The 91,874-nt window shown below is 73.8% G+C and carries 61 protein-coding genes and 10 pseudogenes (1 of these 71 cut by a window edge); 44 read left to right on the top strand and 27 right to left on the bottom strand.

Annotated elements, in window-relative coordinates; genetic code table 11:
* The 5 genes in view from M1O15_RS13495 to M1O15_RS13510 are tightly spaced (at most 2 nt apart) and all read left to right on the top strand, a layout consistent with a single transcriptional unit that may run on beyond the window.
* Positions 1 to 2,322, top strand: partial view of a hypothetical protein gene (locus M1O15_RS13495; protein ID WP_248634044.1) — the end only. Its footprint begins 2,856 nt before the window's first position; 2,322 of the gene's 5,178 nt are visible here — the last part of the coding sequence; the start codon falls outside the window, past its left edge; the stop codon is at positions 2,320 to 2,322.
* Positions 2,319 to 3,533, top strand: a complete 1,215-nt coding sequence (locus tag M1O15_RS13500) for an ATP-binding protein (RefSeq protein ID WP_248634045.1) — start codon at positions 2,319 to 2,321, stop codon at positions 3,531 to 3,533. Before M1O15_RS13495 ends, M1O15_RS13500 begins: the two co-directional genes overlap by 4 nt.
* Positions 3,534 to 3,535: 2 nt before the next feature.
* On the top strand, positions 3,536 to 7,504 hold the full coding sequence (locus M1O15_RS13505) for a vWA domain-containing protein (protein ID WP_248634046.1): 3,969 nt from the start codon (positions 3,536 to 3,538) through the stop codon (positions 7,502 to 7,504).
* Positions 7,501 to 7,635, top strand: coding sequence for a hypothetical protein (locus tag M1O15_RS31395; RefSeq protein WP_282576706.1), 135 nt, complete (start codon positions 7,501 to 7,503; stop codon positions 7,633 to 7,635). Before M1O15_RS13505 ends, M1O15_RS31395 begins: the two co-directional genes overlap by 4 nt.
* Complete coding sequence (locus M1O15_RS13510) at positions 7,632 to 9,512, top strand: hypothetical protein (protein WP_248634047.1); 1,881 nt, start codon at positions 7,632 to 7,634, stop codon at positions 9,510 to 9,512. Before M1O15_RS31395 ends, M1O15_RS13510 begins: the two co-directional genes overlap by 4 nt.
* A gap of 36 nt (positions 9,513 to 9,548) precedes the next feature.
* Here M1O15_RS13510 and M1O15_RS13515 read toward each other — a convergent pair.
* Both M1O15_RS13515 and M1O15_RS13520 read right to left on the bottom strand, forming a co-directional pair.
* Positions 9,549 to 11,465: pseudogene (locus M1O15_RS13515) on the bottom strand (FAD/NAD(P)-binding protein); the annotation flags it as partial.
* The gene (locus M1O15_RS13520) at positions 11,462 to 12,535 is read right to left on the bottom strand and encodes an amino acid ABC transporter permease (protein ID WP_248634048.1); all 1,074 of its coding nucleotides are present in this window, start codon (positions 12,533 to 12,535) and stop codon (positions 11,462 to 11,464) included. The gene M1O15_RS13520 and the pseudogene M1O15_RS13515, both read right to left, overlap by 4 nt.
* 775 nt (positions 12,536 to 13,310) lie before the next feature.
* Here M1O15_RS13520 and M1O15_RS13525 point away from each other — a divergent pair.
* The 7 genes from M1O15_RS13525 (at position 13,311) to M1O15_RS13555 (ending at position 20,122) form a co-directional block, all read left to right on the top strand.
* Positions 13,311 to 14,567: an LLM class flavin-dependent oxidoreductase gene (locus tag M1O15_RS13525; RefSeq protein ID WP_248634049.1), complete on the top strand. Its 1,257-nt coding sequence runs from the start codon at positions 13,311 to 13,313 to the stop codon at positions 14,565 to 14,567.
* On the top strand, positions 14,564 to 15,118 hold the full coding sequence (locus tag M1O15_RS13530; RefSeq protein WP_248634050.1) for a GNAT family N-acetyltransferase: 555 nt from the start codon (positions 14,564 to 14,566) through the stop codon (positions 15,116 to 15,118). Before M1O15_RS13525 ends, M1O15_RS13530 begins: the two co-directional genes overlap by 4 nt.
* Complete coding sequence (locus M1O15_RS13535) at positions 15,115 to 16,068, top strand: ABC transporter substrate-binding protein (RefSeq protein ID WP_248634051.1); 954 nt, start codon at positions 15,115 to 15,117, stop codon at positions 16,066 to 16,068. Before M1O15_RS13530 ends, M1O15_RS13535 begins: the two co-directional genes overlap by 4 nt.
* Before the next feature lie 38 nt (positions 16,069 to 16,106).
* Positions 16,107 to 17,108 (top strand): amino acid ABC transporter permease, encoded by a 1,002-nt coding sequence (locus M1O15_RS13540; RefSeq protein WP_248634052.1) that lies wholly within the window; start codon positions 16,107 to 16,109, stop codon positions 17,106 to 17,108.
* Entirely contained in the window at positions 17,105 to 17,875 is a 771-nt protein-coding gene (locus M1O15_RS13545; protein ID WP_282576707.1) for an amino acid ABC transporter ATP-binding protein, read from the top strand. Before M1O15_RS13540 ends, M1O15_RS13545 begins: the two co-directional genes overlap by 4 nt.
* 76 nt (positions 17,876 to 17,951) lie before the next feature.
* Positions 17,952 to 18,947: an ABC transporter substrate-binding protein gene (locus tag M1O15_RS13550; RefSeq protein ID WP_248634053.1), complete on the top strand. Its 996-nt coding sequence runs from the start codon at positions 17,952 to 17,954 to the stop codon at positions 18,945 to 18,947.
* 44 nt (positions 18,948 to 18,991) lie between these two features.
* Positions 18,992 to 20,122, top strand: a complete 1,131-nt coding sequence (locus tag M1O15_RS13555) for an LLM class flavin-dependent oxidoreductase (protein ID WP_248634054.1) — start codon at positions 18,992 to 18,994, stop codon at positions 20,120 to 20,122.
* A 9-nt stretch (positions 20,123 to 20,131) separates the two neighbouring features.
* Here M1O15_RS13555 and M1O15_RS13560 read toward each other — a convergent pair whose 3' ends face one another.
* Both M1O15_RS13560 and M1O15_RS13565 read right to left on the bottom strand, forming a co-directional pair.
* A complete protein-coding gene (locus tag M1O15_RS13560) occupies positions 20,132 to 20,779 on the bottom strand; it encodes a class I SAM-dependent methyltransferase (protein WP_248634055.1) in 648 nt (215 codons plus the stop codon).
* A gap of 54 nt (positions 20,780 to 20,833) precedes the next feature.
* Positions 20,834 to 21,391, bottom strand: a complete 558-nt coding sequence (locus M1O15_RS13565; RefSeq protein ID WP_248634103.1) for a TetR/AcrR family transcriptional regulator — start codon at positions 21,389 to 21,391, stop codon at positions 20,834 to 20,836.
* 216 nt (positions 21,392 to 21,607) lie between these two features.
* Here M1O15_RS13565 and M1O15_RS13570 point away from each other — a divergent pair, with 216 nt between their 5' ends.
* Both M1O15_RS13570 and M1O15_RS13575 read left to right on the top strand, forming a co-directional pair.
* Positions 21,608 to 23,137, top strand: coding sequence for a purine-cytosine permease family protein (locus M1O15_RS13570; protein WP_248634056.1), 1,530 nt, complete (start codon positions 21,608 to 21,610; stop codon positions 23,135 to 23,137).
* A 33-nt stretch (positions 23,138 to 23,170) separates the two neighbouring features.
* Entirely contained in the window at positions 23,171 to 24,838 is a 1,668-nt protein-coding gene (locus M1O15_RS13575; protein WP_248634057.1) for an amidohydrolase, read from the top strand.
* Between the two features lie 26 nt (positions 24,839 to 24,864).
* Here the strand turns inward: M1O15_RS13575 and M1O15_RS13580 are convergent, their stop codons facing one another.
* Positions 24,865 to 26,127, bottom strand: coding sequence for a serine hydrolase domain-containing protein (locus M1O15_RS13580; RefSeq protein ID WP_248634058.1), 1,263 nt, complete (start codon positions 26,125 to 26,127; stop codon positions 24,865 to 24,867).
* Positions 26,128 to 26,338: 211 nt separating this feature from the next.
* Here M1O15_RS13580 and M1O15_RS13585 point away from each other — a divergent pair.
* Positions 26,339 to 27,852 (top strand): annotated as a pseudogene (locus M1O15_RS13585) (hypothetical protein).
* Positions 27,853 to 28,034: 182 nt separating this feature from the next.
* Here M1O15_RS13585 and M1O15_RS13590 read toward each other — a convergent pair.
* From M1O15_RS13590 to M1O15_RS13605, 4 genes are all read right to left on the bottom strand, one after another.
* The gene (locus M1O15_RS13590) at positions 28,035 to 28,394 is read right to left on the bottom strand and encodes a hypothetical protein (RefSeq protein ID WP_248634059.1); all 360 of its coding nucleotides are present in this window, start codon (positions 28,392 to 28,394) and stop codon (positions 28,035 to 28,037) included.
* A gap of 476 nt (positions 28,395 to 28,870) precedes the next feature.
* Positions 28,871 to 29,443 (bottom strand): hypothetical protein, encoded by a 573-nt coding sequence (locus M1O15_RS13595; RefSeq protein ID WP_248634060.1) that lies wholly within the window; start codon positions 29,441 to 29,443, stop codon positions 28,871 to 28,873.
* 186 nt (positions 29,444 to 29,629) lie between these two features.
* Positions 29,630 to 33,595, bottom strand: a complete 3,966-nt coding sequence (locus M1O15_RS13600; RefSeq protein ID WP_248634061.1) for an nSTAND1 domain-containing NTPase — start codon at positions 33,593 to 33,595, stop codon at positions 29,630 to 29,632.
* Positions 33,596 to 34,178: 583 nt separating this feature from the next.
* Positions 34,179 to 34,532 carry a hypothetical protein gene (locus tag M1O15_RS13605; RefSeq protein ID WP_248634062.1) on the bottom strand — a complete coding sequence of 118 codons (354 nt, stop codon included), beginning with the start codon at positions 34,530 to 34,532 and terminating at the stop codon, positions 34,179 to 34,181.
* A 305-nt stretch (positions 34,533 to 34,837) separates the two neighbouring features.
* Here M1O15_RS13605 and M1O15_RS13610 point away from each other — a divergent pair, with 305 nt between their 5' ends.
* Positions 34,838 to 35,179 carry a hypothetical protein gene (locus M1O15_RS13610; RefSeq protein WP_248634063.1) on the top strand — a complete coding sequence of 114 codons (342 nt, stop codon included), beginning with the start codon at positions 34,838 to 34,840 and terminating at the stop codon, positions 35,177 to 35,179.
* Between the two features lie 903 nt (positions 35,180 to 36,082).
* Here the strand turns inward: M1O15_RS13610 and M1O15_RS13620 are convergent.
* Positions 36,083 to 36,229: a hypothetical protein gene (locus M1O15_RS13620; protein ID WP_248634106.1), complete on the bottom strand. Its 147-nt coding sequence runs from the start codon at positions 36,227 to 36,229 to the stop codon at positions 36,083 to 36,085.
* Positions 36,230 to 37,402: 1,173 nt separating this feature from the next.
* Between M1O15_RS13620 and M1O15_RS13625 the strand changes: the two are divergent.
* Positions 37,403 to 37,753, top strand: a pseudogene (locus M1O15_RS13625) (hypothetical protein); the annotation flags it as partial.
* Between the two features lie 87 nt (positions 37,754 to 37,840).
* On the opposite strand, the gene M1O15_RS13630 reads toward M1O15_RS13625, so the two are convergent.
* Entirely contained in the window at positions 37,841 to 38,476 is a 636-nt protein-coding gene (locus tag M1O15_RS13630) for a TetR/AcrR family transcriptional regulator (RefSeq protein WP_248634064.1), read from the bottom strand.
* Between the two features lie 144 nt (positions 38,477 to 38,620).
* On the opposite strand from M1O15_RS13630, the gene M1O15_RS13635 reads away from it, so the two are divergent.
* Complete coding sequence (locus M1O15_RS13635) at positions 38,621 to 39,379, top strand: SDR family NAD(P)-dependent oxidoreductase (RefSeq protein WP_248634065.1); 759 nt, start codon at positions 38,621 to 38,623, stop codon at positions 39,377 to 39,379.
* Positions 39,380 to 39,602: 223 nt separating this feature from the next.
* Here the strand turns inward: M1O15_RS13635 and M1O15_RS31840 are convergent.
* Positions 39,603 to 39,833: pseudogene (locus M1O15_RS31840) on the bottom strand (hypothetical protein); the annotation flags it as partial.
* A gap of 1,259 nt (positions 39,834 to 41,092) precedes the next feature.
* Between M1O15_RS31840 and M1O15_RS31400 the strand changes: the two are divergent.
* The 9 genes and pseudogenes from M1O15_RS31400 to M1O15_RS13670 form a co-directional block, all read left to right on the top strand.
* A pseudogene (locus M1O15_RS31400) lies at positions 41,093 to 41,266 on the top strand (YcaO-like family protein); the annotation flags it as partial.
* 40 nt (positions 41,267 to 41,306) lie between these two features.
* A complete protein-coding gene (locus M1O15_RS31405; protein ID WP_282576708.1) occupies positions 41,307 to 41,435 on the top strand; it encodes a hypothetical protein in 129 nt (42 codons plus the stop codon).
* A 15-nt stretch (positions 41,436 to 41,450) separates the two neighbouring features.
* Positions 41,451 to 41,816, top strand: coding sequence for a YcaO-like family protein (locus tag M1O15_RS31410; protein ID WP_308282314.1), 366 nt, complete (start codon positions 41,451 to 41,453; stop codon positions 41,814 to 41,816).
* Between the two features lie 1,156 nt (positions 41,817 to 42,972).
* On the top strand, positions 42,973 to 48,660 hold the full coding sequence (locus M1O15_RS13645; RefSeq protein ID WP_248634067.1) for a type I polyketide synthase: 5,688 nt from the start codon (positions 42,973 to 42,975) through the stop codon (positions 48,658 to 48,660).
* Positions 48,661 to 48,728: 68 nt separating this feature from the next.
* Positions 48,729 to 49,526 (top strand): hypothetical protein, encoded by a 798-nt coding sequence (locus M1O15_RS13650; protein ID WP_248634068.1) that lies wholly within the window; start codon positions 48,729 to 48,731, stop codon positions 49,524 to 49,526.
* Complete coding sequence (locus tag M1O15_RS13655; RefSeq protein WP_248634069.1) at positions 49,526 to 50,908, top strand: NAD(P)/FAD-dependent oxidoreductase; 1,383 nt, start codon at positions 49,526 to 49,528, stop codon at positions 50,906 to 50,908. The genes M1O15_RS13650 and M1O15_RS13655 overlap by 1 nt, the downstream gene beginning before the upstream one ends.
* Positions 50,909 to 51,096: 188 nt before the next feature.
* Entirely contained in the window at positions 51,097 to 51,993 is an 897-nt protein-coding gene (locus M1O15_RS13660) for a hypothetical protein (RefSeq protein ID WP_248634070.1), read from the top strand.
* Positions 51,990 to 52,142, top strand: a complete 153-nt coding sequence (locus M1O15_RS13665; protein ID WP_248634071.1) for a hypothetical protein — start codon at positions 51,990 to 51,992, stop codon at positions 52,140 to 52,142. The genes M1O15_RS13660 and M1O15_RS13665 overlap by 4 nt, the downstream gene beginning before the upstream one ends.
* A 254-nt stretch (positions 52,143 to 52,396) precedes the next feature.
* Complete coding sequence (locus M1O15_RS13670) at positions 52,397 to 52,789, top strand: DUF2255 family protein (protein ID WP_248634072.1); 393 nt, start codon at positions 52,397 to 52,399, stop codon at positions 52,787 to 52,789.
* Here the strand turns inward: M1O15_RS13670 and M1O15_RS13675 are convergent.
* Positions 52,751 to 55,468: an AAA family ATPase gene (locus M1O15_RS13675; RefSeq protein WP_248634073.1), complete on the bottom strand. Its 2,718-nt coding sequence runs from the start codon at positions 55,466 to 55,468 to the stop codon at positions 52,751 to 52,753. The two genes, M1O15_RS13670 and M1O15_RS13675, sit on opposite strands and share 39 nt — an antisense overlap.
* 346 nt (positions 55,469 to 55,814) lie before the next feature.
* On the opposite strand from M1O15_RS13675, the gene M1O15_RS13680 reads away from it, so the two are divergent.
* From M1O15_RS13680 to M1O15_RS13700, 5 genes are all read left to right on the top strand, one after another.
* Positions 55,815 to 57,155, top strand: a complete 1,341-nt coding sequence (locus M1O15_RS13680) for an MFS transporter (protein ID WP_248634074.1) — start codon at positions 55,815 to 55,817, stop codon at positions 57,153 to 57,155.
* Between the two features lie 2 nt (positions 57,156 to 57,157).
* Entirely contained in the window at positions 57,158 to 58,495 is a 1,338-nt protein-coding gene (locus M1O15_RS13685) for a carotenoid oxygenase family protein (protein ID WP_248634075.1), read from the top strand.
* A gap of 498 nt (positions 58,496 to 58,993) precedes the next feature.
* Entirely contained in the window at positions 58,994 to 59,233 is a 240-nt protein-coding gene (locus tag M1O15_RS13690) for a hypothetical protein (protein WP_248634076.1), read from the top strand.
* Positions 59,230 to 59,478, top strand: a complete 249-nt coding sequence (locus tag M1O15_RS13695; protein ID WP_248634077.1) for a hypothetical protein — start codon at positions 59,230 to 59,232, stop codon at positions 59,476 to 59,478. The genes M1O15_RS13690 and M1O15_RS13695 overlap by 4 nt, the downstream gene beginning before the upstream one ends.
* A gap of 39 nt (positions 59,479 to 59,517) precedes the next feature.
* Complete coding sequence (locus M1O15_RS13700) at positions 59,518 to 60,003, top strand: LLM class flavin-dependent oxidoreductase (RefSeq protein WP_308282310.1); 486 nt, start codon at positions 59,518 to 59,520, stop codon at positions 60,001 to 60,003.
* A 914-nt stretch (positions 60,004 to 60,917) separates the two neighbouring features.
* Here the strand turns inward: M1O15_RS13700 and M1O15_RS13705 are convergent.
* From M1O15_RS13705 to M1O15_RS13715, 3 genes are all read right to left on the bottom strand, one after another.
* Positions 60,918 to 61,763, bottom strand: coding sequence for an SDR family oxidoreductase (locus M1O15_RS13705; protein ID WP_248634079.1), 846 nt, complete (start codon positions 61,761 to 61,763; stop codon positions 60,918 to 60,920).
* Positions 61,764 to 62,640: 877 nt separating this feature from the next.
* The gene (locus tag M1O15_RS13710) at positions 62,641 to 64,404 is read right to left on the bottom strand and encodes a thiamine pyrophosphate-dependent enzyme (RefSeq protein WP_248634080.1); all 1,764 of its coding nucleotides are present in this window, start codon (positions 64,402 to 64,404) and stop codon (positions 62,641 to 62,643) included.
* Positions 64,405 to 64,433: 29 nt separating this feature from the next.
* A complete protein-coding gene (locus tag M1O15_RS13715; RefSeq protein WP_282576728.1) occupies positions 64,434 to 66,005 on the bottom strand; it encodes an FMN-binding glutamate synthase family protein in 1,572 nt (523 codons plus the stop codon).
* A gap of 197 nt (positions 66,006 to 66,202) precedes the next feature.
* On the opposite strand from M1O15_RS13715, the gene M1O15_RS13720 reads away from it, so the two are divergent.
* The 3 genes and pseudogenes from M1O15_RS13720 to M1O15_RS13730 all read left to right on the top strand — a co-directional run bounded on the left by M1O15_RS13720 (position 66,203) and on the right by M1O15_RS13730 (position 68,645).
* On the top strand, positions 66,203 to 66,967 hold the full coding sequence (locus M1O15_RS13720; protein ID WP_248634082.1) for an alpha/beta fold hydrolase: 765 nt from the start codon (positions 66,203 to 66,205) through the stop codon (positions 66,965 to 66,967).
* 118 nt (positions 66,968 to 67,085) lie between these two features.
* Positions 67,086 to 67,488 (top strand): annotated as a pseudogene (locus M1O15_RS13725) (alpha/beta fold hydrolase); the annotation flags it as partial.
* A gap of 161 nt (positions 67,489 to 67,649) precedes the next feature.
* Positions 67,650 to 68,645, top strand: a complete 996-nt coding sequence (locus tag M1O15_RS13730; protein WP_248634083.1) for an inositol polyphosphate kinase family protein — start codon at positions 67,650 to 67,652, stop codon at positions 68,643 to 68,645.
* 66 nt (positions 68,646 to 68,711) lie between these two features.
* Here the strand turns inward: M1O15_RS13730 and M1O15_RS13735 are convergent, their stop codons facing one another.
* The gene (locus tag M1O15_RS13735; protein WP_248634084.1) at positions 68,712 to 69,152 is read right to left on the bottom strand and encodes an Lrp/AsnC family transcriptional regulator; all 441 of its coding nucleotides are present in this window, start codon (positions 69,150 to 69,152) and stop codon (positions 68,712 to 68,714) included.
* A 154-nt stretch (positions 69,153 to 69,306) separates the two neighbouring features.
* On the opposite strand from M1O15_RS13735, the gene M1O15_RS13740 reads away from it, so the two are divergent.
* Positions 69,307 to 70,491: a trans-sulfuration enzyme family protein gene (locus tag M1O15_RS13740; protein WP_248634085.1), complete on the top strand. Its 1,185-nt coding sequence runs from the start codon at positions 69,307 to 69,309 to the stop codon at positions 70,489 to 70,491.
* Positions 70,492 to 70,581: 90 nt separating this feature from the next.
* Here the strand turns inward: M1O15_RS13740 and M1O15_RS13745 are convergent, their stop codons facing one another.
* Positions 70,582 to 71,220, bottom strand: a complete 639-nt coding sequence (locus tag M1O15_RS13745; RefSeq protein WP_248634086.1) for a TetR/AcrR family transcriptional regulator — start codon at positions 71,218 to 71,220, stop codon at positions 70,582 to 70,584.
* Positions 71,221 to 71,322: 102 nt separating this feature from the next.
* Here M1O15_RS13745 and M1O15_RS13750 point away from each other — a divergent pair, with 102 nt between their 5' ends.
* The 3 genes from M1O15_RS13750 to M1O15_RS13760 all read left to right on the top strand — a co-directional run bounded on the left by M1O15_RS13750 (position 71,323) and on the right by M1O15_RS13760 (position 74,706).
* On the top strand, positions 71,323 to 72,666 hold the full coding sequence (locus tag M1O15_RS13750; RefSeq protein WP_248634087.1) for a carboxylesterase family protein: 1,344 nt from the start codon (positions 71,323 to 71,325) through the stop codon (positions 72,664 to 72,666).
* Positions 72,667 to 72,727: 61 nt separating this feature from the next.
* A complete protein-coding gene (locus M1O15_RS13755; protein ID WP_248634088.1) occupies positions 72,728 to 73,903 on the top strand; it encodes an FAD-dependent oxidoreductase in 1,176 nt (391 codons plus the stop codon).
* Between the two features lie 5 nt (positions 73,904 to 73,908).
* Positions 73,909 to 74,706: an alpha/beta fold hydrolase gene (locus tag M1O15_RS13760; RefSeq protein WP_248634104.1), complete on the top strand. Its 798-nt coding sequence runs from the start codon at positions 73,909 to 73,911 to the stop codon at positions 74,704 to 74,706.
* Between the two features lie 236 nt (positions 74,707 to 74,942).
* Here M1O15_RS13760 and M1O15_RS13765 read toward each other — a convergent pair.
* Positions 74,943 to 75,362 (bottom strand): annotated as a pseudogene (locus tag M1O15_RS13765) (hypothetical protein); the annotation flags it as partial.
* 90 nt (positions 75,363 to 75,452) lie between these two features.
* On the opposite strand from M1O15_RS13765, the pseudogene M1O15_RS13770 reads away from it, so the two are divergent.
* A pseudogene (locus M1O15_RS13770) lies at positions 75,453 to 75,641 on the top strand (dienelactone hydrolase family protein); the annotation flags it as partial.
* 35 nt (positions 75,642 to 75,676) lie between these two features.
* On the opposite strand, the gene M1O15_RS13775 reads toward M1O15_RS13770, so the two are convergent.
* Positions 75,677 to 76,297, bottom strand: coding sequence for a hypothetical protein (locus tag M1O15_RS13775; RefSeq protein WP_248634089.1), 621 nt, complete (start codon positions 76,295 to 76,297; stop codon positions 75,677 to 75,679).
* Positions 76,298 to 76,347: 50 nt separating this feature from the next.
* Positions 76,348 to 77,910, bottom strand: coding sequence for a hypothetical protein (locus M1O15_RS13780; protein ID WP_248634090.1), 1,563 nt, complete (start codon positions 77,908 to 77,910; stop codon positions 76,348 to 76,350).
* A 1,309-nt stretch (positions 77,911 to 79,219) separates the two neighbouring features.
* Between M1O15_RS13780 and M1O15_RS13785 the strand changes: the two genes are divergently transcribed.
* The 4 genes and pseudogenes from M1O15_RS13785 to M1O15_RS13800 form a co-directional block, all read left to right on the top strand.
* Positions 79,220 to 79,762: a hypothetical protein gene (locus M1O15_RS13785; RefSeq protein WP_248634091.1), complete on the top strand. Its 543-nt coding sequence runs from the start codon at positions 79,220 to 79,222 to the stop codon at positions 79,760 to 79,762.
* A 14-nt stretch (positions 79,763 to 79,776) separates the two neighbouring features.
* A complete protein-coding gene (locus M1O15_RS13790) occupies positions 79,777 to 79,992 on the top strand; it encodes a hypothetical protein (RefSeq protein ID WP_248634092.1) in 216 nt (71 codons plus the stop codon).
* A gap of 229 nt (positions 79,993 to 80,221) precedes the next feature.
* Positions 80,222 to 80,596, top strand: a pseudogene (locus M1O15_RS31990) (DUF8825 domain-containing protein).
* Positions 80,597 to 80,857: 261 nt separating this feature from the next.
* A pseudogene (locus M1O15_RS13800) lies at positions 80,858 to 81,740 on the top strand (vWA domain-containing protein); the annotation flags it as partial.
* A 23-nt stretch (positions 81,741 to 81,763) separates the two neighbouring features.
* Here the strand turns inward: M1O15_RS13800 and M1O15_RS13805 are convergent.
* The 6 genes from M1O15_RS13805 to M1O15_RS13830 all read right to left on the bottom strand — a co-directional run bounded on the left by M1O15_RS13805 (position 81,764) and on the right by M1O15_RS13830 (position 91,841).
* Entirely contained in the window at positions 81,764 to 82,966 is a 1,203-nt protein-coding gene (locus M1O15_RS13805) for an alpha/beta hydrolase family protein (protein ID WP_248634094.1), read from the bottom strand.
* A 176-nt stretch (positions 82,967 to 83,142) separates the two neighbouring features.
* Positions 83,143 to 83,463, bottom strand: coding sequence for an STAS domain-containing protein (locus tag M1O15_RS13810; protein ID WP_248634095.1), 321 nt, complete (start codon positions 83,461 to 83,463; stop codon positions 83,143 to 83,145).
* Entirely contained in the window at positions 83,463 to 87,617 is a 4,155-nt protein-coding gene (locus tag M1O15_RS13815; protein WP_248634105.1) for a SpoIIE family protein phosphatase, read from the bottom strand. The genes M1O15_RS13810 and M1O15_RS13815 overlap by 1 nt, the downstream gene beginning before the upstream one ends.
* 315 nt (positions 87,618 to 87,932) lie before the next feature.
* A complete protein-coding gene (locus M1O15_RS13820; protein WP_248634096.1) occupies positions 87,933 to 89,999 on the bottom strand; it encodes an iron ABC transporter permease in 2,067 nt (688 codons plus the stop codon).
* 4 nt (positions 90,000 to 90,003) lie between these two features.
* On the bottom strand, positions 90,004 to 90,978 hold the full coding sequence (locus M1O15_RS13825) for an ABC transporter substrate-binding protein (protein ID WP_248634097.1): 975 nt from the start codon (positions 90,976 to 90,978) through the stop codon (positions 90,004 to 90,006).
* A complete protein-coding gene (locus M1O15_RS13830) occupies positions 90,975 to 91,841 on the bottom strand; it encodes an ABC transporter ATP-binding protein (protein WP_248634098.1) in 867 nt (288 codons plus the stop codon). The genes M1O15_RS13825 and M1O15_RS13830 overlap by 4 nt, the downstream gene beginning before the upstream one ends.
* Between the last annotated feature and the right edge of the window lie 33 nt (positions 91,842 to 91,874).

Raw genomic sequence — 91,874 nt, forward strand, 5'->3', positions numbered from 1 at the left:
GTGGCCGCCGCGGTCGCCGCGCACCTGGCGGCGTTCCGCGCCGTGGAGGAGTACACCGGGCCCTCCTCCCGGGAGCTGACCGAACAGGCCGTCGCCCGGGTGCTGCCCGAGGTGACCGACGCCCGGCTGCGGGCCGGCGTCACCGCCGTGGTCCGCGGTGCCGTCGACCGGGCCGCCGCGATGGCCCGCTACCTGCGGCCGCCCGAGCCCGCCCGGCCGGCCACCCCCCGGGACAACGCCCGCACCCAGGGCATGTTCTTCGACCGCTCGCCCGAGCACGCCGACGACAACACCCTGCGCGAGGCCACCGCCTGGGGCCCCGAGCGGCTGTACGGCGGCTGGTGGGGCGGCGCGGCGCGGTGGACCGTCGTCCGGCAGATCCTCGCCGTGAACCATGTGCTCACCGGCGAGCCCGCGTTCGGCCCGCCCGTGCCGTCCAAGAATCCGTTCACCCCCGCCGACGGCTGGACGCGCGACGAGCAGACCGTGCCCGGCGACTCCCTGTCCTGGCCCGCCCTCCTCGACAAGCTGCCCGAACTGGCCTACCGGGCCGCCTCGGCGGCCACCTCCCCGGAGCACCGCGCCGCGCTGCTGGTCCTGCTGGACACCCTGGCCGACGGCCCGCTGGCCGACCCCAAGGGCACGGTCCGCCAGATCGAGCTCATCGAGCCGTACGCCACCCGAACGCCCGGGCAGGGCGGCCGGGACGCCGTCCAGCGCCTCGGGCAGGTGCTGCGCAAGGGCGAGCGCACCGTGGTGGTCGTCGGGGAGCGCAGCCGCGACTACCGCAACGACACCGCGCGCTGGCTGGCCCTGGACCATGACCCCACCGGCGTTTTCGGGCCCGTCCCCGGCTTCACCCTGGACGGCGAGCACGTCCACCGGCAGGGCATCGACCGCGACCGGCTCACCCGGCTCACCACTTCGGTACGGGAGCGGGGACCGGCGCCCTGGCGACCGGAGGCCGCCGAGGCGTTCCACACCGCCACCGGCATCGGGTCCCTCCAGGCCGCGGCCCTGCTGTCCGCCGCCGTGAAGGAGCCCGGCGCCGAGGCACTCGCCCTGCTGGGCACCAAGGCCCGCGCCTTCGAGGCCGCCCAGGACAGGCTGCACACCCTGCCCGGGGACGCCCGGCACGCGCTGTGGCGGGCACTGCTGCCCGCCGACCCGGCCGAGCTGTGGACCACCGGACCGGACGTACCGGCCGCCGCCGAGGTCTGGCGGGAGCGCCTGGCCTCGCTGGTGCGCGTCCCCGAGGAACTGGACGCGGACCTGACCGGCACCCGCCCGGCCGACATCGACCGCGTCCTCAACGCGGAGTCCCGCACCTGGCCGGGCCGGGCCATCCCGATCGAGGACGGCACCGGCCGCCCCGGTCTCCACCAGGTGAGCGCGCACGGTGCGCTCGTCTCGGCCCTCACCGCGCTGCGCACCCTCGCCTACGTCCTGCCCCACGGCCACCCCCTGCGGGACCGGCTGCCCGTCAGCCTGGCGGCCCTGCGCCGCCGTCTCGCCGACCCCGACCTGGTGCTCGACCTCGGCCTGGCCTGGACCGAGACGGGCGACCCGGTCGGCCCCGCCGTCCGTGCCGCCTACGGGCTGCCCCCGAAGGGAGCGGCCGAATCCGACGGCCTGGTCCGGGCCGGCAGCGCGCTGCTCCTCGTCCCCGGCTACGGCGACCAGGAGCAGCTGCTGATCCGCCCGGCCGGCCTGCAAGGCCCCGAGGACCCGGCGTTCGGACTCGTCGAGGGCACCGTCGGCGGCTCCGGCTCCGGCTCCGGCGATCTGCTCGCCCTGCGCGCCCTGCTGAGCCAGGAGCTCGACACCCTGGTCGCGGCGGGCGCCCCCGACGGCACCCCGCAGTACCCGGCCCAGGACCCGGCCCGTGCGGTGCCGGAGCTGGTGGCCCAGGTCGCGGACACCCTCGGCCTCACCCCGGACGCCGCGGCCCTCTACCTCATGCTGCTCGCCCTGCCGGACCCGACCGACCGCAACTGCGCCCGCTGGACCGAGTGGAAGCCCGCCCGGGCCAAGAAGGCCCGGGCGGAGCTCGCCGCCACCGGCCTGGTCGTGGAGGCCAAGCGCTCCCGCGCCGGCCGCACCCTCTTCCTGCCCTGCGGCTGGCTCGAACGCGGCGCCCCCGCGCTGCCGGTGGAGACCTGGAAAGAAGGCCTCTACCCGATCGCCGGATCCACCCGGACCCTGCCGCACCTGCCCGTCCCTGAGCTGTTCGCCGCCGCCTGGGCTCGGGTCCGGGGCGGCGACGCCCCCGCCTACGAAGAACTGGACACCCGCGCACCCCGGAAGGGCCGCCGCCGATGACACGCGACACCACGACCACCACCCTCGGCACCCCCGAGGGGGACGTCCCGGCGGGCCCCGCCCGGGAGCACCGCCAGACCACCCCGCCCGAGGACCGGTACGCCACCGAGCTGGCCTTCCTCGCCGCCCATGACTCCGGCCCCCGCCCGCCGGGCTGGCGCCTCACCCCGCGCGCCGTGGTCACCTTCGTGATGGGCAGCGCCGGAGAGCCGCTGAGCCTGCCGAGGGGCGCCGCGCCCGGCACCGGCGTGCCGCGCCGCCTGGTCATCGAGCAGAAGTTCGTCGGCGAACGCGCCCTGGTCGAACGGTGCGTCGTCACCCTCGCCGGAGAACGCGGCCTGCTGCTCGTCGGCGAACCGGGCACCGCCAAGTCGATGCTCTCCGAGCTGCTGTCGGCGGCCGTCTGCGGCACCAGCGCCCTCACCGTGCAGGGCACCGCGGGCACCACCGAGGACCAGCTCAAGTACGGCTGGAACTACGCCCTGCTGCTCGCCCAGGGTCCCACCGAGCAGGCCCTGGTGCCCTCCCCGGTGCTCACCGCCATGACCCGGGGCGCCGTCGCCCGCGTCGAGGAGGTCACCCGCTGCCTCCCCGAGGTCCAGGACGCCCTGGTCTCCCTGCTCTCCGAGCGGCGGATCGCGGTCCCCGAACTCGCCGGCGGCGAGAGCGCCCAGATCCACGCCGCCCCCGGCTTCACCCTCATCGCCACCGCCAACCTGCGGGACAAGGGCGTCTCGGAGATGTCGGCCGCGCTGAAGCGGCGCTTCAACTTCGAGACGGTCGGCCCCATCGGGGACGTGGACGCCGAGACCGCCCTCGTCCGGCGCCAGTCGCGGGCCGCGGTCGAACGCGCGGGCGCCGCCTACCAGGTGGACGACGCGGTGCTGGAAGCCCTGGTCACCGCCTTCCGCGACCTGCGCGAAGGCCGCTCCACCGAGGGCTGGGAGGTCGAACGCCCCTCCACGGTGATGAGCACCGCCGAGGCGGTCTCCGTCGCCGGCTCCCTGGGCCTGGCCGCCGCCTACTTCCCCGGCGATCGGGACGTGCTCTCCCTCCTGCCCGGCCACCTCCTCGGCGTCGTCCGCAAGGACGACCCCGCCGACGCGGCCCGGCTGCTGGGGTACTGGGACGGGCCCGTCCGCCGCCGCGCCGAGCAGGGCTCGGCCACCTGGCGCGCCCTGTGGGACCTGCGCGCGGTACTGGAGAGCTGAGGATGCGCCAGACGACCACCACCCCCGCGGAGGCCGCGGTGGCCGCGCTCGCCGCCACCGGGCCCGGGCAGCCCTTCCTGATCGGGGTGCGCCACCACGCGCCCTCCCTGGCCGCCGCCCTCCCGGCGCTGCTGGACGCGGCCGCCCCCGATGTCCTGCTGGTGGAGCTGCCCGCCGAGTTCCAGCCCTGGCTGGGCTGGCTGGCCCACGAGGAGACCGAGGCCCCGGTCGCACTGGCCGCCGTACCGGCCGGCGGGCCGCACCCGGACGGCGAACGGCAGCCCGCGTTCTACCCGTTCGCCGACTTCTCCCCGGAGCTGGTCGCCCTGCGCTGGGCCGCCCGGCACGGCATCCCGGCCGTGGCCTGTGACCTGCCGCTGGCCGACCGCGCCTGGGCCCGGGGCGACGGCCCGGGCACCCCCGCACCCGCACCGGCCCCGGACGGCCTCACGCCGGGGGAGGGGGGCCCGGGCGGGGGCCCTGGATGGTCCGCCGTGCCGGGGGAGGGGGACGGGCTGTCCGCCCCCGTATCGGGGGAGGACCACGGATCGTCCGCCCTCGCGCCCGCGGCTGGCCCCGGAGCGTCCGCGCCCGTGCCCGGGGAGGCCCCCCGACTGCCCGCCGCGCCCGGGCAGGGCCATGGGCTGCCCGCCGTGCCCGGTGAGGCCCCCGGACTGTCCGCCGCGCCCGGGCGAGGCCATGGGCTGCCCGCCGTGCCCGGTGAGGCCCCCGGACTGTCCGCCGCGCCCGGGCAGGGCCACGGGCTGTCCGCCGTGGCCGGTGAGGCCCCCGGACTGTCCACCGCGCCCGGGGCGGCCCACGGGCTCTCCGCCGTGCCAGGGGCGGTCTCCGGACTGTCCGCCGCCCTGCGCTCCCGGCTCACCGGCCGGGAGGGTGACGACCTGTGGGACCGGCTGGTCGAGGCGCCCGCCCCGGGCTCCAGTCCGGAGGCGCTTCGCCGGGCCGCCCTGCTCACCGGCTGGGCGTTGCGGTACGAGGCCGAGGCGCGGGGCACGGTGGACGGCACCGACCTGGTGCGCGAGGCCTGTATGCGGCGGCACATCGCAGCGGCCCTGGCCGAGGGGCGGCGGCCCGCCGTGGTCGTGGGCGCTTTCCACACCCCGGCGCTGCTGTCGGCGACGAGCGGGGCCGGGAGCGTGGAGGAGAAGGGGGACGAGGGGGCCGGGGCGTGCACCGTGTCCCTCATCCCGTACACCTACCCGCTGCTCGACTCCCGGTCCGGCTACCCCGCGGGCATCCGGGACCCGGAGTGGCAGCACACCGTGCTGGAGTCGGCCGGCGACCCGGCCGCGCTGCACGAGGCGCTGATCCGCACGGCGGTACAGGTCTGCGCCGCGCTGCGCGGGCAAGGCCACCCCTACGGCCCGGCGGACGGCCGGGAGGTGGTCCGGGTGGCCGGCGACCTGGCCCGGTTGCGGGATCTGCCCGCGCCCGGCCGGGGCGAGCTGCTGGAGGCCGTGCAGACGGTGCTGGGGCGGGGCGAGACCTACGGCACCGGCCGCGCCGTCGCCCAGGCCCTGGAGCAGGTCCTCGTCGGGACGCGCACCGGGCGGCCCGCGCCCGCCGCGCCCCGCAGCGGTCTCGGCCCCGCCGTGGAGGCCGAGATCGAGGAGCTGGCCCTCCCCGGGCCGGGGGACGCTCACGAGAAGGCGCCGCGCGACCTCCGGCTCGACCCGGCGCGCTCCGCCCTGGACCGGCGCCGCGAGCTGCTGCTGCGCCGACTGTCGGTGTGCGGCATCCCGTACGCGCAGGAGCAGGATGTCACCGGCGCCGGGGGGACGGAGGCGCTCACCACCCGCTGGCAGATCCGGTGGACCCCGGCGACCGCCGCGATGCTCACCGCCGCCGGAGCCCGCGGCGTCACCCCGGCCCAGGCCGCCGCGGGGGTGCTGCGGCAGCGGCACGCCGCCGAGCGGGCCCAGGAGGGCCCGACGGCCGCGCAGGTGGTGCGGGGGCTCACCCAGGCCGCCGAGTGCGGGCTCCCCGCCCTGACCGACGAGCGGCTGGCGGAGCTGGCGGCGGTGCTCCCCGCCGCCGGCACCCTGCCCGAGCTCCTCGCCGGGCTGGACCTGCTGGACCGACTCGCCGCCGGCCACCTCCCTGGACTGACGGCCCCGGCCCCGCTCCCGGAGGCGCCGCATACGGAGACGGGCCACGCCCGTATCGCCCACGCGGTGGAGCTGCTGACCTCGGCGGCGGTGCGCCAGGTCGACGGGCTGACCGGGTCCGATGAGCCCGAGGACGCCCGAGCGCTGCTCGAACTGGCGCAGCGCGCCGACCGGTTGGGCGGCATCCGGCTCACCGACGCCCTCGCCCGGCTCGCCGCCGACGGCACCCCGCTGATGGCGGCCGCCGCCGGGGCCGTCCGGGTGCTCACCGGCCACGAGGAGGCCGAAGCCTTCGGGGTGCGGGTCGCCTCCTGGGTGGACGGCGCCGCGGACAGTGCCTCCCGGGCCGCGCTCACCGCCCGCCTCACCGGCGTCCTGACGGCGGCGGGCCCCCTGCTCACCGTCGGCGCCGCCGCCCTCGATCCGCTGCTGCGCCGAGTCGTGGAGCTGCCGGACGCCGCGTTCCTGGCCCGGCTGCCCGCCCTGCGCGGCGGGTTCGACACCCTGAGCCCCGCCGCGCGGGACCGGCTGCTGGACACCGTGGAGGAGCGGCTCGGCGAACAGGTGGACAGCCTGGACGGCGACGACCCGGTACAGCTGGCCCGCCGCACCGCCGCCGACCTCGCGGCCCGCGATCTGCTGGCCGCACTCGGCCTGCCCCTGCCCCCGCCCACCGGCGCCCTCCCCCTGACCAACGGCCCCGGCCCCACCCCTTCCCCGACCCAGGCACACACCCTCGCCCCCGCCGACCGCTGGCGGCTGGTCCTCGGCCGCCGTACCGACGAACTGCCCCCCGGCGCGGCCCGTCTGGCGACCGCGCTGGACGAGCTCTACGGCGCGGGGCGCGGCGAGGGGTCGCGCGGCGGGCTGCCCGGCGGACCCTCCCGCCGCGGCGGCCGGGAGGCATCGTTCCCCGGGGTCCGCGAGTGGTCGGAGGAGCTGGCCGCGCTGTTCGGGCCGGGCGTACGGGAGGAGGTGCTGGCCGCCGCGGCCGCGACCGGCCGGCCGGACGTCCTCGCCGAGCTCGACCCGGCCGCCGCCACCCCCTCCGTGGAACTGCTGCGCACCGTCCTGCGGTACGCCGGCGGCCTCCCCGAGGCCCGCCTCGCGGCGCTGCGGCCCCTGGTCGCCCGCCTGGTGGACGAGCTGACCCGGCAGCTCGCCACCCGGCTGCGCCCGGCACTCACCGGTACCATGCTGGCCCGCCCCACCCGGCGCCCCGGGGGCCGTCTCGACCTGCCGCGCACCCTCCGCGCCAACCTGGCCACCGCCCGGCGCACCGCCGACGGCACGATCCAGGTCATCCCGGAGAAGCCGGTGTTCCGCAGCCGGGCCCGCCGCTCGGCCGACTGGCGGCTGATCCTGGTGACCGATGTCTCCGGCTCCATGGAGGCGTCCACCATCTGGTCCGCGCTGACCGCCTCCGTGCTGGCCGGGGTGCCCACCCTGAGCACCCACTTCCTCGCCTTCTCCACCGAGGTCATGGACCTCACCGGCCATGTGCACGACCCGCTCTCCCTCCTGCTGGAGGTGAGCGTGGGCGGGGGCACCCATATCGCCGCCGGGCTCCGGCACGCCCGCTCCCTGATCACGGTGCCCAGCCGCACCCTGGTGGTCCTGGTCAGCGACTTCGAGGAGGGCGCCCCGCTCGGCGGACTGCTGGCCGAGGTGCGCGCCCTGGTGGCCTCCGGGGCGCACGTCCTGGGGTGCGCGAGCCTGGACGACGCCGGGCGCCCCCGCTACTCGACCGGGGTCGCCGGGCAGCTGGTGGCCGCGGGGATGCCCGTGGCGGCCCTCAGCCCCCTCGAACTGGCCCGCTGGATAGGGGAGAAGACCGCATGACCGCCGCCCACCCCACCGCCCCGGCCGGCTCTGGAGCAGGCCGCATGACCGCCGCCCACCCCACCGCCCCGGCCGGCTCCGGGGCAGACCGCATGACCGCCCACCTCACCGCCCCGGAGCGCATCGCATGACCGCCGCCCAGTTGCCGCCCGTCGCCCCGGAGGTGACGGCCACCCTGGTGGAAGACCTCTCGCCCCGGCTGCGCAAGCGTCTGGACGCGGCGGTCGCCAAGCTCGCCGCGTACCCGGTGCACCGTGACGGGGACACGGTGGTGATCGCGGTCGACGACGAGACCGCGCTGCGCCTGCACGCCCCGGGCGGTGCGGTGGCGACGCCGGACGCCATCGTCTGCGGCTGCCTCCTCGCCCCGGCCTGTGTGCACCGCGCGGCCGCCGCCTGCGCCGCCCCGGCGGCGGACCCGCCCGCCGAGCCCCCCGCCGACCCCGTCCGGCAACCGGCGCAGGCCCCCGCATCCAAGGAACCCCCGGCACCCCCCGCGATCCCCTCGGCCGACGAGGTGGCGAGCCCCGCCCAGCGGGCCGCGGCCGCCGCGCTCTGGTCGGCGGGCGCCGCCGTGCTGGAGGCCGGTGTGGACGGGGCCGGGGCGGTCGCCCAGGCGGCGCTGCTCCGGGCCGCACACACCGCCAGGCTCCGACAGCTGCCCCGCGCCGCGGCCGCCGCGATCACCGTGGTCACCCTGCTGCGCGCCGCCCGCGCCCACGACCCCTCCTACCGCACCGCCGACCTGGTCACCGCCCTGGCCGAACTCCTCACCACCGCGCACCGGTTGCGCACAGTGTCCGGGGCGGAGCTGGCCGCCGTCCGGGGCCGCGCCCGCCGCCCGTACAGCCCGGACGGCTCACTGCGGCTGTACGGGCTGTTCACCGAGCCGGTGGTCACCGGCTCCGGACACGGCGGAGCCCGTACCTGGGTCGCCGGACCCGACGGCCGGCTCTACACCGTGGGCGATGTGGCACCCGGCGGGGTCGGGCGCGCGCTGGGCGTGGCCGACCGGGCCGTACGCCTCGGCGACACCGCGCTCACCCATCGGGAGCTGGGCCGGGCCGGGCTGGCCGTGGCCGGGGCGACCGTCTCCCCGGACGGCCGGCTGGGGGCCGGCAAGGGCGTCAAGGCGGTGTCCGCCCGGGGCGCGGGCTGGTGGGAGCCGCCGCTCGCCGCGCTGTGGGAGGTGCCGCCGGCCGCGCAGGCGGCCCGGGCGCTGGCCTCCGTCTCCCGGTACGCGGACCCGGACGGCGGCGGCAGCGACCTGCTCTTCCTGGACGTCGAACTCCTCGGCGCGGTACGGGAGGCGGGCGGCAGCTGCCTGCTGGCCCGGTGCGAGGGCGGTACGGCCGTCCGCCTCGCGGTCGCCGACGACGATCCCGCGCTGGCCCACCGGGACAATCTGATGCTGCTGGCCACGGCACCGGGGATGCGCCTGCGGATCATCGGCCGGCTGGCGCCCGCCCACCACCCCCGCCTCACCCTGCTCGCCTGCTCGCACCCCACCGGCGAAGGCATCGTGGACCTCGGGTTCGACCGGCTGCGCCGCGCCGACCTGCCCGACCCCGGCGCCCCCGTGCACCCCGCCCCGCCGCGACCCGGCGACGGCGGGACATCGCCGGCGCTCCATCTGCTGGAGCGCCGGGTCGAGCAGACGGTCCCGGCGGGCCGGGCCGCCCTCGGGCTGCTCGGTGACACCACCGCCGAGGCCGGCCGGCTACGCCGGGCGGGCCTGCCCACCGCCGCCGGCCTGCTCACCGCCCTGTGCGCCTCGGCCGCACAGCGCGAGCGGGACGGATTCGGCCGCCTGCTGCCCGCCGACACCGACGGCTTCGCCACCCACTGGCTCGCCGCCGCCCGCTACACGGCCGCCGTCGCCGAATCCCTCTGCGCGGCGGCCTGGCAGCCGGCCCCGGGCTCCGACCCCGGCGAACCCCGGCCGTTCACCGCCCCCGCCGCCCCCGCCGACTTCACCGCCCCCGCCGACCCCGCCGGTGGTCGCTGACGGAGCGCCCAGCGCGCCGAGCGTACGGAGCGTGCCGAGCGTACGGAGCAGATCGCGGGCCACCGCGTCGTTCTGCCGGAAGGCGGGGGCGTCGGTGCCCGGGCGGGCGAAGGCGGCCACCGCGCGGCTGTTGGTGGGCGCGCCGAGGGCGAGGCGGCGGGGGTGCGGTCCGCCGGCGGACGGGTCGACCAGCCGGGCGGTGGCGGGCGAGACGGTGAGCAGTCCGGAGCGGTGGGTGTGGCCGGCGTCGCTCAGCACCTCCTCGGCGATCCGGCCGCCCCGGTGCAGCCCGGCCAGCAGCGGGTCCTCGGTGCGCTCCAGCGAGGGCCGGGGCAGATAGGCCTCGATCAGGGCGGTGGCCCGCACGGTGTGGCCGGGGACGGTGGGGCTGGTGGCGGTGAAGGTGCCGGTGGACTCGTCGGTGCCGACCCGGACGTCCGCGCCGAGGAACCGTACGACCCCCGCCCGGGACAGGGCGTCCAGCTGGCGCAGCCGGAAGCCGGGCGGCCCGGAGGCGAGGAAGCTGAAGAACCCCTGCCACCAGCCGTCCACCCCCTCGGCGACCGAGCGAGCGGTCAGCCGCCCGGTGGCGAACAGCCCCGGCAGCTGCCCGTAGACCGAGAGCAGGGCGTAGAACGCCCCCAGGTCCGCGCTGAATTGCTGGTCCTCGCGGCGGGCGACATCCGCGTGGACCAGCTCACGCACATGCTTCTGGAAGTCGTCCGGCGAGGCGAAGGCCAGCCCGTCCAGCGGGCGGTCCAGGGCTTCAAAGTCCAGCCGGTCCGCCGGGTCCGGCACGGCGGCGGCCACCAGCTCGGCCATCCGCGGCGCGTACCAGTCCAGCCGGTCGTACGCGTCGAGGAAGCCGGCCCAGTCCAGGGCGGTGCGCTCGGGGTGGGCGTGGAACAGCTCGTGGTAGTGGCCGAACCCGATCTCCTTGGCCATCAGCGGCCAGACGTCCCGGCGCAGGTCCAGCGCGGTGCCCCGGGCGAGCAGACCGCGCACCGCCTCCGGCCCGAAGTGCCGGGGCAGCGGCGGCCTCGGGCCCCGCAGCCGGTAGCGGGTCTTGGAGTGGTACGGCACCCCGCGCCGGGAACCGGCGTACAGCACCGGCTCCCGGCCGGACGGCTGATACTCCAACTCGCCGCCGGGGCCCGTGCGGTAGGTGCCGCCACGGCCCTCGGTGAGCAGCACCACCAGATCGGTGAAGGCCAGTCCCAGGCCGCGCAGCAGGACGGGTTCGCCGGGGCGCAGCCCGGAGAGGTCGGCGTCGGCGGAGAACTCCGGCGGCAGGTGGAAGCGGCCGTGGCGCCGGGCGAAGCCGGCGTGGGCCTGATGCTCCGCCGCGGGCACCGAGCCCAGATGGCCCTGGGCGAGGACCACCAGATCGGCGCTGAGCGGGACGGCCCGGCCGGCCAGCCGCACCTGCTGCGGGCCGTCCGGGGGACCGGTGACCTCAGTCGCGGTGGCCCGGTGCCACTCGACGGTGACCGACGGCGGAAGGGCGCCCAGGGCCCGGCGGAAGGCCCACTCCAGATAGGCGCTCTGCACCCGGCGGGTGGGGAAGTCGGCGCCGTCCAGGGCCCGCAGCTCGGCGAGCACCTCCGGATCGGCGGGCACCGCGTACGGGGTGTGGCGCGGGCCCCGGCCGGAGAACTGGGCGGCCCACTCGGCCAGCGAGGGCCCCGGCCGCACCGGGCCCTCGATGGTGGACGAGTCGTCGGTGAACAGGGTGACGTCCTCGGCCATGGAGTTCATCCGCAGCAGCGGCGACTGCTCCCGGCGCCAGACCCGCCCCGGGCCCGGTGGATGCGGGTCCACCAGATGGATCCGCAACCTCCGCCGCCCGTCCCAGAGTTCGGGGGCGTTGGCACCGATCCGCTCCAGCAGCCCGGTGGTCCGGGGCCCGGCGCCCACCACGACGATCGATGAGGGGTCATCGGGTGCGGTCATCGGCCGCCTCCACTCTTCGACGGGGCGGTGGGCGCGGTGGGAGCGGTGGCGGCGCTCAACCGGGCCCGCAGGGCGGCCAGTCGGATCCGCAGCCGCCGCACCGGGGTCGGCGGCAGGGCGCGTGCGGTGCCGCGCGCGTAGTGCCGCTCCACATAGAATTGCCCGATGCCCAGCACCGTGGTCACGGCCACGTACCAGAGGGTGGCCACCAGCAGCAGCGGGATGACCTGGTACGTCTGGTTGTAGACCAACTGGACCGAGTACAGCAGGTCGTGGACCGCCAGCACACTGACGATGCTGGTGCCCTTGAGGGTGCCGATCAGCATGTTCCCGGCGGTCGGCACGATGGAGCGCATCGCCTGCGGGATGACGATCCGGCGCAGGGTGCGCCACCGGCCCAGCCCCAGCGCCGCGGCGGCGTCGCTCTGCCCGCTCTCCACCGAGAGGATGCCGCCGCGCACTACCTCGGCGGCGTACGCGGTCTCGTGCAGGGTCAGCCCGATGACGGCGGTGAGCACCGGGCCCAGCAGGTTGACCGTCTCGACGGTGAACAGCTCGGGACCGTAGGGGATGCCCAGGCCGAGCGTCGGGTAGAGGGCGCCGATGTTGAACCAGAACAGCAGCTGCACCAGCAGCGGGGTGGAGCGGAACACCCAGACGTACCCCCAGCCCAGCGCCCGCAGCACCGGGTTGGCGGACAGCCGCATGACCGCGACCAGGGTGCCGAGCAGAAAGCCGAGCACCATCACCGCGGCGGTCAGCCAGAGGGTGAGCAGCAGCCCGTCCAGCACGGCGGCGGTGGTGAAGTACCGCCCCACCACGTCCCATTGGAAGGCGTCGTTGCGGACCACCGAGTCCAGCAGCCGGGCCAGGAGCAGCAGGGCGACGGCCGCCGCCAGCCGCCGGCCGAGGTGCCGGCGCGGCACGATCGGGGGCGGCGGCCCGGTGTCCGGGGGTGCGGACACCGCGGACGCGGGCCCGGGCAGCGCGGACGCGACCGCGGTGACGGAGTCGGTGACGGAGCCGGTTACGGGGGCGGCGGGGGCCAGGGCGTCGGAAGGCGTGACCATCGGGGGTCTCTCCGGGGGAGGGGATCGCGGGCGTGGGCTACCGCCCGGCGCACCCGCCGGCGCGCGGCACAGCCGCCGCGCGGCCTCGGTGCGGCCGGGGGTTCTCGCGTCATCACGCTCGCCGCGTCCCTCAACGCGACCGGAGCGGCGTCCACCAGTGCGGAGCCGGATCCGCCGACGATCGTACGTGCCGACGGCGTGAGCCTGTCAACCAGGGCGGAGCCCGCCGGGCTCAACGGGGCTGCCGCCAGGAGGAATTGCAGCCCCGGAGGACCCGCCGCGGGCCCCGGCGAGACGCCTCACCGCTTGACGAACAGCCCTCTGTACTGCTCAATGAACCCCATGGATGCCGCTCAGCAGCGCTTGGTCTCGCGCGACCACATCGACTTCGGTCGGGTGTGGTCCGCGGCGTGTTGCGCCTGACGCGGCAGCGGGCCGTCTGATCGGCCCTTCCCTCCCTCGGTACCCCGTCGCGGGCCGACCCCTCCCTCGTACCACCGCTGTGCGCGGACGCCGACCCGCGCACCGGGAGCGTACGAGCCGGACGCGCGCTGCCGCCGCCCCCTTCGACGCCTCGCGTCTCACGCCGTAGCACCCACGCCGTAGCACCTCGTCGTAGCACCTGACGGCGCCGCCGTTTCCCGGTGCGCGCTCCTTCGACGCTTCCGCCTACCCGATGCGCCCCCGCCGGGGCGGTCGCCGCCATCCGGCCGTTGCGCACCGCCCCGTACGACGACGTATCCATGTATCGACTTATCGCTGAAAGGTCATCTCCATGCCTGTGGAGTTCCTTGGCATCGCCGCGACCAACGACGGTTCCGAGACCACCGCCCGCTCCGGTGCCGCCTTCGACCGGGAGTACACGCTCCGGCTGGGCCGCGCCCACGAGGACCACGGCTGGGACCGGGTGCTGTTCGCCTACGGCTCCGGCTCCCCGGATCCCGCCCCGGCCGCCGCGTATCTGGCGAGCAGGCTGGACCGGTTGCAGATCCTGCTCGCCCACCGCCCCAATGTCTCCTACCCGACCTTCGCCGCCAAGACCTTCGCCACCCTGGACCAGATCAGCGGCGGCCGGCTGACGGTGCACTTCATCACCGGCGGCAACGACCACGAGCAGCGCCGGGAGGGCGACACCCTCACCAAGGACGAACGCTACGCCCGCACCCGTGAGTACATCGGGATCGTCAAGAGAATCTGGACCACCCATGAGCCCTTCGACCACGAGGGCGAGCACTACCGCTTCCAGGACTTCGTCAGCGATGTCTTCCCCGTTCAGCAGCCGCGCCCGGACGTCTCGTTCGGTGGCTCCTCACCGGCCGCGTTCGCCGCCGGGGGCGCCGAGGCGGACATCTACTGCCTGTGGGGCGAGCCGCTGGCGCGGACCGCGGAGCAGATCGAGGCGGTGAAGGCCGCAGCCCGGGCCGCCGGTCGTACCGAAGTGCCGCGTATCCAGGTCGCCTTCCGCCCGATCATCGCCCCGACCGAGGAGCTGGCCTGGGAGAAGGCGCACCGCACGGTCGGCGCGATCCGGCAGCGCAAGGAGCAGGGCCTGGTCCGCCACCGCCGCGGCAGTGACCCCGAGAACACCGGCTCCCAGCGGCTGATCGCGATCGCCGAGGCGGGGGAGCGCTACGACCGCGCCCTGTGGACCCCCACCGCGGCCGCCACCGGCGGCGCCGGCAACTCCAACGCCCTGGTCGGCACCCCGGAGACGGTCGCCCAGGCCCTGCTGGACTACTACGACCTCGGTGTGGACATCCTCTCCGCCCGCGGCTACGACCTGCTGGGCGACGCCATCGACTTCGGCCGCCATGTCATCCCGATCGTCCGCGAGGAGGTCGCCAAGCGCGACGCCGAACGCGAGGCCAGGCGGGGCGCCGAACGCGATGCCGAGCGAGCCGCCGCGCAAGCGGCCGACCAGGCCGCCGGCCGCGACACCGCCCGTGACACCGGCCAGGCCACCGGCCGCGGCACCGGCCCTGACACCGGCCAGGCCACCGCCCCCGCGGCTCTCACGGCGGTGCGCGGATGACCGCCCCCGCCCAGGCGCCGGCCACCGCGCCTATCGCCGGTGCCGCCGCCATATCCTCCGCACGGTCCTTCGTCCGGGTGGAGGTCGCCGATCCCCGGGTGCGGCCGTTGCTGCGCGAGCTCGGCGACGAGTATTCGGCCCGCTACGGCAAGAACGCGCACAGCGAACTCGCCCGCTACCCCGACCAGGAGTTCACCCCGCCGCACGGAGGGCTGCTCGTCTTGCTGCTGGAGGACGGCGAGGCGGTCGCGGGCGGCGCCTTCCGCCGCTACGACGAGTCCACCGCCGAGCTGAAGCGGATCTGGACGCACTCCGCGCACCGGAGGCGCGGGCTGGCCCGGCTGGTCGTCGCCGAACTGGAGCGCGAGGCGGCCGCCGCGGGCTACCGGCGGATCTATCTCACCACCGGCCACCGCCAGCCGGAGGCCCGCAACCTCTACCTCGTCACCGGATACACCCCGCTGTTCGACACCGAGGCCGACCCGGAGGCCACCGGCGGCCCGCTGCCCTTCGAGAAGCGCCTCACGTCCACCCGGGAGGCCACCCCATGAGGCCCACCACCCTCCTCGTCCGGCGCGCCGCCCTCCTCCTGCCGGTGCTGCTGCTGCCGGTGCTCACGGCCTGCGGCTCCGGCGACGGCGGGGCCGTGGCGGCGGGCGGCGCCTCACCCGCGCCCACCGCCGATCCGGTGGCCGCCGTCCGCACGGTGGAAACGGTCGCCGCGCTGCTGCCCGCGAAGGTCCGCGAGGCGGGCACCCTGCGGGTCGGCAGCTCCATCGGCGCCCCGCCCGGGGCGTACTACCCCGACGGCCAGGGCAAACCGCCCGCCGGACAGGACATCGACCTCGCCGACGCCGCCGCCAAGGTGCTCGGACTGGAACTGGAGCGCCAGGACGCCTCGTTCGAGACGATTCTGCCCGCCCTCGGCAGCGGCAAGTACGACCTGGGCACCGGCAACTTCGGCGTCACCGCGGAACGCCGCAAGACCGTCGACTTCGTCACCTACATCAACGACGGCCAGGGCTTCGCGGTGAAGACCGGCAACACCAGGCTGAAGAAGCCGGTCGGCGACCTCACCGAGCTGTGCGGGCTGACCGTCGGCACCAGTGCCGGCACCACCTTCGAGGCCACCCTCGACGCCCAGCGCGGAGTGTGCGCCAAGGCCGGGAGGAAGCCGTACCGGGTCAGTGTCTTCAGCGAGTCCGGCGCCCTCAACACCGCACTGCGGCAAGGCCGGATCGACGTGGTGATGTCCACCATCAACGGGCTGCGCCACCAGGCCGCCCAGCCCGCGGCCGGCACCACCTTCCTCGGCGAGTACCACCGCCTGGACGTCGGCTTCGCCTTCGCCAAGGGCTCCGAGCTCACCCCCGCCTTCCAGGCCGCCGTGAACCAGCTGATCAAGGACGGCACCTACGCCCGGATCCTGGAGAAATGGGGCACCACCGCCTCCGCGATCGAGAAGTCCGAGATCAATCCTCCCGAACACGCGCGAAGTTGACCCCTCCGCGGCCCGCCGAGCAGAGACACGACACCATCATGGGACTGACCACCGACCCCGCCCCGCCGGGCCCGCTCCTCGCGCCCCCCGGCACCCAGCCCCCGCCTCCGACCGAGGACCCTGCCGAACTGCGCGTGGTCCCCGTACGCCACTACGGCCGCTGGGCCGCCGCCGCGGCCGTCGCCGTGCTCGTCGCCCAGTTCGTGCACGGCCTGGTCACCAACCCCGTCTGGGAGTGGCACGTCTTCGCCGACTACGTGCTGTCCGAGACCATCGTCCAGGCCGTACTGGTCACCCTCCAGCTCACCGCCTACGCCACCGTGCTCGGCTTCCTCCTCGGCACCGTGCTCGCCTTCATGCGGCTCTCCCGCAACCCGGTGCTCCAGACCGTGGCCTGGTCCTACGTCTGGGTGTTCCGCTCCATCCCGATGATCGTCCAGCTAGTGTTCTGGTTCAACCTGGGCGCGCTGTACCGGGAGTTGGGCGTCGGCATCCCGTTCGGCCCGGTCTTCTGGTCGGTGGACAGCAACAGCCTGATCGGCACCATCGGCGCCGCCCTCATCGGGCTCTCGCTGCACCAGGCCGCCTACGCCGCCGAGATCGTCCGCGGCGGGGTGCTCTCCGTGGACCACGGGCAGCTGGAGGCGGCCGCCGCACTCGGCATCCCCCGGCTGCGGCAGATCCGCCGGATCGTGCTCCCGCAGGCCATGCGCGCCATCCTGCCCACCGCCGGCAACGAGATCATCGGCCTGCTCAAGGGCACCTCGGTGGTCTACGTGATGGCCATCGGCGAGCTCTTCTACCAGGTCCAGGTGGTCTACGGCCGCACCGGCCGGGTCATCCCGATGCTGATGGTCGCCACCGCCTGGTACGTCCTGCTCACCACGGTGCTGTCGGTGGCCCAGTTCTACGTGGAGCGCCGCTACGCCCGCGGCGCCGACCGCACCCCTCCGCCCACCCCGCTCCAGCGCCTGCGGCGCCTGGCGGCGGCCCAGCCCGTACCCCCACCCGTACCCCGGCCCCTGAAGGAGCAGCCATGAGCGAGGACCAGGCCATGGTCGACATCCGAGGCGTCCACAAGAGCTTCGGAGCGCTGGAGGTGCTGCGCGGGGTCGATCTGCGGCTGCGCCCCGGGGAGGTCACCGCGATCCTCGGGCCCTCCGGCTCCGGCAAGTCCACCCTGCTGCGCACCATCAACCACCTGGAGAAGGTGGACCGCGGCTGGATCAGCATCGACGGCGAGCTGATCGGCTACCGCAGCGTCCGGGGCCGGCTGTACGAGCTGAAGGAGAAGGCCGTCCTGCGGCAGCGCACCCATATCGGGTTCGTCTTCCAGGACTTCAACCTCTTCCCGCACCTCACCGTGCTGGAGAACCTGGTGGAGGCCCCGGTCTCCGCGCTGCGCCGCCCGCGGGCCGAGGCCCAGGCCACCGCCCGCCGGCTGCTGGAGCGCGTCGGTCTGGCCGACAAGGCCGGCGCCTATCCGCGGCAGCTCTCCGGCGGCCAGCAGCAGCGGGTCGCCATCGCCCGCGCGCTCGCCCTGGAGCCGAAGGTGCTGCTCTTCGACGAGCCCACCTCGGCGCTCGACCCGGAGCTGGTCGGCGAGGTCCTGGACGTCATCAAGGACCTGGCCCGCACCGGCACCACCATGATCGTCGTCACCCATGAGATCGGCTTCGCCCGCGAGGTGGCCGACACCGTGGTGTTCATGGACGGGGGAGTGGTGGTGGAGCAGGGGCCGCCCTCGGCCGTCCTGGACGACCCCAGCCATCCGCGCACCCGTGCCTTCCTCGCCAAGGTCCTCTGACCACCCCGAGCCAAGGTCCTCTGACCATTCCCTGTCCACTCCCTCCCGTCCCACCCACCCCGCAAGGAGAACCACCGTGTACACCCGCCGCACCGCCACCACCACCGTCATCGGACTCGCCGCCGCACTGCTCCTCGGCGCCTGCGCCAACCCGAGCGACGGGGCCACGACCGAGGTGAAGGCTCCGGGCGACGGTTCCGGCAAGACCGGCACATCCGTCAAGATCAACAACAGCCCGGACCAGAACCGGGTCACCACCCCGAAGGTGGACGCGATAGCCGCCAAGCTGCCGGAGGCGGTACGCAAGAGAGGCACCCTGAAGATCGTCAACTCGGCGGACGCCTCGGCGCCGCTCGGCTTCTACGCCACCGACGACAAGACGCGCATCGGCGTGGAGACCGACATCGCCCATCTGGTCGCGGGCACCCTCGGCCTGAAGCCCGAGTTCACCTCGGTCTCCTGGGAGAACATCTTCGTCGGCCTGGACGCCGCCAAGTACGACGCGGGCTTCAGCAACATCACCGTCACCGAGGAGCGCAAGGAGAAGTACGACTTCGCCACCTACCGCAAGGACGACCTGGCCTTCGAGGCGAAGAAGGGCAGCAAGCTGAAGATCGACGACTTCCGCGACGTGGCCGGCCGCACCATCGCCGTGGACTCCGGCACCAACCAGGAGAAGATCCTGGTGGACTGGAGCAAGCAGGCCGAGAAGGCGGGTCTGGAGCCGGTCGACATCAAGTACTACAAGGCCGCCTCGGACACCTATCTCGCCCTGGAGTCCGGCCGGATCGAGCTCTTCCTCGGCCCCAGCCCGACCGCCGCCTACCGGGTGGCCTCCGCCGGCAGGACCGAGATCGCCGGCACCCTCTCCGGCGCGGGCGACGGCCTCCAGGGACTGATCGCGGCCACCACCAAGAAGGACAGCGGACTGGTCGAGCCGCTGGCCGCCGCGCTCAACGAGGTCATCGACAACGGCACCTACGCCAAGGTGCTCCAGCGCTGGGGCCTGTCCACGGAGGCCGTGGCGAAGTCCGAGATCAACCCGCCCGGCCTGCCCAAGACCGCCAAGTAGCGGCGGCACCACCCCACCACCCCCCACCGGCCCCGGAGGCTCCCGTGTCCCGCCTGACCTTCCACTGGTTCCTGCCCACCAACGGCGACAGCCGGCATGTCGTCGGCGGCGGGCACGGCACCGCGGTCACCGCCTCCGGGGCCGACCGGCCGCCCACCGTCGGCTACCTCTCGCAGATCGCCCGGGCGGCGGAGGACCTCGGCTTCACCGGGGCGCTCACCCCCACCGGAGCCTGGTGCGAGGACGCCTGGCTGACCACCGCCATGGTCAGCCGGCACACCGAGAGGCTGAAGTTCCTGGTCGCCTTCCGGCCGGGCTTCGTCTCGCCGACCCTCGCGGCGCAGATGGCCGCCACCTTCCAACGGCACTCCGGCGGACGGCTGCTGCTCAACGTGGTCACCGGCGGCGAGAGCCGGGAGCAGCGCGCCTACGGGGACTTCCTCGACAAGGACGCCCGCTACGCCCGTACCGACGAGTTCCTGCACATCGTCACCCGGTTGTGGGAGGGCGGGACCGTCGACCACAGCGGGGAGCATCTGCGGGTGGCGGACGCCCGGCTGGCCCGGGTCCCGGAGCCCCGGCCGGAGATCTACTTCGGCGGCTCCTCACCCGCCGCCGGGGAGGTCGCCGCACGCCATGCGGACGTCTACCTCACCTGGGGCGAACCGCCGGCCGCGGTGGCGGAGAAGATCGCCTGGATCCGGGCGCTGGCCGAGAAGGAGGGCCGGAGCGTGCGCTTCGGCATCCGGCTGCATGTCATCACCCGGGACACCGCCGAACAGGCCTGGGCGGAGGCCCGGCGGCTGCTCGACGGCTTCGACCCCGACACCGTGCGGTCGGTGCAGAGCGGGCTGGCCCGCAGCGAGTCCGAGGGCCAGCGCCGGATGCTGGCCCTGCACGGCGGCGGCCGGGACGGGCTGGAGATCCACCCCAACCTCTGGGCCGGGATCGGGCTGGTACGGGGCGGCGCGGGCACCGCGCTGGTCGGCGGCCACCAGGAGGTCGCCGAACGGATCGAGGAGTACCACCGGCTCGGGATCGACGAGTTCGTGCTCTCCGGCTACCCGCACCTGGAGGAGGCATACTGGTTCGGCGAGGGGGTGCTGCCCCTGCTCGCGGCACGCGGACTGTGGACCCACCCGCACCGCGCCCCGGCGCCCGGCACCACCGGGTGAGGGCCGCGCCTACTCCCGTACGCCATCCCGTACTCCATGGACGAACAGCTGCGGCTCCGGCTGCGCGTCCGGGTGGTCCGGGGTGAACAGCGCCTCCTCCCGGGCCAGTACGCGCAGCCCGGCCCCGGCCAGCACGGCGGCGAAGTCCTCCGCGGCGAAGCTGGTGGCCCGCACCGGCTGCCCCATGAAGACGAACGGCACGTCCTCCACATCGGCGGCGACCGTGGCCACCGCGACCGCGCCGCCCGGCCGGACCGCCCGCACCAGCCGCCGCAGCACCTCCGCCTGCTCGGCCCGCCCCATCATCAGCAGCGGGAAGTAGACGCAGACCGCGTCGAACGACGCCTCGTCGAGCGGTAGTTCGCGGACATCGGCGCAGCGGAACTCCGCACCGGGCACCCGTTCCCGGGCGAGCGCCACCATCACCGGTGACACATCCACCCCCAGCACCCGGTGCCCGGCCGCCGTGAGCACCGCAGCGGTCGGGCGCCCGGTGCCGCTGCCCACGTCCAGCACCCGGCTCCCCGGCTCCAGCCGGCCCAGCAGCCACTCCAACGAGCGCCGATGGGGCTCCGAACGGGCGAACGCCTCCTCGTACGAGGCCCCCAGCGCGTCGAACACCGCCGCCGCGCGGCTCGGTCGGTCCTGTTCGGTCATCGGGTCCCCCTCGGCTCGGTCCTCAAGCCCCGCATCGGTCCTCGGGGCATGCTCTCAGGCGCGCGGCACCAGGCGCTCGGCCGCCGCGCGGGCCGAGGCCAGCGCCCGGCCGCGGTCCTCGTCCCGCCGGCCCAGCACGACCTGGATGCTCAACCCGTCCAGCAGCGCCAGCAGTTCGCGGGCCCGGGACGGTACGTCGAGGTCCACGGCGAGGCGTCCCCGGTCCACGCCCTGGGCGAGCAGCGCCCGCAGGTCGCGCTGCCAGCCCTGGTCCAACTCCTCCTGCGCCTGCCGCAGTTCCTCGTTGGCCTGGGTGCGGGCCCACAGCTCGATCCAGAGCATCCACCGCGGGTCGCGCGGGCCGCGCGGCAGATACAGCCCCAGGAACTGGTCCAGCCGGCGCTCCGCCGCCGTGCGCCGGGCCAGCAGGGCGCGCCGCTCCTCGGTGAGCGCGGCCTCGCTCCAGCGCAGCGCCTCCAGCAGCAGCCGGTCCTTGCTGCCGAAGTAGTACAGGATGTGCCCGCCGCTGGTGCCGAGGCGGTCGGCCAGCGCCGACATGGTGAGCGGGGCGAGTCCCTGCTCGGCGATGACCGTCATGGCCTCTTCGAGCATCCGCTCCTGGGTGACCTGTCCGTCGCGCCGGCGCCCCACTGACCACCCTCCCTGCCGCCCCCGTCCCCGGATTCCCGGTGCGGGGGCCTTGACGTTTCCTGCCCGAGCGTACATCTTGAATGCCGTTCTAGTTTCTTGAACGACATTCAAGATCATTGAACGGCGTTCGAGATCGGGCGTTCAGGATCAAGGAATAAGGATCCAAGGAGGTGCCGTATGGCGTCCCAGACCACCGGCCGGTCCCAGCCGGAACCGCCCACCGCCCCGGAGACCCCCGCGGCCTCCACCGCCCCGGAAGGCCCCGCGGCCCCCGCCGCCTCGGGAGGCCCCACGGCCTCCGCACCCCGGGAGGCCCCCGCCCACCAGCAGGCCGCCGGCCTCCGCACCGGGGTCGCCGGCGACGAGGTCTTCCGGGTGGAGACCCACGGCATCGACCCCATCCCCGACGAGGAGCGGCACGGCCGGGCCCGGGACCTCTTCTGGCTCTGGTTCGGCTCCAACCTCACCTTCACCTATGTGATCAACGGCGCCCTCGCGGTCGCCTTCGGCCTGTCCTTCTGGCAGGCCACCGCCGTGGTCCTGGCCAGCGGGCTGGCGTTCTTCGCCATCAGCGCCGCCGGACTGAGCGGGGTGCGCACCGGCACCGCCACCCTGGTCATCTCCCGCGCCGCCTTCGGCGTCCTGGGCAACCTGCCCGCCGGTGCCCTCAACTGGGTCGTCAGCATCGGCTACACCGTGGTCAACACGGTCGTCGGCACCCTCGCCCTGCAGGAGCTGTTCGCCGACGCCGGCTGGTACGGGACCACGGCCCGGGCCGTCGCCCTGGCGGCCACCCTGGTGCTGACCTTCGCCGTCGCCATGTGGGGCCACGCCACCGTCCAGCTGGCCGAACGCTGGCTCGCCTACGTCCTGGCCGCCGGCTTCGGCGTCCTGCTGGTCCTGCTGCTGCCCGGCGCCGACACCACCGCTGCACCCGCCACCGCCCCCGGCGCCGCGGGCTGGAGCCTGGCCTTCGTGGTCATGCTGGCCGGGCCCTTCTCCTACGTCCCGATGCCCGCCGACTACACCCGCTACCTGCCCCGCGACACCTCACTGCGCGCGCTGACCTGGTGCGGGGCGCTCGGCGGCTTCCTCTCCTCCGCGGCCCTCGGCATCGCCGGGGTCGCCGCCGCCACCCGGACCGACATGACCGACTCGGTCGCCGCCACCGAGGCGCTGCTGCCCGGCTGGTTCCAGCCCGCCTTCCTGCTGCTGGTCCTGCTCGGCTCGGTCACCAACTCGATCCTGACCCTCTACTCCTCCAGCCTCAACCTCCAGGTCCTCGGCATCCCCTGGACCCGCGCCAGGGCCATCGTGATCAGCGCCGCGGTCACCGCGCTCGGCTCCCTCGGGGCCCTGTTCCTGGTGGACTTCACCAGCTCGCTGCTCTCCTTCCTCTCCCTGCTGATCATCGTGTTCGCGCCCTGGGGCGGGGTCTTCCTCGCCGACATGCTGCTGCGCCGCTGCCGCTACGACACCGAGGCCCTGCACTCCGGACGCGGCGGCCGCTACTGGTACCGGGCCGGCGTCCACCCGCCCGGCCTCGCCGCCCTGCTGGCCGGGATGGCCTTCGCCGCCCTGACCTGCGACTCCGAGCTGTGGACCGGACCGCTGGTCGCCCCGCTGGGCGGCGCCGACCTCACCCTGCTCGGCGCACTCGTCTCCGGCCTCGTCTACGCGGCGCTCGCCCGCCGCACCGCCCGCTGATCCCCCCCCAGCCCGCCCCAAGGAGCCATCCCCGTGCCCCGCACCAGCCCCGCCCCCACCCCCAGCCCCGCCGACCTGGTCCTGCGCGGCGCCCGTATCCACACCGTCGACCCGGAGCTGCCAGAGGCCGAGGCCCTGGCCGTCCGCGACGGCCGGCTGGTCTGGCTGGGTCTCGACGCCGAGGCGGCCGCCTGGACCGGCCCGCGCACCGAGGTGATCGAGGCCGGCGGCCGGCTGGTGCTGCCCGGCTTCATCGACGCCCACAACCACGTCCGGCTCGGCTCCGACGCGGCCTGTGCGCAGCTCGCCGGTGTCGGGACCCTCGACGGCATCCGGGAACGGATCCGCGCCTGGCACTCGGCCCACCCGGACGCCGAGTGGATCGAGGCCGAGGCCTTCGACTACTCGGCCATCCCCGGTGGCCGGATGCCGTGCGCCGCCGACCTCGACCCGGCCACCGGCGACACCCCGGCGATCGTCCTCAGCTACGACGTGCACACCGCCTGGCTCAACACCGCCGCGCTGCGCCGCCTCGGGGTCACCCGGGACCGCACCGACCTGCCCTTCGGCCGGGCCGCCACCGACCCCGCCACCGGCGAACCCACCGGCTTCGTCACCGACTTCGCGGTACGGGGCCTCTCCCGCGACGGCCACCGGGCGCTGCGCGAGCTGGGCGTGCCCTGGGCCTCACCGGAGCGGCAGTACCAGCGGCTCGCCCGCAGCCTGGACGACGCCATCCGCTACGGGCTGACCACCGTGGTCGAACCGCAGAACTCCCTGGACGACCTGGAGTTGTTCGAGCGGGCCCGCGCCGAGGGCCGGCTGCGCTCCCGGATCGTCGCCGCCCTCTTCCACCCGCGCGGCACCACCGACGCCGAGCTGGACGAGTTCGAGGCGGCCGCCGAGCGGCTGTCCGGTGACCGGCTGCGGGTCGGACCGCTGAAGCTCTACATCGACGACGTGGTGGAACCGCGCACCGCCGCGCTGCTCCAGCCGTACGCGGGCTGCGGCCACCACCGGGGCGAGACCTTCTACCCGCCCGAGGAGTTCGCCGAGCTGCTGGCCAAGCTGGACGCCCGCGGCTTCCAGTGCTTCGTCCACGCCACCGGCGACCGGGGCATCCGCACCGTGCTGGACGCCGCCGCGCACGCCCGTGCCCTCAACGGCCCCCGGGACTCCCGCCACCAGGTGGTGCACGTCGAGTGCCTGGACCCGGCCGATGTGCCGCGCTTCGCCGAACTGGGCGTGGTCGCCTGTATGCAGCCCCGGCACTGCGCCCCGGAGATCGCCGGACCCGGCCGGGACTGGGCCGAGAACGTCGGCCCGGAGCGCTGGCACAAGGCCTGGCCGATGCGCAGCCTGCACCGGGCCGGGGCGGTGCTGGCCTTCTCCAGCGACTGGAACGTGGCCGAGATGGACCCGATGGTCGGCATCTACACCGCCGTCACCCGCCGCCCGCTCGGCGGCGGCGAACCGTGGGGACCCGCCGAGACGGTGGATGTGGAGACGGCCGTGTACGGCTACACCATGGGCTCCGCGTACGCCAACTTCCTGGAGCACGAGCGGGGTTCGCTGACCGTGGGCAAGGCCGCGGACTTCACCGTACTGTCCCGGGACATCCTCCGCTGCGCCCCCGAGGACATCCCGGGGACCGTCGCCGAGATCGTGGTCGTCGCCGGCGAGGTGGCGCACACCGCCTGAGCCGACGGCAGCGGCTGAAGGACGGTTCAGGACGAGGGGGAGGGCTTGGCGGACGGCGCCACCGGCGTCGTCGGGACCGTGTACACATGGTCGGGGCTGACGATCCTGGTCACCGCCGAGGCGACCAGGGTGCTCGGCTCCTGCCCGTCGGACACGTCGTCGGTGTTGAGCACCACCACCATGGTGGCCTGCGCCTTGGGAAGGTACATCGTCACCGACTCGTACCCCGGCAGCGAACCGTTGTGCCCCACCCAGCCGTTGGTGAGGAAGATGCCCATGCCGTAGGCGATGCTCGCGTCGAACTTGGAGCGCGGTACCAGGCGCTGGGCCTGCGTCTCCGGCTCCAGCAGGGTGCCGGTGGCCACCGTGCGCGCCCAGGAGCGCAGATCGCGGACGGTGGAGATCATGGCACCGGCCGCCCAGGCCCAGGACGGGTTCCAGTCCGTCGCGTTCTCCTCCGTCGATCCGCCGCCGTCGGTGTACCCCTGGGCGTGCGGCTCCGGGAACTCGGCTCCCGTCGGCAGGAAGGTGTCCGGCAGCCCGGCCGGTCCGGTGACGTTCTCCCGCAGGAAGTCGTGCAGCGGCTGCCCGCCGGCCTTCTCCACCACCAGCCCCAGCAGGATCAGATTGGTGTTGCTGTACTCGAACTGCGCGTTCGGCTGGAAGTTCACCGGGTGCCGGAAGGAGTAGTCCAGCAACTGCCGCGGGGTGAGGGGCTCCCGGGGATGGGCCATCAGCTGCTTCCCGAAGGCGTCGTCCTCGGTGTAGTTGAACAGCCCGCTGCGCATGTCCGCCAGATCCCGCAGGGTGATCTTCCCGCCGTTCGGGACCCCCTCGACGTACTTCGCTATCGGGTCGTCCAGCGACAGCGCGCCCCGGTCGGCCAGTTCCAGGATCGCGGTCACCGTGAAGGTCTTGGTCTCACTGCCGATCCGGGTGTGGAAGCCGGTCTCCATGGGGGCGCCGGTGGCCTTGTCGGCGACCCCGAACGCCCGCAGGTACTCACCCTTGCCCGGGGCGGACAGCGATACGACCGCCCCCGGGATCCCGGCCTCCCGCATGGTCCGCCGGACCGCCGCGTCCAGCCGCTCGGCCACCTCGGGCGTCAGCGAGCCGAAGGCGTCCGCAGAGGGGGTGGGCTGCGCCGCCAGGACGGCCGAGGCGACCGGAAGCCCACCCGGCGGGCCCTGGGCCGCGTACGCCGCACCCGTGGAGGCCGGCAGCGCCAGCGCGGCCACCAGCGCCACGCCCGGGTACACCCCGCGTCGACGAGCCCGCGAACCGCCCATGGGAGACCTCCCTCGAGAAGTGAAGCCTTGTCGACAAGTCTAGTTTTGCAGCGATTCATCCGCATGGCCGAACCGGCCCGGCCGGCCCGGCTCGGCTCGGACGGGACGGGAAAACCCTTGGTGCCGCGCGGCGCCCGGACGCTACGCTCCCCGCGATGACGACTTCCTCCCCGCACCGGAAGGGGGCCCCGTCCTCGCAAGGTGAGTGCTGATGGCCACTCACCCCGTGACGACGGATCCCCGCCTGACCCTCTGGCGGCGCGTGCGCGAGTCCGCCGTGCCCCCGTCCGTGATCGAGACCGCGACCGCCCGGCGCACCGCCGGGGACTAGGCGGGCGCCTGTGCCGCCGCGGCCGTCGACCTGGAATCTCGATCTGCGCGCCACCGCCCGTGACCACGGGCGCGAGCTCGCCGCCCGGGTCCGCGCCGATCTGCGCCGACTCGCCCCCGACCTGCTGCGCTGGCATATGCCGAGGATCGCCCCGCGGGGGTTGCTCCGCCCCGGCCTCACCCTCACCCTCACCCTGACCCGGTACGGGCCCATCGGGCACGGCGGCGGCCACCCGCTGCACCTGGTCGTCCGCACCGCACCCGCCTGGGCGGACGCCTGCCAGCGGCTGAGCCTCGCGCTCTGGGACGGCACCCGCACCGGGTCCGCCGCACTCCGCCATCCGCACCCCCGCCCCGACCTCCGGTTCCGCCTCGAACTGCACCGGCACCTCTGGGACGCCGAGCGGGCCGACGAGCTGCCCCTACGCACCGGAGCCCACCACCCACCCGCCACCGGCGCCCCGCCCGGCGCGGACGACCGTCGCTGCGCCATGGACCGCTGGGCGGCCGAGGCGGCGATCCTGCTCACCGCCGACCGCGGGTCCGTCAAGGAAGGGGCCATCAATGCCGTCTCGATCCGGCTCGGCGGCCGGCACCGGCTGGTGCTGGAGCTCACCGGGTACGGAGACGGGGTCCGGCACGGGTACGGGGACGGGGCCGACGTGCCGCACGCCCGGATCACCGCGCGGCCTCCCGGCGCCCCGGGCGCCCTCTGCCGGTCCTGCCGGACGCCGCGACCTGGACCCTGCCCGACCTGGAGCTGCTGCGCGCCGGACTGATCCCTCCCGACCGGCTGCACCCCCGCGTCCGGGACGCCCTGGCCCGGACCGCCCACCGGCCGACCCCACCGAGGACTCTGTTCCGACAGAACGACTGTTCCTGGTCGTGGACTGCCAGGGTGCCCGCCACCGGGTCGGCCTGGTCGACGGCGTCCTGAGACCGCTGGACCACGGACCCGCCGAGCTCGCACGGGAGGAACTGCTGGCCGCGCTGACCGGCACCCCGCTGCCCTGCCTCCAGGCCGTCGAGCGGGCCCACCGCTCCCCGGACCGCCTCGAAGGCGTCCGGGACCGCCTGGACCACGGCGACTTCGCCGGGGCCCTGGCACTCGTCGAAGGCCTGCTCGGACCCGCGGTGGTGCTCCGGGCCGGTCCGCTGCGGCACGAACTGGAGACGGCCGCCCGGCGGCGGGTCGCCCATGGACTGTTCCGGGCCGGCCTGAACGGCTTCGGCCTGGGTCCCGTCCCCGACGAACCCTCCGCCTCCGCGAACGGCGACGGACCCGGGCGCGCCCGGCCGTCCCGCTCCCGCCGCCCCCCGGAGCCCGCCCCCTGGACCGGAGCGCCCCGGCCCGCCGCCCACCGCTCCCACCCGCGCCACTCCACCGGCCGCTGACCGCGTCGGCCCGGCCGCCCCCCCGTCCCGCAGGTGGCAGAGGCGGCCTGCGGCTGGGTCGTCCCCGCGGGGGCGGGGACGACGCGCACCAGCCGATGAGGCGGCCGGGCACCGACGTAGGGGGTGGGGATGTGAGGTTTGCGGGCTCCGCAGGAGCGGGGCCCGCAAACCTGGAGTCGCCGCTAGCCGCAGTGGCCGACGCCGGCCTGGCCGCCGACGAGCGAGGAGTGAACCCAGCCGGTGCCCACCGAGCTGGACACCTTGAACCAGCGGTTCGAGGCGTAGTTCGCGCTCGGCGGGTAGACCCACTGGTCGTCTCGCCAGCACTGCATCGAGACACCCGCTCCGTTGCGCAGGTAGCCGTAGGAGGAGCAGCCGGTGTTGGAGCAGCTGCGGATGTTCGCCCCGCCGCTGTTGGATGAGATGTAGCTGCCCGCCGCCTCAGCGGTGCCGGCGCCGGCGAGCAGCGCCGTCATGGCCAGGCCCGCGGTCGCCGTGGCGACGCCGGTCTTCGTACCCAACGCCTTCCAGATGGGTCGCATCACGTTCTCCTTCGTGTCTTTCCCTCTCGTCACCTTGGACGAGGCGCCGCCGAAGACCGGGGCGCCCCTCCAGTCAGCGCGCACCGCCGCCGTCTGATCAAGGGCGGAGCCGCAGGTAGGACAGGGTTGGACAGTGCTTCGGACGGCTGCGCGCACTTCGTTCCTACGGCTTCCGTCGGGCCGCGGACTGAGTTCCCGCCAGGCGCTAGGGCGCGCCGCCTGGTCCGCGGCTTCTGCGTCCGCTGATGCTGTTGGCGCGGAGGCTGGTGCGTACGGCCGCGACCGCTGGAGAGGGTCGCCGGCAGCCGGGGCCGGATTCAGGCGCCGGAAGCGTTCGGCTCGTTCAGCGGCGGACGGTGCGCGGAGTTGAACATGGCGACGCCCTGCCGGGCGAGTGATGCGCCGGCAGGGCGTCAGGTCGGTGAGGCCGAGGGGCCAGGCGGGGACAGTGTGGGTCAGCGCACTGTCGGAAGCCTTCAGGCGATGTTCTCCTGGGCCCCGTGCAGGTCGAGTCGGCCGTCGTCGGGGCGGCGGGGACCGGAACCGGGACCGTCCGGATTTCCGCCCAAGAGGTTCATGCACTGAGTGAAGACCAACGTGCCTCCGGGAACGGCGCGAGGGAGGACCGGTCGCCAGCTCTCCAGTTCGTAGGTCTCCCCGGTGGCCCACATGCTGCCCTCGCGGAAGGCGGGAACGGACGCGTGCAGCTGATGGCACTCCAGCTGGTCCCAGATGGTGTCCGCGAGTCCTCCTTCGAGACCGGGGACGCAGCCTTGGATGGCGTGCCACTGTTCCACCACTGCATCGCGCGGGCTGACCGCGGTAGCGGCGTGCCAGCGGGCCTCGGGGGTGGGGGTCAGGACGATCTGGAACTTACCGTCCTCCCACTCAACGACCTCGATCTGCTGGACGAACTTGCTCGACCCGCATGAGGACGCGGCGCTTGCCGGGGTGGCCGGCGCCGTCAGACCCAGGACTGCTACGGCGACGGCCGTAAGGCAGACGGCCGACCTGCGGTCTATGCGACCCAGGCGCTTGTCATTCTTCATACTCGACCGGTTCCTTTCCGCTGTCTGGCCGGTGAGGCCCGGCAGCAGGATGGGGAGGCGATGGGCCTGGAGGTCTCCGGCCCGCGCTTGCGACCCTGGCGTGGCGAAGCCGACCGGCGCCAGGGAGGGAGCGCCGATCGGACATGCATTGGACACCGGACCGGACCGGTAGGGGGTTGAGCCGGGTCAAGGGCAGGGCGGAGCGTAGGTGAATCCGACCGGAAGGTACTTGTCCCACTCTTCTCGGGTGATCCGGTCCCCGGTGGTGTCGCAGATCAGGCGGCCGGCCTCGTCGGGGTCCGTGGTCCAGAGCCATGCCCTCTTCTCGTCACCACCGGAGACCAGGAGTGGTCGACGAGGATGGAAGTGCGCGGGGTACAGCGCCCCTGAGCTCATGCGGAGGGTGGCATACCGCGTGGGCGTGCCGGCCGCGCTGAGGTTCCACACCCACACGGTGCCGTCTCCGCCTGTGGCGGCCAGAGAGGAGCCGCGGGGCGCGAAGGCGAGGGCGAGGACGTAGCCTTCCGGGCCGGCCAGGGGTTTGGTGAGGCGCCGGGGGCGGGAGACGTCGGAGACGTCGTAGAGGTGCACGGTCCCGTCGGCCAGTCCCACGGCGAGCATGCTGCCGTCGGGGCTGAACGTGACCGCGTAGACGTAATGGTCACCGGGCGTGAGGGGCGAGCCGAGGGGACGCGGAGTTCGGGGGGCGCTGATGTCGAAGAGCCGCACGGTCTTGTTGGTGCTGCCGGCGGCCAAGACCTCTCCATCGGGGCTGAAGGCGACCTGGTTGACGAAACCGGGGAAGGTGCCGGGGGTGGACAGCCGTGTGGGCGCCCGCGGCGTGCGGACATCCCAGAGGCGGACCTCGCCCTCGCGGCCGCCGGTGGCCAACATGGTGTCGTCTGGGCTGAAGGCTATCGTCTCCACCTGGGCGGAGTGCGCTTGAAGTGGAGGCCCGTACGGGGTCGGCCGGGCGGGTGCGGTGGTGTCCCAAAGCTGCACTGTGCCGGATTTGCCGTGTCCTTCGGCAAGAAGGGACGCGTGGGACGAATAGGCGAGCGTGCCGGAGAACGCGTCCGCGTTGCGGCGGGGTCGGCCCAGCAGCTTGGGGTATTGCGGGTCTGCGATGTCGAAGAGGCGCAGGTCGGCGCTGCCCAGGGCGAGCGTGCGCCCGTCAGGACTGAAGCGGGCGGCACTGAGGGTGTAGTCCAGGCCTGCCAACGCGAGAGAGTCGACGGACCACAGCCGGGCCGCTCCGTCGTTCGCCCCGGTGATCACTTGCCGCCCGTCGGGACGGAACTTGACCGAGGTTACGGGTGAGGGATGCGGCAGGGTGGCGGTGACGCGGCGGTTGGACAGGTCCACCAGGCGCAGGCCGGTGTTGCTGTCGGAGCCGGCGATGGCCAGGGTGCGGCTGTCCGGCGAGAACGCGACGGCGTTGATGTATGAGGAGGAGCCGTCGATCGCCTCGCCCGCGACGGCGGGTTCGCGGGGGTCGGCGGTCGACCAGAGGCGTACGAGATTGTCCGCACCTCCGGCGGCTAGCAGTCGGCCGTCTGGGCTGAAGGCGAGTTGGCCGACCGCCTTTGTGCCTGCGGCGGCGGAGACCGGCGAGGTCATGCGGCGGGGCCTGCTGATGTCCCATATGGCGACGGATCCGTCGTCCGAGCCGACCGCGAGCGCTCGGCCGCTGGGGTGGAAGGCCACTGACTTCACCGCCGAAGTCTTCGCGGCCCGGACCGCTCCGCCCAGCGGCTGGAGTGATGTACCGGCGACAGACCACAGTTGCACGGTCCCGCTCACACCGCCCTTCACCCTCGCCCGCGCGCCTGCGGTGGCCATCGTGGCACCGTCCCGGCTGAAGACCACGGAGTACATGTTCGTCCCCAGCCCGGTCAGCGGCGGCAGGGCGACGGGGGCGGTGGGGTCGCTGGTGTTCCAGAGGTGGATGCTGCCGCCGTCGCAGGACGCGGCGAGGACATTCCCGTGCGGTGAGAAGGCCAAAGCGTAGATCTTGCCGCAGTCGGGTCCCGGTGCCGGCGGCAGTGCCCGGGGCCGGCTTGCGGCGGAGACGTCCCATAGCCGTACGGAACCCTGGGAGGCCGCTGCCACGACCCGCCCACCCGGGTGTATCCCGACCGCGTACATGATGCGGCGTCGGTCACCTCCGAGCATGCGCACGGCCGGGGCCAGCGCGGTGGCTTCCATCAGCGCCGAACGCGCCTCGACGGTGGGAGAGATGCGGTAGGCGACCAACGCCAGCTGACGGGCCAAGTTGACGTCCTTCGACCGAAGGATGGACGACTGGACCGCCAGGCTCCGCGACTGGGCTTCGTTGCGCTGCCGTTCGAGATCGCTCGCTTGGTGGGAAGTGACCAGGCTCAGGGTGGCTGCGACGCAGAGCAGGGCGACCAGCACGGCGATCGTCCCCCATACGAGCTGGACCCGGTGCCGGGAGCGCCGGACCGAGGCGTCGATGAACGCCCGGGTCAACTTGCCTGAATCAGCCGGGTGGTTCTGACGCCACTGCCGTGCTGCCTCCAACCGGGTGGCAGAGTAGAGGTCGGCGCCGGGACGTCCGCTCTGGTCCCATTCGCGTGCGTCCGCGCTGACCTGCTGCGCCACCAGCCGAGCGCCGCGGCCGGCGTCCAGCCAGTCGCGTAGCTCGGGCCAGGCTGCTATCAGGGCCTCGTGCGCGATCTCGACACCGTCGTCGATGATGAGTAGTCGACGGGCCACGAAGCGGTCCAGGACCAGGTCCACGTCGGCCTGCTCACCGCCCACCTCCATGAACAGGTCGTCCTGGGACACCCGCCGTCGGGTCGCCGCCCCAGTGGGCTGCACGTGCACCAGGCAGAGGAAGACCCGCCGGGCCACGGCCTGCTGGGCGGGCGACAGCCCGGTGTAGGTGCTCTCGGCCGTCGAGCGCAGTGCGCCCTCGACGCCGCCCGCCGCCGCGTAGTCGACCAGCGTCATCTCCTTGCCTGCACTCCTGGCCCAGGTCATTTGCAAGGCGTGCGACAGCAGGGGAAGCACACCCGCCTGATGGGCGGATCTACCTCCGCGGGCAGAAACGTCACCGAGCACCTTCTCCACGAAGCCCGGTTCCGGGACGACCCCGAAGGCACGAGAGGGTCGCTCGATGACCTGGGACAAGTCGCCCTCGTCCATGGGGCCGACGAATACGGGCGGGCGCTCTCGCATCAGGCGGCGGATCGTCCGGTGTGACACGACGGCATCGAGGAAGTCCAGGCGCACGCCCACCAGGACCACGGCGGCGTCGGGCGCGGTCGCCATCGCGCCGAGCACGGTGATGAAAGCGGCGAGCGACTCCTCACTACCGGGGCCGTCCTCAGCGCTGACCACAGCACGTTCGAACTGGTCGACAACCACGACAAAGCGGGCGTGCCCTCCGGACGGGGATCTGCGGGAAGCGGACCTTTCTCGCGGCATCGAGACGATGCGCCGACATATGGCCTTGATCGAGTCCGTTCCGCTCTGCAATTCGTGCAGCACGGTCTCAGGGTCGTCTCGAAGGTGGGCCGCCACCGCCCGGGCGAGGGCCGCCAAGGCGTGCGGTTCGTGGCTCTCGGCACTGAGCGCGAGCACCGGCCAGGATCCGCTGTCCGGCAGCGAGCCGGCGGCCAGGGCAGGCAGGACACCGGCGTTCAGCAGTGATGACTTCCCGGTGCCGGAAGCACCTGTCAGCACCAGCAGGCCACCGGTCGCCCGTATCAACTCGATCCGTCCGAGGACCTCCTCGACCAGGGCAGCCCGGCCGTGGAACACGGCTGCGGACTCCGCGTCGTAGCTTCTCAGTCCGCGGTATGGCTCCGCCGCCGGCGGCTTCGCCCGTTGGGTCCGCAACGCCTGCGCTGTCGAAATCCAATCGTCGACCGCAGCGTCGTCGCTCACTCCCATGGCCCTGAGTGCGCATGCGAACGCCGGTTCGTTGGCTGCGGAAACAATTCCGCCCTTGCCCCAGTGCTCGATTGTCCCCCTGCTGACGCGGTGCACCTCAGCGCAGGCCTGCTCCAACCTCCGAAGGCTCAGACCGGAGCGAGTGCGCAGGCGTTGCAGAGCCCGGCCGAAGGCGAGGCGATCCTCGCGGTCCTCGGGCGTCAGGACAAAGGGGTCCGGCGTCTCGTTCACATGTCTCCTCGAGGGGCCGGTGGCATGTCTCGGGAGCGGTCACACTAATGGTCGCGGCTGGTCACGCCTGTAGGTGTAGATAGCCGATCGGCCACCCACACAAAGAGGGGTACCAGCGGCCGGAGGGCCCACTGGTGCCCCTCTCTGAACGACAGTGCCATCAGCATCGGTTCGTCAGCGGAGATCACGGGTCGAACCCGGTCACGTACCGTCGTCCCTGCACCATGTCCACCGTCCTCCCCGGCCCGCGGGGTGGGCCGTGACCCGTACGGACACGGGTCGCAGCCGATGAGAGGCGAGCGGGACCGGCGCACCGCGCCGATCCGGAACGTGTTCGTGGTCTGCTACGTCGCCCAGGCTGCCCTCACCGTCACCGCAGTCCGGCTCGTTCCACCCCCCCTGATGCCAGCACGCCCAAGCCGGCGCCGGGCTGCTCAGGGCAGTGGGGGAGTGCAGGACTCGCAGGCCCGGTAGTAGCGACCGCCCTGGGGTCCGGTGCCGGCCCGTGCCCACCGTGTCAGCCCCTGCCAGTCGACGGCCTCCCCTTGAGAGAGCACGACACCCGCCGCGTGGGCGTGCCACTTCAGACGGTGCCGGAGCTCGTACTCGGGCAGCTCGAGTGCACGTGAACGATGGGGTGATGCGTGAGGGCATCCCGAAGGTGAGCGGTCCGGCCCATGATGACGTAGGGGTAGGTGTCGGGATCCTGGGCTTTGGCGACGCGCTCCTGTTCCTCCGCCAGGGTGCGGCGGAAGCCGGGCTCGGCCGCCCAGCAGGTGTCGCAGTCGCCGAAGCAGCGGGCGTACAGCTGGGCGGCTTCGTTCCCGTGGCACGGATCGTACTTCGCGTCCAGGGCGGCGGCCCGCTCGGCGATGGCCTCGCGCACGGACTGCGCGGTGAGGGTTCCGGCCACGACGAGGTCGAGCAGCTCAAGCACCGCCGGAACCTCGACGGTGCTGCTTCAGCCACCGGTCCACCTCCGCTCCGGCCGAAAGTCCATCCCCCAGGTCCAGGCCACCCCTCGGAGCTGGGGGTCCTCTACCTCAAGGTCGCTGTGATCGCTTGCAGGCATGCTTCCTCATCTCTGCACGTCAAGCGCGAAAGTCCTCTTTCCCTGTTGACGGCTCCGGCGGCGTGCGCCGCAGAGGGCCGGTCACAGGCTGCTGTCTTCCAGCGGGGTGGGGGCATGGTCGCGAGGTGCCGAGGAAGGGGTGGTGATGCGCCCGCGGCCCGCATCGCCGAGTGGGTCTGCTGCAGGCGGTGGCGCTGGACGTGGTCACCCAGCCCGGCTGGCGCACCCATCTGCGGGGCCTGGGCCGCCGGCTGGCCGCCCGCCGCGACCTGCTGGCCGGGGCGCTCGCCGAGCACGTACCGGAGGCGCGGCTGGAGGCGGTGCCCCGGGGAGGGCTGAACCTCTGGGCCCGGCTGCCGGACGGCACCGACCCAGAGCGGCTGGTCCGGGGGGCGGCTGGGCGCACTCCCTGGCGGGAAGCCGGCGGGCCCCGTCGAACGAGAAGGAACCCGGGGCCCTCCAGGGTACTGCCCGGGAAGTGGGCGGCTGTGCACGCCGGTTCAACGCGGTAGGGGCTGCGGTGGTCACGGGCCGGGCGAGCCCCTTCGCCACGCAGCCGACCGGGGCGCCGCAACGCCGCCGTGCAGTGGTGTGGGGGTCAGGGGTTGTCGCGGCCAGTGCGGCTGATGCGGGTGCGGTAGGCGGTGGCTCCTGCGGGGTGAGGGTGAGCCGCCCAGGTTCGGGGTGGGGTAGGGGTAGTTCCTCGGCTTTCATCAGTACGTCGAACATCGTGCCGGGGAAGCTGAGCAGCAGGGGGCCCTGCTCGGCAGTCTCGACGGCTAGCCACGAGTCGGGGCTCTCCTCGTCGTGTTCGTCGGTGACTTCGACTCGCTCGCGGCGGTCACCGTGACCACGGGCGGCACGGCCGGGTCCTCATTGAGGACTCCTGCCTAACAGCCCTGCCCAGGTCGGACCAGTACTCGGCCCCGCGTCCCACTCCGCCCGATGTGGGACCCGGCCCTCGTCTGCCGACGCGCAACCGGAGTGCGCTGGCCATCCTGGGCCGGTATTTCGCCGTCGCCCGCTGTAGCGGCACCGGCGGTCTCACCCGCCGTTACAACGGTGTCCGGGCCCTGCGGTGTGCGTCGGGCTGCCTGAAGGAAGACGAGGGGGTCAGGGCCGGTGCTGAGCATCAACGTGGCAGTGCTACTGGCGGTGATCGTGGTGGTGCGGCTGCGTCGCGAGGCCCACAGTCGGCTGGACGAGAAGCTGACGGTGGTCCTGGTCTCGCGCTCGGGGTGCTGCTGGCGCCGACCGCGTTCGGGCAGTGGCTGGCCGACGCGCTCGGCGATGTCGCCCACGGCATCTCCCAGAGCTCCAGGGACCAGCCATTGCAGCAGGTCCCTTCTCGCCCCGTCCTGCTCGCCCGCTCCTACTCCGCCCGGCCGTCCGGCAGCTTTCACGGGGTGGTGGTCTCAGTCGTCGTCGGTTGTCTCGTTGCGGTCGGCCGCCTCGGCGGCCCGGTCGTCGAACCCGCCCTGCGCTGTCGCGCTGTCCGGGTGCCGCTCGGCGGCCTGCGCGGTGCGGTCAGCAGCCTCATGGTCCATCGACGTCTTTCCCATACCGCCCGTCGCCCTCCTCTCCCTCACCACCGCATCCCGACCGAGTCACACCCGGCCGCACCCCGGCCCAGCGGGGAGCGCGCCGGGCGGGCAGTCCGCCCCGCCGCCGCGGCGCACTCTCCCGCCCGGGCCGGCCCGGGCGCCGCTCGGGTGCCGGCCTGCGGCGTTGGTTCCGCGGACGGTGGGGATGGGAGCAGGTGGCCGTTACCGGGCTGGCGGCCGCGGTGGTGTGGAGTGTGCTGACCGGGCTGGTGTGCTGGCTTGTTGCGCACCCACCGGTACCCGTGCTCCTGGCGGCCGCCGCCCTCGCCGCGGGCGCCGGGTGGGTGTGGCGGCGCCGGGAGCGGGCGCGGTGGGAGCAGGTCCAGGCCCGGGGCCCGCGGTCTCGCTGCCGCAGCTCGACGCCCTGCATCACCGGGACTTCGAGCATGCGGGGCGCAACCTGATGCGGCGGGACGGCTGCCCGGACGCCGTCCAGGGTCGGCGGCGCCGGCGACGACGGCGCGGACGTCAAGGTCACCACCGAGACGACTGCATAAGAGGGGTCACACCCCGGTAAGCCAGCTGAGGGCCAACAACCGAAGACCTGAAACACAACTGCCCGGTGGCTCCACAGCCGCCGGGCAGCCACGCGTGCAAGCCGCACCACACTCCACCACCACCGGGGAAAAGCGAAACGGTCGGCATCGTGATCACGATGCCGACCGTTTCGCCGGTGCTACCAGGACACTTTCGTCGGTGTCCCGATGCACCCCAGGGGGGTCGGGTTCGCGTCGCCGCTGTCCGGGTCTTCGGGTCGCTGCCCGACCGTATGGCGGGCGTGCACGCGCAACAGGCGTCGATCTGGGCGGGGTCGTACGGGGCGAGGAGGCCAGGCGCAGTGCGTGGCGCTCGCCGCAGGGGCGTCGGCGCACACCTCCCGGGCGGTGGGGAAGGCGGCGAGGAGCTGCCGCAGCCGGGGGGCGGGCTCCAGCGCTGGGCCAGGCTGCTGCGGGTGCCACGCTGAAGCGGGCCTCCGCCGCGAGGTGCTGGCGAACAGGGCGTTGAAAGTGCCGCGAAGGTCCGCTCGACCGACCCCTTCGCGGGTTCGCCGGTTGGTGCGCGCTGCACGCGGCTCCCGGGCTTCGCAGGCGGCCGGGCATGCGGGCGGAGAAGAACACGGTGCTGCGGTCAATGGCGAACGCCGCGGTCGATGACGATCGCCTCGGACCCCACCACCGGCCGGGCACCGGGAAGGACCTCTGCGCCCGGTGCAGCTGGAACCCCGCGAAGACCACCCGCATCCGAAAGGTCGACGCCTCACCCTCGGACGCCGACATCGGTACCTGGTGTGCGGTGTGCGGCGCCGACGACCTCATCGCTACCGCCCGCGCGGTCGACTCGATGTACCTGAAGTGGCGCTGCCTGCACCTGGGCGGCATGTGCAAGGTCCAGCAGGACTGGAACACCCTGCACGAGCGCACCCGCGTCTGCCGGGTCTACGTCTCCAACGTGCCGCCCGGGTTCTTTTTGAGCCGGAGCTACCCCAGCAGGCGCGGGGACGACGTCGCCAGGTCGTCGTAGACCGGGGCACCGGCCGAGCTACCCCGCGGGTGCGGGGACGACTTCGGGTCAGACTGTCCGATCGGAGGCGTAGCGGGCGAGCGTGGTCTCGACTGCCTGCTCGACGGCGTTGTGGATGTCAGAGGCTGCGGGGTTCCAGTCGGTCAACAGCATGCGGGGCCAGAGCACGTAGTTGGCGATCATGCCGAGGAATTGGTTGGTGGCGCTCTCGGAGTCCGGTACGTCGGCGTTGCCAGCCTCGCGCTCCGACTCCAGGTAGTGCTGGACCGAGGTGAAGTAGGGCAGTTTGCCGAGTTGGAACTGCATCCGTCCCAGTTCGGGGAAGCGGGGCAGTTCGGCGATGACGATGCGGAACAGTGCTGTCATGCCGGGTCGGCCGATCAGGTCGGCGTAGCGGTGGCCGATGGAGGTCAGGCCGGAGCGCAGGTCTCCGGCCTCGGGTCGTGCGACGGGGCCTGCGGTGTCACGCTGCCAGGACTCGGTGACGATGGCCTCGAAGAGGGCTGCTTTGGTGGGGAATTGTTTGAACAGGGTGGACTTCGAGACGGCCGCCCCTTCGGCGATGCGGGCGAGGGAAGTGCCGTCGTAGCCGCGGTCCAGGAAGAGGTCTGTGGCTGCGGAGATGATCGCCTCACGCTTCTGCTGGGCGAGACGGCGGTGATGTGCGGAGAGCTCTGCTGCCATGTGTGCAGTATGCACCAGACCCGAGGCGAGTCACTTGACTCGCCTCTTCTGAGGTGCCTACGCTGCAGTGAAAAGGCGAGTCGCCTGACTCGCCTCTGATGGCGGTGACCGCTTCTCCGGTGCCGTGCGATGAGGGAGTAGCTGATGACAACCGACAAGATCGCTTTGGTGACCGGTGCGAACCGTGGTCTGGGCCGGAGTGCGGCTCTTGCGCTGGCGGCGCGCGGGGTGCGGGTCGTAGCCACTCATCGGGGTGATGCAGCCGGGGCGGAGGAGACGGCGCGGCACGTGCGCGCTGCGGGTGGGACTGCCGCTGTCATGCACCTCGATATCAGCGATGTCTCTTCCTTCGGAGCCTTCACTTCCGAGCTGAGCGCACTGCTTGAGCGCTGGGGGGCTTCGCGGCTCGATGTCGTGGTCAACAACGCGGGGGTGGGTGTCTTCGGTCCGCTGGAAGCTGTCACGGCCGACGACTTCGACACGGTGTTCGGCACGAACGTGCGGGGCACGTTCTTCCTCATCCAGTCGCTTGTGCCGCTGCTGGCGCAAGGCTCCCGGGTCATCAACGTCTCGTCGTCGTTGACTCGCCACACCAGTCCCGCGACCTCGGTCTACTCCGCCTCGAAGGCGGCCGTCGAGGCTCTGAGCCGCACTCTGGCCGCAGAACTCGGCCCCCGAGGTATCCGGGTCAACTCCATTGCCCCCGGGCCGACCGCCACCGACTTCAACGGCGGTGCGATGCGGGATGACGCCGGTATGCGCCAGGGTCTGGCCGGGCGGACCGCGCTCGGCCGCGTCGGCGAACCCGAGGAGATCGGCGACGCCATCGCCACGCTGGCGTCCGATGGCCTGCGCTGGATGACGGCCCAGCGCATCGAGGTCTCCGGCGGCGCCCTCCTCTGACCAGCCGCGCGAGCCTGCGCCGGGCCACAGGCAACGGCGGGCCGCATTCATTCCGCGCTGGTCTCGTCTTCATCCAGCTCGGTCGCGTCCAAGTCGCGCGACGGGCGCAGGGCGCCGGCGGCCAGGACGCTGGCGGAGAAGCTGTAGCGGCCGAGCAGGTTTCAGGTTGCGGTGCTTGAGCGGGGAGAGTCGGGCGATATCCTCCTCCCGGATCTCGTGGCCCTCCCAGCAGCGACAGGAACGGGCGCACCGTGCGTACCGGTTCGCGAGCGCGGCCCGCATGGCGACTTCGGCCGAGTTCTCGTCCTGTGGCGCCAGGGACACCACGGTGGCCGCCCGCGCTCATCACGGAGGCGCGCGGGGCGACTTCCTCCAGCGCCACCCACAGCACGGCCACGTCCAGGTCCGTGCCGTGCTCCTCGACCAGCTCCAGTTCCTCGACCAGCACCTCCCAGTGGCGACGCTGAAGACGCCGGGGGCTCGCGGTTCTTGGAGCTGAAGCGGTTGCGCCGACGCCGACGACGGGGACAGCCGCGTCACACTAAGCTCGCCTCCGAGTCACGCGATCCGAAGCTCCGCCACTGACATCAGCCTCCAGAGCTCAGATGCAGGTAAAGGAAAACAGCACCCGTGGCTAGCATCGACGCAGGTCACGAAAGTCCTCCCCGCGCCCGCGGGGGTAGCTCGTCGAGACGCGGCACCCCGGGCCGTGGTCCCCCGTCGTCCCCGCACCGGGGGGCTCCCAGGTGCCCGAACCCGGCGCGTCGTCCTCGCGCTCGCGGGGGCCTCGTGGCGGGGGCGGCCTGTCGGGTACGCCCGGACTTTCCCCCACGTGTGCGCGCTGCACGCGCAGGCGGGGGCGGTGTTCGGCGGGTACGCGCGGTGAGCACGGCCCGAGCAAGGCCACTACGCCGTACGCCGGCGGCACGTCACTCCGCGCCCGCGGCATGGCGGACCACCCCGCGGGTGCGGGGACGACCCACCGCGCCGCGCAGGATGCTCTCCATCACGAGGACCACCCCCGTGGGTGCGGGGACGACGCTGTTCACCTGCGACGTTGTCGCGGTCCCTGTCCGTTCTCGATCGGTACGACTGTGTCACCTTGCCACTGCCTTGGCTCGGGCCTGCCGTACGCGGCCGGGGTTCGTCCTCTGCGCGGTGTGCGAGGACTTGACCCGCCGTCTGCTGTTGCGGTTGTGGCGCATGGAGCCGGGGCGGCTGGATGCCGAGGCGTCCGCTCGCGGGCTGGTCGACGGCGCCGGGGCGGTGCGGGCGGCCCGCCGGCATCCCCCGCCTGCTGAAAGAACAGGGCGACCAGCGGACGGAGGCGGCCAGTGCACGCGCTTGACGAGGCGGAGCCAGTGGTATCGCCCGGCACGGTCCGGGCCCGGACCGTGGTGGAGACCTGGCAGGCGCTGGAACCGCTGCTGTCCGCGTACGGGATCACCCGGGTCGCGGACCTGACCGGCTTGGACACGGCCGGGCTGCCGGTGTGGACGGCGGTCCGCCCGGCCTCTTGGAAGCTGAGCACCACCTCCCGGGGCAAGGGCGCCGCGCTGCTGGTGAAGATCTCGGCGGTGGTGGAGGCGATCGAGCTGTGGCACGTCGAGCAGCCGCTGCCGCGCGGCGCCCGGCCGCCGAGGTCGCCCCAACTGCCCGGTGGCCGCCCTGCCGCTGCGCGTCCGCCACCCCGTACGGGTCCTGGCCCGGGTGGTGTGGGAGTGGACGGCCGACACCGGGCTGCTGGACGGCTCCGTCTCGCTGCTGCCGGTGGACCTGGTCCGCCGCCTGGCCCAGCGCCCGGAGTGGGTACCGGACCTGCTGTGCGTCACCAGCGCCGGACTGGCCGCCGGCAACACCCGCTTGGAGGTGCTGCTGCACGGGTTGCTGGAGGTGGTGGAGCGCGAGGTGCTGCACCTGCGACGCCGTGGTCGGCGGGCGGCGCCGGACCGGGACCGATCCGGCCGCGGTGAGCGATCCGCATGCCCGGGAGTTGCTCGACCGGCTGGCGGCCGCGGGCGTGGAGCTGGACCTCGCCCTGGTCGGCGGCCCGTAGGAGTTGCCGGTGTGCGTGGCCTACCTGTGGTGCGAGGACCACCTGGTCGTCTTCGCCGGGGCCGGCTGCCACCCCCGCCCCGGTATCGCGCTGACCTGGGCGGTGAGCGAGGCGGCGCAGTCCCGGCGCGCGGCCATCGCCGGCACCCGCGACAACCTGCCCACCGAACCCGCCCCCGCCCAGCCGGCCCGCTCCCGCTCGTCACCACGAGGCCCACCCCGTGGCCGCCGGCCCTCAGCCTGCCGCCCCGGCCACTCGGCGGCACCTTCGCCGACCAAGTGTCCGCAGTGGCCCGCCGTGTCCAGCAGGTCACCGGGCACCAGCCGGTGGCCTTGGACCTCACCCGGGATCCGGCCGGGCCCGTCCACACCGTGCAGGTGATCTGCCCCGGCGCCCGCTCCCGCACCAGAAGGTGGATGGTCCGATGAACCCCACCACCCCCACCCCTGTCCCCTCCTCCGGCCCCGGCACGGTCCCGGCTCCAGGCCCGGTCGGAGCGCCGCCCGGCGGCCGCCCGGGACGGTGCGGCGGCCGGGCCACCGCGTACGACGCCTTCTACACCGCCCCACCCTGGTGGCCCGCCTGTACGCCACGGCGATGGGGGAGGACTACCCGGGCGAAGTCGCGGCCTCCAGCTCGTGCCACTGGCCCCCGCTCGGCCAGCCGCCGGCCCGGCTCCGGCTGGACCCGGGCCGGCTGCTGGTGGATGGACGCCGACTACGGCACGGGCGGCATCGGCCTGTGACTCGCCCGCGCCCTCGGCGCCGACCGTCGCCCGGCCTTCGGCCTCACCGCGGCCCGCGCCGCCTTCTACGTCGCCGACTTCGAGGACCCCGGCCTCGCCCCGGGCGCCGCCGGCGGCATCGTGTGCGTCGACGCCCTCGGCCGCGCCACCGACCGCACCGCCGCGGTGGTGGAGCTGGCCCGGGCGCTGGCCCCCGGCGGCCGACAGCTGATGACCCGCGCTGTGCGCTCCGGCACCGCCCCGGCGTGGCGGGAGCAGGCCCGGGCGGCCGGGATAGAGGTAGAGCACGTGGACGAGCGGCCGGGCGAGCCCGGCATGCGGCAGCGGCTGTACCGGCTGTGGATCGCCCACGCCGACCAGCTCCCACCGAACTCGGCTACCAGCAGGCCCACCACACGCTCACCGAGGCCCGCCCCGTTCGGATCAGCGCGCCGCCCCCGACCACATCGCACCCGGCATCTCGGCCGCCACCCCGAGGTACGCCGGGCTGAGGCCGGCCCGTACCGGGGCCGAGCCTCGTCCGGGCGGGGGTATTGGCCGGAACCGGCCTTCCCTCGCGTCTCCCGCAGCCGTTCTCTGGAAGGGCCCCGGGTGGGAGGCGGCGGAAGCCGGCCCGCGCGTCCGGAGCGTCTTCCTCATCGCCCGCCCACCGGTACGTCGGCCGGCCCGGCCGCGCTCGCCCGGTGGCGGCGCCATCGCCCGCCGCCGCGCCCGTGCGGTGGCGGCGCCATCACCCGCAGGGACTTTCCGCGTGCGAAGGCCCCCCGTAGCCGGGAAGTAGGTGATGCGGCCGTGTCCGCATCAGAGTCGGAGCCGATAGCGGTGGTGGGGATGGGCTGCCGCTTCCCCGGGAGGGTGGCGTCGGCCTCGGAGCTGTGGCGGCTGGCGGCGTCGGGGCGCTCGACGGTCGGGCCGGTGCCCCCGGATCGCTGGGACGCGGACCGGCTCGCGGCCTGGCATGATCCGGACCTCCGGGCGTCCGCCGCGCGGGGGTGTTTCGTCGAGGGGGACCTGTGGGCCTGGGAGCCGGAGGCGCTGGCCGTGGCGCCGGCCGAGCGGGACTGGGTGGACCCGCAGACCCGGCTGATGATGGAGGTGGCCTGGGAGGCGGTCGAGCACGCCGGCATCCCGGTGACGCGGTTGCGGGGCTCGCGGACCGGCGTCTACGTCGGCACCTATGCCAACGACAACCTCTTCCGGGACGCCCGGCCGGTGCAGGACGCGCCGAACAGCGCCTATCTGTTCGGCAACTTCACGGCGGGCGCGGCCGGGCGGGTGGCGTTCGCCATGGACCTGCGCGGTCCGGTCATGGTGGTCAGCACCCACTGCTCGTCCGGTCTGGTCGCGCTGGACAGTGCCTGCGGCGCTCTGACCCTGGGCGAGTGTGACCTGGCGCTGGCGGGTGGGGTGCTGCTGATGATCGCCCCGCAGACCCACTACTACGAGGCCCCGCTGCTGCTCTCGCCCACCGGGGCCTGTCATGCCTTCGACGCCCGCGCCGACGGCTACGTCCGGGGCGAGGGGGCCGGCGCGCTGCTGCTGAAGCGGTACGCCGACGCGCGACGGGACGGCGACCGGGTGCTGGCGGTGATCCGGGGCAGCGCGGTCAACAACGACGGGCAGTCCACCCGGCTCACCGCCCCCTCCACCGAGATGCAGCAGGAGCTGTTCCGGGTGGCGGTGGGCCGGGCCGGCGTCGACCCGGGGACGGTGGGCCTGGTGGAGGCGCACGGCCCGGGTACGGCGGTGGGCGACCCGGTCGAGTACACCTCCATCCACGCCGTCTACGGCCGGGGCACTGGACGGTGCGCCCTGGGCTCGGTGAAGACCAACATCGGGCACTCGGAGCCGGTGTCCGGAATCGCCGGGATCATCAAGACCGTCGAGTGCCTGCGCCGCGGCAGCGTGCCGCCCAACCAGCACTTCGAGCGGTGGAACCCGGGCATCGACCGCGCGGAGCCCTCTCGGCTCTTCGTGCCGACCCGCCTCACGCCCTGGCCGGTCGAGCAGGGGCCGCGCACGGCCGCCGTCTGCTCCTACGGAGTCAGCGGGACCAACGCCCATGTCGTACTGGAACAGGCCCCCGACCGGAGCGGGGACCGTCGCCCCGCCCGCCAGGCCCCCGCTCCGGCCGGGCCGGCGGCCCCCGACGGCTCCGGGGCGCCGCTGCTCCATGTGCTGTCCGCCAACTCGCCCGAATCCCTGGCCCGTTCCGCCGCCCGGCTGGCCGACTGGCTGTTCGGCGAGGGACGGGACGCGGATCCCCGGGACGTGGCCCACACCCTGGCCGTACGGCGGCAGCACGCCGACCACCGCCTCGGCCTCGTCGCCACGGGCACCGCCGGCCTGCGCGACCTGGCCGCCGCCTTCGCCCGCGAGCGCGAGGACGCCGAACCGCCGGATGCCGAACTGCCGGACGCCGGACCAGCGGACGGGGACGTCTCGGAGGTGCCCGACCACGCGGTGGTGACCGGCACTCCGGTCCTGCCCCCCGACCATCCGGGTCCGGTGTTCGTCTTCACCGGGCAGGGCTCGCAGTACCCCGGCATGTGCCGCGAACTGCTGTCCCAGGAACCGGTGTTCGCCGGGGCGATCGAGGAGTTGGAGCCCCTGGTGCGCGCCGAGGCGGGTTTCTCGCTGCGCGAGGCGATCGAGGGCCCTGCCGGGCTGACCGGCGTTGACCGCATCCAGCCGGTTCTTTTCGCGGTGCAGGTCGGGCTCGCCGCCCTCTGGCGCTCCTGGGGAGTGCGGCCCACCGCGGTGATCGGGCAGTCCCTCGGAGAAGTGGCGGCGTCCGTGGTTGCGGGGGCGCTCACCCCGGCCGACGGGGCGCGGGTGATCTGCCGGCGGGCCGGTCTGCTGGCCCGGGTCGCCAGCGGCGCGATGGCCTCGGTGATGTTCGGCGCCGACCGGACCCGCGCCGCGCTCGACGAGGCCGGCGCCGATGGCGTCTCGGTGGCCGTGGTGACCGCGCCCGGCAGCACCGTCGTCTCCGGCGATGCCGACCAGGTCCGCTCGCTGGTGCGGGACTGGGAGGAGCACGGCGTCCCCGCCCGCATGATCGACGTGGACGTCGCCTCCCACTCCGCCCAGGTCGATCCGATCCTGGACGACCTGCACACCGCGCTCGGCGGCCTCGCCCCCCGGCGGCCGGAACTGCGGCTGTACTCCACCGTCGCCGACGACCCCCGCCGACCCGGGCCGCTCGACGCCGGCTACTGGGCCCGCAACCAGCGCCGCACGGTGCACTTCCAGCGAGCCGTCGAGGCCGCCCTCGCCGACGGCCACCGCCTCTTCGTGGAGTGCACCGCCCACCCGCTGACCACCCGGGCGATCCTCCAGACCGCCGCCCCGGCCGGGCACACCGACGTGGTGGCCATCGGCAGCCTGCGCCGCCGGGTCCCCGACCGCGAGGCGCTGCTCGGCCACGTCGCCGCCCTGCACACGGCCGGCGACGGCGAGGTGGACCTGGGCAGCCGGTACGGGGACGGCGAGGTGGTCGACGTACCCGTCACGGCCTGGCACCGCACCCGGCACGGCGGCGAACGCGCCCCGTACACCCTGGTCGACTCCGCGCTGCCGGCCGCCGCGGTCCACCCGCTGCTCGGCGGCCAGGTGCACGACCCGGACCACCCCGGGCGCCGGCTGTGGCAGACCCCGGTGGGCCCGGACCGCGTTCCCTGGCTCGGCGACCACCGGGTGGCCGGAGTGCCGGTGCTGCCGGGCACCGCCTACGCGGACATGCTGCTCGCCGCGGCCGCCGAGGCCGCCGGCACCGACCAGGTGGCGGTCGCAGACGTACGGATCGAGGCGCCGCTGGTCCTCGACCCGGAACCGCTGGTCACCACCCGGCTCACCGCCGCGGCGGACGGGTCGGACGGATGGGGCGGGTCGGACGGATGGGACGCGGAGGTGGTCTCCACCGGGGAGGGCGGCCGCGTGGTGCACGCCCGCGGACGCGTCCGGCGGGCCCCGGCCGGTGACCGGCCGGCGCCGGTGCCCCCGGAGCGGTTGAGTCCGGAGGGCTGGCGGGACGTCGAACCCTCCTCCGTCCACCAGGTCTTCCGGGACCGCCACGACGTCGTCCACGGGCCCGCGTTCACCGCGCTGGACCGCATCCTGGTCGACCCGGACGGCGGACGGGCGGTCGCCACCCTGCGCCTGCACGAGACGGCCCGGGTCTCGGCCTGGACGATGCCGCTGCACCCCGCTCTCGCGGACCAGGTGGTGCAGACCGCCGTCTCCGCCTGGCTGGCCCACCACGTCCTGGTCCCGGGCCCCGTGGTGGTCACCGGCTTCGACCGGCTGCGGGTGCACGGGACGGCGGCCCACACCCGCCGGGCGGTCGTGGAACTGCTGGACGCCGACGAGTTCGGCTGCTCGGCCCGCGCCCTGCTCACCGGCGCGGACGGCACCGTGCTGGCCGAGATCGACGGACTGCGGGTGCGCAACGTCACTCCGCCCGACCGGATGTACGCCGACCGCCTCAGCCACCAGTCCGAACTGGACGCGCCCGCCCCCGCCGACCGGGCCCGGGACGGCGGCGGCTCCTGGTTGCTGCTCACCTCCGGCGGGCCGGCCTGGGCGGAACCACTGGCCGGGCTGCTCGACGCGGAGACGGCCGGCTGCCGGAGCCTGCCCCTGGACCGGGTGTCCGACCGCCCGGAATTGCTGGACGATGCCACCGGACTGGTCCTCGCCGTGGACGCGGCGGCACCGCCCGACAGCGACGCGCCCGACGCCGATGCGGCGAACGCGGCCCGGGAGGCGGTCGGGGCCGCCGCGGGCCTCCTGCGCCTCCTCGCCGACCGGACCGACCCGCCCAGGCTGTGGCTCCTCACCCCCTCCGCCGCCCACGCTGGCACCGATTCCGGCGCCGGCACCTCCGCACGGCTCACCGCCGCCGCGCTGACCGGGCTGCTGCGGTCGGCCGCCTACGAGCTGCCGCAGCTCCGCCCGAGCGTCCTCACCCTCGACCCGCGGGACGGCGCCATCCTGGACCGCGCGGTCGCCGAACTCCTCGACACCGAGCAGCCGATCACCGAGCTGCGGCTGACCGAGCGGGACCGCCGCCTCACCCGCGTCGTCCCAGGCGCGGGACCGGAACCGGAGCCCGGCCCGGCACCGGAACCCGGACCGGAACCGGCACCCGTACCAACGCCGATGTCCGTACCAGGTCCTCGGACCGGGCCGAACCGGCCTCCCGACCCGCAACCGGCACCGGGGACCAGCCGGCCGGGCGACCCGGATCCGGAACGGGGACAGGGCACCGGGCCCGTACCGGAACCGGGCGACCCGTCCGGACCGGAACACCCGCCGGGCGATCGGCGGAGTGCGGGGCCCGAGGGGGCCGACGAGATCGGGGGCGCCGGGCACCCCGTGGTGGCGGGCGGCTCCTACCTGGTCACCGGCGGCCTGGGCGGCCTGGGGCTGCGTACCGCCGACTGGCTCGCCGCGCACGGCGCCGGGCGGGTGGTGCTGCTCGGCCGCTCCGCCCCGGATCCCGCGGTACGCGAGCACTTGGCGGCGGCCGGGGCGGACGGCACCGACATCACCGTCCTCACCGGCGACATCGCCGACCCGGACGACCTCCGCCGCGCGCTGGACGCCGCCCGGGCTGGAGGGCGCCGGCTGCGCGGTGTCGTGCACGCGGCCGGAGTGGTGGAGGACGCGACCCTCGGCACCCTGGACGCCGCGCTGCTGGACCGGGTCTGGCGCGGCAAGGCGGCAGGCGCCTGGGCCCTGCACCGCGCCACCCTCACCCCCGCGCCGGACTTCTTCGTCCTGTACTCCTCGGTGGCCGCCCTGGTCGGCTCGCCCGGACAGGGCGCCTACGCGGCGGCCAACGCCTTCCTCGACGGGCTGGCCGCCCACCGGCGGGCCCTCGGCCTGCCCGCCACGTCGATCCAGTGGGGCGCCTGGCGCGAGGTGGGCAGGGGGCAGCACCTGGCCGAGCGCGGGCTGCTCACCATCCGCCCGGACGACGGCGTCGACGCGCTGGAACGCGTCCTCACCGCCGGGCACACCCGGATCGCGTACTCACCGCTCGACTGGGACCTGTGGACCCGCCCCTACCCGGAGGTGCGCGCCTCCACCCTGCTCGCCGGCGTCCTGTCCGGCGCGGACGGCGCCGACGACTCCGCACCGGCGCGCCGGCGGCTCACCGACTGCGCCGATCCCGCCGAACGCCGCGCCCTGATGGAGCGGTTGATCATCGATTCGGTACGGGAGCTGCTCGGCGGCACCACCCGGCACATCGGCCGCCACACCAGCATGGTCGCCCTCGGACTGGACTCCCTCGGCGCCGTACAGCTCCAGCAGCACCTGCGGCGCGACCTGGGCACCGAGTTGAAGCCCGGCGTCATCTGGGTCAAGCCCAGCCCGGCCACCCTGGCGGACTGGCTGCTGGACCACATGGGGCTGAACGCGCCCGGCGCCGACCGGGACCAGGAGGGCGGGAACGGCACCGAAACCCCGTAGAGCGGCGGCACCGCGTCCGCCGCGGCGCCCCGCCCCTCGGCCACTCCGTCGCGCAGGAGCCGACCATCATGCACCCGTACCTGGCCGTCGACATCCTCATCGGCACCACCCGCCAGAACGCCGGCAACCTGGCCGTCGCCGTCCTGGGCCTGAGCGCCACCGCCTACCTGGTCGCCCGGGCCGAACGCGAGCGTCGCCGCGAGGGGCGCCTCGCCCTGTGGATCCTGCTTGCCGCGTCCGTGGTCACCTGCCTCGCCGACGCCGGAGCCCGGCTGCTCATCGGCCTCCAGGCCGACCCCGGTGCCAACAGCCTGGTGATGTACCGGGCCTTCGGTATCGACATGGCCATCTGGATGGCCTTCGCCTTCCCTCCGTACGTGGGGTTCATCGGCTACGCGACGTACCTGGCCTACCGCGAGGGGCACGCCCGCCGCCGCCTGTGGCTCATCCTGGTCGTCAGCGCGGTCGCCGACACCGTCGGCGAGTACGTCATGATCCACGCGGGCGGGCTCTACTCGTACGCCGGCCGGCAGCCCCTGGAGGTCTTCGGCCTGCCCCTGGTCTGGCCGTGGGTCATCGTGGCGGCCCCCATGCTGATGGGCGCACTCACCGCACTGTTCGCCGACCGGCTGCGCGGAGCCCGCGTCCTGCTGCTCCTGCCGCTGCTCGGCAGCGGCTACCTGGCCTGCCTGGCCGCCGTAGGCTGGCCCGGGATGGTGGCCCGGGCCACCGCGGTCGGGCAGCCGGTGCTGGACCTCGTCGGCCTGGTCACCCTCGGCGGACTGCTGGCCACCGTCCACCTGATGAGCCTGCCGCTGCCCGCCCGGCCCTCCGCCGGGCCCTCGCGCCCGCACCGGGGGGAGTGATGTCCCCGAGCCTCCACCGCGACCGGCGGGCGATCGTCATCGGCGCCGGCGTCTCCGGTCTGCTCACCGCCCGGGTGCTGGCCGACCACTACGGGCAGGTCACCCTGGTGGAGCGGGACGAACTCCCGCCCACGCCCCGACAGCGCAGAGGGGTGCCGCAAGGCGCCCACGTACACGCCCTGTTCGCCCGAGGCGTGGCGGCCCTGGAGGAGCTGCTGCCCGGCTTCGGGGCCGCGCTGACCGGCTCCGGGGCCCACCGCATCGACATGGGGCGGGACCTCGCGCTGGCCACCCCGTACGGCTGGGGGGTCCGCCACCTCGCGCGGCTGCCGGCCCTCGGAGCCAGCCGCCCCCTCATCGAGCACGTCATCCGCGCACGGGCCACCGACTCGCCCCGTCTCACCCTGCTCACCGGACACCGCGTCATCCGGCTGACCGGCCGGCCCGAACACCTCGACGGCGTCGAGGCCCGGCACGGCTCCACCGACCGCCACCTGCCCGCCGACCTGGTCGTGGACGCCGCCGGCCGCGCCTCCCCGCTGGACCGCTGGCTCGCCGAGCTGGACTGCCCGGCGCCACCCGCCCGGACGGTCGACGCCCATGTCGGCTACGCCACCCGCCTCTTCCGCACCCCCGCCGGCGGCGTACCCGCCGACTGGCGGGCCTGCTACAGCCTCCCCCTCGGGCCGTCCACCCCGCGCGGCGGAGTCCTGGCCCCCGTCGAGGGCGACCGGTGGATCATCACCCTGACCGGAACCGGCGACCACCGCCCCGGCACCACCGACGACGACTTCCTGCCCTTCGCCCGTTCGCTGCTCACCCCCCTCATCGCCGACTTCGCCGCCCGGGCCGAACCCCTCACCGCCGTACGGGGCAGCAACGCCACCGCCAACCGCCTCCGCCGTCCCGGGCACGCCGGCCGGCTCCCCGGGAACCTCCTCGTCACCGGCGACTCCGCCTGCGCCCTCAACCCGGTGTACGCCCAGGGCATGACCGTCGCCGCCCTCAGCGCCCTCGCACTCCGCGACTGCCTCACCGCCGCGCCCCCTCGACCCGGCCCCGACCGGCTGGCCCACCGCTTCCACCAGGCCCAGAGCGCCGTCCAGCGCCTGCCCTGGCTGCTGGCCACCTCCGCAGACAACCTCCACCCGGGCACCACCGGCACCCGCCCCGGTCTCCACCACCAGGCGCTGGCCCACGCTTTGCACCAACTGCTGCGGGCCGGCGCCCACCACCCGGAGGCGCAACGCCGCTCCCTCTCCCTCATGGCCATGACCGCCGGCCCCGCCACCCTCACCCACCCCCGCGCACTGCTGGCCCTGGCGACGTACCGCCGACACCCCGCGACCCCGACCGGCCACCCGCCGCCTCCGGCGCCCTGAGCCCCGCCATCGTGGGATACAGACCGACGAAGTCCACGTCGGTAAGCAGCTCCCCCAGCTCATCACGGATCCGTATCGCCACGTTGTCCTTCGGTAACGCGAATCGGGCCAGCGTGTCCGCGTCCATGATCCGGCGGGGCGCGTCGCTATGGGCGGAGTGGGCGGGCCTGAGGGAGTGGAACGGCTACGTGCCCACCGCTGCCGAGGAGCAGGATCTGGACAGCGAGCTGGACCGCCGCCTGGCCCGGGCGGCCGTCCGGCGAGCGAAGCCCGTGCACATCGTCCCGGACGACACCGCGATGGCCGCGGCCGGCCAGGGCGACAATCTCGCCTCCCGCCTCATCCACCGCGCCCACGCCCAGATCGGCTGGTACCTGTACGCCCCGGCGTGCGCGTTCGCCGGAGGCATCGCGATCCAGCGTCTGATCCGCGCGCATCCGGCTGATTGGCTGGCCTTCCTCCGGGGGGCAAGGACGAGCGTTCCGCCGCCGGGACGTACAGACGCTCCGCAGGTGCTCACCGACCGCCTCGTGCGGCGCCTGGACGAGCAGCTGCGCACCAGTGGCCCGAACACCGACCCGGTGGGCTGGCTGCTGGCCCGGGGCCTGCCCCAGCGTCAGCAGTGCGGCGATGCCCGGTGCGACGACCGGGTGCTGCTCGACTCCGGCCGGGACTGCCCTCGCTGCGAGGACCGGCAGGCCGACCGCCGCGCCCAGCGTCACGAAGTCGCGGCCACCCTGGACAACGCGATGCCGGGCGCCTCCGAGGCCGAGCGCCGCGCGGCCGCCGACCGGCAGCTGCACGAGCGGCTGACCCGCCCAGGGCTGGGCCCGCGAACACGAGCAGGAGCAGGTCCGCGCCCGGCAGGCCGCCGCCAAGGCCTACCGCGCCGAAGCAGCAGCCGCGCAGCCGGCCGACGAAGCCACGGCCGCGTTGGCAGCCCCGGTCGTGCTACCTGCGCCGCGGCCGCCCGTCCTCACCCCCGCTCCGGAGCCGGACTTCCCCGACGTCGACGACAACCCAGGGGCTGGTCCTCGAAGAGCTCACTCGCGACCAGGTCCGCGACTGGTGGGTGCGGGCGATGAAGGACCACCAGGTGGTGTTCGACCGCATCAATCGCTACGGCGAGCCGTCGGCCCGGCGCCTGTTCAGCCACCAGCTGGTCGACCAGGCCCAGCGCCGGGCCCGGCTCGGGCACTTGGACCTCGGCCACATCACCTGGGGGCAGGGATGAGCGGCACCGAGGCCTCCGGGGTCGACCTGGCCAAGGTCGTGCTGCGGGCCGGTCGTACGGCGCTCCGGGGCGGACGCGAGCCCCGGGTCTGGAGGCCGCGATCGGCTTCGCGGTGTTCGTCGTCGTGGCCTCAGACTCGTGGCGGCGGCCTCGTCCTCGCGTCGGCGAAGGCTGCCTATCCCGAGCCTGTCCACGTCGGTCTAGGCGACGACCACCGACGCGTACGCGATGCCGCCCCGGTGAGGGTGGGTCGCATGGACATGGACCTGGACAGCGTCTGGGAGCGGATGGAGATCGTCTTGTGGGTGCGGCAGGGGGCGGGCGGCTGGTCGGCGAGGACGGTGTGGGTGGTGGCGGTCGGCGTGGAGGCGTATGTGCGCTCGGCCTTCGGGCGGCGCAGCGCCTGGTACCGCCGGATTCTGCGGGACGCGGAGACGGAGGTGGAGGTGGAGGTGGCCGGGGTTCGGGGGTCTGTCACCCTCCGGGCGGTGGACGATCCGGAGCTGGTCCGGCGTGTCTCCTGCGCCTACCGGGTCAAGTACGGGTTGAGCTGGCCCGGGCCGGTGGAGTCGATGAACGCGTACGAGGCCGCGGCCACCACCATGCGGCTAGTGGATCTCCGGGAGGTCGCGCAGTTGCCTGCGTGAGGTGAGTCCGAGCTTGCGGAAGATGTTGCGCAGATGCGCGTCGACCGTGCGTGGGCTGAGGAACAGCTTGGCCGCTACCTCCTTGGTGGTGGCGCCGTCGGCCACCAGGCGGGCGATGTGCACCTCCTGCATGGTCAGCTGGTCGGAGGCCTTGGAGGTACGGCTGCGGGCCTGCTCGCCGGTGGCCCGCAACTCGCCTGCGGCGCGTTCGGCGAACGCCTCCATGCCCAGGTCGGACAGCGTCTCGTGGGCGAGCCGCAGCGCGGACCGGGCGTCCCGCCGCCGGCCCTGGCGGCGCAGCCACTCCCCGTACAGCAGCCGTGCGCGGGCGCGGTAGACGACCAGCGCGTCGTCCGCGAGCAGGTCGACGGCCTCCTGGTACGCGGACTCCTCTCCGGTCACCAGGGCCCGCGTCCAGGCCTCGACGCCCAGGCCCCAGGGCTGCCCGCCGGCCTGCGTACGCTCCCGGAGGGACGCCAGGGCGCCGGCGGCGACCTCCGTCTCGCCGCACCGTACCGCCGCCTCCACCAGCTCGGGCAGGGCGAGCCCCGCGGTGCCGACCGCGCCGTACTTCACCGCCTGCCGCGCCGCCTCCAGGGCGGCCGGGTAGTCCGCCAGGCCGTTGCCGAGCACGGCCGTCGCCCAGCGCACGCTGAGGCTCATCCGGTGGTCGACCGTTTCGAACAGCTCGGCGGCCTCCCGGCGCCGTCCGCGCAGCGCGGCCAGGTGCAGGCGCGGGTAGACCAGCGGCGCCGCCCCGGTGGCGTCGGCGATCGCCTCCTCCTCGGAGATCAGCTCCATGGCGGTGCCCAGCTCGCCGGCGTGTACCGAGGCGGTGGCCCGCATGGCCAGTGCGATGGGCAGCGCGTGGAAGGAGCCCGACTCGCGGCCGGCCGCGACCGCCCGTGCGGAGATGCCCCGCAGGGCGGCGAAGTCCCACAGCTCGGTGGCCAGCATGAAGCCGAGGGACGGCCGCCTGGCCCACACCGCGTCCTGGACGGAGGCGAGGATCGGCCCGAGGGCCGGCCCGGCCGCCGCGTGCCCTTCGCCGACCAGGCGGACCAGGCCGGCCAGCACCGCCGTCGCGCCGGACGCCGGCTCCGGCCCGTCCGGCGGCGCGACCTTCCGTACGGCCGCCACCACGTCGTCCAGCCCGCCCAGCAGCAGCCCCATCTCGATGGCGTCCAGGCAGCAGTCCCGCGCCCGGACCGGGTCAGAGGCCGCCAGCCGGGACGCGGCCCGCAACAGATGCGTGGTGGGGTTCTCCTCACCGCGGCTGCGGACGAACGACAGCCGGCCGCGGAGCAGGTCGGCCCTGGCCGCCCGGCCCGGATCACCGGCCCGGCCGCCGGCCGGCCGGTCGGTGGCGCCGTCGGCCGGATCGTCGGCCGGTACGGTGCTCAGCAGCTCGGCCGCCGTGTCGAAGTCGCCCACCGAGAGCTTGGCCTGCACCGCGGCGAGGACCCGCTCGGCGCGTCGGGCCGGGTCGGCCGTGAGCGCGGCCGAGCGTGCGAGGAACGCCGCCGACGCCGCGGCACCGCCGCGTTCCCGGGCCCGGGCGGCGGAGGCCTCCAGCGCGGCGGCGACCTGCTCGTCCGGCCCGGCACAAGCCTGGGCGAGGTGCCAGGCCCGCCGGTCGGGGTCGGTGACCGGGTCGGTCGCAGCGGCCAGCGCCCGGTGCGCCCGCCGCCGCTCCTCCGGCGTCGCGGCCCAGTAGGCGGCGGAGCGGGCGAGCGGGTGGCTGAACCGGATCCGGGTACCGAACTCGACCAACGGTACGGACTGCGCGGTGGCGTCCGCGTCGATGCCCAGGTCCCCGGCTGCCCGCCACAGCAGGCCGGGGTCGCCGATCGGGTCGGCGGCGGCGACGGTGACCAGCAGCCGGGCGGCCGGCGGCAGCAGCGCCAGCCGGGAGCGGAAGCTCTGCTCGATCACCTCCGGCACCGACTCGGGCTGGGCGTATCCGCCCGCCATGCCGGCGAGCCCGGCGGTCCTGGGCAGCTCCACCAGCGCGAGCGGGTTGCCGCGCGCCTCGGCCAGCACCCGGTCCCGCACCCGCTCGTCCAGCGGGGCGCGGACCGCCGCGGCCAGCAGCGCGCGGGCGTCCGCCTCGCCCAGCCCCCGCAACCGGTGGCCGGGCAGCCCGTCCAGCTCGGACAGCCGGCTCGGCTCCCGTACCGCGCACACCAGGGCGACCGGCTCGGCCGAGACCCGGCGGGCCAGGAAGGCCAGTGCCTTGGCCGAGGCCCGGTCCAGCCAGTGCGCGTCGTCGACGACGCACAGCACCGGGCGCTCCCGGGCGGTCTCCGCCAGCAGGCCCAGCGACGCGACGCCGACCAGGAACGGGTCGGGGGATCCGGTGTCGAGTCCGAAGGCGATCTCCAGCGCGGTGCGGTGCGGCGCGGGCAGCGCCGCCAGCCGGTCGGTGACCGGCGCGAGCAGCTGGTGCAGCGCGGCGAACGGCAGCTCCATCTCGAACTCCGCGCCGGACGCACGCAGGACGAGGAACCCGGAGGCGGCCTCGCCCAGTCGGTGCAGCAGCGCGCTCTTGCCGATGCCCGGCTCGCCGCGCAGGACCAGGGCGCTGCCCCCGCCCTCCCTCGCCGCCTGGAGCAAGGTGTCGAGCCGGCGCAGCTCGTCCTGCCGACCTGTCAGCGCTTTCGTCTGTATCCCGGGCATGATCGACAACCTATGCGGTGACGCTGCCCGGCGGAATCCGGCAAGGCCCCGGACTGCCGGGACGTTGCGGCGCACGGCCTCCGTGGTGGAGGCGCGGCCCCCTTCGCCGAGCCGCGGCCCGGGCACGCGTGGTGGCGATGTCCGGCTCCCCGGCCGGGATCGCGGCTCCCCGGGCCGCGGCGCTGCCCAGGCGCGCGGGCGCCGAGCCGGTGCCCGGCCCCCTGGCCGGGGCCCGGCCCCGGCGCCGCGACACAGCCCGGCCCCCTTCACCGACTCGCGCCCCGGGTCTCCGTATAGGCGATGTTCACCGACGCGAGCGGTACGCGCCCGCTGCGAGGGTCGGGCCATGAACAGCAACGCGCTACCGCGAGGGAACACCACCGGCGGCTGGACGCCGCTGGCGGTCCTGGCCACGGCCCAGTTCCTGGTCGTGCTGAGCACCTCGATCGTGAATGTCGCCCTGCCCGGTATCCGGACCGGTCTCCGGCTGTCCGACACCGGCCAGGCGTGGACGGTCAACGCCTACGTACTGGTCTTCGGAGCGCTGCTGCTGCCCGGAGGGCGGGCCGGCGATGTGTACGGGCTCCGCCGGGTCTTTCTGCTCGGCACCGGCCTGTTCGCCGCCGCCTCGTTCGGCGCGGCGCTGGCGCCCACCGCGGCCGTGCTGATCGCCTGCCGGGCGGCGCAGGGCGTCGGCGCGGCGCTGCTGGCGCCCACGGCGCTGGCGCTCGTCCTGACGCTCTACCCGGATCGCGGGCGGCGCGGCACCGCACTCGGTGTGTGGGGCGCGGTGTCCGGCGCCGGCGGGGCGGCGGGCGTGCTGCTCGGCGGGGTGCTCACCGACCGGTTCGGCTGGCGCGCGGTGTTCGTGGTGATGGTGCCGCTCGCCGTGCTCGTCCTGGTGGCCACCCGGCTGCTGGTCGCGGCGGACCGGCCGCGCGGCGGGAGCCTGGACGCGCCGGGCGCGGTGACGGTGACGGCGGGTCTGGTGGCGCTCACCTACGGCCTGTCCGGCCCCTGGGTGCTCGCTGTGGTCGGCGCGGTGCTGCTCGCCGTGTTCGCGGTGCTCCAGCGCAAGGCCGCCGCCCCGCTGCTGCCGGCCCGGATGAGCGTGGTGGCGGTGCCCAACGTGCTGATGGCCCTGCTCGGCGCGGTCTGGCTCGGGCTGTTCTACTTCCTGCCCCTCTACCAGCAGCGGGCCCTCGGCTACTCGCCGCTGGAGGCCGGGCTGACCCAACTGCCCCTCGCCCTGGTGATCACCCTGTCCTCCTGGGCCACCGGCAAGCTGCCCGGCCCCCGGACACTCCCGGCGGGCCTGCTGGTCCTGGCGGCCGGACTGGCCTGGCTGTCGCGCACCCCGGCCGACGGCACCTTCCTGGCGGACCTGCTCGGCCCGACGCTCCTCATCGGCGCCGGACTGGGGGTGGCCTTCGTCCGGCTCACCGCGATGGCCTCCACGGGCGTGCCGGCCGCCGACAACGGCCTGGCCGGCGGGCTGGTCAACGCCACCCGGCAGATCGGCGGAGCCGTCGGCCTGTCCTTCCTGACCCTGCTCCCCTCGGTCGGCGCCGCCTTCCTGGCCTGCGCTGTCCTGGCCCTCCTCCTCACCGTCCTCTCCGCCCTGCGCACCCCTCCGGCGGCCCCCACCACCCCGACCTCCTCCTCCCTCCCCACCCGAAAGGCCTGACCATGACGCTCGAAAAGCCCTTCATCAGCGGCCACTTCAGCCCCGTCTCCGACGAGATCACCGGGCACGACCTGAAGGTACGCGGCACCCTCCCGCCCGAGCTGAACGGCCGCTACTTCCGCAACGGCCACAACCCCAAGCCGGGGATCACCCCCAGCCACTGGTTCCGCGGCGAGGGCATGCTGCACGGCATCCGCCTCACCGACGGCCGGGCCGAGTGGTACCGCAACCGCTGGGTGCGCACCCCCTTCCTGGACGGCGTGCCGTTCACCGGGACCGAGCTGGAGGTCAGCGCCGCCGCCACCAACATCATCTTCCACGGCGGGCGCTACCTCGCCCTCCAGGAGGCGAACCTGCCGTACGAGGTGAGCGCCGAGCTGGAGACCATCGGCGTCCACGACTTCGGCGGCAAGCTCACCAGTGCGATGACCGCCCACCCCAAGGAGGACCCGGAGACCGGTGAGCTGCACTTCTTCAGCTACAGCCCCTTCCCGCCGCACCTCACCTACTACGTGGCCGACGCCTCCGGGGACATCGTCAGGTCGGAGATCGTCCAGGGCGCCGGCCCGTCCCTGATGCACGACTTCGCCATCACCCGCGAGCACGTCGTCTTCATCGACTCCCCGGTGGTCTTCGACCACGCCGAGCAGTCCGGCATCCCCTACCGCTGGCACGACGAGGTCCCGCTGCGCATCGGCGTGCTGCCCCGCTCCGGGGGCCGGACCACCTGGTACGAGGTGCCCGACCAGGCGGCTCTGCTGCACGTCGTCAACGCCTACACCGACGCGCGGGGCCGCATCGTCCTGGAAGCGCCGCGTCTGGACCGGTCCAGCTGGGAGAGCTCCTGGAAGTGGTGGGTCGGCGCCCCGGGATACGGCACCAGCCCCGCGACCGGCTCGACCCTGCACCGCTGGATCGTCGACCCGGCCACCGGCACGGTCACCACCGAGGCCATCAACGACCTGGTCACCGAGTTCCCGTCGATCAACGACGCCCACACCGGCGCCGAGTACCGCTACGGCTACGCCATCGCCTTCCCCGGCGCGGGTCTGTCGGGCTACCACACCGCCAAGTTCGACACCCGGACCGGTCGGCAGCGGCTGTTCGCCCACGGCGAGGGCCGGATGCCCGGCGAGGCCGTCTTCGCACCCGCCGAGGGCGGCACCGCCGAGGACGACGGCTATCTGCTCACCATCGTCAGCGACCTGAAGGCCGATGCCTCCGAACTGCTCGTCCTGGACGCGAGCGACCTCAGCGAGGTGGCCGCTGTCGAGCTTCCCCGGCGGGTGCCGGCCGGCATCCACGGCCACTGGATCCCCGACACCGGCCAGTCCGCCTGACCCCTCGGCTCCCACCCCGCGAGCGCGGCGGCGGCCGACGACGCCTTGGTCGCCGTCGACACCCTCGTCGAGGCGCTCACCAGGATCAGTCCGGAGGCCGGCGCCGCCTTGACCGCGGTGACCGCGGTGACGGTCGCGGCCCGCCGGCGCGTGGGTCTGCCCGTCGACATCGAGGCGGAGACGGTCTCGGTCGCAACGGCCCCCGGGGTCCCCGGACCGCGTGCCGGAGGACGGCCTCGTCGGCGTGGCCTGGGCCCGGGGTTCCAGGGCATCCGCTGACCGGTCGTGAGATGCGGAGGGGGCGCACCGTTTCGCGGGGGCTCCGGGCGGGTCGGTGTCGGTCGATGCGGAGAGGGTGTTCCGCGGTGGCGCTGTGCCCGGCTCTTCGGGCTGGGGATTCCTGGGGTGAAGTCCTTCCCGTTCGGCACCGTCCCCCCGTCTGCTGTCGCTACCGTGGCCGGGGACGGCAGTCCCGCTGGAGGACAGGAGTGTTCGGTGATGGCCGAGGGCGATGTGCGGTGGACGATGCACGACGGCGAACGGGTCGAGGTGCCCGCCACGATCGGCGGGATCCGCGCCGTTTTGTCCGGGGAGCGGCGGGCCCAGTTCGACGCGGAGATCGACGCGGCGAACGTCGACGACCTCTACGACGTGGTCCGGCGGTGGATCGTCGAGCTGGCGTCGTTCGAGGAGGACGAGGAGATCTTCGCGCAGCTGCGGGAGCAGGGAGCCGCGTGAGCCGCCGGTTCCAGATCGCGTACGCGCCGGTCGCCGAGGAGACGCTGAAGAAGGTCAGCGACCCGGCCGGGTTCCGGTCCCGGATGGAGCAGACCTTGGGCCGGGTCCCCTACGGACACGGGTCGCAGCCGATGAGAGGCGAGCGGGACCGGCGCACCGCGACGATCCGGAACGTGTTCGTGGTCTGCTACGTCGCCCAGGCCGCCCTCACCGTCACCACAGTCCGGCTCATTCCACCCCCCTGATGCCAGCACGCCCAAGCCGGAGCCGGGCTGCTCAGGGCAGTGGGGGAGTGCAGGACTCGCAGGCCCGGTGGTAGCGACCGCCCTGGGGTCCGGTGCCGACCCGGGCCCACCGCGTCAGCCCCTGCCAGTCGACGGCCTCCCCTTGAGAGAGCACGACACCCGCCTCGTGGGCGTGCCACTTCAGACCGAGTGCTCGGCCGGGCCCGGGAGGCCGAGGCCGCGGGCGTCGACGCACTGCTGCTGCACGACCGCCAGTCGGCCGCACCGGCCCCGGCCGACGCGCCGCACTTCGAGTCCGGCACCCTCACCGCCGCGCTTGCCGTCGCCACCCACGGCGTCGGGCTCGTCACGACCGTCTGCACCGAGCGGCGGGCCCTGCCCTACTACGTGGCCCGTGCCATGGCCACGGCCGACCCTGTGAGCCACGGCCGGTCCGGCTGGCAGCCGGTCACCCGTGTCGACCCAGCCGCGACGGGCAACTACATCCGCGCCGGCAGCACTACGGCCGCCGAACGGCGCGCCTGAGCCGAGGAGTTCACCCAGGTGCTCATGGGCCTGTGGGACAGCTTCGACGACGACGCCTTCGCGGCGCGCGTTGCCGATGTGGTCCTGGCCCCGGCGGGCCGGACGCCCCGACATGCCGGTGGTCCTTCTCGACCGGCCCGTCGACGCCGCGCCCGGCGCGGCCGCCGAACTACGCCCGGCTCCTGGAAGGCCTCCCTGCCCGGCCGTAGACGCGCCCGCCGGCGCCTCGGCGCCTACCGATCCCGGAGGCCTTCACCGGCCCCGTCCCGGCCGAAGCGTCGGCGACACCGGCCCCGGATGCCGCCGCACGCCCGGTCCCCACGCCGAAGCCCACCGCCCGGCAGAAGCGGAAACGGCGCACCGGCGGTAGGACGCGACGGGCGTGAGCCGCTCGGACTCGGCACGGCGATCGGCATGATGATGATGACCGACGTGGCCTGATCGCCCCTGGACGCCCGGCGGCAGCGTCCTGGCCCAGGGGGGAATATCCTCACCGCGGCTGCGTCCGAGCTCACCGGGCACGTGAAGGCCACCGCGTTCGACGAGGAGTCCGGCCGCCCGGTTGTTGTCCCCGAGGCCCCCACCTACGGCGCGAAGACCCGCTGGCGCGCGCCGAAGCTCATCACGGCCGCCAACCGCGCGATGCCCGCCGCGAACGTCCGGATGGTCAACGGGCTGTCGGCCGCCGGCGGCCCGGTTCCGCGCCCGGGCGTTGCGGCCGGGCCGGTGACGAGGGAGAGTGCGTCGGCCGGCTACCACCGTGCCCCGCCCCGCCCCGCCAGGAGGACCCGGCCTTGGCCGCAGTCGTACGGGAGGAACAGGTCCGCGCCTCCGGGTCCCCGGCGGTGGCCATCCGATCCTTGAGGGGCCTCACGGGTCTGCGCGAGCGGCGCCACCGTGCGGCAGTGCCGAGGTCAGGCTTCGATCGGAGTGGCGGGGGCGAGGTCGTACGCCTTCTGCAGGAGGTCGGGGCGGTGTCCGTCGTTGAGCTGTCGGTCCCACTGGGCGTCGATCTGTTCGCGGACCTGCGGTTCCATCTCAGCGGGTAGCAGGTTGCGGTAGCGGCGGTCCTCGCCGAGCAGGACCTGGACAGTCCGCTGGTAGACCGGTTCGGGGTCGTACTGCTCGTGCGGGAAGGCGAGTTCGGCGTAGTCGAAGAGCCGGTCGGCGGGGTCGTCCCGCCACTCCTTCCACGTCTCGAACATGGTGTCGTTGAACCCGGTGAGGAAAGGGCCAGGGTTGATCGTCGCCACCGTCACCCCGAACTCCGCGAGCTCCTGGTCCAGCGCGTCGGCGAACGCCTCTACCGCGTGCTTGGAACCCGCGTAGGCGCCGGTGAAAGGGTCGACGGTGAGGCCGGCGACCGAGGACATGAACACGATCCGCCCGTTACGGCGGGCCGCCATCCGCCGGGCGATGCCTTGGGTGAGCAGGACGGGGCCGAAGACGTTCACCTCGAACTGGCGGCGCAGTCGCTCCTCGGGGATGTCGACGGTGGCGCCGCCCTCGGAGACGCCCGCGTTGTTGAGCAGGACCTCGACGTTCCACGTCCAGGCGTTCTCCCGGTCGCCGGGGTCGGTCACGTCCAGCTTCTCCACCCGCAATTCGACGCCCCGCTCCTGCGCCTCGGCGCGCAGAACACCGACCTGGGCGATGATCTCCACACCTGCGATCACCTCGTGCCCGGCCTGGGCGAGCCGCAGCGCGACCTCCTTGCCGAAGCCGCTGCCAGCACCCGTGATGAGAATTGGTCCCGCCATGTCCTCGCGCCGCCTTTCCCTGTGGTGGTGCCCGCCTGGTTGTCGCGGGCGGTGCCGGCCCGCTCCCGCCCGCCACCGAGGCGCTCACCAGAGACGTGGCTGCCACCTCGGTCACGGCACGCTCATCAAGCGAAACGGGGCGCTGTGCCGCACTCAGCCCCACGCTAGATGCCCAATCACCACGGCGCCTTTCGGCCAAGGCATACGCCGTAGGCATGGACCGGACTCCTCGTCGACTCAACGGCCGCGCCGCCCGGCCGGTCCGCCCTGGTCACGTCGGCGCCGGGCTCGGCCGTCGCCCGGCTGCCCCGTCATCGTGGCGGCGACCCGACCGCTCCCGCCCGAGCACCCGCCTCGGCCGCCCGCCCCGCGCCGCCTCCCTTCCGTCTCCGCGCCCGCCCCTGGTTCTTCCCGACACAGCCCACCCCATCCCGCCCGATACGCCCTCGCCACGTGCGACCCGGCCCGCGCCGTGCCACACCGTCCCCGAATCGCGCCCGCCCCACCTCAGGCCTGTCCGCCCCACCCGCCGGACCGCGCTGTCGCGTCCGGCTTGACCACCGGTCCGCCGCCAGTCCTCCTGCCCTGGCCCCCGCTTGTGCCCGTGCCGGTGCGCCAAGACCGCGCGTCGTTGGTCCGCAGCTCCGCCGCCGCACTGTTTCGAGGCCGTGGACCGCGTCGTCAGCCGGCCTCGGCGACCAGGAGCCGAAACTGTCGACACCGACCCCGGCACTCTGGCCGCCGCCATCACTCCACGACCCGCACCGCCCAACCGACCCGAGCCTCCGGTTGGAATCGGCACCCCCTGACAACGTGCCGAGCCGGTCGCCGGATGCCTGCGTACCGCACCAAGCCGGGTCGCGAACCGGCCTGCCGGTCAGTCCCCGGCCGGCTCGCCGTGGCTGCGTACGACTTCCTTGACCTTGGCCACGGCGAAGCCCCAGCCCTGCTCCACGGTGGGCTTGGCCGGCACGGCGATCTCTTCGGGATTGGTGAGGACGTCGAGCAGGACCGGTCCCGGGCTGTGGAACGCCCGCTGCACGGCGTCCTGCAGTTCGTCGGGGTCCGTCACACGGATGCCGGTGATACCCATGGCTTGGGCCACAGCGGCGAAATCGGGGTTGTCGAGTTCGGTGCCGAACTCCGGGAGGCCGGCCTGTTCCTGCTCCAGTTTCACCATGCCGAGTCGGCGGTTGTCGAAGAGGACCAGTTTGACGGGAAGCTGGTAGGTCTTCAGGGTCATGAGGTCGCCCAGGAGCATGCTCAGACCGCCATCGCCGCAGAACGCGACCACCTGGCGGTCCCGGTCCAGACATTGGGCGCCCAGCGCCTGGGGCATCGCGTTGGCCATCGAGCCGAGGTTGTAGGAGCCGATCAGCTTCCGCTCGCCGCGCATCTCGACGAACCGCGAGAGCCACACCGTCGCCATGCCGGTGTCGGAGGTGAAGACGGCGTCCTCGGCCGCGATCCGGTCGACGGCAGCAGCCAGTGCTTCGGGACGGATGTCGTGCGTACGGTTGTCCAGGGCGGAACGGAGCCGGCCCACGATCCCCTTGTCGTGGGCGGGGTCGGCGAGCCGGGCCTGACCGGTGCGCCACGCGTCGAAGCGCTCACGCGCCGTGTCGAGGTGGGAGCGGTCGCGGGTGCCGCCGCCTCCGTCGGGCGCCGCGCCGAGGTGGGACAGGAGATCGCGGACGGTGGCGCCGGTGTCGCCCACCAGGCCGATGTCGACGGGTACGCGGCGTCCGATGTGGGTGGCCTCGGTGTCCACCTGCACGACGGAGCGGCCCTCGGGATACCACTCGCGGTAGGGGAAGTCGGTGCCGAGCAGCAGCAGGGTGTCGGCGTCCTGGAGGGCTGATGCCGCCGCCGGGTTGCCGATCAGTCCGGTCTGGCCGACCTGGAAGGGATTGGCGCCGCCTTCGAAACCGGCCTTGGCCTTGAGGGTGAGCACCATGGGTGCGGCCAGCCGGTCGGCGAGGGCGAGCACGTCCGCCCGGGCGGCACGGGCGCCCTCCCCGACGAGCAGGGTGATCCGTTCGGAGGCGTCGAGGAGTTCGGCGGCGCGCCGGACGGCGGCCTCCTCGGGCCGGCTGACCCCGGTGTCGAGGGAGAGGCGGGTGGGGCGGTCGGCGGTGAGTTCCCTCTCGCCGATGTCCCCGGGCACGGTGAGGACGGCCACGCCCTTGCGCCCCAGCGCGGTGCGGACGGCCGTCTCCAGCAGCCGCGGGAGCTGGTCGGGGGAGGTGACGGTGGCCCGGAAGACGGCCACGTCGCTGAAGAGGGCGTCGTTGTCGACCTCCTGGAAGTAGTCGCCGCCCACCTCGGCGAGCGGCACCTGCCCTGCGATGGCCAGCACGGGGGCGTGGCTCTTGGCCGCGTCGTAGAGCCCGTTGAGCAGGTGGACGGAGCCGGGGCCGACGGTGCCCATGCAGACGCCGAGGGTGCCGGTGAGCTGTGACTGGGCGCTCGCGGCGAAGGCCGCCGCCTCCTCGTGCCGGCAGCCCACCCAGTCCAGGTCCTCGGTGGTGCGGATGGCGTCGGTCAGGGGGTTGAGCGCGTCCCCCACGACGCCGAAGACCTGGCGCACGCCGAGTTCGCTCAAGGCGTCCACGATGACGCGGGCAACGGTACGGGCCACTGGTATCTCCTCCAGATCACACGGACAGGTCAGACGGTGAAGCGGTCGGGTTCGGCGGACTTCCAGTCGGCCGCCCAGGAGGCGGGCGGTTCGCCGAGCAACTGCCCGGGCCGGAGCCACTCGTAGAGTTCCTCGTAGGAGCGTTCGGTGACGGGGTCGACGCGCCTGCGGAGCATGTGCGGGCGCAGTTGCGCGGGGTCGGTCACGCCCATGGCGCCCATGATCTGCAGGGCGCTGGCCACGGTCGCCTCCTGGAAGCGCTGGACGCGCAGCGTCTTGTCGGCGACGTCGAGTGCGCGGGCCCGGCGGGGGTCCTGGGTGGTGACACCGGTGGGGCAGGTGTTCGTGTGGCAGCGCTGGGCCTGGATACAGCCGACGGCGAACATCATCGCCCGCGCGGCGTTGCCGTAGTCGGCGCCCTGCACCATGCGCTTGACCAGATCGGTTCCAGTGGCGATCTTGCCGCTCGCTCCGACCCTGACGCGGTCCCGCAGGCCCGTGCCGACGAGTGCGTTGTGCACGGTCAGCAGGCCCTCGGTGAGGGGGGCGCCGACGTGGTCGGCGAATTCCAGCGGCGCCGCGCCCGTTCCGCCCTCGGCCCCGTCCACCACGATGAAGTCGGGGGTGGTGCCCTCCTCCAGCATGGCCTTGCACACGGCGAGGAACTGCCGGCGTGAGCCGACACAGAGCTTGAACCCGGCGGGCTTGCCTCCGGACAGCTCCCGCATCCGGGCGACGAAGCGGACGAGCTCGCGCGGGGTGGAGAAGACCTGGTGATACGGCGGGGAGATGACCGTCTGCCCTTCGGGCACACCGCGGACCCGGGCGATCTCCGCGTTGACCTTGGCACCCGGCAGCACACCGCCGATACCGGGCTTCGCCCCCTGCGAGAGCTTCAGGGACACGCATTTGACCTGGTCGTGGGAGGCCTTGTCGGCGAACTCGGCCGGATCGAACTCGCCTTCGCCGGTCCGGCAGCCGAAGTACCCGGTACCTATCTCCCAGACCAGGTCACCGCCCGGGCGCAGGTGGTGGTCGGAGAGCCCGCCCTCGCCGGTGTCCTGAGCGAAGCCGCCGGCCGCGGCGCCCCCGTTGAGCGCGAGGACCGCGTTGGCCGACAGGGAGCCGAAACTCATCGCCGAGACGTTCAGCAGCGCCATGTCGTAGGGGCGGTCGCAGCCGGGGCCCCCGATCCGCACGCGGGGAGGCGCCTGGGGTACCGGGCAGGGCGCCATGGAGGGCACGAGGAACTCGTAGCCGACCTCGTACACGTCCCGTTCGGTGCCGAAGGGTTCCCCCGCGTCGGTGCCCTTGGCGCGCTCGTAGACGATGTTGCGCACATCCCGGTCGAAGGGGCGGCCGTCGTAGTTCCGCTCGATGAAGTACTGCTGGAGCTCCGGACGTATCCGCTCCAGGAGGAAACGGGCGTGCCCGAGGACGGGATAGTTGCGCAGCACCGAGTGCCGGCGCTGCAGCAGGTCCCACGCGCCCAGCAGGCCCAAGAGCGCGAGCGGGCCGGCGGCGAGCCACCACAGGGGCGAGGCTTCCGTCCCGGCCACGGCCGCCGTGACGGCGGCACAGAGGAGCAGGACGACGATCATCACACGTATCACGTGCTGCGCCTTGCCCGGTGGCGGGTCGCCATGTCGCTCACCCGCACCAAGATCCTCTAAAGCCTTCGGGCAGGGCATCCGAGGTCGGGGCCGGGGCCGGCCTTGGCCCGGCCTGCCTCCGAAACGCCGCCTCCCGCGGATCGAGGTGGGTTCGCGGCGCGGCCGGAGCGGGAAGGGAGGGTCGGATGAGACGACAGACGGAAGGGTGGACCCGCGCCGGGCTCTTCACTCGCGGGTTCGGGCCCGAGGTGCGGGCGGGTGGGCCCAACATGGTGCTGGTGCACGGACTGGGCCTGTCGGGGCGGTACTTCGTGCCGCTGGCCCGGCGGCTGGCGGCGGGCGGGGCGAGCGTGCTGGTACCGGATCTGCCGGGCAACGTGCGCTCCCGGTCGGCCGCCCGGCGGGCGCCCGGGGTGGGGGAACTGGCTGGTGCGCTGCGCCGCTGGCACCGGGAACTGGCCCTCGGCCCCAGCCTGCTGGTGGCCAATTCCGTCGGGTGCCAGGTGGTCGCCGCCTTCGCGGCCCGCGACCCCGCACTGGTGGAGCGCGTCGTCCTCCTGGGCCCGGCGCTGGAGCCCGGGGTGACCGGTCTACGGCAGTGCGGGCGGCTGATGGCGGACGCACCCCGCGAGCCGCTCGGCCTGCTCGCCGTGGCGGCCACGGACTACCTGGTGACCGGTCCCCTGCGGTTCGCCGCCTCCTTCCGCCACGCGCTGCGGGACGCCGCCGAATCGTTCGAGAAGCAGCTGGCCCGTATCGAGGTACCCGCACTCGTCGTGCGGGGCAGTGGTGACACCGTCGCCTCCCGGGACTGGACCCGGCGGCTGGCCGGCATTGTCGGCGACGGACGAGTGGCCCAGGTCGGCGGTGCCGCGCACGCGGCCCACTACAGCAGCCCGGACGCCGTGGCCGACCTGATCGAGAAGTTCATGGTCGGAGGACGCGGATAACCTCCGACAGGCCACCGGAGCCGTCCGGCGCGACTCCGTCCCCGGGTACCGGCGGCGGCACCAGGTGGCGGAGGCAGGCTCTGCCGGTCCGGGGCGGCCGGCGGGCAGGCGAGGCGGCCTGGTACCGAGGCTGACGCCCCACCACACCGTCGTCGTACCGGACCCGCGCGGCCTGGGTGACTCCGCCCGGCCGGCGGGCGGCTACGGCTCCGCGATGGTGAGCGACGACAGAGCCGAGCTGATGACCCGCCTCGGGTATGACCTGCGGCATCCGCGCGATGCTGTCGATCGAGCGGGCGATGCTCGTCGACGCCGCGCAGAACCGGCGAGCCGCGCGGCGTCGACTCGGCATCCCCGTCCTGGCGCTCGGCGGCTCGGCGTTCATCGGCGGGCGCAACGAGTCCCGGATGCGCTCCATGGCCCACGACGCCACCGGACATGTCTTCGACGCCGGCCACGGTCTGGCGGAGGAAGTACCGCAGGAGATGGCCGAGGCGGTCATCCCGTTCCTGGCCGGGCGTTCGCAGGCGGTCACGAGGCCGAACGGCCCTCCTGGCTCGAAGGACGTTCCTCGCGGTCACGCCGCCGGGTCCGGCGGTCCGCCACCACCCGCTGAACCGCTCTCCCGCGGCGTCCGTAGCCCAGGTGACCGAGTACCGCAAACCGCGAGACAGGAGAAGTGATGTCCACTCCCACCGAAACCCCGCACCAGAGCGATGTTCCTCCCGCGGAACCCAACGTCAACCAGGGTGGTCACGGCGGCATCCGGCCGCTGGGGGAGGCCCGCCAGATCCTGGCGAAGCCCGCCCCGTACGACTCGGTGGAGAACGAGTTCTACCGGAGGGTACGCCAGGGCGACTACCCGGGCATCGAGCAGGTCGTTCCGGCCTCGTACACGGCTGCTCAGGTACGCGACATACTGGGCGGCGAGTTGAGTCCCACGGAGAGCGCCGGACTCGACGACCGGACGTCCGTCTACATCGAGAACATCACGTCCGGTCTGGATCCGGTCAAGACCCTGGACACCAAGATCGGCAGTTCGACCACCAGCTTCCGGGAGAACCTGGCGCAGCAGGGCAAGTCGTTCGTGGGGGCCGGGTGGAAGTACATGACGTTCGTCTTCACCGACAGGGCCACCGGCTCGTCGGACCGAGGCTGGCGTGTCGTCGCGGGCTCGGACGCGGCGGGGAACCGCCTCACCGACGGCCGGCATTCGCGACAGATCCTGCGCGACTTCTCCGACAAGCCCGAGGTGTGGGAGCAGCTGATCAGCAAGATGGAGGCCATCAGGGACGCGGCGAAAGCGTCGCACCTGGGTTTCATCGCCTCCAGTGTCTTCTCGGTCCACGGCACCGAGGACGGGAAGACGAAAGTGGATGCCAAGCTGATCGACTTCGCCCATGTGATCGACGCCCGCAAGCCCTTCGGGAGCCCGTCACCCGGCACCGGTGGCGCCGGGAGCGCCCCGGACCTGACTCGCGCCGGCGCCGACTACCGGGAACGGTTCATCTCCGGGATGGACCAGCTGATCGGCGAGGCCAACACGATTCTCAAGGCCAAGGCCGCCCGGACAGCTCCGGCGGCCACGTCCACCCAGACCCGTTCTCCCGCGTCGCCGTCCGCCGTCGTCGGGGCGGCCGTGGTCACCCCCGCACAGGACGCGCGGCCGACCCGGTAGGCGGCCCGTCGCCCTCGCCGCACCTCGCCACGGCGGACACCCGGTCGCGGCAGCCGGCCGACGACGTCAGGAAGGGGTCTCCAGCGTCTTCATGATGACGAAGCTGTTGACCGTGGCGATGCCGGGCAGGGCGGCCAGTTGGTTGGCGTGGAAGTCCTCATAGGCCGCCAGGTCGGCCACCTCGACCTGGACCAGGTAGTCGATGCTGCCGGTGATGTGGTGGCAGGCGGTCACCCCCGGCAACGCCATGACCCCGTCCTCGAAGGCGGTCACGTGCGCACGCGTGTGACGCGTCAACCGGACGCCGGCGAGCACCCGCAGACCGCGACCTACGGCGGTCGGGTCGATCACCGCCCGGTAGCCGAGGATCACTCCCGACTCCTCCAGGTTCCGCACGCGCCGCAGACAGGGCGAGGGCGACAGCCCGACCCGGGCGGCCAGTTCGTTGTTGCTGATCCGCCCATGACGTTCGAGCACGGTCAGGATCGACCGATCCATATCGTCCATGACCGGCAGAATATTGCGCGGTATGCCTCTGCCGGGAGGGAAAGAGCCATGAGAGCGCGCAATTCCTTGCCGGAGTTGCGGCTCGTGCCCCCGCTCGCCGTGGTGGACCACCAGGCTGGAAGGTGACATCGGAGCGAGGAGAGGAAGGACAGCCATGCCGGGCAGGACCACCGTCACCGTGCACGCCGATCGAGAGGTCCACCCCCACCGCGCGGTGGCACCGCCCATCTACCAGACGGCGACGTTCTCGGCGGTGGACGCGGAGGAGTTCGCGCGGAGCGCCTTGGAGGCGCGGGGCACGGACTTCTACACCCGCTACGGCAACCCGAACCACGCGCAGGCCGCGGCCGTCGTCGCCGAACTGGAGGGCACCGAGGCCGCCATGGTCACCGCGTCCGGCATGGCCGCGCTCACCACCGCGGTGCTCGCCCTGGTCCGGGCCGGAGACCATGTCATCGGGCAGAAGTCCACCTACGGCGGCACCGCCTCCGTCCTGCTGAACCTGCTGCCGCGCCTGGGGGTGTCGACCACCCTGGTCGACCAGACCGACCCCGGGGCGTTCGAAAAGGCCCTGAGGCCTAAGACGCGATTGATCCTGCTGGAGACCCCGAGCAACCCGCTGCTCCGGATCACCGACCTGCGTGCGGTGGCACGCCTGGCCCGTGCGCACCGCGTGACCACCCTGGCGGACAACACCTTCGCCACCCCGCTCAACCAGCGCCCCGCCGAGTCCGGCGTCGACGTGGTCTGGCACAGCGCCACCAAGTACCTCAACGGCCACGGCGACGTCTCCGCCGGTGTCCTGGCCGGCCCGGCGGATCTGCTGGACCGGATCTGGGAGACCGGGGTGCTCACCGGTGCCGCCCTCGGGCCCATCGACGCGTGGCTGCTGCTGCGCGGTCTGCGCACCCTGCCGCTTCGGGTGGCCCGGCACAACGCCAACGGCCAGGCGCTCGCCGAGGCACTGGCGGACCATCCCGCCGTCAGCCGGGTGCACTACCCGGGCCTGGCCGGCCACCCGCAGCACCGGCTCGCCGCCGAGCAGATGAGCGGCTTCGGCGGGGTGCTCGGCATCGAGTTCACCGGCGGGTACGACAAGGCCGACGCCTTCCTGGGCCGGCTGGCGTACTTCCGCCGCTCGGCCAGCCTCGGCGGGGTGGAGTCCCTGGCCGTCCACCCGGCGTCCATGTGGCGCGGGATGCTCAGCGAGGAGCAGATCACCGACGCCGTCCCGCCCGGCCTGGTCCGGCTGGCCGCGGGCACCGAGGACACCGCCGACCTGGTCGCCGACGCCCGTGCCGCGGCCGACGCCGTACTGGCCGGCACCGCGACGGCCTGATCGGCTGCCCGGGGAGACGGGGGGGCGGTGCCACCGCCCCCGGGCGTCGAGCCGGTCCGGCCGGCTCAGGCCCGGGCGGCCCCGGCGGTGTCAGCGGCCGTCCTCCGCCGATCGCGCACCCGTGTGCGTCCGTCCGCTCGGGCCCTCCGCCAGCCCCGGCATGAGCAGCGCCACCACCCGCTCCGCCAGCGTGTCGGGGATGGTCGTGCCCAGGTGGGTGATGTGGAGGTGGACCAACCCCCCGAGGGTGAGGACGACCAGACCGGAGTCGACGTCCTCCGCCACCTCGGCGCGCCGCTTGCCCCGTTCGAGGATCTCGGTGGCCGCCATGAGCCGCTGCCGCCAGAACTGGCCGCGCGCCTGGGCGATGTCGGGATCGTCGTCCGTCACCACGGTGAAGCGGATCAGCGCGGTGCCCACCGGGGTCTGGGCGAACCGGGCCAGGTCGGCGGTGAAGAGCTCCAGGTCCTTGCGTACGGAGCCGGTGTCCGGGATGGGCACCTCGCCGGCGGTGCGCTCGGTCAACGCGTCCACGATCAGCCGGGGCACCGTGCGCCAGCGGCGGTACAGGGAGCTCTCGTGCACCCCCGCCTCGGCCGCGATGTCGGCGAAGCCGACGTGGTCGATGCCCGCCTCGGTGATCCGGCGAATCGCCGCGTCCAGCACGAGGGCGCGGAGCTTGGCGCCGCGTACCGCGACGCGGCGCTGTTCGGGTTTCTGGCCTGCCATACCTCCATCATCTCATCGCAATGAACTTTGCGTTACGCCGCCGCAGGAGCTACCGTGCGACTATCGCAAGGAAACTTGCGATAGGGCGGAAGGGGTGGTGGTGTGCGCACGGTCTCGACCCCATCGGGGCGCTGGCGCGGCAGGCAGGACGAGGGGGCCGTGGTCTTCCACGGCATCCACTACGCGCGCGCCGACCGGTTCGCCCCGCCGCGGCGGGCTCCGGCCGCCACGGGTGTCACCGACGCGATCGCGCCCGGTCCGGTGGCGCCGCAACTGCCCTCCCGGCTCGAAGCCGTGATGGGTCCCGCCGCGCCGCTGCCGCAGTCGGAGGACTGCCTGACCGTCACCGTCACCGTCCCCGACAGGGACACGGATGAGGGGGCCGGTCCGGCGGCGGTGCTGGTCTGGCTGCACGGCGGGGCCTTCCTCAGCGGCAGCGGCGAGTGGAACCTGTACGACGCCACCCGGCTGGTGCACGAGACGGGCATCGTGGTCGTGTCGGTCGGTTACCGGCTCGGTGTCCTCGGCTACCTGCGCGCCCCGGGCATGGCACCGGGCAACCTGGGTCTGCTGGACCAGATCGCGGCCCTGGAGTGGGTACGGGAGAACATCGCGGCCTTCGGCGGCGACCCCGGCCGCGTCACGGTGGCCGGGCAGTCGGCCGGGGCGCACTCCGTCGCCGCCCTGCTCGGCATCGGCCGTGCCCGCCCGCTGTTCACCCGGGCGATCCTGCACAGCGCCCCTCTGGGTCTGGGTTTCCACACCCATCGGCGGGCCCTGCGCGCGGCCCGGCCCTTCCTCGCCGCGCTGTCCGGCGACCCGCGCACCGCCCCGGTCGCCGATGTGCTCGCGGCCCAGGCCAGGGCCGCCCGTACCCTGGCCGGACCGGCCGGGCTCAACTCCGCACCGCCCTACCTGCCGGTGGAGGCCATCCACCCCCTGCCGGCGGCCGGCCGGTGGCGGCGCGATGTCGTCCGGCACGCGCCCGGCCTCCAGGTGCTGATCGGCACCACGGCCGACGAGGCGGCGGCCTTCCACCACCCGCACCCTTTCTTCACCCGCCTGCGCCGGCTGCCGGTACCGGGTCCCCAGGCCGCGGCGGCGCTGTCCGGGCTGGTGCAGCGCAAGACGTTCGACAGGCCGGCACGCGCCTTCGCCGACCTGCTGGCGGGGGCGGGTGCCGAGGTGTGGCGCTTCCGCTTCGGCCCGCTGCACCCGGACAACCCCTTCGGCGCCTGCCACTGCATCGAACTGCCCCTGTTCTTCGGCGACTCGGCGGCCTGGCGGCAGGCGCCGATGATCCGGCCGCTCACACCCGCGGAAGCGGCGGACGCCGGGGCGCGCACCCGCCGGTACTGGGGCGAGTTCGTCCGCACGGGCCGCATCGCCGACCCGGCGTGGCCTCGCCACCGGCCCGGATCCGACTCACCGCATCCGTTGCCCTGACCCTCCCACCATCCAGCCGCCGCCCGGCCACGGGCGCGGCACCGCATCGGAAAGGCCGCAGATGAGCAGCAGAACAGCCACGGTCGTCGGCGGCGGCATCGGCGGTCTGACCGCCGCCGCGGCACTCGCCCGCAACGGCTGGCAGGTGCGCCTGCACGAACGCCTCCCGGCGATCCGCGCGATCGGCGCCGGCATCTACCTCTGGGACAACGGGCTGTTCGCCCTCGACACGATCGGTGCGCTGGAGGCGGCCACCGCCGGCGCCCATGTGGCTCCGGCGGTCGAGATGCGCGCGCGGAACGGCAAGGCGTTCCTGACGGTGAACGTGAACACGGAGGACGGGCCCCGCTGCCTCACCGTGCTGCGGGACCAGCTCGTCACGGCGCTCGTGGACGCCGCCGAAGCGGCGGGCGTGGTCCTGGTCACCGGCTCGGCCGCCACCGCGGTCCGCCCGGACGGCACGGTCCACTTCGCCGCCGCCGAACCGGAGAGGGCCGACCTGGTCGTGGTGGCCGACGGCGTGCACTCCCGCCTGCGGGACAGCGTCGATCTGGCGTACACACGCATCCGCATGCCGCAGGGCGCCGCCCGCATGATGATCCCCGCCCCGGCCGGCGGGCCGGCCGCCGGGGACGCCGTCCGGCACCTGGAGTTCTTCCATGGGCGCCGCCGCCTCCTCTTCACCCCGTGCACCCCTGAACAGGTCTACCTCGCCTTCACCTGCGACGCGGACGATCCGGCCGTCGACGGCTCCTTCGTGGACACCGGCGCCTGGTCGCGCAGCTTCCCCGGCATGGCGGGTGTCCTGGAGGCCGCCGACGGTGTGCCGGTCACGCGCTGGGACACCTTCGAGTACGTCCGGCTGTCCCGGTGGTCCCGCGGCCGGGTCGCCTTCCTCGGCGACGCCGCGCACGCCCAACCGCCCTATCTGGGCCAGGGCGGCGGCACGGCGATGACCAACGCCGTGGCGCTGGCCGCGGCGGTCAGCCGGCCCGGCCCCACCCTGCCCGCGGCGCTCGCGGCCTGGGAGCGCGAGACGCGCCCCGGAGTGGAGCGCACCCAGCGCACCTCGTACCGCATGCGCCTGCTCAACCGCGTCCCGGACAGCGTGCGCAACACCCTGATGGGTCTAACCGGGCGCACCTCGCGGTACATCGACGCCCATCTCGCGGCCACCCGGCTGCGGCCTGGGACCAACCCGCCCACCACCCACCCCTCCCGCAAGGAGACGCAGTGACCGAGATGACGACGACCATGACCCTCGACGGGGTCCAGATCGCCTTCGACGAGAGCGGAACGGCCGCCCCCGGGCCGGCCCTCGTGCTGCTCACCGGCTGGTGCCATGACCACCGCTACTACGACCGGCTGGTGGACCACCTGCTGCCCGACCACCGCGTGATACGGGTCTCGTGGCGCGGCCACGGCCCCGACCGCACCCCGGTACCCGACTTCGGCGTGTCCGAGCAGGTCACCGACACCATCGCGCTGCTCGACACCCTCGGTGTCGACACCTTCGTCCCCGTGTCCCACGCCCACGGCGGCTGGGTGGCGATGGACATGGCCGAGAAGCTGGGGCCGGAGCGGGTGCCGCGGCTGATGCTCGTCGACCTGATCATGACCCGGATGCCGCCGGAGTTCCGCGGCGCGCTGCGCACCATGCAGGACCCCGGCACCTGGCAGGCCGCCCGCCTGGCCCTGGTCGACTCCTGGCTGGCGGACAGCTCCCACGAGGTCGTCAGCCACTACGTCAACCGCGAGGGCGGCTTCGGCTACGACATGTGGGCCCGCTGCTGCCGCGTCATCGAGAGCGCCTACGACCACTGGGGCTCCCCGATGGCCCGGATGGAACAGCTCACCCACCCCCGCCCCGTCCGCCATGTGTTCTCCCACCCCAAGATCGCCGCCTACGACGAGCTGCACGAGGAGTTCGCCGCCCGCCACGACTGGTTCAGCTTCACCCGCCTTGACGGCGAGACCCATTTCCCGGCCCTCGAACTGCCCGCCGAACTGGCCAGGGAGGTGGACGACTTCCTCCGCTGAGCCGGCCTCACGCGTGCGGCCGCCTGACCGGCCGGACGGGTGCGGACGCCACCCGGCCCCACCATGTACGCGATCGTGGTGGGGCCGGTGTGGCGTCCTTCATGGCTCGCGGCCTCACGAGTGGGGCCCCGGCCCCGGTCGCTCAGCAGGCGCGGATCGAGGAGATGGAGTCCGATCACCAGCTTGGGATCGATGCCCTTGACATCGTTCTTGGCGACGAACGCGGCCGGCTTCCACATCTCCAGGCACGCGCCCGTGCACGCGGTGGTCATCGGCCAGTCGGTGTCCTTGGTGAAGTGGTAGAGCGTACGGCCCTTGGCGTCCACCACGATCTCCCAGCGCTCCGGATTCTGTCCCTCGGAATCCGGAGTCGTTGTGCGAGACCAGCAAAGCCGGCGTAACCCACCGCGCCCACGCCCACGTCGGCTGGCACCAGGCGTCCTCGATGTCGACCACCCCACAAGGCCGAACAGGGTCGACCAATGGGCCAGGTAGGAGCGGCGCCTGGCCGTGCGGTGGGACCGTTTCGGCCGCGTTCGTGCCGCGCCACCGGGGGTTCGCGGTCGCGCGCCGCACGTTCGCCAGCCGCGGCTGGGTTCGTATCGGGCCGGTGATGGGATCGCTGGTGCCCACGTGCCGGAGCAGCGGGTGACCATCGGCACTGCTCGCTCCGCCGGGCGCGGCTGCTGTCTGCCATCGGTGAACACCACCCTGAGCGAGTTCAGGGGGCATCACCGTCCAGTAATGTGACGACGCTCGCGACTCATACAGTCGCGTATCCGGCGTACAACCTGACGATGATCGGATACCTCGCGCTCCCGGCCGGTGCCGAGCGCCGGCCCGCGATCGTGATCGAACCCGAGGGGATGGGGCTCAGCGATGTCGAGCGCCGGCAGGCCGAAACTCTGGCCGATCTGGGGTACGAAGGGGCCGCGGTGCGGTGGCCGGAGGCGGGTGGGGTGGGCTGGGGTCAGGCGTCGGTGAAGTCGATGGTGTCGCAGACCCGGGCCAGGATCTGTACGCATTCGTCCCACTCGTCGGTGTTCTCGGTGGCGATGCAGAAGTCGGCCATCGCATAGCGCCCGGGGATGGGGACGAAGACATGCAGCTGCCGTACGCGGGTGGGGGCGGAGTCGTCGACCAGGAGGTTGACGGGCCGCTCCACCTTGGTCTCCTCGGTGAGGAGCACGGCGGGGCCGGTCTTCAGGCGAACGACCCCCACCTCCGCCTCGGGGTAGAGGGCGCCCATGGTCCGGGAGAGCCGGTGCACGGTGTCCTCGTTCGACAGCTCGCTCGGCCGGGCGATGACGGAGAGCAGGACCGAGGAGAGCGGCCGGTCGGGGTGCTCGGGGGACGGACCGGACAGCAGCACCCCGGCGTAGGCGGCGCCCGCGGCGGAGAGCATTTCGTACATCGCCTGCTGGGCGAGGGCGGCGTGGGCGATCTGCTCGGGGCTGGGTTTGGGGTGAATGGACTCCAGCTTGTCGAGGAGCTTGTCGGTGTTGGCGGCGGGGGAGAGCTGGAAGTCGAGGTCCTGGAAGGGGCCGGGGACCTGGAAGGTCAGCGGGAGTTCGACGGTGGCCACGGACACGGGGAACCTCCGGAAAGGTGGGATGGGTGGGGCGGGGAGGGTCGTGGTGTTCAGCGGCGGCCGAGGACCTTGGCGAAGGTGGCGAGCGAGACGGTCCCGGTCTTCTGCGCCGCCGTGCCGACGGCACCCCAGCTGCCCACGGACTGCCCGTAGTTGGCGGTGAGTGTCGTGCCGGTCGCACCGGTCTTCGGTGCGGACATGTCGGCGCCGGTGATCATCTCCACGGTCAGGGGCACCTGATTGGCGAGGTTGACCGAGCCTTGCATCACTTTGGCGGCGATCTGGCCCTGCCGGGCGGTGGCGCCCAGGGCCGTGGCGCCGCGCTGCCCGAGATAGCCGAAGATCTTGGTCGCCTCGGAGGCCCCCTTGCCGGCGACCTCGGTGAGGAAGGTGCGGCCGGCGGTGCGGGCGGCGACTTTGAGACCGGTCGCGGTGCGCATGGCGGTGGTGCCGGCCTTGAGCCCCTTGGCGACGGCGGCGATGCCGGGGATGACGGCCAGCACGTCCGCGCCGAGGCCGGCGATGGTCGCCGCGTCCCAGTCGCCCTTGAGCGCGGCGTCCACGGTGTGCGCGGTGAGCGAGGCGGTAGCGGTGACCAGGGCGACGGGTCCGCAGACCGGTGTAAGGATGGGGATGAGGGCCAGGACGCCGAAGACGGCGGAGGCGATGCCGAGCGCGTCGCCGAGGAAGCCCCAGAAACCGCCGGCCTGCTCCTTCGCCGCCTCGGCCGCGGCCTTCGCCTTGAGGAACTCGAACTCCTGGCCGCGGCCGTCGATGACCTTCATCAACTCGCGGTCGGTGAGCAGCGCCTGGAGCTGGTACTCGGCCTGGATGCCCAGGCAGTAGTCGACCAGGTCGCGCAGCTCGGGGTCGGCGATCCGCTGGGCGGTGTAGGCGCGGTCCATCAGCCGCCACATGGTGGTGGAGAAACCGTACCCGCCGCCGGACAGCGAGCCGGGCGGGATCGGTCGGGCCACCTCGGGGTCAGTAAGGTCGATGATCGCGTCGGGGTGCCACATCCGCCACAGGTGGTGAGCGCCGTGGCTGTCCACGAGCTTCGCCTCCGCCACCAGACGCTTCCGCAGCTCCTCGTCATCCGGGACCGCGTCTCGCACGGCGTCTTCCAGCTGTGTGATGTCACGAAATCCTGCGGCCAGCGCCTGCGCGTACTGCAGCAGTTTCTCCTCCGGGACGGTGACGGGGGTGATCTCCTCCTCCCTGACGTGCAGGTTGTCAGGGATCAGCGAGCCGTCCAGCAGCCCGCCGAGCAGCCGCCGGGCTGCGGCGATGTCCAGGCTCTCCTTGAAGGCGCCGGCCCTGTCACCGGTGACCGCCTCGTACTTGCGGGCGGTGGTGTGAAAGGCACTGACGATGCGCCGCTCCATGGTCAGCCAGCCCCGGATGACCTGATCCGCGCGATACCAGTCCTCCTCCCGCATGGCGCCGCGATCCCAGCCCCAGATCCCCACCGAGTCATCCCGGAACTTCCCGGTCGCCATGTTCAGTTTGGAGATCAGCGCGGCGACGATCGGGTCGTCCAGGCTCACGTCGTAGCCCAACTCCCAGACGCTGTTACTGCCGTCGCCGTCGGCGATGGTGTAGAGCTTCTCCACGACGGGCTCCCTCCGACCGGCGAGCGGCTGCTCCGCCCGCTCCGCTCCCGCACCCTTCCCCGCCCCGACCGGATCTGCCCTCGAACACCAGCACCCCGTGGCCGATTCCCACCGCCCACCGACCGATCGACAACCCGCCGAAGCGGACATCACCGCCATCCCAGGGAGCCGACCGCGCCCACCTCTCAGCTCCACTTTGGCCGGTGATCGTCCTTACAACTCGCTGCAGGACGGAACCACGCTGCCGCGCCTTCCGCACCAGGTACGGGTGAGAGCGATCAGAGCCGTCGTCGGGCGGCGGTGTCGAGGACGTGGTGGACCAGGCGGCCGCCTGGGGCGGGTGCCCCGCATCGGCACCCGCCCCGAGACCCTCGCTGCCCCTGTCACCGCCGCCCGACCGGGATGGGTTGTGCCCGGAGTCGCTCGTGGTGTTGTGGTCGGCATGAGACTGGTGGAGCGGGCGGGCCCCGGCATCGAGGGGCGCGCGGACCGGGCTGCGGAAGCGGCGTGTGAGCTCGCGGACGCGGCGGCCGGGTCCGGCTGGAGCGCGGCGGCGGCCGTCGACGCCTTGGTTGCCGTCGACTCCCTCACCCTGATCAGTCCGGAGGTCGGCGAGGCCTTGAACGCCGTGACGGCGGCGACGGCCGCGGCCTGCCGGCGCCAGGGGCTGCCCGCCGACACCGAGGCGGAATCGGCCCGACCCCGGTGGTCTGGAGGGTTTCCGTATCACGTACCGGAGGACGGGCCCGTCGGCGTGGCCTGGGCCCGGGGTTCAAGGGCGTCCGCTGACCGGCCGTGGGATGCGGACTGCGCACCCTTTGAGTCCACGGGGGTGGCGCGCGTCGGGCCGGCGGCCACCAGCGGCGTCGCCGAGCCGGACGATGCCCTAGTGCTGCTGGATCCGGCGGCCGCCGAAGCGCTAGGCGCTCATCATGCGGTGGGCCGAGCGCTGCGGCCTCGACGCCACCCGGCGCCCGGTGCCTGGCTGAGGCGGGTCACTGCGGGAGGGCCAGCAGAACGGCACCGGCTGCGCGGGTGTTTGGGAGCTCGCAGCCGCTGGCGTCCTGCCGGAGACAGTCGTCTATTTTCGGCCAGAGAAGCCGAGAGGCATGTTGGAGGCGTGCATGCCACTTCATCGCCGGCCGACGGATCAAGTCAATTTAGCGCCCGATTAAGGGGTTTAAGTTTCCTAATTCTCCTTTCGAGCGGCCGGAAAATATTCGTTGTCGGGGCAGGGAGGGGGATCAGATTTTGGCTGTCATGTTCATCGACATCAGGGGGCATCATGCGTAAAAGAATACTTTTGGCCATGGCGGTTTCCGCTGTCGTCCTGCTTGCCGCGGGGAGCACGCCGGCCTACGTCGACGAGGGCACCGACATCCCTTCGGACTACAGCGGTGAGGAATTCGCTGACGACCTCGTCATCGAGGACCACCCTGGCGACCCTGAGGGGCCCCGTACGCGCAGCGCCTACGGATCGAGCCCGATTGAGACCTTCCAGTACCAGGTGGGCGGCCTGACCATCTCCATCCCCACGGGCTGCGCGCTGACCCACGGCATCAGCGATGACGGCCGCCGGATCACCAACCAGATCGCGGGAGTGGACTGCCTTGGCCCCTCCGCGCTGCTGGCGAAGTTCTGCAACACCCGCCTGGAGTTCCACTACGCCAACACGGCCGGCAAGACCTACAGGATCGTGCGCGGTCCCCTGAACACCACCTGCCGCACCGGGACGGTAAACACCTACAAGATCGGGATGGATCACACCCTTCCACACTATGGGAAGGCGTGCGCCCAGATGTTCGTCAACGGAAAGCGTCGCGCTGTCACGTGCCACTTCATCACGCAGTAGTCCATCATGGACCCATGGCATACAGCTCGAAGAACTGGTGGATCGAATTCGCGCTTTTCGTGTCGGTAAGTGCGATTAGTGCAGTCGTGCTGACCCTCTTGTGGGCTATGGCGCTCGACGGCCGCGAGCAGTCCGGCAACGGGCTGCTCGTCCTCGTGCCCAGCGTGATCATCGGGCTGCTGTGCGCGCGGTTGTACCGCCGCCAGCACGTGCCGCCGAGCACCCACTGACCGAGTCCACACCTCACCGCCGGTACTCTGCCTCCGCCGCGAAGCGGCGGAGGCAGAGGCATGTCCGCACTGGCCGCAGTGATGCACCCCTCGGTCACGACGGGCTCGACCACCTCCGGCCACGGGCTCCGGCCCTGGATCCCCCGGTATCCGGGTTCCTCGGCGGCCGGAGGCAGACAGCGGCGTGCCGCAAGCCGAATCGGAATCGAACGCGCATACCATTTTTGCCATGGCCGAAACCGAGTTCCCTGGTGACCTGCTCACCGCCCAGACTCACCTACATCAGGCCTCCGCAGAACTGTCCGCGCTCCTGCGCTCCCTACCCTGGTCGGTAGAGCCGATGGACGGATGACCCGGCACCGGGCACCCGCATACCGGCGAGGTGACCGGCGGCCGCGAGCCCAGTCCCGGCTGGACCGAAGAGCAGAAAGCAGCCGTCGACCAACTGCGCCGGGAGTGCCTGGACCTGTCCGCCACCGTGCTCACCCACCCGTACGGGGAGACCTTCCAGGGTGAGGAAGTCGTCAAGGAGCGGATGCGCCTGATGCGCGAGGCGAGGCCCGAGAAGGTGGTGTCCCCGAGCGACATGACCACCGCTGCCTGACCTGCTGCCGCCGGCAGCAGCAGTCCGTACAGCGCGGTGATCTGCTCTCGACGCCGGACGGGCCGGTGGTTCAGGTGTTGCTGCGGGGTGCGTGGTCGAAGAACCGGTGGTCGGTGTCGACGGGGATCTCGCGGACCTCTGGGTAGGGGCGGGGGAGGGGTCGCTGGTGGCGGCGATGACCTGGCAGGCGTAGCCGTCGGTGGAGGTGTCGGAGGCGACGTCGATGAGGGTGTCGATGAGGCGGTGGCCGGTGGCCTGGTCGACGGCTCCGAGGTCGGCGAGGGGCGAGTCGATGCAGGCCTGCTGGGCCTGCCGGAGGGCCGGTTGACGGAGGACTATCTGCGCGGATTCGGCCTCGGAGCCCGTCTGGGCGACCTGGCCTGGCCGGACTGCGGCAGCGGAGCCGACGGCCTGGAGCGGGAGTGGGAGCTCGGCCCGGACGGCGCCGACGCCCTGAGCGAGCGGCAGCGGGACGCGGTCCGCTTCCGGGTGGCGCAGGCCATCGAGGGCCGACCGGGCGACGCCCCGAAGGGCTGGCGGCGCTGGGCCGAAGAGGCCTTCCAACCGGCCCTGCCATGGCGGCAGTTGCTGGGAACGGCACTCCGCTCGGCGGTCTCCGGATCCGGCGCGGGCGACGACTACGGTTACGGCCGGCCGTCCCGGCGCTCGGCCGGGGTGCCCGGCACGGTGCTGCCGAGCCTGCGCCGCCGGCCACCCCGGGTCACCGTGGTGGTGGACACCTCCGGTTGGGTGACCGACGACGAACTGGGCAGCGCGCTCACCGAGATCACCGCCATCGCCCGGGCCGTGGGCGGCCGCCGCGACCTGGTCGGCGTGGTCTCCTGCGACGCGGCCGCGCACCGGGTGCACCCGCTCTGCCGGGCCGGGGAGATCCCGCTGATCGGCGGCGGGGGCACCGATCCGCGCTCCGGCTTCGCCCGGGCGCTGCGCGAACCCCAGGCCGGACGCGGTGGTGGCGCTGGCCGACGGGCAGACGCCCTGGCCGGCGAGCCGGCCGCCGTGCCGGACGGTGGTCGGCCTGTTCCCCCGGCCCTCCCGGCGCCCCTACGAGGACGAACGCGACCACGTCCCCCGCACGCCGCCCGGCTGGGCCAGAGCGGTGGCCATCGGATCCGTCCGATGACCCTCCGGGCCGCGCCGGCAGTATCAGGACCGCTTCAGCACGTCCTCCAGCCAGTCGAAGACCCGCTGGTCGAAGCGGGCGCGGTTCGCGGTCTCGCAGTGCCCGCCGGTGCCCTCCTCGGCGGTGAACCGCACAAAGGCCTTGGGGCACTCCAGCGCCTCGTACAGCTGCCGCGCCGCCGCGCCGGTCGGGTCGCCCTCGGCGGTGGCGACCAGCGTGGGGCAGGTGATGGCGGCGGCGCGGTCGGAGATCCGGTAGCGGCCGGTCTCCACCACGTACGCGCCCAGGGACCGCAGCCCGTGCACCCACAGCGCCCGCTGCACGAACTTCCAGCGCAGCACCGGGTCTTCGGCGAAGAAGGACAGATACGGGTCCAGCTCCCCGGGTGGTACGTCCGGCAGCCGCGCCCTGAGCTCGTCCGGGATGGGCAGCTGTGGGCCGAAGCCGTCGAGCAGGTCCCACTGGCCGGGGTCGGCGACCAGGGCGGCCGCCCGTGGCTCACCGCTGACCCCGCGCGGGGCGAGGTAGCCGCCGAAGCTCCACCCCATGACGGCGATCCGGTCGGCGTCCACCTCGGGCAGGGTGACGGCGAGGTCGAACACCGGGCGCAGCACGTTCTCCCAGTCCGGCCGCATCACCAGACCCTGCTTCACCAGTGCCCGCCCCTGGCCGGGGCCGTCCACCAGCAGGCAGGCCATGCCGCGGCGGACCGCCGGGACGGCGTGCGACCAGTACATTTCGTGCACGCTGCCGTCGTAGCCGTCGACCGCGACCAGGGTGGGGAAGGGGCCGGCGGAGTCGGCGGGCAGACAGAGCCAGCCGGGCAGGCTGGTGTCCTCGTACGGGATCTCCACCGCGGTCATCGGATGCGGGGCGTGTGCGGCGAAGCGCCCGAAGCAGCGCTCCTGCCGGTCGAAGGCCTCCACCAGCCGGGGGTCGACGGGCGCGCCGAACAGCGCGGAGTACGAGACCCGGTGGTAGGTGGTGGCGCGGGCGTACGCCTCCCGGGCGCTGACCGGATGGCCGGTGACCGCGCTGTGGTCGGCCCACTCCTCCACCGTGGCGGCGGTGGACGACCAGGCGTCGTACCAGCTGCCGGTGTCCCCGGGGACGACCCGGGTGAGGGTGCGCTCCACCTCGCCGAGCTCCGCGCCGCCCCGGGTGGCCGGGAACAGCGCGCGTTCGGCGAGCATCTGGAAGAGCGGGTGGTCGATGAGCTGGGGCACGGCGGGCTCCCTTCGACGGCCGGGACCACAGGCCGGAAGCCGCGCGAAGGACCTCCGCGGTCCCTTCCTCATCGTCGTCCCGGCGCCCCGCGGCCACCACTCGGGCCCCGGGCCGGGGGGCAGTCCCGGTGCCCCGCGGCCACCACTCGGGCCCGCGCCCGGCGGCCCCCGGGGGCTCAGTCCCGGGAAGCGGCGTTGTACGGCCCGGTGCCCGAGGCGTGCACGGGGGCCAGGTCGGCCAGCCCCGAGGTGGTCAGCACCGGGGTGAGCAGCTCCGGCGCGATCAGCTCGATCCGGTCGGCGTGGGCGAACAGCACGCTCAGCCCGGCGCTGTCCAGGTACTCGACGGCGGTGAGGTCGATGACGAGCCGGCCCGGGGTGGTGTCCAGGGCGCCGGCCAGGGCCTCGGTGTTGCTCATGTCGATCTCGCCGGCGGCTCTGATGACGGCCGTTCCGTCCGGCCGCTGGTCGGCGGTGAGGGTGAGCGGAGTGGTCATCAGGCGATCCTCGTGTGCATGTCGACGGTGGTGCCCGCGGGGCCGGGTGTGATGGTGACCTGCTGCATCATCGCGCGCATCAGGATCACCCCGCGGCCCCGGTGGACGCTGGCCTCGGGCGTGGGCGTCCGCCAGCGTCCGCTGTCGGCGACGGTCAGATGCAGACTGCCCACCGAGGCCTCGGCCCGCAGCCACACCGGCTGCCCGGGCGCGTGGCGGTGGCCGTGCTCGATGGCGTTGGCACAGGCCTCGCCCGCGGCGACGAGGATGTTCTGCGCGGTCTGCGGCGGCAGGTCGCACTTGTCCAGCCAGCCGCGCAGCGCCCGGCGGACCGGGGCGAGCTGACCGGACTCGGCGGGGAAGCTCAGCTCCAGCGGCGCGGGGTGGCGGTAGAGCAGCAGCGCCACGTCGTCGTCGTACCCGCCGGCCGGGGCGAGGCGGGCCATCACATCGGTGGCGAGGGTGTCCACCGCGGTGTCCCGGCCCTCCTGCACCGCCTCGCTGGCCTGGTTGATACCGGCGGTCAGCGGCCGGCGGCGGCGCTCCACCAGCCCGTCGGTGTAGAGCATCAGCGTGGCGCGGGCCGGCACCGTGCACTCGCCGTACGGGCGGGGCTGCCCCAGCCGCACCGCCAGCGGGATCGAACGGCCCTGGTCCAGCAGCCGGGTGGTGCCGTCGGGATGGGTGAGGATGCCCGGCGGATGCCCGGCGCTGGAGTACACCAGCCGCCCGGTCTCCGGGTCGAGGACACCGCAGAAGACGGTGGAGCACACCGCGCCGGGCACCCCGGCGGCGAAGTGGTCCAGCGCCATCAGGGTGCGGGCCGGGTCGGCGTCCTGGATCAGCAGGGCGCGGCAGGCGCTGCGCAGCTGGCCCATCACGGTCGCCGCCTCCAGGCCGCGGCCGACGCAGTCGCCCACCACGATGCCGATCCGGCCGTCGGGCAAAGCGACCGTGTCGTACCAGTCGCCGCCGACCTCCAGCGGCCGGGAGGCCGGCTCGTAGCGGACGGCGAAGCCCTCCGGCAGCCGGGCGGGACCCAGGATGGCCCGCTGGAGGGCGAGCGCGGTCTCCCGCTGCTGCTCGATCTGGTGCACCCGGGCCAGCGCCTGGGCGAGGTGCCCGGCCAGCAGGGCCAGCAGCAGCCGGTCCTCGTCGGTGAACGGCCGCCGCTCGCCGAGGTCCAGCCACAGCGCCAGACGCCCCTGCGGGTGCTCCAGCAGGATGCCGGCGCCGGTCTGCCCGGCGACCGGGGTGAGCGACGGCTCCTCCCGCAGCGCCTCCAGCCGCTCGCGGAGCGCCGGGGGGAGGCCCTGCCAGGACGGCGAGAGGTCGGTGGCGGTCAGCCGGGGCGCCGCCCCGGTCCCGTCGAACACGGCGGCCACGACGCCCGCCGCCCGCCACAGCCCCTTCAGCTCGGACAGGGCGCCGGCCAGCGCCTCGGGCAGGTCGGCGGCCTCGGCCAGCCGCACCGTCAGCGACGCCAGCGCGGAGTCCCGCTGGATGGCGTAGTGCTCGGCGGTAACGTCCCGGAAGGTGCCCACCGTGACGGTCCGCCCGCTGTCCGGGTCCTCGGCCTGGGCGAAGGTGGCGCCCACCCAGACCCGGTGGCCGTCGCGGTGCGTCACCGGGATGGTGTAGCTGCCCCGCTCGCTGCCCATCAGCAGGGCGAACGCCTCGGCCACCTGGCGGTGCGCGTCCGGGTCGGTCTCCGCGTCCGGCCACCAGGGGTGGACCGGCGCGTACGGCAGGTCCTCCGGGCCGAAGCCGAGGATGTCGGTGAACGCGGAGTTGATCTCCACCACCGCCCCCTGCTCGTCGCAGACGAAGAAGGCCTCCTGGAGTGAGTCCACCAGCGCCGTCCGCCAGCGCGCGTGGTGCCCGCGCAGCCGCGCCAGCTCCACGTTGGCCCGCACCCGGGCCAGCAGCTCCGCCGCCGCGAACGGCTTGACCAGGTAGTCGTCCGCGCCCGCGGTCAGCCCCTCGATGGACGCCTCCTGCCCGGCCCGCGCCGACAGCAGCAGCACCGGCACCGCCGCCGTCCGCGGATCCGCACGCAGCGCCGCGACCAGTGCCAGACCGTCCAGCCGGGGCATCATCACATCGCTGACCACCAGGTCCGGGGCGTCCTTGCGGATCGCGTCCAGCGCCTCCTGCCCGTCCCGCACCGCCCGCGTCCGGTAGCCGGCGCCGCGCAGCAGCCGCACCAGGTACTCGCGCATGTCCGCGTTGTCGTCGGCCACCAGCACCCGCGCCGCGGCCGCCGGACCGGAGGACGTACCACCGGTCCCGTCCGGCCGTACGTCCCGCGGGGCGTCGGCGGGCGGCTCGCCCGGCAGCCAGCGCAGCGCCTCCTGTACGTACGGATCGGCGGCCACCGACGGCGCGCCCGCCTCGGCGCGCTCGACCAGCGCGTCGGCGGGCAGATGCCCGGCCCCGAACGGCAGCCGGATGGTGAACCGCGTCCCGGCCCCCGCTGTGCTGTCGGCGGCGATGGTGCCGCCGTGCACCTCCACCAGCTCCCGTACCAGCGCCAGGCCGATGCCGCTGCCCTCGTTCGACCGCGAGCGGGCGTTCTCGATCCGGTGGAATCGCTCGAACAGCCGCGGCATCTCGTCCGCGGCCACCCCGATCCCGGTGTCCTCGACCACCACCACCGCCTCGCCGCCGTCCGCCCGGGTGGTCACCCGGATCGCGCCCTCGAAGGTGAACTTCAGCGCGTTGCTCAGCAGGTTGAGCACGACCTTCTCCCACAGGCCGCGGTCCAGGTACACCTCCCGGCCCAGCGGGGGGCAGTCCACCGCGAACTCCAGCCCGGCCCGCTCCACCGCCGAACGGAACACACTGGCCAGCTCCGCCGTCACTGCCGCGAGGTCCGCCGGCTCGTAGGCGGCCTGCATTCGGCCCGCCTCGATCCGGGAGAAGTCCAGCAGGGTGTTCACCAGCTTGCCGAGCCGCAGCCCGTTGCGGTGCACCACGTCCAGCTCCTGGCGGACCCGCTCGTCCCCGCCGTCGTACCGCTCCCGCAGCTCCTGCAGCGGGCTCATGATCAGCGTCAGCGGGGTGCGGAACTCATGGCTGATGTTGGAGAAGAACGCCGTCTTCGCCCGGTCCAGCTCCGCCAGCTCCTCCGCCCGCCGCTGCTGCGCCTCATAGGACCGCGCACCGGCGACACCGGCCGCGATATGCCCGGCGGTCAGCTCGACGAAGCCGCGGTAGCCGGCGTCCAGCGGCCGGTAGCGGTTCAACCCCGCCACCAGGAAGCCGTACGGGGCGGCGCCCTGCCGCAGCAGCGGCACCGCCAGCGCCCGCACCGGCGGCTCGGCCCAGTCCCCGCACGGCAGCTCCGCGAACGGGGCGCCGGCCAGCTCGATCAGCGCCGACCCGCCCCGGGCCGGCTCCGCGGCCGGCCACACCCCGCCCGGCCCGTCGGCCGGCAGCACCGCCGGGGCGGCCGGGTGCCCGGCCGCCAGCCCGGTGGCGTTCGCCAGCCGCGCGGAGCCGTCCTCCTGGAACAGATACGTCAGAGAGAAGGGCAGGTCGCGCGGGTTGCGCCCGAGCTGGCGGCCGGTGAACGCCAGCACCTCCTGCTCGGTGCGGATCACGCTCGGGTCCGAGCCGAGGTCCCGCAGGGTCGCCATCCGCCGCTCGTTGACGACCCGCTCCGTCTCCTCGCTGACCACGCAGAGCATGCCGACGACATCGCCGGAGTCGTCCCGCAGCGGGCTGTACGAGAAGGTGTGGTAGCTCTCCTCCGGATAGCCGGAGCGCTCCAGGAACAGCAGCAGCGCCTCGTCCCAGGTGGCCTCACCGGTCCGCAGCACCGTCTCGATCCGCGAGCCGGCCGCGTCCCAGGCCTCCGCCCACACCTGCGACGAAGGCCGCCCCAGCGCCCAGGGGTACTTGTCACCCAGCGTGTCGCGCCGGTAGGCGGCGTTGCAGAAGAACGTCAGCTCCCGGCCCCACGCCATCCACATCGGGAACCGGGAGGAGAGCAGGATGTCCACCGCGGTCTGCAGGCTCTGCGGCCAGTCGGCGGGCGGCCCCAGCGGAGTGGACTCCCAGTCCACCGCGGCCAGGTCGCGGCCGACCTCCTCGTCGCCGGCGAACACCCCGGCGGCCGGGCCGCCCGCGGGTTCCTGCCCGGCGTCCATGGAACGCGTCACTCGACACCCTCTCGTCCAAGCCGGCCCTGCTGCCCGTACGGGGCCGGCGCGTGGAGCGCTCATCCGTCCCCGCGTCCCGCCGGGAGACCTCGGGTCCGCTCCGGCGCCGTCGCACGGGGTCGCCACCCCGCCACCCGCACACCGCCCGGGTGACCGCGGCGGCGTGTCGGTACGCGATGACGCGATCCGTAGGATAAGCCCCCCACGCGCCCCTCCCGACCAGCCGCTCGCGCGGCGCCCGGAACGGCTCGGGGCCCCACTCCGGCGTACCCGGAAGGGGCCCCGTCACGCACCGTCCCGCCGCTATCGCCGGCTGCGCAGCAGCAGGTGGACGAAGTACGGGGTGCCGATGACCGCGGTCATCAGACCGGCGCCCAGCTGGGCCGGGGCGATCACGGTACGGCCCAGCAGATCGGCCGTGCCGACCAGCACCGCGCCGAGCAGCACCGACACCGGGACCACCCGCACATGGTGCCGGCCCACCAGCGCCCGGGCCGCGTGCGGGGCGACCAGCCCGACGAAGCCGATGGTGCCGGCGGCGGCGACCGCGGTGGCGGACAGCAGCACGCTCAGGGCCAGGAAGCCCAGCCGCCCCCGCTCCAGCGCCAGGCCCAGCAGCCGCGGCGTGTCGTCGTCCAGCGAGATGAGGTCCAGCTCCCGGCGCCGGGCCACCGCCAGCACGATGCCGATCACCAGCACCACGGCCACCGGCAGCACATCGGGGAAGGTCCGCCCGTAGGTGGAGCCCGACAGCCAGGTCAGCGCCTTGGTCGCGTTGAACGGGTCGGTGAGCACGATCATCAGCGAGACCAGCGCCAGACTGCCCGCCGCCACCCCGACCCCCACCAGCACCAGCCGGTTCTGCTCGAAGCCGCTGCGCGCCGCCAGTCCGAAGACCAGCGCGGCGGCCGCCGCCGAACCGGCGAACGCGCCTCCGGCCAGCTCCCAGGTGCCCACCGAGGGCACCGTGGTCACCAGCAGCACCGCGCCCAGCGCGCCGCCCCCGGAGATGCCCAGCACCCCCGGCTCGGCCAGCGGATTGCGGGACACCCCCTGCACCAGGGTGCCGGCCAGCGCCAGCGCGCCCCCGGCCAGCAGCGCGGCCGCGACCCTCGGCACCCGGGTGTCCAGCACGAAGGTGACGCCCTGCCCGGCCCGCCCGGCCAGCCAGTTGACGACATCGCCCAGCAGCAGCTTGGCGTCGCCCAGCAGCACCCCGCCGACCACCACCCCCACCAGCGCGGCGGCGATCAGCGCCACCGACACCGAGAAGGCGAACCGGCCCGGGATGCGCAGCCGGTCCGGCGGGGTGGACCCGGGCGACTGCCGGGTCCGGAAGGCCAGCACCACCAGGAAGACCGCGCCGACCACACTGGTCACCACCCCGGTGGGCACCGCGACCGCCAGCTCCGGCGACACCACGGCCCGCAGCGCCACATCGGCGCCCAGCACCAGCGCCGCGCCCGCCAGCCCGGCCAGCGGCACACCGGACCGGGACCGCCCGAACGCCGGGAAGCGGCGGCGCAGCGGCCGGACCAGCGCGGGCGCGCACAGTCCGACGAAGGCGATCGGCCCGGCCAGGGTCACCGCCGAGGCGGCCAGCAGCGCGGCCAGCACCACCACGGTGATCCGGGTGGCGCGCACCGGCACGCCGATGCCCCGGGCCGCGTCGTCGCCGAGCGCCAGGGCGTCCATCCGGTGGGCGACCAGCAGCAGCCCGGCGAGCCCGGCCAGGGCGACCGGCGCCATCTGGAGCACCCCGCCGAAGCCGTTCTGCCCGATGCCGCCCTGGCCCCAGTGGTAGAGCCCGTCGGTGCTGTCCGGGAACAGCAGGAACAGCGCGTCGTTGACGGCGTTCAGCCCGAGGGCGAGGGCGGTGCCGGCCAGCACCAGCCGGACGGTGCCGGTGCCGAGGCCGGACAGCCCCAGCACCAGGGCGGCGGCGGCCAGGCCGCCGGCGAACGCCGCACCCGAGGAGGCCAGCAGCGGGATCGACACCCCGGTGACGGTGAGCACGGTCAGCGCCAGCTGGGCGCCGGCGTTCACCGCCAGGGTGTCGGGGGCGGCCAGCACATTGCGGCTGACCGTCTGCAACGCGGCCCCGGCCGCGCCGAGGGCGAGGCCGACCAGGATGCCGGCGACCGCCCGGGGCAGCCGCGAGGCGATCAGCACGGAGGCGTCGTCCGCCGTGGCCCGGCCGGTGAGGGCCTGCCACACCTCCGCGGGGCCGGCCGAGGCCGTGCCCTGGGTGATGTCGACGACGGCGAGGACGGCGACCAGCAGGACGAACGCCGCAGCCACCGCGACCGCGCCGGCCCGGGGCGTCTTCCTCAGCTCCGCGGCCTTGCGGGTCATCGCGGTGGCGGTCATCCGGCTACTTCTTCGTCAGGGCGGGGACGAGGGCGTCGATGTACGCCTCCATGGACTTCGGGCCGCCGAACATCCAGATGCCGTCGGGCAGCTTGCGCACCTTGCCGTTCTTCACGAACGGCAGCGACTTCCACACCGCGTTGCCGGCCAGGTCCTTGGTGAACACGTCCCCGTCGGCGTCGTTGCCGATGTAGGCGAACGGCACGTCGCCGACCGCGGTCAGCCCCTCGACGTCGGTGGTGGCCAGACCGTAGTCCTTGTCGCCCTCCATCTTCCAGACGTTCTTCAGCCCCAGCTCCTCGTTGACGGCGCCGACGAGCGAACCGCCGGTGTACGGGCGGATCGAGACCTGGTTGGAGGCGGCGTAACCATCGGCGAACGCGATGCCCTTGCCGGCCAGCCCGGCGTCGGCCAGGGCCTTCCTCCCCTCGGCGACCTTGGCGTCGTACGCCTTCTTCACCGTCTCGGCCTGCTCGGTGCGCCCGGTGGCCTTGGCGACCAGGTCCAGGTTCTCCTTCATCCGGCCGACCTGGTCGGCGGCGTCGGCGGAGCGCATCTCCAGCACCGGGGCGACCTTGCGCAGCTGCTTCACGGCGGCCGCCGGCAGGTCGCTGGTGGCGAGGATCAGGTCGGGGGAGAGGGCGGCGATGGTGTCCATGCTGGGCTCGCCGCGGGTGCCGATGTCCTTGGGCTGGTTCTTCAGCGGCACCGCCGAGACCCAGGCCTGGTAGCCCTTCACATCCGAGACGCCGACCGGGTCGACGCCGAGCGAGACCAGCGCCTCCACGACGTTCCACTCGGTGCCGACGACCTTCTTCGCGGGGCCGTCCAGGGTGACCTTGGCGCCCTTGGCGTCGGTGAGGGTGATCTTCTCGGCGGCCTTGTCGGACTTCGCCGGGGCCGGCTCGGTCGTACCGCAGGCGGTGAGGGCGAGCGCCGCGGTGAGCACGGCGGCGGAGGTGGCGAGGAGTCGTCTCATGACGTGGTGCGGGACCTTTCCGGTCGGGCGTGGTGGCGGCCGATCGCGCGGGTGCGCAGCCGGCCGGTCAGGGGGTCGGTGTCGACGTCCATGCGGATGCCGTAGACGTCGGTGAGGCGCGGCGCGGTCAGCACCTCGGCGGGAGCGCCGTCGGCGACCACCCGCCCCGCGCTCAGCAGGACGATCCGGTCGGCCACGGCCGCCGCCTGGTCGAGGTCGTGCAGCACGACCCCGACCGCGATGGAGTGGTCGTCCGCGAGGTCGCGGATCAGATCGAGCAACTCCACCTGATAGCGCAGGTCGAGATAGGTGGTGGGCTCGTCCAGCAGCAGCACCCCGGTCTCCTGGGCCAGGCAGCCGGCCAGCCAGACCCGCTGGAGCTGCCCGCCGGACAGGTGCTCGGCGCCGCGTTCGGCGAGCTCCGCCACCCCGGTCAGACCGAGCGCCCGCTCCACCGCGGCCGCGCCGTCGGGATCGGCCCCGCCCCAGCGCCCGCGGTACGGATAGCGGCCGAACTCCACCACATCGCGCACCCGCAGCCCGCTCGGGGTGGGCCGGCTCTGCGTCATCAGCGCCACCCGCCGCGCGAACTCCCGCGAACTGAGGGCCAGTCCGTCGGCCGCGCCCTCCTGGCCCGGGTCGATCGCCACGGTGCCGCTCCGGGCCCGCTGCAACCGCGCCACGGTACGCAGCAGGGTCGACTTGCCACTGCCGTTCGGCCCCACCAGGGCGGTCACCTCGCCGGGCCGCAGCGCGAGGGTGGCCGAGTGGACGACATCGGTGCCGTCGTACGCCACCGTCACGCCCTCGGCCAGCAGTTCATGGCCGCGCCGGCGGGCGGACTCGGCATGTGCTTCTGACATCACGAGTGTGAAGGTTAGACTAACCTAAGTAGC

Source organism: Streptomyces lichenis, assembly GCF_023218175.1.
Taxonomy (GTDB): Bacteria; Actinomycetota; Actinomycetes; order Streptomycetales; family Streptomycetaceae; genus Streptomyces; species Streptomyces lichenis.

What these genes read in the sequence shown, in the direction of transcription:
- M1O15_RS13500 (WP_248634045.1), top strand. Translation starts at nt 2,319, where the DNA reads ATGACACGCGACACCACGACCACCACCCTCGGCACCCCCGAGGGGGAC.
- M1O15_RS13505 (WP_248634046.1), top strand. Translation starts at nt 3,536, where the DNA reads ATGCGCCAGACGACCACCACCCCCGCGGAGGCCGCGGTGGCCGCGCTC.
- M1O15_RS31395 (WP_282576706.1), top strand. Translation starts at nt 7,501, where the DNA reads ATGACCGCCGCCCACCCCACCGCCCCGGCCGGCTCTGGAGCAGGCCGC.
- M1O15_RS13510 (WP_248634047.1), top strand. Translation starts at nt 7,632, where the DNA reads ATGACCGCCGCCCAGTTGCCGCCCGTCGCCCCGGAGGTGACGGCCACC.
- M1O15_RS13520 (WP_248634048.1), bottom strand. Translation starts at nt 12,535, where the DNA reads ATGGTCACGCCTTCCGACGCCCTGGCCCCCGCCGCCCCCGTAACCGGC.
- M1O15_RS13525 (WP_248634049.1), top strand. Translation starts at nt 13,311, where the DNA reads ATGCCTGTGGAGTTCCTTGGCATCGCCGCGACCAACGACGGTTCCGAG.
- M1O15_RS13530 (WP_248634050.1), top strand. Translation starts at nt 14,564, where the DNA reads ATGACCGCCCCCGCCCAGGCGCCGGCCACCGCGCCTATCGCCGGTGCC.
- M1O15_RS13535 (WP_248634051.1), top strand. Translation starts at nt 15,115, where the DNA reads ATGAGGCCCACCACCCTCCTCGTCCGGCGCGCCGCCCTCCTCCTGCCG.
- M1O15_RS13540 (WP_248634052.1), top strand. Translation starts at nt 16,107, where the DNA reads ATGGGACTGACCACCGACCCCGCCCCGCCGGGCCCGCTCCTCGCGCCC.
- M1O15_RS13545 (WP_282576707.1), top strand. Translation starts at nt 17,105, where the DNA reads ATGAGCGAGGACCAGGCCATGGTCGACATCCGAGGCGTCCACAAGAGC.
- M1O15_RS13560 (WP_248634055.1), bottom strand. Translation starts at nt 20,779, where the DNA reads ATGACCGAACAGGACCGACCGAGCCGCGCGGCGGCGGTGTTCGACGCG.
- M1O15_RS13565 (WP_248634103.1), bottom strand. Translation starts at nt 21,391, where the DNA reads ATGCTCGAAGAGGCCATGACGGTCATCGCCGAGCAGGGACTCGCCCCG.
- M1O15_RS13570 (WP_248634056.1), top strand. Translation starts at nt 21,608, where the DNA reads ATGGCGTCCCAGACCACCGGCCGGTCCCAGCCGGAACCGCCCACCGCC.
- M1O15_RS13580 (WP_248634058.1), bottom strand. Translation starts at nt 26,127, where the DNA reads ATGGGCGGTTCGCGGGCTCGTCGACGCGGGGTGTACCCGGGCGTGGCG.
- M1O15_RS13590 (WP_248634059.1), bottom strand. Translation starts at nt 28,394, where the DNA reads ATGCGACCCATCTGGAAGGCGTTGGGTACGAAGACCGGCGTCGCCACG.
- M1O15_RS13595 (WP_248634060.1), bottom strand. Translation starts at nt 29,443, where the DNA reads ATGAAGAATGACAAGCGCCTGGGTCGCATAGACCGCAGGTCGGCCGTC.
- M1O15_RS13620 (WP_248634106.1), bottom strand. Translation starts at nt 36,229, where the DNA reads ATGGGAAAGACGTCGATGGACCATGAGGCTGCTGACCGCACCGCGCAG.
- M1O15_RS13630 (WP_248634064.1), bottom strand. Translation starts at nt 38,476, where the DNA reads ATGGCAGCAGAGCTCTCCGCACATCACCGCCGTCTCGCCCAGCAGAAG.
- M1O15_RS13635 (WP_248634065.1), top strand. Translation starts at nt 38,621, where the DNA reads ATGACAACCGACAAGATCGCTTTGGTGACCGGTGCGAACCGTGGTCTG.
- M1O15_RS13650 (WP_248634068.1), top strand. Translation starts at nt 48,729, where the DNA reads ATGCACCCGTACCTGGCCGTCGACATCCTCATCGGCACCACCCGCCAG.
- M1O15_RS13655 (WP_248634069.1), top strand. Translation starts at nt 49,526, where the DNA reads ATGTCCCCGAGCCTCCACCGCGACCGGCGGGCGATCGTCATCGGCGCC.
- M1O15_RS13665 (WP_248634071.1), top strand. Translation starts at nt 51,990, where the DNA reads ATGAAGGACCACCAGGTGGTGTTCGACCGCATCAATCGCTACGGCGAG.
- M1O15_RS13670 (WP_248634072.1), top strand. Translation starts at nt 52,397, where the DNA reads ATGGACATGGACCTGGACAGCGTCTGGGAGCGGATGGAGATCGTCTTG.
- M1O15_RS13675 (WP_248634073.1), bottom strand. Translation starts at nt 55,468, where the DNA reads ATGCCCGGGATACAGACGAAAGCGCTGACAGGTCGGCAGGACGAGCTG.
- M1O15_RS13680 (WP_248634074.1), top strand. Translation starts at nt 55,815, where the DNA reads ATGAACAGCAACGCGCTACCGCGAGGGAACACCACCGGCGGCTGGACG.
- M1O15_RS13685 (WP_248634075.1), top strand. Translation starts at nt 57,158, where the DNA reads ATGACGCTCGAAAAGCCCTTCATCAGCGGCCACTTCAGCCCCGTCTCC.
- M1O15_RS13690 (WP_248634076.1), top strand. Translation starts at nt 58,994, where the DNA reads ATGGCCGAGGGCGATGTGCGGTGGACGATGCACGACGGCGAACGGGTC.
- M1O15_RS13705 (WP_248634079.1), bottom strand. Translation starts at nt 61,763, where the DNA reads ATGGCGGGACCAATTCTCATCACGGGTGCTGGCAGCGGCTTCGGCAAG.
- M1O15_RS13715 (WP_282576728.1), bottom strand. Translation starts at nt 66,005, where the DNA reads ATGATCGTCGTCCTGCTCCTCTGTGCCGCCGTCACGGCGGCCGTGGCC.
- M1O15_RS13720 (WP_248634082.1), top strand. Translation starts at nt 66,203, where the DNA reads ATGAGACGACAGACGGAAGGGTGGACCCGCGCCGGGCTCTTCACTCGC.
- M1O15_RS13730 (WP_248634083.1), top strand. Translation starts at nt 67,650, where the DNA reads ATGTCCACTCCCACCGAAACCCCGCACCAGAGCGATGTTCCTCCCGCG.
- M1O15_RS13735 (WP_248634084.1), bottom strand. Translation starts at nt 69,152, where the DNA reads ATGGACGATATGGATCGGTCGATCCTGACCGTGCTCGAACGTCATGGG.
- M1O15_RS13740 (WP_248634085.1), top strand. Translation starts at nt 69,307, where the DNA reads ATGCCGGGCAGGACCACCGTCACCGTGCACGCCGATCGAGAGGTCCAC.
- M1O15_RS13745 (WP_248634086.1), bottom strand. Translation starts at nt 71,220, where the DNA reads ATGGCAGGCCAGAAACCCGAACAGCGCCGCGTCGCGGTACGCGGCGCC.
- M1O15_RS13755 (WP_248634088.1), top strand. Translation starts at nt 72,728, where the DNA reads ATGAGCAGCAGAACAGCCACGGTCGTCGGCGGCGGCATCGGCGGTCTG.
- M1O15_RS13760 (WP_248634104.1), top strand. Translation starts at nt 73,909, where the DNA reads ATGACGACGACCATGACCCTCGACGGGGTCCAGATCGCCTTCGACGAG.
- M1O15_RS13785 (WP_248634091.1), top strand. Translation starts at nt 79,220, where the DNA reads ATGGCGGTTTCCGCTGTCGTCCTGCTTGCCGCGGGGAGCACGCCGGCC.
- M1O15_RS13790 (WP_248634092.1), top strand. Translation starts at nt 79,777, where the DNA reads ATGGCATACAGCTCGAAGAACTGGTGGATCGAATTCGCGCTTTTCGTG.
- M1O15_RS13810 (WP_248634095.1), bottom strand. Translation starts at nt 83,463, where the DNA reads ATGACCACTCCGCTCACCCTCACCGCCGACCAGCGGCCGGACGGAACG.
- M1O15_RS13815 (WP_248634105.1), bottom strand. Translation starts at nt 87,617, where the DNA reads ATGGACGCCGGGCAGGAACCCGCGGGCGGCCCGGCCGCCGGGGTGTTC.
- M1O15_RS13820 (WP_248634096.1), bottom strand. Translation starts at nt 89,999, where the DNA reads ATGACCGCCACCGCGATGACCCGCAAGGCCGCGGAGCTGAGGAAGACG.
- M1O15_RS13825 (WP_248634097.1), bottom strand. Translation starts at nt 90,978, where the DNA reads ATGAGACGACTCCTCGCCACCTCCGCCGCCGTGCTCACCGCGGCGCTC.
- M1O15_RS13830 (WP_248634098.1), bottom strand. Translation starts at nt 91,841, where the DNA reads ATGTCAGAAGCACATGCCGAGTCCGCCCGCCGGCGCGGCCATGAACTG.